This is a genomic window from Corynebacterium jeikeium (genome assembly GCF_028609885.1).
Lineage (GTDB): Bacteria > Actinomycetota > Actinomycetes > Mycobacteriales > Mycobacteriaceae > Corynebacterium > Corynebacterium jeikeium.
Genome location: NZ_CP063195.1, coordinates 805,666 through 921,008 on the forward strand (window position 1 = coordinate 805,666; position 115,343 = coordinate 921,008).

The following is a 115,343-nucleotide window of genomic DNA, read 5'->3' on the forward strand; positions in this document are numbered from 1 at the left end:
GGCCAGGAAAAGGTCGGCGCCCAAATGCTCAGGTCCGAGCTGTGCCGCGCGGTGCGCCGTGCCGTCGTAACCCATTGACGCCAACTCGTCCACCGCCCGACCATCAGCACCGTCGCCGATGTGCCAGCCGCCGAGTCCGCAGGAATTCAGGGTCACGGGCGCGTCGGCGGAAGCGGAGGATCCAGCGGCAGCGTCGGCGCCGTCAGCATCAGCGGCCGGGGAGTGGCTGGTGGCGATGCCGGCTTCCTCGAGGCCGGCGCGCAGAATCACCTCGCCCATCGGGGAGCGGCAGATGTTGCCCGTGCATACGACAGTGATGTGCATTGAGTTCCTTTCAGTTCGTTGAGCAGCCCGGCTAGCCTTCGTTGGCCCAGCGCTGCACCAGCGCGTCCAGCTCCTCCAGTGTGTCCACGCTGTAGGCGGCCTTGGCGTGCTCTTCTGCGGAACCGTAGCCCCAGCCGACCAGCACCGTGGGGATGCCGGACTGCGCGGCACCCTCCACGTCGTGGATGCGGTCGCCGATCAGCAGCATCTTCGTCGGGTCGAGGGCCTGCAGGCCTTCCTCGGCGCTCATATGAGCCAGGAATTCCCGCACCTCGGGAGCCTCTTTTAGCTGCTCGAGCGCGTACTCAATCACGGCAGCCTTTGACCGGCGGGTGCCATCCTCCTGTGCTGCGCCGAGTACCGCGAAGTACTTCAGCATGTCGTGTTCGCGCAGGATCCGCTCCGCCGACACCTCGGACTTCGACGTCGCCGTGGACAGGATAATGCCCTCGCTGGACCACTTCTCCAGCAGCTCGCGCATGCCGGGGAACGGGGTGGCTTCCTTCCAGCGTCCGTTTTCCTGGTCCGAGAGGTACGTGTCGAAGACCTTCTGCAGCAGCTCGCCTTCCAGGCCAATGTCCCGCAGGGTTTCCAACATCGGCGGGCCAGGGATTTCGCGCACACGCTCCTCGGGAGGCACCGGCACCCCGTGTGCCTCCAGGGCGTTTACAAAGCTGGCGCGGATGCCGGGGTAGCTATCCATCAGCGTTCCGTCTACGTCTACAAGCAGAATAGGTAAATCTCGCACTCCTCCAGTGTGTCAGATCTGGCTAGGCTGGGTGGAGCATGCAAGCAGCACATAGCAGTACCCCAGGAGAATCCGTGCCCGAGCCAACTACCAACCCCGCCGCGAACCCAGCGAGCCCCGCATCCGCCGCGAACCAGGACGCGAACCAAACCACCGTCGCCGACGTTGTCGCCGCCCTGGAGGCCGCCTACCCGCCCCACCTCGCGGAATCCTGGGATGCGGTCGGCCTGATTTGCGGCGACCCCGCCGAGCCCGCCGACAAGGTCGCCTTCGCCCTGGACTGCACCGATGCTGTCGTGGATGCCGCCATCGCCCAGGGCGCGCAGATGCTCGTGGTTCACCACCCGCTGCTGCTCCGTGGCGTCACCGGCGTGCCCGCCAACTCCCCGAAGGGCCGCATCGTCCACAAGCTGATCCGCAACGGCATCGCCCTATTCGCCGCGCACACAAACGCCGATTCCGCCCGCCCCGGCGTCAACGACCGCCTGGCCGAGCTCCTCGGCATCACCCCGGGCGCACCTCTGCGGCCGATTCCTTCCGGCACCGACAAGTGGGGCTTCACCGTTCCTGTTAATGACGCCCCCACGGTGAAATCTGCCATCTTCTCCGCAGGCGGTGGCGCGCAGGGCGACTATGAGCAGGCCTGCTTCGAGTTCTCCGTCACCGGCCAGTTCCTGCCCACGGAGGGTGCGAATCCGCATCTCGGCGCTGTCGGGGAGGTAGAGACGGTCGAGGAGGTTCGCATCGAGTTCGTAGCCCCCGCCGCGAAGCGGGAAGCGATCCGCGCGGCTCTCATCAAGGCCCATCCTTATGAGGAGCCGGCCTACGACTGTGTGGAAACCTCCCTGCCCACGCCCGCCGACCAGCAGCTGGGCATCGGCCGCGTCGGCGAGCTGGATACTCCAATGACCCTGCGGGAATTCACCACCCGCGTGGCCGAGCGCCTGCCCGCCACCGAATGGGGCGTGCGCGCAGCCGGAGACCCCGATGCCATGATCCGCACCGTCGCCGTCGCCAGCGGTGCCGGCGACAGCTTCCTCGGCCAGGTCGCAAAAATGGACGTGGACTGCTTCGTTACCTCCGACTTGCGCCACCACCCGGTGGATGAGCACCTGCGCATGGGCGGATGCCCGGTCATCGATACCGCCCACTGGGCCAGCGAGTTTCCGTGGTGTTTCCAGGCGGAAGGCGTCATTAAGAAGGCAACGAAGGCACAGACCACAGTGATCGACGTGCGCACCGACCCGTGGACCGTGCACGAAAAATAGGAGGGCAACTGCGATGCGCTGGACGACCGACGATCAAAAGAACCTGGCAGACTTAGCCCGCGACCAGGAGGAGCTGAGCATCGTGCAGGCGCGGCTGGATTCCCTGCCGGAGCAGGCGAAACTGGAGGAGCTGCAGGCTCAAAAGCGCGAAGATCGCCGCCAGCAGGTGCTGAACAATGTGCAGGTCAGAAGCGACAAAGCGACCCTGATGCGCCTGCGCCAGGATGTGGCGAAACTCAAGGAACGCGAACGGGCGAATATTGCGGGGCTGAACTCGCAGACCGACCCCGAGCGGCGGCGCGACCTGAAACACGACCTGCGCAGTACTCGCGAGCGACTGCAGGACCTGGAGGGTCGGCTGGATCGCTCCGTGAAGGTGCAGTCCATGTTCAGTGGCGCGGACTCCGCCGCCGACGAGGCCGACGACCAGACACATGCGCAGATCGACGAGGACATCGCCGCCGCGCAGACCGAGTTAGACCGCGCGACCAACGCCCTGGAGGCCGATATTTCCGCCATCAAGGCACGGCTGACCCAGCGGCGGACGGCGTTGGAAGACACGAACGCGGAGCTGCTGCAGGCCTACGATCAGCAGCTCTCCGAGCACGGGGTGGGAGCTGCGCCGCTGAAGGGGCGGACGTGTCAGGCGTGCTTCATGGAGCTGGATCCGCTGTCCCTGAAGGAGATCGACAAGTTGGCAGCAGACGGCAGCGGGGAAGTGCCGCGATGCCCTGAATGTAATGTCCTGCTGCTGCGATAGAGTGACCTCAAGACGACAAGACGAGGGCCAAGACGAGGGTGATGAGTGATGCGCTTAGACGTGGAATGCGACGGAGGATCCCGCGGTAACCCGGGCATCGCCGGTTGCGGAAGTTCGGTCCTGGAGGGTGACCAGGAAGTAGCCGCACGCTGGGAGTTCATCGCCAAGGCCACGAACAATGTGGCGGAGTACCAGGGGCTCATCAACGCTCTGGAGTTGGCCATCGAGGTCGCGAAAATGCGTGGGGTCGCGGCCGGGGATCTGGAGATCCAGGTGCGCATGGATTCCAAGCTCGTCGTCGAGCAGATGAGCGGCCGCTGGAAGATCAAGCACCCCGACATGAAGCCCCTGGCCGCGCGGGTGAAGGAACTTGAGGCGACCCTCGCCGCCGTCACCTACAACTGGGTGCCGCGCGCGCAGAACAAACGCGCTGACGAGCTGGCCAATCGCGCCATGGATGATGGGATTGGGGGGCGCTGGTTTGATGACGCCCTCTCGTTCCAACCCGCCGCCGACTCAGCCGAAGCCGACGGGGATGCCGCGCCGGCACCTGCAGGGACTTCGGGCGCGGAGGCCGTGACCGATGCCGCGAGCGCGCCGGAATGGCACCCCGGCGGGAAGCCGACCCGCCTGTGGGTGCTGCGGCACGGGCAGACGGAGATGAGCGTGAAGAAGCAGTTCTCCGGGCTCTCCGACCCGGAGCTGACCTCCCACGGGCATGAGCAGGCTCGACGGGCCGCGGCCTACGTGGCCGGACAGCTGGCAGGCGGCGCGGGTGGCAGCGCTGGCCCGGTGGCGATCTACAGCTCTCCGCTGAAACGCACCCGCCAGACCGCGGAGGCTGTCGCCGAGGCGCTGACTGCGGCGCCCGCGGGCGTCGGCGTTTCCGGCGCCGCCAAGCCCCGCGTCCACGTGACCGAGGCCCTGATCGAAATGAACTTCGGAGACTGGGAAGGCCGCACCTTCGCCGAGGTCATGGATGAATTCCCCCTCGAGCATGACGCCTGCTTCTGGGACAGTGCCGCCGCCCCCAGCGGAGGCGAGAGCCCCGACGACGTGCTCGCGCGCGTGCGCCCCTTCCTCCGCGACGTGGCCCGCAACCACCCCGGCGAGGACGTCGTGCTGGTCAGCCACGTCACGCCCATCAAATCCATCCTGCGCCACGCCCTTTGTGCAAGCGGCGCACTATACCGCACGCTGCACCTGGACCTGGCAGGCTTGAGCGTCATCGAGATCTTCCCGGATGGCTCGAATGGTTCCGGGGGAGAAGTGGGCGTCAAGAATAAGGGCAGCAACAAGGACAGCGCCGTGGTGCGAAGGGTCAACGATACGCACTTCCTCGATGGAGAAACCGTGCGCTAGAGTTAACCCTTGTCGAGACGGCCGGGCGATCGCGGCGCACGGAACCACCCTGTACACGGGGCAGGCCGGGCGCGGAGGAAAGTCCGGACTCCACAGGGCAACGGTGGTTGCTAACAGCAACCCGGGGCGACCCGCGGGAACAGTGCCACAGAAAACAAACCGCCCGCCACGCGCGGGTAAGGGTGAAAAGGTGCGGTAAGAGCGCACCAGCACCCCAGGTGACTGGGGTGGCTAGGTAAACCCCACCGGGAGCAAGGTCAAGGTGCCCGCACGCGCGCCATCCCAGATGGTGCACAAGCGTGCGGCGTAGCTCTAGGGCTGCCCGCCCAACAATGAGCAGGTAGGCCGCTTGAAGCCACCAGCAATGGTGGGCTCAGATGGATGATCGCCTCGTCCCACGCCTACTTCGCGTGCCCACGCGGTGCAGCGGAGTCGGCAGGGGATAGGACAGAATCCGGCTCATAGGCCGTCTCGGCGCAAAAATTTTTCGGGGTTGGGGGCGCTCGGTTGGTTACTCGGCTGGGCGTGGGTTTCCTGCGTGGCCGGGGCACTTGGCTGGGTGCGTGGCCGGGGCGGGGCGGTTGTGCCACTCTTGGAGTCATGAAACTTTTCGCCGCCGAGCTGAACTTCCGCGCCATCGCCGAAGAATTCCAACTGCCGGAACGCTTCCCGGAAGACGTCCACGCCGAGGCGCTGCAGGCCACCGATCAGCACGCCGACCACCGCCGCGACCTGCGGGACATTCCTTTTGTGACCATCGACCCGGCAGGTTCGATGGACCTGGACCAGGCGGTGAACATTCAGGGCGCGCCGGATGGCGACGCCCGGTGGCGCGTGCTGTACGCCATCGCGGACGTGGCGGCCTTCGTGGATCCGGCGGGGCCGCTGATGGCGGAATCCCTGCAGCGCGGCCAGACGATGTACCTGCCGGACGAGCCGACCCGCCTGCACCCAGCAGAACTATCCGAGGGCAGTGCCTCGCTACTGCCGGACCAGACTCGCCCCGCCGTGGTGTGGGATATTCTGCTGCGCGCCGACGGCGAGGTCGTGGATTTCACCGTGTACCGCGCGCTGATCCGCTCCGTGAAGCGCTTCGACTACACCGAGGTGGAGGCGGACATGCACGGCGGCACGCTGCACCCCGCCATCGCGCAGTTGCCGGAGGTTGGCCGTGCGCGCCAGCGCTCTGACCTGCGGCGCAAGGCCGTCAACCTGCGTTTGCCCTCGATCTCCGTGGAGCGCACCCAGGATGACGATGGCGCCGAGCGTTACGTGCTGGGCATCGACGAGCGCCAGGAGATGAACGACTTCAACTCCGAGCTGTCACTACTGGCGGGCATGTGCGCCGGCGAGATGATGGTGCGCGCGGGCGTGGGCATCCTGCGCACCCTGCCGCCCGCTGGGGACAAGGAAATCGCCGCCTTCGACCACTCCGCGCATGCCTTGGGGTTCGATCGCTCCGGCCGCCCGATCGGGGAATTGCTCGCTGATATTGACGCCTCCACGCCGCGTGGCATGGCACTCATGCGCGACGCGCAAAGCCTTCTGCGCGGGGCGGGGTATCAGCAGTTCGGACTGGCTGGCGGGAGTGCTGAGGCTGGCGACTCAGAGCCCAGCATCCACGCCGGCATCGGCGGCCACTACGCGCACGTTACTGCACCCCTGCGCCGACTGGTGGACCGCTTCGCCACGGAAATCTGCCTGGCGATCGCCAGTGAGCAGCCCATCCCGGAGTGGGTGACCGCCAACGTTGACCAGGTTCTCAGCACCATGAAATCCAGCGGCCAGACGGCCAGCGCCGTCGACCGCGCCTGCCTGAATCTCACCGAGGCGGTCGTCCTGCAACCGTGGGTTGGCCAGAACTTCAACGCGACGGTGCTCAATAGCGACGGCGGTGATAAGGCGAAAATCCTGGTCGAGGAGCCGCCCATCTTGACGACTTGTGTGGGCGGCCCAGACGAGGCGTCAACAGTTAAAGTAACCCTGATCGAAGCCGAGCCCGCAGCGCGGAAGGTACGCTTCGCCTGGCCTGCCGATTAGGACGGGGGTTGTCCGGTGCGTGTGGTACACATGACCTTATGAGCGAAAATGATGCGCAGAAGTGGTACTACGACACGAAGACCGGCCAGGTGAGCCAGGGCAAGGACAGCGCGTGGGATAGCCGTATGGGGCCCTACGACTCGCGCGCGGAGGCCGAGGCTGCCATCGCGACCGCGCAGCAGCGCACTAAGGAGGCCGAGGAGTACGACGCGGAAGATGACGACTAAGGGCTCCGGGAGCGCGGGCGGCGGGAGCGGCGCGGACGGTCGCCTAGGCGACGAGACAGAGCGTTCGTGGCTGGCGCGCACCCTGCTGCCGGAGGGGACGGAGCCGGACCCGCGCTTCACACTGGCGAACGAGCGTACCTTCCTGGCGTGGATCCGCACCAGCCTGGCGTTTCTGGCCGGTGGGGTGGCGCTGGAGGCGTTCCGCTCGCCGAATGTGCCCGAGCATCTGTGGAGTGCCGCAGCTGTGTTGGTGCTGGTCGTTGGCATGCTGATCGGCCTGGGGGCGGCGGTGCGGTGGCTGCGCGTGGAGCGTGCGATGCGGACCGGGAAGGCTCTGCCTGTGCCCGCGATCGTGCCCTTCTTGGCGGGCGTGGCCGTGGTGGCTTGCGCGGTGGTGCTGGGGTTTGTGATCTTCGGCGACTTTGGGATGGAGCTGTAAGTGACGCGCTCACAGGCTGCGCGGGAGGCACGTGGGGCAGCGCGGGAGGTGCCCGAGCGGCCGCATTCTGACCAGGGGCTTCAGCCGGAACGCACCAGCTTGTCGTGGCAGCGCACCTTGTTGGCGCTGCTGGTCGTCAGCGCGATGCTGTTCCGATGGATCGGCCGCTACGGTGTGATCGTCCTGCCCGCCGCAGGAGTGTTGGTGCTGCTCGCGGCGCTGATTTTGCTGCCCCAAAGGCGCCGCTACCTGCGCTTCAGTGCCGGCCTGCGCGCCGAACGTCTCACCGCCAACGTCGGATCGGTCGTGGCGGTGACTGCGGCGGTCCTGATCTGCGGCGTGGTCGCCGCCATCTTCGTTATTCTGGACGCCATCTAGCCCCAACCGCCCAGCATTGTTGTACTGTCCTAAGTGGTAATAAAGCACACCGTTTAAGGTGTGCCGCTGTGTGCAGTGAGAATAGAGGGGGAAAGCTGGTGGACGTAGATGTTTTCTATCGGACTTTTGACGTCTCTGATGTTGCCCCGGGGGCTAATGTCTTAGATCTCATCTTTCACGGGTTGATTCTCTTTACTGTTCTGTCCAGCATTATGGCCTGGGCGGCAATCATAATTTTGATTTCCAGATCGATTTGGAGAAAAAAGAACCCCGGCAGACAAACCCGTATGTGGGTAGTTTTCTTTGCTCTGTCCTTTGCGATATACGTGATTTCTGTTCCGTTGTCCTTCAAATTAGTGCTGTTCCCGGGTGGAATATCCTCCAGAATCTACACGCTGGATAAATATGGGAATGGGAGGGCGGTTCCCATGGTGACGGAAGATTCCCCAATGAACACTGTGAGAATGGATCACACCAAGAAGACATTTTTGGAGAAGTACCATCGAGAAGTTTTAGACGCTTTGTCCAGTGCCCCAGAGTTAATGCAGTATGACCTTGTGGGATGTAGGGATCAGGGGGATGACAAACATGAGAAGTCAATCCTCTGCGGCGGCTATCTGGATTCCGGTGTTCATGCTGTTAAGGGAGGGAAAGAGTTTAGTTTAAATCCCCATTTTCATTTTGGGGAGAGGCCAGAATACATTCGAGAAAGTATAGGGATGGATTTAGAAAACTCACCTGGCGGCGGCATGCCGGTTCGGCTTAAGGTATATATTTCTGGGCGAAGCTAGTGGTGGCTGGCGGTGGCTGGCGGTGGCTGGCGGTGGGGCATGGGCTGGCGTAGGCGTAGTGACCGGCGGTGGCGAGCAGCGGCTGGCGTGGGCGTGGTGACCGGCGGTGGCTGGCGCGCTAAATGTCGTTAAAGTGATAAAACGTTATTGGCAACGATTGCGATTACTGTAAAACTGCAGGTCACGGCAGTTTTAATTTCTGGAAAAATTTTTTCGGGAAGACGAATTCCCACTTTAACGACATTTAGCGTTTTGGGAAGGGGTGCCAGCCCAGTCCAGCCAGGTTAGAAGCAGTGCTCCTGCGTCGGGAATCCGCCTTCAGCAACCTCTCGCTTGTAGGCAGCAGCGGCGGCTGTCAGGTCCGAACCCACCGAAGCCCACTGCTTAGCGAAGCGCGGACGGTGCCCGCCGGCTGGGAACGCAGCCATGTCGTGCCACACCAGAACCTGCCCATCGCAGTCCGGACCTGCGCCAATGCCAATCGTCGGGATGTCCAGCTCCTTAGTCACCGAAGCCGCCACGTCTGCGGGCACCATTTCCAGAACCACCATGTCGGCACCGGCTTCCTGCACGGCGCGGGCATCGGCCAGCAGCTGCTCTGCGCCAGCGCCGCGGCCCTGCACCTTGAAACCGCCCAGCTGGTTGACGGACTGCGGAGTAAAGCCGATGTGTGCACAGACGGAGATACCGGCGTCAGTAATAGCGCGAATGCGATCCGCAATCCGCACCCCGCCTTCGATCTTCACCGCATGCGCGCCCGTGCGATGCAGCATCTCGGTGGCGGCCTTCACGGCCTGCTCATCCGAAGCCTCATAGGTGCCGAAGGGCAAGTCAGCGACCACGGCGGCATTGCCAGCACCGCGGACGACGGCGGCTGTCAGATAGACCATCTCGTCCATGCTGATGCGCTGGGTGGCGTCGTAACCAAACACCACATTCGCGGCAGAATCGCCGACCAACATGATCTCCACGCCCGCCTCGGCGAACGCGACGGCGGTGGAGTAGTCGTAGGCGGTCAGCATCGCGAACGGCTCGCCCGTGCCCTTGCGCGCCTTCAAGTCAGCGATACGCACCTTCTTGGTGGGGACCAGGTAGCCGGTGGGGGTGGAGCCGGATGTTCCAGATGTTGCAGTCATGCTGTTCATTCTAGCTGACGCCCTTAGCCCCAATCGCTGAACCGCCGACTAGTGCAAACGGGGGCGCAGCCGGGCAGGGAACTTCTACAATGGGGGACATGAATCGCCAACAGGAATATGTTCTGCGCACGCTGGAAGAACGCGACATCCGCTTCGTTCGCCTTTGGTTCACGGATATCCAGGGGTACCTCAAGTCCGTGGCGGTGGTGCCAGCGGAACTAGAGGGGGCTTTCCAGGAGGGCATTGGCTTCGACGGCTCGGCGATCGAGGGCTTCTCCCGCATCGCAGAGTCGGACACGATTGCGCAGCCGGACCCGTCGACGTTCCAGATCTTCCCGTTTAAGTCGGATGATGGAGCTTTGTCGGCGCGTATGTTCTGCGACATTGCGATGCCGGATGGCACCCCTTCGTGGGCGGATCCGCGCCAGGTGCTGCGCCGCCAGATGAAGGCCGCGGCGGACCAGGGGTTCAGCTGCTATGTGCACCCGGAGATCGAGTTCTTCCTGGTCAAGGAATTAGAGACGGAGGGCTATCCGCCGGTGCCGACGGATAACGGGGGATACTTCGACCAGGCGGTCACCGACGACGCGCCTGCCTTCCGCGCTCACGCGATTAGCGCGCTGGAGCACATGGGGATTTCGGTGGAGTTCTCTCACCACGAGAACGCGCCGGGGCAGCAGGAGATCGACCTGCGCTACGCCGACGCCCTGACGATGGCGGATAACGTGATGACCTTCCGCTACCTGATTAAGCAGGTCGCCCGCCGCAACGGGGTGGCCGCGACGTTTATGCCTAAGCCTTTCCATGAGCACGCGGGTTCGGCGATGCACACGCACATGTCCCTGTTTGAGGGGGAGAGTAACGCTTTCCACGACCCGGATGATGAGCTGCGCCTGTCGGGCACCGCGAAGTCCTTCATCGCGGGCATTCTGGAGCACGCCCCGGAGATCACGGCGGTGACGAACCAGTGGGTGAACTCCTATAAGCGCATTACCTCCGGCGATGAGGCTCCGCGTGCGGCGGCGTGGGGTGCGTCGAACCGCTCCGCGATGGTGCGCCTGCCGATGTACACGCAGAACAAGGCGGCTTCCCGCCGCGTGGAGGTCCGCTCGCCGGATAGCGCCTGCAACCCCTACCTGGCTTATTCGGTGCTGCTGGCCGCAGGTTTGAAGGGCATCGAGGAGGGCTACGAGCTGCCGAACCCGGCGGAGGAGGATGTCTCCCGCATGACCCGCCGCGAGCGCATCGCCGCAGGTTACAAGGATCTGCCCTCGGACCTGAACAGCGCCCTGCGGGAGATGGAGCGTTCCGAGCTGGTTGCCGATGCCCTCGGCGAGCACGTCTTTGAGTTCTTCCTGCGCAACAAGTGGCGCGAGTGGTACGAGTACCAGTCGCAGATCACGCCGTGGGAGCTGCGGAACAACCTGTCCTTCTAGCCGCCTAGTCTGCTGCTTCCCCGCATTTCCACCCCTTCCGCTACCTCCACCCCTCCCACTACTTCCTAGAGTTCCAGGAGCACTTTCACCCCATGACCCGCCCCCGCAGTTCGCGTTCCTCCGTGCCAACCGCCCGCACCCTGGGCCTGACTCACCCCAAGGCGCAGGAGGACCTTGAGCAGCTCGGCTGGGTGGATGCCGAGCACGCGGAGCAGATGTGGATACTTGCCTCGACGGGCGATCCGGACCTGGCGCTCAATAATCTGATCCGCCTGGTGGAGGCGCTCGACCGTGCGGATGCTGCGGACGCTGCAGGCACCAGTGCCGCGCTGCTGGCGCGCATCAACGAATCCCGCCAGTTCGCCGTCCGCCTGCTCAGCCTGTTTGGCGCGTCGTCGATGCTGGGCGACCACATCGTCGCTAACCCGGCGGAGTGGAAGCAGCTCGAAGAAGGCATGCCGTCGGCCGAGGAAATGATGGAGCTCATGCTCGGCAGCGTTTCGGCAACCCCCGTTGATGGCGCGGGTGAACGGGTTTTTCGGGCGGGCGTCACAGGGCCAGAGGCAGACGACGCAATGCGCCGCACCTACCGCACCATCCTCGCGCGCATCGCTGCCGTCGACGTGGCGGGCACCTTCGTGCAGCGCGGCGAAGAGCCGGCGGAGCCCGTCGAGTTCGAGCTGGTCTCCCGCCGACTTTCTGACGCTGCGGACGCCGCGCTGACCGCCGCCCTGGCCGTGGCGTGTGCGCAGGTGTACGAGCAGGAGGAGCAGCCCGCCCGCCTTGCAGTTCTGGCCATGGGCAAGTGCGGCGCGCAGGAGCTGAACTATATCTCCGACGTGGACGTCATCTTCGTCGCCGAACCCGCCGACCCGAAGGCCACACGCTGGGCGGGCGAGTTCATTAACATCGGCAGTCGCGTGTTCTTTGAGGTAGACGCGGCCCTGCGACCCGAAGGCAAGAGTGGTGCCCTGGTGCGCACCCTGGAATCGCACGTGAAGTACTACAACCGCTGGGCCGAAACCTGGGAGTTCCAAGCGCAGCTGAAGGCGCGCCCCATGACCGGCGACTTGGCGCTGGGGCAGGAGTACGTCGCCGCGTTGGCAGCGAAGGTATGGTCGGCCGCTGAGCGCGAGGACTTCGTGCAGGACGTGCAGGCCATGCGCCGCCGGGTGATCGAGAACATTCCAGACGATCTCCGCGCCCGCGAGCTGAAACTCGGCCCCGGGGGATTGCGCGACATCGAGTTCGCCGTCCAGCTGCTGCAGATGGTGCACGGGCGCACGGATGAATCGCTTCGTACTCGCTCCACTGTCGCCTCGCTGCGCGCCCTGGCCGAGGGCGGCTATATCGGCCGCGCGGACTGCCAAAACTTGCAGGACAACTACGCCTTCATGCGCCTGCTGGAGCACCGCCTGCAGCTGCAGCGGCTCAAGCGCACGCACACTCTGCCGCCGAAGGAAGAAAAGGCCGCCCGCGTGTGGCTGGGGCGTACCTCTGGTTGCCGCCCGCAGGGCACGAAGAGCATGGACGAGCAGCTGGCGGCGGACGTTAAGCGCGTGAGCCTGGAGATCAGCCAGCTGCACTCGAAGCTGTTCTACCGCCCGCTACTGACCTCTGTGGCGGCGATGCAGGCCGACACGATCCGCCTATCGCCGGAGGCCGCGAAGCGCCAGCTGGCCGCCCTGGGCTACGCCTACCCGGATCGCGCCTTCGAGCACCTAAGCGCCCTGGCCGCGGGCAGCAGCCGCAAGGCCAAGCTGCAGGCCATCATCCTGCCCACGCTGCTGGAATGGCTGGGGGATACGGTCGACCCGGACGCTGGCCTGTTGAACTACCGCAAGCTCTCGGAGGCCGCGCACGACTACAGCTGGTTTTTGCGCCTGCTGCGCGACGAGAACATCGTGGGCAAGCGCCTCATGCACATCCTGGGCACCTCGCCTTATGTTGCCGAGCTGTTCCTGAATTCCGTGGACTCGGTGAAGATCCTTTCCGACGGCGCTACCGGCCCGAAATTCCTGGAACGCGAGCCGCAGGTCGTCACCCACTCCCTGGTCGCAGCTGCCGGGCGCCACCGCCACCCGGACAAGGCCATCGCTGTCGCCCGTTCGCTGCGCCGCGCGGAGCTGGCCCGCATCGCCGCAGCCGACCTGCTGGGCTTCATGGACGTGGAGCAGGTCTGCGTTTCCCTGTCCTGGGTGTGGGACGCGGTGCTCGAGGCCGCCCTGCGCGCCGAGATTCGTTTCTGGGAGGACGAGAATGTGGCCAACGCGCCGGCGCGCATCACCGTTATCGGCATGGGACGGTTGGGCGGTGCGGAGCTCGGGTATGGTTCTGACGCCGACGTGATGTTTGTCGCCCAGCCTGTCGAAGGCGCGGACGAATCAGAGGCGCTGAAGTGGGCCACCAGCATTTGCGACTCGGTGCGAACGCGCCTGGGTAGGCCCAGCCAGGATCCGCCCCTGGACGTGGACATTGACCTGCGCCCGGAGGGGCGCAACGGCCCGGTCGTCCGCACGCTGGATTCCTATCGCCGCTACTACAAGGAGTGGGGCGAGACGTGGGAGATGCAGGCCCTGCTGCGCGCCACCTGGATCGCAGGTGACAAGGACCTCGGCATCGAGTTCCTACGCATGATCGACGACTTCCGCTACCCGCCGGGAGGGGTGGATGACAAGGTTGTCCAGGAAGTTCGCCGAATGAAAGCGCGCGTGGATTCCGAGCGCCTGCCGCGCGGCGCGGACCGCAAGACCCACACCAAGCTGGGGCGTGGCGCCCTGACGGATGTGGAGTGGACCGTGCAGCTGCTCACGATGCAGCACGGTGACGATGCAGATAATCTGCGTAATACCTCCACCCTGGAGACCCTGCGCGAGCTGGCCAGCGGCGAGTACATCGCCGAATCCGACGCTGAGATTCTGCGCGATGCCTGGATTACCGCCACCATCGCCCGCAACGCGATTGTGCTGGTCAAGGGCAAGCGGAAGGATCAGCTGCCCAGTCACGGCGACCAGCTGCGCCACGTCGCGGCTGCTGCCCACTGGCCGCCGGAGCAGGCCCAGGAGTTCCTGGACGACTACCTGAAGAAGACCCGCAAGGCCCACCGGGTGGTGGACCGGGTGTTCTGGGGCGAGGACGTCGGCATCGATTACGGCGGCTAGCCCCGCGGCCGGAGCCGCGTGTAGCCAGCCGGCGGAGCCGCTCGCCGTCAGCGGGCTAGACTAGCTCGCCCTCGACGATCACGTTGTAGCCGAGGTCGTTATTTCCGGAGACCGAGCAGGCGATCAACACGATCCGTCCCGGACGCTTGTCATTCATAATGTCCGGGTCCACGATGGCCTCGTTCTTATCCACCAGCCAGCTGCGGGTGACCTTCCAGGTCTTCTGGTGGTTCGCGCCGTCGCGCATCTTGATGCGCGCGCCGTTCAAGACGTCAGAGGTGTAGCGCTTCACCGGCTTGCCATCCGTGCCGTTCACGTTTTTTGGCGGGGCATTCAGGTTCACATCCGCAGTCACCGCTTCACTCAAGGGGTTGAACACCAGCGGAGCCGCACCCCACGCATGCCCCAGGACGTACATCGTGCCCTTCTCCGCATCCTTCGGCGAAACGCCCCAGCCGTCGACCCAGCGCACCATGGTGTTTTGCGGCCCCGCCGGGTTCAGCGGCAGGGCGTAGGGCATCGAGGCGTACGTCGCACCCTGCACCGGCGCGGGGCCATCCATGCTGAAAGACCCGGTTCCCTCGACCGGCCCCGGAACCACCGAGGGGTCATCCTCGTCCTCCCGCTTGCTGTCCTTCTTCAGCTTCTTCTCGCTGGGCTTCGCGGAGCCCGAGGTATCGGAGCTGGGCGAGCCCTCGCTGGAGTTGGTGGTATTGGAGGCCGAGGGGGCGTCCTCACCAGAAAAACCCAGAACGGCCCAGATCACCAGCGCGATAACTACCAGCAGGGCCACAACGGCGGCCAGAACGCGGCGGCGATTAGTGAAGGGGCGGGTAAAGCTCATGGTGAATAAGTCTATCCATAACCCACGGAGTAGCGTGAGGTGAGTGACTGCTAAGGATAAAGACAAACTCAGCGCTCGCGCGCTCATCGTGTGGGGAGCCGGGGTGCTGTGCTACACCCTGGCGGTTACGGGACGCACCTCCTTCGGAGTGGCCAGTGTGGATGCGATCGATCGCTTCCACATTAACGCCGCTCAGTTGGCGGTATTCACCTCGCTGCAGCTGGCGGTGTACGCCTTTGCGCAGATTCCAGTGGGCCTGCTGGTGGACCGCTTCGGGCCGCGCAAGCTGATGGTCGCCGGTGCTTTCGTCATGGCGTTGGGGCAGGTCACGTTGGCTTTCACCACGAGTTATCCGGTGGCCATTTTCGCCCGCATGCTGATCGGCGCGGGCGATGCGACGGCCTTCCTGTCCGTGATGCGCCTGATCCCCGCGTGGATTCCGCTGCGCCACGCGCCGCTGCTGGGGCAGCTTACGGGCGCGGTGGGGCAGTTTGGCCAGTTCCTATCCGCCGTGCCATTCCTGAGTTTGTTGCACGCGACCAGCTGGCAGACCGGCTTCGTGAGCCTCGGCGCGGTCGGCGCGCTATTGGCACTGGCTGCGGGCGTGCTGGTGAAGGACTCGCCGGAGCCTGAGGCAGAGCTGGAGTCGGCGGCGCACGGCAAGCCCGCCGGGTCTACTGGGCCTACTGAGCCTGCCGAGCGCCTGGGCGTCAAGAAGATCCTGACCAATGTGTTGACCAACCGCGTTTGCTGGCACGGCTTCTTCGTCCACTGGACGGGCCTGGGCGCGCTGGTGGTGTTCACCCTGCTGTGGGGTCTGCCGATCATGACCCTCGGACTCGGCCTGCCCGCCGACCAGGCCGGGCTGGCGCTCTCGCTGGGCACGCTGGCCTCCGTGGCGGTCGGCCCGATCGTGGGCCTGCTGTCCGCGCGCTTCTACAACCGCCGCATGCAGATTGTGATGGTCTTCTCCATCACCGGCTGGCTGGGCTGGCTGTGGTTCTTCACCTCCGCACCGACGGGAGTGCTGTGGGCCGCGTGCCTGATGAACATCGTCATGGGCTTCACCGGTCCGGTCGCGAACTTGGGCTTCGACTCCGTGCGCGAGAAGGTGGACCGCCGCTTCGTCGCCACCGGCACAGGCCTGGCGAATATGGGTGGCTGGATCGCGGGAATGATCGGAGCCCAGGCCGTCGGCGTGCTGCTGAACCTGCGCGCCCCGGACGGCAACTACGACTGGGCGGACTTCGGCATGGCCTGGATCGCGGTGGCTACCGTATGGGCCTGCGGTTTCTGCGGAATGTGGCTCACGCGCGATCGCAACGTGCGCCGTTACTCTTAAGCCCTTTTCCTCAGGCTTTTTCCTTAAGACGTTCTTTCTTTGTGACGCCCTCAGCCTCCCGCTTCTTCAAGGGGTGCGACTTGAGGCCGGCGTGGATAGTCAGCTTTAGCGCCAGGTAAGTGATGTAAACCATCAGGATGTTCCGGGCGGTAAGCACGAGGGCTGCGAACCAGTGGGGACCTTCGAACAGCAGGTTATAGGTAAAGGGGAACACCACCGTGGTCAGGCCTGCCGCGAGCACGCTGAGCCACGCGAGCTTGCGCAGTACGTCAGACTCGCCATGTGTTTCGGCACGCGCGGGGGTGCTGGGCATATCGCCTGGCTGCTTTGCCAACAGGACTGCCAACACCGGGCCGAACCATACGACGTACTGCGGGGAGAACACCTTGTTGGAGACGATCAGCAGCAGCACCATAGTCAGGAAGAACAGGGCGGTACTGCGGGGAGACCAGGCGTCACCAAGAAAGTGCCACAAGGCCCAGCCCAGGCCGAACAACATTGTGCACGCCATCAACACGCTGCTGGCCGTGACCAGTTGATCCACGCCCGGGCCGAAGATCTCGAAACTCTTCGACGGGGCCTTATCGATGTGCCAATGGCCGGGGAAGAACGCAGCCGCGACGATCAGGGGAGTGGCGAGGATCGACTCGATCTGCAGGCCACGGACGTCCTGGTAGGTCAGCGGGGAGACCAGGCGATCCCAGCCGGAGGTCAGCGCCGTAATCGCGCCGACAACCACGAGGGTTCCGCCGAACGTGGCCAGGCGAGCCCAGGTAGCGGAGCGATTCCACCGATCCACCAGCCCGGCGGCCAGCGCGGCAGGCCACAGCTTCGACATCGCTGCAAACCCCAGCAGCGCGGAGGCGACCTTCGGGTGGGTGAATAGAGCAGCCGCGGTCGCAGCAACCAGCAGGCCGGGGATGAGATCCAGACGGGAGTACACGATAGGCCCCGCGGCGGCGGTGAAGGCAGTCCAGAAGAGTGCGGCGCGGTGGCTGTGATTCAGCAGGTAGAAGAAGAATGCCGTGCTGAGGGCAATGAGGAACCCAGAGAACAGGGTGAGGAAAACATGGGCGTGATCCCCGCATACTTGGATGATCGCGCGGACGGGCCACAGGCCAGCATCCGGATACTCGGATAGCGGCAGCGCGCCATGGCTGGGATGCGTGGGCTTGCCCAAGGAATTACGGAAGTAATACATCGGGTCACCCTTGGCGAAGGGCCAGAAGATCAGGATTCCAACGATAACCGCATTCGCCGCTACCCAGGCTGCGATGATTCTAGAACGGGGCCAAGTGGCGGTAGTTACGTTGGTCTGATCACTCACGAGAGTGAACTGTACCTAAAAATTTTCAGCTTCCCTAGCAAGCGCACGGATGGTCTGCTGGATTCCTTCCTGCAGGCTAGCCTCGAACTTTTCCTCCCCGCCGAGGACGACCGCGACCAGCACACGGGAGATCAGGGAGGTCTTGCCACCGGGAGCCAGGCGCTTCTCCGTGAGAACCGTCTGAGCGCCGTCGGCGGCGGGGGTGAGCTCGAAGCGCCAGCGCGTGCCATTCAAAGGGATTTTGAACTCGAAGACCTTCTCCGGCACGACCTCTGTGACGACCGCCCAGGTGGGCCACCAGAGCAGGCCCTGGCGGTTGAAATTGATGGTAACGGTGCCTGGGGCTGGGACGGCCGCGCTACCCGTACCGACTGCGTTGGCTGTGCGGCTCTTGCGACGCGGCAGCAGGATCATCTTCTTGCACTGCGGGCTGCGGTCACCCATCGCTGACAGGTCGGTAACCCGCTGCCAGACCTTGCTGGTGGGTGCGTTGACGGTGATGCTGGCGGAAATCTCCGGAGCTGCCATGGTTGTAGTGCCTTTCGTCGGGGGAACGCCTTGTCGGTGGGACGTCCCGTCAGGGAATCGTCCTGTCAGTCTTGTCAGGGGAACGTCTTACTAGGGGAAGTTTTGTCGCCGCAACTAGCGGTGGTTCCACACTACGTGCTGCAAGCTACGCATCCACCACAATTGAAGAATCCACATCGCCATGCCGGGAGCACTCCGCCGTCCAACCCATCGGATTCACCTGCACCTTCATCCGGCGCCCGCACAGCGGGCAGAAACGCGGTGGCTCCAAACCCGCCAGCGCCCCGCGACTCGCCTGCGCAAGTGCCCCGCGGCCGACGCGCAAGGTTTCGTCTGAAGTGTCGAGTGGCTGGCCCGTATGGGCGTCATATAAAGGGGTACCGCCCAAGACAAACAGGGCGGTGAGTTCGCTTAGAGGCATCGAGGATGTCACGGTGTGCCTACAGGGTCGCGTTCAGAGCCTTGATCGGCAGCTGCAGCTTGCCGAGCATATCCACGTCGCGCTCGGCGGGGCGGCCCAGCGTGGTCAGGTAGTTGCCCACAATGACGGCGTTGATGCCTCCCAACAGACCCTTCTCCGCGCCCAGGTCGCCCAAGGTCAGCTCGCGGCCTCCCGCGAAGCGCAGCAGCTGGCGGGGGAGAGCCAGGCGGAACGCGCCGATGGTGCGCAGGGCATCGTTGACCGGCATGGGCTCGAGGTCCGCGAAAGGAGTGCCCGGGCGGGGGTCGAAGAAGTTCAGTGGAACCTCCGTGGGATCGAGGTTTTGCAGGTCGATGGCGAACTCCGCGCGCTGCTCGACGGTCTCGCCCATGCCGACAATGCCGCCACAGCAGACCTCCATGCCCGCGTCGCGGACCATCTCCAGGGTGGAGGTGCGCTCCTCCCAGGTGTGGGTGGTGACAACCTCCGGGAAGTAGCTCTTGCAGGTCTCCAGGTTGTGGTTGTAGCGGTGCACGCCGAGCTCCTTTAGGCGATCGACCTGCTCCTGGGTGAGGATGCCGATGGAAGCCGCAATGTTGATGTCGACCTCCGCCTGGATGGCGGCGATGGCCTTGGCCATCTGGTTCATCAGGTCCTCGTCGGGGCCCTTCACGGCGGCGACGATGCAGAACTCCGTGGCGCCGGTCTTCGCGGTCTGCTTTGCGGCCTCGATCAGCTGGGCGATGTCCAGCTGGATGGAGCGAACCGGGGACTCGAACAGGCCCGACTGAGCGCAGAAGTGGCAGTCCTCGGGGCAGCCGCCGGTCTGCAGGGAAATAATGCCTTCCATCTCCACGGCATCGCCGCACCACTTCAGGCGGACCTGGTGGGCCAGCTCCAGTAGCTCGTCCAGGTGCTCGTCGCCGAGCTGCAGAACCTGGAGGGTTTCCTCGTAGTTCAGGGGCTCGCCGTTTTCCAGCACCTTCGTGCGGGCGAGGTTCAGGATTTCTGGGGTTGCTGGGGTTCCGGTGGGCTGCTTCGTCTCAGCGGTAGTCATCGTCAGTCTCCTCAAAGCTCTTGTGAAACTTCTCGTGCAAGTTATGGGGGCGTATCAGTCTTGAGCGTTAGGCTTGACGCCAGTCTTGAACGCTGTTTAGTTTCACATGCTAACGTACCGAGATCGCGACGTGTGACATACCGGGGTTGGGCGTGTGGTTCGGGGGTATGGGCGCGTGGCGCCAGGGGGGGATGTCCCAAATCTTCCACTCTGTTTTTATAACTAATCTATTTGTGCAGGTCAGGCAATTATGACTATTGGGCTGCAAGTGTGCTTTTTGGCGAAAGTGGAAGATTTGGGACATTGGCACTGTAGCCCGCTCGCGACCGTGGAGCCTGTGGGGCATCAGGGGTGCATGTGGCGTGAGTGGCGTGGGCGGTTCCGGCGCTGTGGAGGCTATGCGGTGGATGTCATGCGGCGGAGGCTGCGTGGCGCATGCCGCCAGGTGTAGGTCGCACGGTGAAAGTGGCACGGTGGATGCCACACGGTGCAGGGCAAAAGAAAAGTGGCGCCCCGCGTAGGGGTGCCACTGTTGCCGGCTCAGCCCAGTTCTAGGCGTGCTCGTCGGCCTGCTGCTTCGGAGGCTGAACGGTCCACTCCGGCGGAACGTCCTTGCCGGACTCCTCGTCCTGCTCTGCCTGCTCGGCCGTCTCCTGGACGATGCCCTTGGCGTGGTGGCTCGGTGCGTAGACCGCGTACACCTGCATCGGCTCGTCACCGGTGTTGATGATGTCGTGCCACACACCAGCCGGAACCTGCACAGCCCAGCCGTCGGAAACTTCCTGCTGGATGGTCATGTTGTCCTTGTCAGGCCCCATGATGCACTTGCCAACACCTGCGTCTAGGCGCAGGAACTGGTCGGTATCGTGGTGAACCTCCAGGCCAATGGAATCGCCGGGGGCGATGGACATGAGGGTCACCTGCAGGTACTTGCCCGTCCATGCGGTCGTGCGGTAGTTCGTGTTCTCTCGGGTGGCAGTTTCAAGGTCAAAGACATTGGCCTCTGGTCCGTTGTCTACGATCTTCATGATGCTCCTTCCGGTTCGACATCCTTCACTTCCCAGTGTAGGCCGATTTTCCTGGGCCTTCAGGCGCTCGCCAGCCTGCCGCCACCGCAATGCTGTAACGCCGAAGCCGTAACGCTGTAACACTGGGGGCATGGCTACTTCTGACATTTATTGGAAAGCTAACCCCGGCCGCCCTGGGGCTTGGGAGGTCGCGGGCCTGCGCTGGCTCGCCGAAGCCCCGGGTGGCGCCCCGGTTGTTTCTGTTCACGAGCACGATGCTCGTGGGTTGGGGATCGATCGGGTAGAGCCGATGACGCCCACACGCGCCATGGCCGAGGATTTCGGCCGAAAGCTGGCGGCCACGCATGCCGCGAGGGCGCCCCATTTCGGGTTCTCGCCGACGGGGGAGTCCGGATTCCAAGGCCCCAACGACAACCTCTTGGAGCTGCCTCTGAAACCTTTCGAAAGCTGGGGAGAGTTCTACGCGGACGTGTGCTTGTCTCCGCTGGTTGCGCGGGTATTCGGTGGAGGCGCCTCGGCAGCCGGAACCGCGAGCGCCAAAAGTGCGAGCGCTGGAGGTGCGGCAGCCGGAACCGCGAGCGCTGGCGCGGATATTCCCGCCGAGGTCACCCGGCTGCTGGAGGCTCTGCGCGCCGGGCAGCTGGACGATAGCACACCCCCGGCCCGCATCCACGGTGACCTGTGGGCGGGAAATGTGCTGTGGGGGAAGGTGGCGTCAAGAAGTAAAGAAGGAGCAATCCTCATCGACCCGAGCGCGCATGGCGGCCATCCGCGCGCGGACCTGGCGGCGCTGCGGCTCTTCGGCGCGCCGCACCTGAGCAGTATCGAGGGCGCGTATTTCGAGGCCAGCCCGTACGTGGATGGATGGGGGACGGGTGCGCAGAGCGTGGATCTGCACCAACAGCACCTGCTGTGGCTGCACGCGGCGGTGTTCGGCGGCGGTTATGTCGGGGAGGCCGTCGCGGGCGCAGGGCGCGTGGTGCGCGAGTTGTGACGTGCGGGCGGGGCGCGTGGCGCGCGAGTTGTGACGCGCCGGAGCTGCTGGGTGCGAGCTAGGTGTCGCCACCGCCAGCGGAAGTGCTGTAGGGAAGCCGACAGAGTACAGTCATAGTTCGGACAAAATCGCATAATTTGCTTTTCTAATTTTTCGTGAAGGAGTTTCTTCAGCGTGAAGAGAACATTCTCTATCGCCATGGCCTTCGTCGGGTTGACCGTCGGCGCGGGCTTCGCCACCGGCCAAGAAGTGATCCAATACTTCATTTCCTTTGGCCTCAACGGCATTTGGGGTGCGGTGCTGGCCGGCATCGTCATGACCCTCGCCGGTAGCGTGATCCTGCAGGTCGGCAGCTACTTCCTGGCTGACGAGCACCGCATGGTGTTCCGCAACGTCGCGCACCCCATCGTCTCGCGGTTCTTGGATGTCTCCGTGACGATCACCCTGTTCGCCGTCGGTTTCGTGATGCTCGCCGGCGCGGGCTCCAACCTGGAGCAACAGTTCGGCCTCCCCGCCTGGGCGGGCGCGCTGCTAATGACGGGCGTGGTGCTGGCCGCCGGAATGCTGGACGTGGAGAAGGTCAGCCAGGTCATCGGCGCGCTGACCCCGCTGATCATCATCGCCGTGGTCTTCGCCTTCGTGTACACGATGATCAACATGCCCTCCGACACTTCGCACCTGAGCGAGATCGCGATGGCGGAAGAGTCGCCGGTTTCCCCGTGGTTCGTCTCCGCCCTGAACTACAACGGCCTGGCGCTGCTGCTGGGTGTTTCCATGTCCCTGGTGATTGGCGGTAACTACGCCTCCCCGAAGGAGGCCGGTCTCGGCGGCCTGATGGGTGGTGTGCTGTACACCGTCATGCTGATCATCGCCGCGATCACCCTGTATCTGAACATCGAGACCGTCCAGGGCAGCGATGTGCCGATGCTGGCGATGATGGACGACATCAGCCCGGTGCTGGGCGTGATCATGGCGATCATCATCTTCTTCATGATCTTCAACACTGCGATCGGCATGTTCTACGCGCTGGGTAAGCGTCTGACCGCCAGCACCGACAAGTCCTTCCGCCCGGTGTTTGTCGTGGTGACGCTCATTGGTTACGGCATCAGCTTCGTGGGCTTCGATACCCTCATGACCTATGTCTACCCGGTCATCGGCTACATCGGCCTGGTGATGATCATCGTGATGATCGCCTGGTGGCTCCGCTCTCGTGCCCGCATCTTCGCAGAGTCTAAGCGCCGCGACCGCATCCACGAGCTCGCCCACGCCCGCGAGCACGACGATGAGGAGTACACCGACGAGGATCGCCAGGAGATGCGCAAGCTGGTCGGCGAATCCAACATCGAGGACAAGGAGCTGCACAAGACCATCACCGATGAGGTGAAGAGCGAGATCCCGGACGAGGAGCTCGAAAAGTAGTGCACCCTGCGCGCCCGCACTACGCACCACGCGCCCGCACTGCACACCCGCGCACCACGCGCCCGGTGCGCCGTGCCATCTACCTGGGCGTACAATGAGTATCCATGTTTGGCGGGATGCATGAATCACTCACGACGGTTGCGATAAGCGCGGCGGATTTCACCCCGCCGCAGGGGTGGGGGCCGGTGCTGAAGGAACAGCTCGGCATTGATCTGTGGCGCATCCCGGTGGTCATGGTCGCCGCCGTCGGTATCTACCTGACGTTCCTGGTGGCAGTGCGGCTGTTCGGGCAACGCATCCTCAGCCCGCTGGGCGGCTTCGATGCTGTCGTTATTTTCATGTTTGGCGCAGTGGCGGGCCGTACTGTTCTGGGCCACCCGCCGTCACTGGCCGCGGGCGTGATCGGCCTGCTCACCCTCATGGGCATGGAGGCTCTCTTCGGCGCCGTACAGGACGTCGTGGCCTTGCGCCGCACCATCAACCCGCCGCCGACGGTGTTGATCGCCCATGGCGAGGTGTTGGAGGGGACTCTGCAGCGCAACCACATCACCGAGACCGCGATCGCTACGGCCGCGCGCAAGGCGGGGGTACGCGACTTTAGCGAGGTCGCGTGCATGATTCTGGAATCCAACGGGTCGATCTCTACCCTGCGTGCGGGGCAGAAGATCGACCCGGATTTGTTGCTGGGGGTCGAGGGCGCCGAGAAGGTTTTGTGACGCCCCCTCGTCCCACCGAACCTTAAGCGTTCAGCACCGGGTGCAGTCGCTTCATGGTCCAGGTTTGCTGGCTGCGGGCCGATAGCGTGGTGACCAGGAAGCAGCCGAGGCCGACGAGGAAGAGTACTCCCACTGCGATCGGTAGGCGTTCGTCGTAGAAGCCGTAGATCAACTGTCTGAAGCCGTTGACCGTGTACGTCATTGGGTCGAACGGATGCAGGAATTGGAAGAACTTGTTTTGTGTCTCGACTGGATAGAGGCCTCCCGAGGCGACGATCATCAACATGAGCACCGCTAGGGCTGTCACGCGGCCTGGTCCGGGGCCGAGGAACGCGATGAACATTTGGTTCATCAGCATCCACACCATCGCCACGAGGGCTGCGAAGAGGAATAGACCCGGCAGGTTATCGACGTCCATGCCCACGCCCCAGACGGTCACGCCGACCACGACGGCTGCCTGGCCGATGGCGAGTAGGCCGGTCGGCAGGAAGCCGGAGAGTGCCGCACGCCAGGAGTGCACACCAGAGTTGACGGTACGGGCCTGCAGCGGCTTGATCATCACGTAGACCATGATGCCGCCGATGAACAGCGCCATGCTGAAGAAGAACGGTGCCATGCCGGCGCCGAAGGTGTGGTTGCCGGAATCGTTGTCGCTCTTCAGGTCCACCGGCCCGCCGATGGTGGAGGCAGTGGCCAGGCGCTGGCCATCATTCCACTTCGGAACTTGCTTGGCGCCGTCGGAGAGCTTGGTGTGGAGTTCGGAGGCGCCATCGTCCAACTTGGCGGTGCCATCCTTGGCCTTGCCGGTGCCCTCGGTGAGCTTGTCCGCACCGTCTTTGAGCTTGGTGTTGCCGTCGTCCAGCTTGATCACGCCGTCCTTCAGCTTGCCTGCGCCGTCGGAGGCTTCGCCCATCTTTTCATCCAGCGTCTGCGCGCCGTCGTTGAGCTTGTTCACGCCGTCCTGCAGCTGTTTGAACTGGCCCGGCAGGCCCTTCAGCTCGGTCACGCCGTGTCGCAGCGGCGCATTCGGGTCGTTGAGCTGGTAGGACAGCTGTGCGCTGCCGTCAGCCAGGCGCTTCAGATCCGATGCGTTCTGCGACTTCGGGCCGAGGCCCTGCGTTTCCAGGGCGAAGGCGACCTTGTCCAGCTCGTCGGCTGCGGTGATGGCGGCGGGCACGCCGGTGCCGCGCAGGTCGCGGGAGAGCCCACGCAGGTTAGCCGCGTGGTCGCCCTGGGCCTTGGTCACGCCGCCGAGTTTGGTGTTGAGCTGCTGCACTCCGTCGTTGACCTGGCTTGCTCCGTCGCCGAGTTTATTGACGCCATCTTCCAGCTGATTGAGCTTTCCGGCCTTGCCGTTGAGCTTGTCAGCCGCAGCGTTCACCTTCGTGGCGAGCTCGTCAGTACCGTCGGCTAGTTTCCCTGAACCGTCGTGGAGTTGGACGAGTCCGTCATCCAGATCGGTTGCGCCCTTGCGCAGCTTGCCGGAACCGTCCTTGGCGGTGGCCAGGCCGTCGGCGAGCTTGTTGGCGCCGTCGTCCAATTGGATAGACCCGTCCTTCAGTTCGGCGGTGCCGTCGGCCAGCTTGCCGGCGCCGATCGCAGCCTTCTGCATGCCGGAGCCGGCATCAACGACGCCGACGAGGACCTTGTCCACCGCTTCGGCACTGATCTTGTCGCCCACCACGCTGATGACCTCACGCATGACGTTCTGGCCGATCATGGTCGATAGGAAACCGTTGGCGTCGTTGTAAGTGCTGATGAGGTTGGCCTTCTCCGGGTTATCGGAGGTGGGGGAGGCCACGGCTTCGGAGAAATTCTCCGGCAACTCGAGGGAGAAGTAATACCGACCGGATTCCACGCCCTTGCGGGCATCTTCGGCATCCGTTTCGATCCAGCTGATCTGGTCGTTGTCCCTTAGTCCCTGAATCACCTCGTCGCCGGCGCGCAGTTCCTCGCCCTCAACGTTGGTTCCCTTGTCACTGTTAACAAGTGCGACAGGCAGGCTGTTCAGGTTCCCGAAGGGGTTCCAGAATGCCCAGAGGTACAGGGCGGAGTACAGCAGCGGCATAAGCACAAGGATGACAAGTGCGGCTCGGGTGAGCCGGTTGCGCTTGAAACTACGGATTTCGCTGTTGAGTTTGAAACCGGCAAGCATTAACGGTTCTCCTTCTGCTCTGCGGTGGTGTTGTGGTTTTCGGGGAGATCCAGATCATCGAGTTCTGGGTCGTCTAGTTCTGGGTCGTACTGGTTTGGGTCGTATTGGTCTGCTTCGACTTCGGCCGGGTCAGGGTATTCGCGCAGTCCCGTATGAATCGGGTGCGCGTGGCCAGCGTTGGCGTCAATTTCAATAACCTTGTGTGGCGCCACAGGTCCGACAATGGGGTTCGACGAGTTCACGATCACAGGAATGTCCTGCGATAGGCGCTCTAGCACCTGCAACAGAATTGCACGGTCGTCGTTCTCGTGCACCTGCTCGATGTCGTCCATGATCAGCAGCTCGACGGGCTTGTTGTCGGCGGGCGACAGGGCAAGGCTGATGCGCAGCATAATCTTGTCCAGGTTGTCCAGCTGGGAGATGTAGGCATCCAGCGGAGGCAGGTCGCGGTCGCCGTAAACGTGACTGCAGAAGCGCTCCAAGTCCTCCTGGGAGGCCTTGCGCACCGGCATGAACCACGGCTTCGACCAGGACAAAGACTCGGTGAGCACGTCCTGGACCGTGACGGAACGCTCCAGCAGGTCGATCTGCTCCACGCCCGCGATGGCTACGCGGGAGCGGATCGCCTTTGGCTTGGATTCGCCGAGCACGCTCAGCGAGCCGCCGGTGGGTTTCATCCGGCCAGAAAGAACTAGAGCTAGGGCCGTGCGGCCGGAGCCACCCTTGCCAAGCAGGTTGGTTAGACCCTGGTTGGGGATAGCGAAAGAAAGAGGGCCGAACACTCGGCCCTCGTCACCTTTAAGCTCGAGATCCTGGGCTTCTACTGCTAGGGAAGACATGGCTTTACCTGATTTCTGTGGGTAGGGAAGCTCGGTCTATTTCAACAGACACCCTGGACATTTTTGTAGATTTTGACGATTTCGTCAATTTCCTTCGCGGTGTGCTGCGGTGGCGCGGCAAAATAGCGCTACAGCACCCGAATCTACAAGGAATTTAGCCGGGAAGCTGTAGCGCTATTGGGGAAGGAGGTGGGCTATATCGCCGCTCCGAATACGGAGCCGACAGCGAAGGTGACCGCCAGGGCCGCCATGCCACCGATAACGATGCGCAGCACCGCGCGGGTCTTCGGTACATTACTTAGGTGAGCCGACAGAGCGCCAGTGAGCGCCAAGGCTACGAAGGTCACGCCGAAGATTACGGCGACGGGGGCGAACAGGGCGGCGGCAAACGGCAGAGCGGCACCCAAGATAAAGGAAATAAAAGATGCGATGCCCGCCGACCACGGGTTCACCAGTTGGCTCATGCCCATGGCGCGCTCGGAATCGCGCTGCGAGGAGACGGAGACGTACTCGCCGAGCGCCATGGATACGGCACCGCCTATGACGGCGGCCAGGCCGGACATGGCGATGGTCTGCGGGTTGCTGGTCGCGCCAGCCACGCCGACGAGGACCGCGGCGGTGGAGACGATGCCGTCGTTCGCGCCGAGGACGGCCGCGCGGAGGCGGTTGAGGCTCTCGCCGTGGTTGTCATCGACGTCGGCGGGCTCAGCGAGCTCGGGGTATTCGGCTGGAGCGGTCGGCGTGTGTTCGGCCTGAGTGGCTGGCGGAACCTCTGCGTGCGCGGTCACTTCAGCCGTCGGGATGGTGATAATCCCGCGTTCACATGTAGCCACGGCAGTGCAGCTGCCGTCGTAGTAGCGATCGCAGGGGCAAGATACTGAAGTGCTCATGACTCGAGTATCGCCGGGTTTGAAACCTTCCGCAAGCATTGAAAGGCTACCTTTACGCAGGTCAGGGTGCCTTTTGTTAGGTGAGGCTGGGGTTGGGGAACTAAGGATCGCGGTAGATTTTTGGGTTAGATAGTTTTGTGTTTGAGAAATGTACGTGGGTGTCGAACTCGGAGAGCTGCTCCCAGATCTTTCGTACTTCGGACTTTGTCCGAAGCTTCTTCATCTGAAGCGCGCGGAGCAAAACATCCTCAGAGTTGAACGAACGAACTTGGCGCTTCCGTGCCATCTCCTGCCCTCGGCCGTTCTGATGCCACTGCTTCAGGGATGTAAAGGGGTGGAGTCCGTCGGTTGTGGTTCCGCGGGTGCTGTATCTAGTTCTTGTTTCACCTGCTCTGAGGAAATGCCACGGGCTAGTGCGACTGCGGAAGAAGATACGACGCCCTTGCGATAGCCCTTGGTTGCGTCGGCAACCAGGCGCGGAGATGGTCGTGGCTGGTCTGAAACTAGCGCATCCGCATTGTATTGCTCCCGCCAGCCGTAGTGGGAAGCCAATTTAGGAGCGGACCATTCTTCAGATAATTCGTTGCAGACTTCCTCGCTAATCAATCCAGCCTCTTTCAGCTGGATGGCAGCTACCGAAGGGGAGACGCGGAAGTGTTGAATGATCTTGGAGAGTGTTTCGGGGGCTGCGGGAGAGAGGTTTTGAGCGATCTTCTTCACCCCATCCAAGGGGCAGAGTACGTTGCGGGCAAACGAATTGGCTCGAGTCTCCGAAGGGCTGTTTGGCTCGCATTGAGGTACCTCGGAAGATCGGTCAATATCGTCAGCCAGGATGTGTCCGACCTCGTGGGCTACAGTGAAACGTTGCCGATAAGGAGAGGTGCTTGTTCCTACGCCGATGACGATGTTGCCCGTTTGTGGATCCTTGACGGAGATTGCTTCAACGTCCGTTGGGAGAGGGCGAATGAGCAGGTCAGCATTTACGTGCTCGGTAAACGATTCGATGCGATCGATGGGATCGTCTCCAAGCTCGTAAAAGTGCCGAAATTGTTCAGCGAGGCTTTTGCCTTGCCTGGTTGGGGAGGCATTTTGCTCATAGGAGAACGCACTAGGCATCTAACACCTCGTCCAGGGTGTTTCGGAGCTCGAGGTACGGCATCAGATCGCCTTTTACTTCAGAGATGTCGATCTTCTTTGAAGAACGCGCAGCCCACTGAGCGCGCTTAGAAAGTGGAATTTCGTCCGTTAGCTCATTCAGGCTGACTCCAAACACCCAGCTTAGGGCCACCAGATCGCTCACCGTTGGTTGTTTCGCCCCATTCTCCATGCGTGAGATCCCAGATTGGGAAATCACTCCCTCAAGCTCTCGTGAGAGTTCACGGGTCGACAAACCTCGCAGCTCTCTTAGAGTCCTCAGACGTGTTCCAAAATCTTCTGGCACCACCTGAATCACTTCCCCTCTTAACTGATTCACCTAAGTTTAGGGCGGAATCCCATGGTTGTAAAGGCCTGGTGGCGTCAATACCTAACGGGCGGCTCGGCGGGCGCGCAGGCGATTGTCGTAGAGAGCGCCATGACGAGGGCGACGGCCATGAGCGAACCGATGGTGCCGAAGCCGATGGCGGTGCCGAGAGTCCAGTTGATGGCGCGCGAGCTGGCGAAGACGATCGCGGTGATCAGTGCAAGCCCCATGGCAGTACCGATGCGTTGTGCAGTCTGCGAGACCGCGCCAGAGCTGCCCGCGTAGTTGAGGGGCACGTCCGCGAGCGTGAGAGTTTGGTTCGGGCCGATAACCGCGCCCTGGCCGGTGCCGACGAGGAAGAGGGTGAGGACCATCCACCACTCCGAAAGGCCCGTAACGTGGTGCAGCACAAGGGCGAGGATGGTCAGCACGATGCCGGTCAGCGCCACAGTGATGCCGTCGATCACAACTCTGCGGCCCCGGTCGGCGACCCGCTTGCCAGCCCAGTTAGCGGCGAAAGAGCTGCTGATTGCGGCAGGAATGCCAACGCTACCGGCGACGAGCGCGCTGTAACCCAGGCCGTTTTGGAAGTACAGGGCCACGAGCACCCAAATGCTGGTTATGCCCATGAAGTACACTCCCGCCAGCATGGTGCCCAGGCGGAAGCTGGGGAAGCGGAAGATCTGCATGTCCACCATCGGGTCGAAGGGCTTCGACTTCTTCACATGGCGCTCCCACGCCAACCATCCGGCCAGAAGGGCGACGGCGACGGGCAGGAGCAGGAAGGTGCGCGCGCTGCCGGAGGATTCCACGAACGGGAAGAGGAAGGCCAGGACGGCCAAGCCAAGTACGAGGGAGCCGAAGGGGTCGAGGCTGCGCACCGCGCGGATGACGCCCACATTACGGCCGGTGACGGGATCCTTAACCCGGCCCATCAGCGGGCGCGGGAACCACAGCAGTGCGAGGACGAAGGCCAGCAGGCCGAAGGGAACATTGACGAGGAACGTCCAGCGCCAGCCGTGCTCCGGGCCGCCGACGCGAATGAGGAAGCCACCCAGGACGGGTCCAATGGCCACGGCTACGCCCACTACGGTGCCGAACCAGCCGAAGGTCCGGCCGCGCTCCTTGCCGCGGAAGAACTGCTGGATCATGCCCACGGCCTGCGGGTTGAGCAGGCCCGCGCCCACGCCCTGGATGAAGCGGGTGACGTTTAGGGCTTCCGCTGTGGGGGCGAAGCCCGCGGTGATGGCCGACAGGGTGTAGATCGTCAAGCCGATGAGGTACATCCCGCCCCGGCCGAGCAGATCGCCGGCACGCCCCGCGGCAACGAGGACCACGCCGAAGGTCAGCGTGTAGCCGGAGAGTGCCCACTGGATGTCCGATTCGCTGGCGCCCAGCCCCTGCTGGATGGAGGGCAGGGCGACGTTGATGATGGACACGCTGATCAGCGACATGAAGATCGTCGTGAGGATGACGCCCAGAACTTTCCAGCGGCGCGGGTCCTCACCCGGGGGATAGGTGCCGGGGGAGTGGATCGTGGCCTCCGACGCGCCGGGTTGCGGAGTGTTCTGTTGCTGCGGGTGCTGGCGTGCGCCTTCTGCGTGCGTGTCCTTCTCAGCCACCGTGGTGTGTGCTCTCCTTAGAATCACCTAGTCGCTTGTGCGGTTTATCGTTCTCAAGGAGCATAGCGCTACTTAGGGTGACCTTATTCCATTGGGGTGGGGTGGTGAGTGCTCCTACCCCTCTAGTGCGGCCTTCAGTAGCGCATCGCGGCCAGGGTCTTCGGCACGCCGATATAGGGTTTGGGGTGCACGAAGCACTCGGCGACCTCTTCGGGGCTCACGCCTGCGACGTCCACGGCGGTCTTGATGTGGCCGGTGAGCTGCGGTTCCACGCCACCCATGGCGGCCAGGGGCTGGCGCTTACCCTAGGGCGCGGGTGCTCTTTTCGGCGGGGTGGCTTAGGCCTGGCCCCGTTTCAGCACAGTACGCAGGATCACGTAACCTCCCAATTTATGGTGAACAGAACATCCCGCGGCTGCTTCGCCTGGAGCGCTTCCTGTGCGCTGTCTAGAAGATGATCGGACTCATTGCGCAGCTGATTTCGTGTGCTGCGGTATTCATACTCAGCATCATCAGCTTTGCGGCGCCATTGCCGGGTTTCCTTCTTGAGTTTTAGCTCTTCAGCAGCGCCAGAGGCTTTGCGGGCTTATTTGTTCGCGGTAGCTTCCTTTGCTTGATACTCGCGAATCTTCGCGTCGTATTTCGCTTTTAGGCCGAGCCTCGCGGCATCGAGAAAGGCCCCTTGCTCAAGGAAAAATCGGGCGTTTCGGTTCTCAATCCCATCACCAAACGCCTTCAGCTGCCGCGCGACGTCCCTTCTCGATGCCGCTCAGGCAGGGAGCAGTCACTCCGACCATGTCAGCGAACTGCTTCATGGTGTGTTGGTGCTGCTTGCGGCGTTTGGCAGTGAATTCTCCGAATTCGAAGTTGTCTCTCTAGTCCCTCCTACCGTGTTGGCAAACGCGCCAACCTGTGAATGGCGTGGTTTTAAGCAGGTCCACCCGACGATGTGTTGCTGGGGTCTACAGGCGGGGCGGCTATCAGCCTCTTTGGTTGAGGCGTGAGTGAATCAGCGGGAGGAGAATCCGGTCTACATCGGCCTTAAACTGTGGATCCGACAGATAGTTGATGGCGAAGTCTTGGTTCTGGTTCATCCGATCCAGCACGATGTCTTGGATGCGTTCGTCGTAGACGATGGAGAACATGTCAAGTGAGTTGTGGGCACGCGACTTGACTTCGGCGTCTTCGACCATGTCTTCGGTAAGCTGCTCGATAACCTTGTCCATGTGGGTGAATTCGGTCCCCCAGCGGTCGTTGAGCTTGGAGATGATGTTAGACAGGTTGTCCTTCTCGTCCTTGCTAGCGCCGCCGGTGGCGGGGCTGTTCGCCAGTCGCCCTTGCTCATCGGCCAGGTCGATGGAGCCTTCGTAGACTTGCTGGAGACGGTAGTACTGTAGAGCGACCTCGTCTTCCAGATGTGGGGCGGGGTCTCCCTCAACGTAGAGCTTGCGCACCAGCAACTTAGCGTATGCGGCGAAGCGGTGGAGTCGCTCGTCGTCGAAGCGGACGATGTGCGTCAGGAAGTCGTAGTTGCGGTTGAACTTGTTCATCTTTGCCCGCACTTCGAGCTTGTCCTCGTTCTCGAGTTCGTCAAACCGTGCGACGGCGGGGTCGAGGTAGGCATTGAGTCGGCTGAAGTCGAGGTTCGTTTGCTTCTTCGATTCGGTGAAGAATACTTTGGTAAAGCCCTCTATCTCCTTGTCCGTCCACAAATGGTAAGAGGCGAGGAAGTGATAGAGGTCGTAGACGATATTCGGGTCAGTCTCCTCGGTGATGCTGGTGGAAATGTAGTAGTCCTGGAACGACTTTTGGATCTCCTCGGCGGTGTTAACGAAGTCGAGCACGAACGTGTCGGTCTTGCCCGGATGAATGCGGTTGATCCGTGACAAGGTCTGCACCGCTTTGACCCCGTGGAGCTTCTTGTCTACATACATGGTGTGTAACAGAGGCTGATCGAAACCCGTCTGATATTTCTCGGCCACGAGTAGCAGCTGGTACTCGCCGGTGGCGAACTCCTCCGGCAACTCCGCTTCGGGGATCTGGTTGAGGCGTTCTTCAGTGTATTCTGCGCCTTGGTCTTCGACCGTACCTGAGAATGCCACGAGCACGCCAAGGTCTGCGTAGCCCATCTGTGTGATGTAGTCGCGGAAGGCGAAGTAGTAGCGCACGGCATGCAGGCGTGAACCTGTCACCAGCATGGCCTTGGCCTCGCCGCCAATTTTGTGAGCGACGTTGGCGCGGAAGTGCTCAATGATGATCTCGGCCTTCTGCCGTAGATTGTATGGATGCAGACTAAGATATTTGCCGAGCGCCTTGTTGGCTTGTTTGGTGGAGTACTCAGGGTCGTCCGCCGTAGTTTTCCCAACCCGGTAATAGGTTTGGTACGTGGTGTAGTTTTTCAGCACATCAAGGATAAAGCCCTCTTCGATTGCTTGACGCATTGAATACACGTGGAACGGAACTGGGGTGGCATCGGGGGCCGGGGTACCGAAGATTTCGAGCGTTTTCTGCTTCGGAGTCGCGGTAAACGCAAAGAACGAAAGGTTTTTCTGACGGCCCTGCGTGCGTAGTTCCTCGGCGATCTGTTCATCGATCTCTAGCTGCTCGGCCTCCACCTGGGCTTCGGCAGCCGCGTAGCGCTCAAGTATGTCTTCCTCGGACTCCTTGCCAGCAGTGGCGGTGTCTGCGAGCACTTGCTTGAGCTTCTCCGACGCCTCGCCTGTCTGTGACGAGTGCGCCTCATCAACGATGACGGCGAAGCGCTTACCAGCCGTCGCCGCATTGCTCACGTCAACAAACGGGAACTTCTGCAAAGTGGAAATGATGATCTTCGCGCCATCGGCCAGAGCCTCTGTAAGTTGGCTGGCGTTCTTGTCGACCTTGACCACCACGCCAGCGGTGTGATCCATCGCGTAAATCGTGTCCTGCAACTGCTTATCCAACACACGCCGGTCAGTGATCACGATGATCGAATCAAACACCGCACGCTGCTGGTCATCATGCAGGTTCGACAAATGATGCGCTAGCCAAGCGATCGTGTTCGACTTACCCGAGCCAGCCGAATGCTGCACCAAATAGTTCTTCCCCGCACCATCAGCCTTCGCGTCGGCCACGAGCGTACGGACAGCGTCGAGCTGGTGAAAGCGCGGAAAGATCACCTTATCCTTGCGCCGGTCACTGGCATGCGGAATGAACTGGACGAAACGATGAAGAATGTCGAGCAAGGAATCCTTGGCCAGCACCTCTTCCCACAGATAAGACGTCTTGTACTTACCTGCCACCGGTGGATTACCCGCGCCATTCTCGAAACCACGGTTGAATGGCAAGAAGACCGTGTCCATACCAGCGAGCTTGGTGGTCATCCACGCCTCGTCTGTATCGACCGCGAAATGCACCACCGTACGCCGGTTCAACCCAAACAGTACCTCGCTGGCTGGGCGGGAACTCTTGTACTGGGCAATTGCGTTCCGGTAAGTCTGCCCAGTAAGTTGGTTTTTCAACTCCAGTGTGACGACAGGTATGCCGTTGACAAACAGCACCGTATCCACAGAGTTGTCGTTCGTCGTTGAGTAGCGCAGCTGGCGCACCACTGTCATCCGGTTTGCCCAATACTTCTCCGCTAACAGCTCGTTCAAATCCGAACCTGGAGCAAAGAACACCAGTTTGAAGCGCGCACCAAGATCTTCCACTCCGCGACGCAGCACCTCCACGACGCCGCGCTTGTCGAGCTCGCGGGCCACCCGCTTGCAGAACTTCTCGCCAGCCTTCGCCCCGTGGATGCGCTCCAAACGCTCCCACTGCTGCGGCTGCGTATCCCGTACGAAGTCAAGCAAATCTTGTGGATACAGGCCTAAGACCCGATCATAGCCAGCAGGGTTTCGCGACTCATACAGATCAAGATCCGAGGGCCCAATGTGCGTCAGCGCGTACTCAATCTCGTCTTCAAATCTGCGCTCAGACGTATCCATCACGCCACCTCTCCCACACGGATCTTGCCAGTCACGGCATCATTAATAACCTGCTTGCGATACTTACCCAACAACTCAATCTGCCTCTTGATGCCCTCAATAGTCGTATCAATCTCGGCTGACTTTTCTTCGAGGAAATCCGCGATTTCGGTTTGTTCCCGCAGCGGAGGAACAGGTATTTTCTCGCGTCTTATATCGGCCCAAGAAAGGATTTTCCTGACGCCTTCTGCCATTCCATGGAACAGGAGCCGTGAATCCATTGATTTCAACAGATAGGAGGCAAAACGTTCGTCAATGCCAAGATTGGCCGAAAGGGTGATATATGCGGAGGTGATCACACCATTTTGAGTGACGAGACCTATTCTTTTGGTTCTAAAATCATAGTTTAGATTCAGTCCGTTAATAACGATCATTCCAGGGGTAACCACTTTATATGTAGCGAGCGTCTCGTCTAGCTTCCGATCTTCTGGATACCAACCTGGTTTAACAACGATCTCCCCGTTCCTGAACTGAAGAGCATTACGAATTCGAAGATCTGAATTGATCTTCTTTTCTACACTGAATAAGGCTACGAACGGTTGCGTGCGCCAAGTCTTTGGCATATCGCCAGCCCAGTCGATCCCGCTGTCGCGCATCGGCGCATCCGGATCAAGACCGCGAGTCACCGTGCGGGCGATCAACTCACGCCGATACCGCTCCAATAACTCAGCCTGATGCCCAAGCTTCCCAATCAGTCCATCAATCTCGGCGGTCTTCTCGTCAAGGTAGTTCGAGATTTCCGCTTGTTCCAGCCTAGGCGGGACGGGCAGAGGAAAGTTTAAAAAGACGTCAGCAGGTAATCGCCATCTGCCCATGTTTGAGACGCCCTGCCCGAACTTGTAGTAGATGTGACGAGAATACAACAGCTGGAAGACGTACAGAAAGTAGCGTCCGTTAATAAATTCCAAGTTTCTTGCCCGAAATACACGGTAGTCCGGACTGGTCAATCCATCAAATGGTGACTGATCCACCCATCCTGTCAATAGATCCATCGAATTCATAGCAAAGTCGCCCTGATTGACAACTTGGTATCCATCGTAATTCCTGGCCATTTGGCCTTCGTTTTGGAGGATGTTTTTAGGCTTTATTCCAGATTGAGTAATCGAAAGAATCGGCGGAATCAAGCGGTGGATGCGCCACGCTTGAATAGTTCGTTAAGTATTTCACGTGGGGTTGCGCCGCCGAGGATTTGTCGGGGTGTTTCGTTGAGCTCATTTTGCACCCACGCGACATGTTCGGGTGTGACGGTGGCAAAGTCGGTGCCCTTTTTGTAGAACCTGCGCCTGATCTCGCCGTTGGTGTTCTCGTTGGTTGGTCTCTGCCACGGTGAGTGCGGTTCACAGAAAAACACCTGGCAGCCGTCTTTAATCTGGACTTGTGCTGTGACAGCCATTTCTGCGCCTTGGTCCCATGTGATGGTCTTTAGCTGCTCGGTGTTGAGGTCTTTGACCATGTCCTGCAGGGTTGCGACCACGGTGTGTGAACTGTGCTCATCGGGAAGGTGTCCAAGCAGGGTGTAACGGCTGGTGCGCTCTACTAGGGTAATCAGCGCGCTTTTGCCACCTTTACCAATAACAAGGTCGCCCTCCCAGTGCCCGGGAATAGCCCTGTCATCAGCTTCCGGGCTGCGGTGGGTGATCTCAGCACCTTTGATCCAAGGGCGACCGGTTAACACGCCAGCGTTTCGGGCACGACGCTTGCGTGTTGAGCCGCCGCGGATAAGTACGTCTTTAGTCTTCATGACTTCTTCAAGCTCGGCTCGCAGGCTGCCTTTGCCTTGAATGTATAAGGCACTGTAGATCGCTTCGTGGGAAATACGCATGCTTTCATCATCGCTGAAAGCATGCTCAAGCCATGCACTAATGCGCCCAGGTGACCACCTGCGGGCAAGGCAATCGACTACTACACCCCGAAGCGTTGGGCTTTCATCGAGCTTGCGTAGTTTTGGCCGCACCATCCGACCAGCAGTAGAAACAGCAGCGTTGTGGGCGTTATACCGCAGCTGCTCTGTGCCGTCCTCATCGACGATCTTCCAACCATTACGGGTGATTTCACGAGCGACGACACTGTGGTGCCTATTTATTTTCTGCGCGATGGCTCGTGCCGAATCACCGACACGACATCCCGCTTCAATAGCAACACGGTCTTCAACAGTAAGCCTGCGACCACGCCCTACTAAGGCGTGTTTGTCGAATACGCCGCTAGGAAATCCATCAACGGCTTGAGTTTTCATCGGTGCTGGCATAACAGAATCTTTACCCAGCTTCTTGCCTGTATCTGGCAAAGACACCACCGCCTCATCAGGCGTTCGACGATGTCGCTGCCGGCGTAACTTCGCATACCGCTGCTTCCTTATCCACCCATACACGGTAGAAGGATGCACACCGATAGCATCAGCCACTGTCTGACAGCTCTCACCAGCAAGCACTCGCTCCACGGCCTGGGCACGTTCATCAGGTGACAAGTGGGCGCGTCTAGGCCGCACTTCGATTACACCAGCTTTCTTTAACCTGCTGTGAAGCAAGCCAGTCGATATTCCAACAGTCTGTGCTGCTTGACTGATCGACATACCTGCACGCACCAACCCAACAGCCTCACGGACAAACGGATCACGCAAACGACTCGCACGCCTGCCTGGAGGTTCGACACCTCTTACCCTCAACCAACCGTAAACCGATTCGGGGCCTACACCCACATCACGCGCGACCAGGCTAACTGCCTCGCCTGCCACCACGCGCTCAACAGCAGCATCCTTAACATCCTTCGGAGTCCAACGCGTCACAACTACCTCCCGGTCGAAGTGGCGCATTCACCCCTTGACAGCACGATCTGCTGTCCACCATGAGGAACTTGTTGCTTGGCAATGCGAAAAAGATACTTCGTTTTCTGTACGCTCCAGCTGGGTGGCACCTCGTGTTCGATCCATCGGAGCGAAGACATATCCTCAACCATTTATTTCACCTGCTCGCTGAAGAGTTTGGTGATGTCGGCTTGGATGCTCGCCGATAGGGTTTGGATCTCCGCGAGGGTTTCGACAGGGTTGCCGAGTTCTTCGTATTTGTAAAAGTATCGGGTAAAGGGGATTTCGTAGCCGATTTTGGTTTTGTCGTGGTCGATCCAGGCGTCTGGGGCGTAGGGGATGACTTCGCGCTGGAAGTAGGCTTCGATGTCTTCGCGGAACGGAATCTGCTCGGTATCGCGCAGGTCCGCGTCTGGCTCCGGGTTACCTTTTGTATCCATGCAGATGTCCGCGTCGGGGTTCTTTGTGCCGAGCCCGGCGACGATCTTGCGCAGCGCTGCGATGCCGATCTTCTCGCCACGTTTCTTGATGCTTTCACGGATAAGGTCGGTGAACTCGTCCCGGTTGAGGTACACGCGCTCAGCGTCGAGTGCCTCAAGGGTAGCGATGATCGCGTTCTGCACCCGCTTGCCCGCATCGATTTCTTCGGTGCGTGCAGGTTCGGTTCGCTTCCTCGACATGGCAAGATCCGTGAACGGTTTGGTCTGCTTGAGTGATTCAATCGCGTCTGGGGTGGCTTGGAAGCTCAACCGTAGCGGGCGTTCTACGACAACTTCGTGGTAAGCAAAGTCTTCGGTCTCGAAGATCCTCGACTCTTCGGTTTCCTGGAACGCGCCGTAGATGCGAGTGATATCAGCGATGTTGGTTTCGGTGAGTTCTTTGCGCTTTTCACCCAAAGGTTTACGCATCCGCTGGAAATATTGGGTGGCATCGATCAGTTGTACCTTGTTCTTGCGGTGGCGCTCCTTTTTGTTCGACAGCACCCAGATGTAGGTGAGAATGCCGGTGTTGTAGAACATCTGATCTGGTAGGGCGATGATCGCTTCGAGCCAGTCGTTCTCAAGGATCCAGCGACGGATCTCTGATTCACCCTGACCGGCTCCACCTGTGAAGAGGGGTGAGCCGTTGAACACGATCCCGATCCTCGTGCCAGCAGCATTTACGAGATCCATGGGATCGTAGGGCTTCATCTTCGAAATCATGTGTTGCAAGAAGAGGAACGAACCATCCGACACACGCGGCGTTCCCGCTCCGAAGCGACCCTGGTAGCCCTTGTGTTCGGCCTCGTCAAGAATCGGGTCGGCGTATTTTTTCCAGTTCACACCGAAGGGAGGGTTGCATAACATGTAGTCAAACCGCATGCCTGCCGTCTTGTCGTTCGTCAGTGAATTGCCGAAGTAGATGCGTTCTTGGCGTTCACCCTTAATCATGATGTCGGACTTGGCAACCGCATAGGTTTGCGGATTGAGCTCTTGACCGTAAACCTCTAGGCGTGCGGACTCATTCAGATCATTGACGTGCTGGGCGGCGGTAGAGAGCATACCGCCGGTGCCGACTCCGGGGTCATATAGCGAGGCCATGGCTCCGTCTGCACAAAGCCGGTTGATATCTTCCTCGGGGTTGAACAAGAGGTTGACCATCAGGCTGATGACCTCACGCGGAGTGAAGTGTTCACCAGCAGTCTCATTCGACAATTCAGAGAATCGGCGGATGAGTTCTTCAAAGATATAACCCATCTGGTCGTTACTGACCACGTCAGGGTGGAGGTTTACCTTCGCGGAGGTGAACTCTTTGAGCACGTGATAGAGCAGGTCAGATTTGTCGAGGCGCTCAATCACGTTGTAGAAGTTGTAGGCCTCCATCACTTCACGTGCAGCAGGCGCAAAAGCCTGCACGTAGTAGGTCAGGTTCTGCTCGAGGTTATCCGCGTCGTCAAGTAACGTTTTGAGGGTGAAGTTCGAGGTGTTCCAGAACGGGTAGCCCGTTTCCTTGGCGTACCGGAGCTCCTTGATCTTGTTGGGAACGGAGGTCGCCTTGATGTCCAACACTGCCTGCTTGGTGTCGACAAGGACTGAATCGAGGCGGGTGAGCACGGTGAAGGGCAGGACCACGTCGCCATACTCATGCTCCTTGTAATCTCCGCGCAGGATCTCGGCGATGTTCCAGATCAGGGACACATGGCTCGTTGGTTTCTCAGTGCTCACTTGGGTCAGTTCCTTCATCCATCAGCCGTTCGTAACGCTCATTGGAAATTAGCACAGCGATCGATTTGCTGTAACGCAGGACGTAGTTGGGGTCACCCTTGTCTCGACAACCTTTTTTGATCAGGAGAGGTGCCTGACCTTGTGGGGGATTGCCGATGTTGATGTGACGCATCAGAACCTTGCGTCGTTTCATCACCATGGCCTCCATGCCATTCGAACGAGTCCTTCCAAGCGTTCCACGAACCAGTCCATAATGGGGGCCACAACACGGTGACTTTTCAAGCGCTTGTTGGGCAAAGGTGCCAGGAGAGTCAACGGTCGGGGCGATAATCCTTGCTTGGTTACGTTCCAGCGGATACCGATCTTGTCTTCCATCACGCTGAAGTGGTCTCCCATCAACGCGAGGGTAAAAGGGCGTAGCGGCGCTGCCGGGGGAAGACATAAATCTGTCTCCTGGTTAGTATGCGTACCAAACTCACCAGCGCATGAAAAACATCCGCGGGTGCGCGAGCACTATTCCCACGTCACCGCTTCTGCGATAAGAAGATCCGCCAATCTCTTGTTGTGGAAGCGCGAGTACATCGTGGAGCCACGGCGCATGAGGCGAGTGTTGAGCTTGAATGCTTCCTGGAGCATTACGTCTAGATGCGGAAACTCCAGGTCTCCATCAATAATCGCGAGGAGCCCGCCGAGACTGAAGTCGAAGCTCAGGATGCGCTCACCGCGATACGGGGTGTCGTCATAAACAGCCCAGAACCCGTGTGGGCTTTCAAACCGGCCTGAATCCTCAAGAAGCGCGGTATTGATCCTCACTGTGACAAAAGCATCTGGATCATTCTCAAAGTCTTCCGATCTACTAGCGACAACGAACAATGTCTCTAGATTCCCGCAGGACAGAGTGAGCAAGCGATGCTCAGTCCGCGTGCGGTTTGTCGACGGCATGCACGAAACAGTCCAAAGCTGCTCGACGGTTGAGGCGGGGTCTTGAATGGTGATCGCGATATACCAACTGACCAGCGACCTTATTTCTAGAAAAGCAGGATGCCGTAGCAGAGTTGCGAGCTTCGGGTCGATATTGTCCGCGTAAGACTGCCTCGCTCCCTTTGCACGCTCACGTTCCCACGTAAGGGCCACAGTTGATCCCTTTGAAGTGACGATTTCTACCGTGTCGTCTCCGCGGGGCTTGTTGGTCAGCATTATGTTGCGCACCGAGTGCGTCGCCTCGGTCTCGGTAATGAGAAGCTGCTCCGCTTTGTTGAGCAAGTCCGCTGGCATCGGAAAAAATCGATGGCGACAATGTCCGGCCAGGTCCGTCGGTGTTGTGCAAATCGACTCACCACGTTTTTAGATTGCCCCGGATACGCTTCCCCATTCTCGAAGTGCAGCCGGTAGACCCCACACTTGGACTCGCCTCTTTTGAACGCCGGACCCAGCGAGTCTAAGTCACGCACATCGATAGTTCTTCCCTCAGGCAGCTGCATATAGGAATCTTATCCGGAGAAATTGCTTCTGCCCGTGGTGTGCGTGGATAGGGCCTTGAGGTGAATGAAAGGGGGGAGACGCCGCATAAATAGGGTCGGTCTTTTAGTGGGGCGGGCGGCTAGTGCTGGCCCGCCCGCTGCGCTTGTAGCCTCAACGCGTGGTGGACAGCTTGCTGAGCGGAATTAAATTGTTACCGTCCTGCAAAGCCCAGAAATCCTCGCCGCTGAGGTTGGACACACCCAGTGCGCGCGCGGCGGCATCGAGGGACTCGTAGGTGTTGACACCGTTGATAAGGACCTGTCCATCAGCCGTGACCACGGCGTCTACGACCCAATCTGGGTCGACCGGATCAAGCAGGTCACCCTCCCGCAGAAGCCCTGCTTCGACAAACTCTTGTAGGCTGCGGCCTTTCGGAATTTCTACCTCAGGCATCGGGTCCGAGTGGACCCCTGAACCATCGGAGATCTGCCCGAAGGCGTCGCGGATAACCTCGGCGATGAGTGAACGACGCTGCTCCAAAAACTCCTCATACGTCATGTTCTCCCAGCCCTTTGGCAACGCATGCCAGTACATTTGCAGCGATAGCCAACTCTCACCCTGGGAACGCTGTGCAACCAACTCCGGCCAGTACTCAGCGGGAGCCCGGTCAGAAATCTTGATATTCGTCGCCCAGTCCGTCGGAGCGAAGTTCGCAGCCTGGTTGATGCGTTTGAAATCGCGGGTGCCGAGGACATCCTCCTGGTACTTTCGCGGGAAGAGGTGGTGGCCCTCCGTTCCCTTCTGCGCGGGCTGGGTCGGATCCATCCAATCCCGAATACGCTCGTTCAACATGAACATTTTCGCATCCAGGATGTTCAACGCAGCCAAGTAGCACTGGTAGTGAGGGGACAAAGCAGACCCAGAGGTGATCAGTCGTTGTGGCAGGTTGTATCGCCAGAAGTCTTCAGTGAGCTCGGTAGCAATAACGCGATCAAGAGCAGCTTCAAAACCGTCGGCGTCACCGGGATCAATTCCGCCGATCAGGTCAATATCCTTCTGGATCTGGGTTTCGGAGGAACCGGTGTAACGTCCCGTTAGCTGCGCCATGAAGAGCCAGCGAGCGACGATTGCGCGGAGGCGAGAAAGCACAACATTGAAATCCGTGCGGCCCAGCAGGAAGATCACGTACGAGTAGATGATGTTCATGCTCGAGGTGACGTTCTTACCTGACCGGAACCCGGCGGTTTGAATCGATCGGATGAATTCAGTCCAATTCACCTCATCGGTCACCAGCGGGAGCGCCTGCTTCAATAGTGCAAGCTGCTGCTCCTGTCGTTCGGAGTCCACACGCCCCGTGTGGCGATCCTTGGCCTGAAGCACCGAGTACGCATCGCTGAGGTGGCCACGGCGTTGACCGATTGCCACCATCGCGCGAGTGATCAGTCCGTTGTTGAGGGAAATGTAGTTGTTATATGCGGTCCAGCGAACCGGCTGCTTCAGTTCGCTAGAGGCGTGAGCAGGGGACATCCTCGAGTTTCGCGCGAATGCCTCAATTTGCTCACGACCCTCCGGCCAAAAGACACTAAGCCACGTGAGGATGTAGTCATAGGCCTTAAGGCGAACACCCTCGGAGTTGATCCGAACGAAAACATCGGCAACGAGGCGCTTATCGGCGCTGGCATCGAGGTGAACAACATTAAAGGTGTAGTTGTTTAATGCCACTAGCTTGCTAAAAACTATTTCGATCTTTTCGTGTTGCTCCTCCGTCAAATCAGCCCCAGTGGCCTCGAAGCGTTTGATGAACTCCCGGCGTGCCTGAAACGGGCTCTTGAATACGGTCGAGATGTCGTCGATCCATTCTGGAGACTTTGTGATGGGAGGTGTACGCACCTCAAACTTCTCGCTGAACGGGTTGAACGCAATGCGGATGAGCTTCTTCTTGTAGTCGTGATCCCGAACTTCGTGGCCCATGATCGCGGCGTACAAACTGGTGAGTCGCTGCTGCCCATCAATAATTTGGTGCGACCCGGTGAACTGCGTTCCTTCCCCGAGCGCGCGCGATTCGTCCTGAGCTGCCACGTCCCAAAACATCAGCTCTCCGACCGGGTAACCGCGGTACATCGAATCGAACAGGTCGCGCACCTTCGCGGATGGCCACACGAAAGGCCGCTGCAGATCTGGCAATTGGATCTTCCCGGAATGAATGTCAGCAACGAGCTGGGAGACCTGCCACGAGATCGTTTTAAAGATTGAAGCCACGAAGAAAAGTCCCTTTCAGGCATTTTGTTAGTTGCTAGGCCACCTAGCGATGCGGAGGTTAAGCGGGCCGCCGATGGCTCTTCTTCGTTCAGGCTACCCGCAGTCCGTGCGAGCTCACTGCAATTTTGCCTGCGAAATTGGCACGCTGCTTCGGGCCGGGGCGCACTTTTGCGCCGTGCTGTGTCGAAAAACGTCCGAAAAACGACACGCTACGGCGTAAAGCACGTCGCGCCTGCTTTAGCCCCGGCCACCGATCCTGGCTAAGCCCCGCTCCGTTGCTTGAAACAGCATGCTTTTGACGCGATCAGCCCCGTATCACCATTGCAACGCGCACCGAACTTACCAGCACATGAAAACACCCGCCAGCGCGCGGCGGGTGTGTATGCATCTCAACCAGGGGGACAGCTAGGAAGCTTCTTCTTTCGAGCGATCAAAGGCCAGCAAAATCAGGCCGGCAGCAACCCAGCAGCACAGGACAATCCACGGGCGCGTCGCACCGGCGCAGTCGAAGAAGCTCAGCGACCGCACGAGGTGGCCGGTTGCACCGATCGGCATGAGCTGGCCGAGCGTGGACCAGCCAGCAGGCAGTAGCCACGGGCCCGTTGCTAGGCCGGACAGCGGGTTGGCGACAAAGATGGTCAGCACTGCGCCCAAGCCGGCACCCGGTACGCCCAATAGTGCGCCAAGCCCCGCGGTCACCGAGGAAGTCGCAGCGATCCCGAGGGCAATCGCGAGCCATTCCATGCCCACGCTGCCAGCCAGCGTGCCGTAGATTCCGTGCAGCATCCACACCGCTACACCAGCGCCGAGAACCGCCACACCAGCGATGACCGCAGCCTTCAACCACTTGTGGCCGCGCAGTAGAACGGTCGCGAGCATGCCCGAGATCACGCCACCGAAGGCCAGCGGTAGGCCGAGCAGTGCGAGCCCCTGGGCCTGCGGGTCGTCCTTCGTGGTGGGGGCGAGATCCTCCGTGTTCACCTTCATCCCAGTGGCCTGCATCTTCTGGCTCACGCCGTTGAGCATCTGCACATACGGTGCGCCGTTGCCGGATGCAGTGTATACGGTCGCGCCCTTCGGTCCGACGGAGATCGCACCGACCGCGTCCCTGTCACGCACCATCTGCTCGACTTCTTCCTGCGAGTTCACGGTGATGAAGTCCGGATGCTCATCCTGTTGTTCTGCCTGAGAAATCAGTTTTTGAACAACCGGCTCTGGTCCCGTCACTGCAACTGGAACGCCGTCCGGTCCGGAGCCAAAGGTGGGAGCCAGGAAGGCCCAGAGCATCAGACCGATGATGATGGGAAGGCCGAGGATCAGCCCAATAGTTTTCTTCATGGTGCCGTTCACGCGCATATCGGATGCGCTGGTACGGCCTGTTTCTGTGGCGTCTGGGTGCGCCGTCGATGTTGTCATGATCCCCTCTAAGTGGAACATAGTGTTTCGGTTTGTCTATTCGGATCATACTGTTCCACTTTTTGTGTTGTCAACGGTAGAGTTTCAAATATGCGAAAAGATGCTGCTGAAAACGGCCAAGCGATCGTCGAGGTAGCCAGTGTGCTCATCGCCCAGATGGGCCCAGACGTATCGCTAAGAACCATCGCCAAGGAAGCGGGCGTCGGTGTAGCGACAGCGAGTCGCCACTTTCCCGATCGCGATGACCTCTACCGAGCGGTGCTGGAACGCGCCATCGATAAGATGCGCGACCTTGTCGATCGCCACGTCCCACAATTCGACGATGACCCTGAAGGGGCGTGGCGCTCCGCGATCAAAGAGATGGTGGACATGAATTTTGCCGCAGTAGGCCAAGAGATCGTGCCCGTGCTGGTTTCACATATCGACTCTGAGGAACGGGAACTCCGTTTCGAAGAGGTCCGCTCCTTGTACCGCCCGTTGCTTGCGCAAGCAGAAAAATACGGGCTGTTCCCGCAGGGGATCGACGTCATGAACTTCCACTTCGGCATCATCGCCATCTCACGGCCGCTCCCGGCGCCGGGTGAGGAGATGTTTGCAGCCGCGCGAGAATGGCTCGTGGACGTATTCATCAACGGACTACGCGACCCACATCGCGCAGCCGAATAACTGCAGCGACAGCACAGGCGCAGGGGGAGGGGAGTCCACCCCGCCCGGGGCAACCGCCCACCAACAGCAAAAGGCCCGGAAGCTACCAACAGCTTCCGGGCCACGCGCTAGATCAGCAACTAGCAGTCGTAGTACATCTCGAACTCCTGCGGCGTCGGGCGCAGGCGAACCGGTGCGATCTCGTTGTCGTACTTGTAGGCGATGTAGGTATCGATCAGGTCGTCGGTGAACACGCCGCCCTCGGTCAGGAACTCGTTGTCCTCCTCCAGAGCCTTCAGGGAAGCCTCCAGGCTGGTCGGAGCCTGCGGGATGTCCTTAGCCTCCTCCGGCGGCAGCTCGTACAGGTCCTTGTCGACCGGAGCGTGCGGCTCGATGCGGTTCTTCACACCATCCAGGCCCGCCAGCATCATGGCGGCGAAGCCGAAGTACGGGTTACCACTCGGGTCCGGAGCGCGGAACTCGATGCGCTTTGCCTTCGCGTTGGAGCCCGTGATCGGGATGCGCACCGCTGCAGAGCGGTTACGCTGCGAGTACACCAGGTTGATCGGAGCCTCGAAGCCCGGGACCAGACGGTGGTAGGAGTTCAGCGTCGGGTTCGTGAAGGCCAGCACAGCGCCAGCGTGCTTCAGGATGCCGCCGATGTAGTAGCGGGCGATGTCGGACAGGCCAGCGTAGCCGGACTCATCGTAGAACAGCGGTTCGCCGTCCTTCCACAGCGACTGGTGGGCGTGCATGCCCGAACCGTTGTCGCCAGCCAGCGGCTTCGGCATGAAGGTCGCGGACTTGCCGGCCTGCCAAGCGGTGTTCTTGATGATGTACTTGAAGGACTGCAGGTCATCCGCCGCGTGCAGCAGGGTATTGAACTGGTAGTTGATCTCCTGCTGGCCACCGGTGCCCACCTCGTGGTGCGCGCGCTCCAGCTTGAAGCCAGCGTTTGCCAGGTTGCGGGACATATCGTCGCGCAGGTCCTGGTAGTGATCGTACGGTGCGACGGGGAAGTAGCCGCCCTTCATGCGGGTCTTGTAGCCCAGGTTGGTGGAGCCGTCCGGGTTGACCTCTGCGCCACGGTTCCACCAGCCCTCGACGGAATCCAGCTCGTAGAAAGCGCGGTTGGTCTCCGCCTCGTAGCGGACGGAGTCGAAGAGGTAGAACTCTGCCTCCGCGCCGAAGAAGCAGGTATCCGCAATGCCCGTGGAGGCCAGATACTGCTCCGCCTTGCGGGCAACGTTACGCGGGTCGCGGGAGAACGGCTCGCGGGTGAACGGATCGTGAACGAAGAACTTCACGTTCAGCGTCTTGGCCTTGCGGAACGGATCGATCTTGGCGGTCGCCAGGTCCGGCAGCAGGTTCATATCCGACTCTTCGATGGTGGTAAAGCCACGGATAGAAGAGCCGTCGAAAGCCAGGCCCTCCTCCATGGCATCCTCATCGAATTCCGAAGCCGGGATGCTGAAGTGCTGCTCGATTCCGGGCACATCGGTGAAGCGTACGTCGACGAACTCGACGTCATTGTCCTTGATGTACTTGGCAACTTCTTCTGCGGTCTTGAATGACACTGTATTTCTTCCGTTCCTTGCAGTTGGAATCTCAAACTGTTGCGACAATATATAAAAGCAACACAATCGATCCTACGCATACTGGGCGCCGATTCAGGTAAAAATTTACAAAATTGTGCCACAAACTAACAGCCAGCTAGGCTCTAGACCATCATGAGTGAATCGCGTAGCTGGCTTGAAGGCCCCCTTGTACCAGGCGAAAACGAAGACCTCGCCGACCTCAGTCCATACCCCGGCGCCCGCTTGGGGTTGCCCAAAGACGGCCCGGGCTCACTGTCCCCCTTGTTCCCCCGGCTGGGTGCACTGCTGATCGACTGGCTGGCCTGCTACGCCCTGGCCTGGTTCGTCACTTCCACGACGGACGCGCTGGGCGATTCTGCCACCGCCGCGATGATCTTCTTCATCATCTGGCGCATCCTGACCGTCTGGCTGTTCGCCCAATCCCCAGGGCATGCCATCGTGGGCATCGGCGTGGCGCGCATCGACAAGCCCGACGAGCGCGTGGGTCTGTGGCGCTCGGTCGTCCGCACGCTGCTGACGGTCTTCCTCTTCCCCCCAATTATTCAAGACACTGACGGCCGCGGAATGCACGATCGCGCCACCGGCACGGCCGTTATCCGCAGCCGCTAAGCGTTACTTCTTTCCGCGCTGTGCCGCACGGCGGGCGCGGCGGTTCATGCCCGACATCTTCGCGCCCTTCGGCATCGGACCCTTCGGCATGTTGTTGTTCGGGTTGCTTAGCCGCGAGATCGACTCGACCTTGGAGTTAAGGGCGTCCACCTCATTCTTCTTGATGTTGCGCGGTAGGCGCATCAGGTGGTTCTGCAGCTTCTTCATCGGCACCTGGCCCTCGCCGTCGCCGACGATCACGTCGTAGATCGGGGTCTTGCCCACGATGCGCGCGAGCTTCTTGCGTTCCTGCGCCATCATCGGCTTCAAGCGGTGCGGTGCGCCCTCGCCGACCAGCACAATGCCGGGGGTGCCTACCACGCGGTGCACTGCGTCCATGTGGGTGTTGGACGCCACGCCGTTCTCCGTAATCCACTTCATGCCTACGCCATCACGCATGTTGGACAAAGCCCATGCGGCGGCTCCGGCCTCGCCCTCAATCTGGTCATACACGCCGGACTGCAAGCGGCGGGAGAATACCCACATCGCCGCCATTGCGCCGATGATGATGCCCACGATCAGGTTCAGCCACCACCAGCCGAAAACCAGGCTGAGCAGCAGCAACAGCACAACGGGAATCAGGAAAGCCAGAACCATGTACGGGATAAGCTTCTTATCCCGGCCCTTCTGCAGCTTGAAGGCCTGCCACAGCTGGGAGCGCGTCTGCTTGCGCTGCTCCTTCTTCGCTGCCTTTGCGGCCTTCTTTTCTTCCTTGACCCTTACGTCCTTTTTGTCCTTCGCCATGGATTCAACAATAAGGCATGAATAAAGGCGGGGCGAAAGTGCCCCGCCGAGCTAGCGGCGCGACGCAGTGACCGGCGTGTCCTCCGAAGCGCCGTAGCGCTCCAGCAGTGTAGAGGCCTCCTGCGACGTGGTGGAATCGAGAGTCTCCTCCAAGTGCTTCAGGTTCTCCGGAATAGCCTCGCCGCGCGCCTGCTTGGCCTGCGCGTACAGGCGGCCGGCGCGGTAAGAGGAACGCACCAACGGGCCGGACATAACAGCCTTGATGCCCAACTCGTAGGCTGCGTCGGAGTGCTCCATGAACTCCTCCGGCTTCACCCAACGCTCAATCGGGTGATGCATGGAGGACGGGCGCAGGTACTGGGTAATCGTCAGAATGTCGGTGCCGGCGTCTGCCAGGTCCTTGATAGCCGCGCGGACCTCTTCCTTCTTCTCACCCATGCCCAGGATCAGGTTGGACTTCGTCACCAGGCCGTAATCGTGTGCCGCCTGAATGACCTCCAGGGAACGGTCGTACTTGAAGGCCGGGCGGATGCGCTTAAAGATGCGCGGAACCGTCTCCAGGTTGTGGGCAAACACCTCCGGCTGGGAATCGAAGACGACCTTCAGCAGCTCCGGGCGGTTGGAAAAATCGGGCGTCAGATTTTCCACACCCGTGTTCGGGTTCAGCTCGTGAATCTTCTTCACAACCTCGGCGTACAGCCACGCGCCCTCATCATCCAGGTCGTCGCGCGTCACGCCGGTGATGGTGGCGTAGCGCAGACCCATCTCGCGGACATTCTCCGCCACGCGGCGCGGCTCGTCCATATCCAGCGGGGACGGGCGGCCGGACTTAATCTGGCAGAAGTCGCAACGGCGGGAACACGTATCACCGCCGATGAGGAACGTCGCCTCGCGGTCCTCCCAGCACTCGTTGATATTCGGGCAGCCAGCCTCTTGGCACACGGTGTGCAGGCCAGCGCCCTTCACGCGATTCTTAATATCCCGATACTCCGGGCCGACCTTCGCGGTCGTGCGGATCCACCGAGGCTTCGACTCGATGGGGGTTTCGGCATTCTTCGCCTCGATGCGTAGCATCCGGCGTCCATCTGCGGTCACACTCATGCCGACTAGCCTACGCTGGGTGCCGTATAGGAATCCACCTCGGGTTTTCCCCTAGGAATGCACCTAAGAATGCACCGGCAAGTCGCCGTTCAAAGCGTCAACGAGGTTGCGGGCGAGGGACGAGTGGGCGTCAGAAACACTAACATCGCGCCCCAGCTCCTCGGTGAGCGTCGTGACACCCGCGTCCGCCAGCCCACAAGGCACAATGTGGTCGTAATACTCCATGGTGTTGTCGCAGTTCAGGGACACTCCGTGCATGGTCACGCCGCGCGTCACGCGGATGCCGATCGCGGCTATCTTACGTGCGGGCTTGAGCTCGCCATTAATGACGCCCGCAGGCAGCCACACGCCCGAACGCCCCTCTACGCGGCCGGTGCCGTGCAGGCCAAGATCTTCACAAGTCTGGATAAGCGCCTGCTCCAGGCGGCGGACATAATCGACCACGTCCACCGGGTCGGCCAGCTTGATGATGGGGTATGCGACCAACTGGCCGGGTCCATGCCAGGTGATGCGGCCTCCACGGTCGACGTCGACGACTGGCAGGCCGTTGGTGGGGCGGTCGGAATCCTGGGTGCGCTTGCCGGCAGTGTACGTCGGCGGATGCTGGAGTAGGAGGATGGTGTCCGGGATTTTCTCTTCGGCGCGCTGGGCGGCGAGGTCCGCCTGGAGGTGCCAGGTGTCCTCGTAGTCCACGGTGCCCAGGTCGCGGATGTCGATGTCTACGGCTGGGGTGCTGGTGTTGGCTGGTGGGGTGGTTGCCCCGTCGTTAGTGCCGGTTGTGCCCATGTTTGCTTTGCGGATGCTGCCTTGCTGGAATCCCATGGTGGCGATGATACTCCAGTGGTGTTGCGGTGCTGCGGGGGCCTGCCGGGTGCTGCTGGCTGCTGTCCCGCTGGCGCCAGGTTCCGCTGGGTTTTGTCCCGCTGGGTGAGGTCCCGCTGGCGTCAGGTTCCGCCTGTAGTGAGGCTGAAGCTTCTGATGGTGCTAGATATGCCAGGTGGTGACGTTGATGCTGGTGCCTCCGGTGTTTGGCACTTCCTGAAGGCCGCTTAATGTCGGAAAAGTTGCAATTCTTCAAATCGGGATTGGTTTCCACTTTCCCAAAAGCCCCTTGACCTGCGCATTTGCATATTTGAAAACCAGTAGCATTAACAAATTGCAACTTTTCCGACATTTAAGGGCCCTGAAGGCCTCTCGCGAGAGATTTTGGTGCGGGGTGGGAGAGCCCAGAGGCGGATATGGAGCTAGGTTTGCTGAATGAGACGCCCCCGAGCTACTGCCCGGGGCAAGTCGGCACCCAACAACACAAAACGCCGACCCCGCGGGTAGCGGAGCCGGCGTTTTACCTGGTCAGTTGGCTTAAAGCTGTGGCTAGTTGGCTGCAGGACAGCGCCGCCTAGCCGCAACTAGAACCAAACCTAGAGCTCCAGGTCCTCGGTGAAGTCCGAGTTCTCCAGGCGGTCACGCAGCGTGGACATGAAGCGGCCAGCGTCGGCGCCGTCGATGACCTGGTGGTCGTAGGTCATCGGCAGGAAGACCATCTGGCGGATGGCGATGGCCTCGCCCTCGTCCTCACTCAGAACCACCGGGCGCTTCACGATGGCACCGGTGCCGATCATGGCAGCCTGCGGCGGAACCAGGATCGGGGTGTCAGTCAGGGCGCCCTCGGAACCGATGTTGGTGATGGTGAAGGTGCCGCCGGACAGGTCGTTCGGCTTCAGCTTCTTGTTGCGCGCGCGGTCAGCGATGTCAACGATGGCCTGGGCGAGCTCCGGCAGGGACATGTCCTGCGCGTTGTGGATAACCGGGCTCAGCAGGCCAGCTTCCGTGTCGACAGCGATGCCCAGGTTGACCTGCTCGTGGTAGGTCATCTCCTTGGTTTCCGCGTTGTAGGAGGCGTTGACGTTCGGGTGGGAAATCAGAGCCTCGACCGCTGCCTTCGCGAAGAACGGCAGGTAGGTCAGGTTCACACCGTGCTTGTCGGCGAAGGCCTGCTTGTTGGCCTTGCGAAGTTCTGCAACGCGAGTCATGTCGACCTCGTGGACCTGCGTCAGCTGAGCTGCAGCGTGCAGGGAATCCAGGGTGGTCTTCGCGGTGATCTCGCGGATGCGGCTGACCTTCTTGGTGGTGCCGCGCAGCTCCTGCTTAGCCGGGTCGACCTTGTAGGAGGAAGCGCGCGGGCCAGCCGGGGAAGCGGACTTCGCGGAGGAGCTGGAAGCGGAGGTGCCTTCTGCTGCGGCCAGGATGTCCTGCTTGCGGATACGGCCGCCGACGCCGGTTCCCTCGACGCTCGACAGATCGACGCCATGCTTATCAGCCAGCTTGCGTACCAGCGGAGTGACGTAGGGGAGGTTGCCCTCGGCGGGCTTCGACTGCTTTGCAGCAGGCTTGGAGGACTTGGCTTCAGTCTTGGCCTCGGCCTTCTCTTCGGCCTGCTTAGCCTCAGCCTTCTTTTCCTCCGCCTTCGGCTCGGCCTTGTCCTCGGACTTCTCAGCCTTGTCCTCGGAGGCGGACTCGTCGGCCTTGGAGGAACCGGAGTCGGAGTTAGAGGAGCCGGACTTGGCGGCGCCCTCGTCGCCGATGCGGGCGATGACTGCGCCGACGTCTACGGTGTCATCCTCGTTGGCCAGGATCTCCACCAGGGTGCCGGCGACCGGGGACGGGATCTCGGTGTCGACCTTTTCGGTGGAGACCTCGAGCAGCGGCTCGTCGACCTCAACTTTGTCGCCGACCTTCTTCAGCCACTGGGTGATGGTGCCCTCGGTGACGGACTCGCCGAGTTCCGGCATGGTGACGTCCTCGGCCTCGCCGGAACCAGAGCCAGAGTTATCAGAGGACTCGGCGGAGCTGGAATCGCTGGGCTCGGAGGACTCCTTGGACTCAGACTCATCGGCCTTGGAGGAGCTGGAGTCGGAAGAATCGGAGGAGTCAGAGGATCCGGACTTGGCGGCGCCCTCGTCGCCGATGCGGGCGATGACTGCGCCGACGTCTACGGTGTCATCCTCGTTGGCCAGGATCTCCACCAGGGTGCCGGCGACCGGGGACGGGATCTCGGTGTCGACCTTGTCGGTGGAGACCTCGAGCAGCGGCTCGTCGACCTCAACCTTGTCGCCGACCTTCTTCAGCCACTGGGTGATGGTGCCCTCGGTGACGGACTCGCCGAGCTCCGGCATGGTAACGTCCTCGGCCTCACCGGAGGCGGAGCCGGAACCAGACTCAGCGCCAGAGTTGTCGGAAGACTCAGAGCCGGACTCGCTGGACTCCTCGGTAGCGTCGCTGGAATCGTCGTCGCTGGAGCTGTCGGCGTCAGAACCAGAAGGCTCTTCGCCCTCCTCACCGATCTCGGCGATGACTGCGCCGACGTCCACAGTGTCGTCTTCCTCAGCGATGATCTTCAGCAGCACACCACTTGCGGGGGACGGGATCTCCGTATCAACCTTGTCGGTCGATACCTCCAGCAACGGTTCGTCGACGGAGACCTTGTCTCCGACCTTCTTCAGCCACTGAGTAACGGTGCCCTCGGTTACGGACTCGCCCAGTTCGGGCATTTCGACGGAGTACGCCATGGTGTTTGAAGCTCCTCAAGCTAAACGGAAATCAGCTGTGGTTATTTGGTTGAAATACTACATAAGTCTACGCGCCTTGCCTCCGCTCCGCCGAGTGCCCCCTCGCTCGTATCTTTTTGTGACGCCCCCTCACAGTCTCCGCGCACCTTTGGGGAACCGCCGGGTATGTGAACTAGAATCGGCTAACGTGTTTAATCTTTTCGGCCGGAACAAAAACAGCTCCACCCGACCGCCGCGTGCGCCGGGGGAGACTATCCGTTCCAAGGATCTGACCTATCTGCAGCAGTGGGCCAGTACCCGCAGGGGTGTGGAGGGGTTTGTGGAGCCGGAAACCATCGTCAATGAGATGTCCGTGGTGCTGGTCGACAGCGAGGGGGAGTGGACGCGCCGCCGTATCGGCGGGCCGAAGGGGATCGACAAGGTGGCCCACTCGGTTGGCATTCCTCTGTACTTCGCGGAGGAAACCGGCTATCCGCAGCGCATGCGTGATCGCATGGAGCGGGATCGGTTGATTCAGAAGCGCTTGGAACAGCGCGAACGGCGCGCGCAGTTTGAACAGCGTCGCGCCGAGCAGGGGGAGTAGCGGCTAGCCCCCGGCCTGCCGAGCCCCCCGCCTGGCTAACCTCGGCCTGACTAGCCCTTCAGTGCAATGTCCTCCAGTGCGGCGATGATCGTGCGCACCGGCGAGCCGGTTGCCCGCTTCGGGGTGTAGCCGTACGCCGCACCGTCGTTGTAGGCCGGGCCTGCAACGTCAATGTGCACCCACTGCACGCCCTCGGCCACGAAGTTCTTCAGGTAGTGGCCCGCCACGGACATGCCACCCCAGCGATTGCCGGAGATGTTCTTGATGTCGGCCACGTCCGACTTCAGCGCCTCGCCCAGCTCCGCGGGCAGCGGCATCGGCCAGCCGGCATCGCCCACGCGCTGGGAGATCATCGCCACGCGGTCGCGGAAATCCATCGAGCCCATGATGCCCGGCGTGCGGTCGCCAAGCGCCACCATCTGCGCGCCGGTCAGGGTAGCGGTTTCGATCAAGTAGTCCGGGTTGTCCTCGCAGGCGCGGACGATGGCATCGGCCAGCACCAGGCGCCCCTCCGCGTCGGTGTTCAACACCTCGGTGGTGGTGCCGCCGTAGTGGCGCAACACGTCGCCGGGGCGGGTGGCCTCTCCGCCGGGCATGTTTTCCGCAAGTGGGACGGTGGCCGTCACACGCACGGGAATGTTCAGCTCAGCTGCGGCGATTACCGCTGCAACGACGGCCGCGGAACCACCCATGTCGGAGATCATGTTCCACATCTTCGCCGGTGGCTTCAGGGAAATACCGCCGGTATCGAACGTGATGCCCTTGCCGACCAGCGCCACGCGCGGGGAATCCTCGGCGATCTTGTCCGGGTTGTAGTCCAGGCGTACCAGACGCGGCCCACGCGCCGAGCCTTGGCCAACGCCTAGAATGCCGCCGAAGCCCTGCTCCTCCAGCGCGGCCTCGTCCAGGACCTCCACCGATACGTTCGTGTGCTTCGCAGCCTCCGCGATGATGCCCGCGTAGCTCTCCGGGTATAGCACGTTCGACGGAGTGTTCACCAGGTCACGCGCCAGTGCGACCGCCCGGATGGTGGCCTGCGCATGCTCCAGGGTGTCTGCCGGATCCTCCCCGGTCAGCACCTCAATCGACTCGATCGCCGGCGTATGCTCGGCCGTCTTCAGCCCGCGGTACTCGTAGGCGCCTAGCGCGTGGCCGACCAGGGCGGCCTCTGCGCCCAGCAGGCCCAGGGCGCTCACCACTCGCGCGCCGCGCGGCTCGCCCTCTTTCTGTTCTGGCTTCTTGATGCTTCGTGACGCCACGCCTGCGGCCACGCGGACGTCCTCCGCAGACACCTCATCGGCCGGCCCCATACCGATTGCCAGAATCTTCTCCGGGCCTGTGGACCCAGCGCCGGCCTCGACAAGCTCCTCTGCAGTCTCCGGATCCACGGTGGATTCCTGTACCTGGGCGGAGAGGTTGCCGGTGGAGACGACTTCGCTGCGACGCTCGGCCGAGAGGTTGGGGACCACCGTCACCTCACCAGCGGTGCCCTTCGCGCCAACGGAAATAAGTAGCTTCCACATTTCCAATTGCTGTTCGGCCGTGAGGGCGTCGATAGGAGCGCCAGTGAGCTCCAGTCCGGCCTCACCTTCAAAGACCGGGATGACCAGCGTGTCGATGACCGACGGGGTAACAGTGCCGCTGTTCTCGAGCGTGGAATCGGTGTGTACCAGCGACATCTGCGGGACGAAACCGCGGGACGGCAGGCCGGCGATGGGGGAGGAAGAGTTGGTGGCGGTCATAGGGGGTTCGACTGCTCCTTGATGTCCTAATGAATCTTGCAAGTCTTTCTAAAGTGCTATTTCGCTGGTTTCACTCTACCCAGATTCGCCTGCCGGCAGATCGCCGGGAGTAACCACTGCCGAGAAATTGTTAGCCCCCTCACACTTTTTTGTAGCAGCAGAGTATTCTGGGTCACATGACTACTCCAGAGGCAAACACCCAGACCCAAAAGGCACAGCAGAACTCCCAGTTGGAGTTCACCGTAACCCGCAGCCAGAACCCAGTGGCTGATGAAAAGATTGCCGAGATTCTCTCTGCCCCGGGCTTCGGCAACCACTTCACCGATCACATGGTCGCCATCGACTGGAACGCGGACGAGGGCTGGCACAACGCTCGCGTGGAGCCCTACCAGCCGGTCCAGATGGACCCGGCATCCAGCGTGTTCCACTACGGCCAGGCCATCTTCGAAGGTCTGAAGGCATACCGGGGTGAAGGCGGCAAGATCGTCACCTTCCGCCCGGAGCAGAACGCTCGCCGCTTCCAGAAATCCGCCGCTCGTATGGCCATGCCGGAGCTGCCGGAAGAGCTGTTCCTGGAATCCCTGCGCCAGATCGTGGACATCGACCAGCGCTGGGTTCCGCAGGGCGGTGGCGAAGAATCCCTGTACCTGCGTCCCTTCATGATCTCCCGTGAGGTTGGCCTGGGTGTGCACCCGGCTAGCAGCTACACCTACTTTGTGATCGCCTCCCCGGCGGGCGCTTACTTCTCCGGCGGCATCAACCCAGTGAGCGTCTGGCTATCCACCGACTACACCCGTGCCGCACCCGGCGGTACCGGTGCTGCGAAGTTCGCCGGTAACTACGCGGCCTCTCTGGCGGCACAGGCTTCCGCAGAGAAGGAAGGCTGCGACCAGGTGGTATGGCTGGACGCGACCGAGCACAAGTACATCGAAGAGATGGGCGGCATGAACCTGGCGTTCGTATTCGGCAGCGAAGACGGTGGCGCCGAGAACGTCAAGCTGGTCACCCCGGAGCTTTCCGGTTCGCTACTGCCGGGCGTTACCCGCCTCTCCCTGCTGGAGCTGGCGCGCGACCTGGGCTACAAGGTGGAGGAGCGCCGCATCTCCACCGACGAGTGGAAGGAAGCCGCAAAGTCCGGCGCTATGACCGAGACCTTCGCCTGTGGCACCGCAGCCGTGGTCACCCCGGTCGGCACGGTCAAGGACGAGTCCGGCGAATTCCAGGTCAACGGTGGCCAGACTGGCCCGGTGACCATGCGCCTGCGCGAGCAGCTGACGGGCATTCAGAATGGCCGCGTCGCCGACAAGCACGGCTGGCTCTACACGCTGGTGGAGCAGGCAGCCACCGCGTAGCGCACCATCGGCAGGGCCAGGACAGCACCTAGCCCCTGGCCGGTGCCGAGCTGTAAATCTAGAAGCGGCTCCAGGCCTAGCGCATTGAGCGCCGGCAGGGCTGCAGGCTCCGTGCCCGCCGAAGCTGCCAGCCACCAAGCGGCAGCCCCTGGCGCCAGCATCTGCGCGCACAGCGCTGCCGCGGCGGCGCCTACGCCGTCGAAAATCACGGGCGTGCGGCGGACCGCCGCCTGCGCCAGAATCCCCGCCATCACCACCAGGTCCGCTGAGCCGATCTGTTGCAGCACCCGCGAAGCCACCGCTTTATCGTCGCGCACGCGGAACATTGCATCGCGGATCACCGCAACTTTTGTCTTCCATGCCTCGTCGCCGATGCCGGAACCTCGGCCGATGATCTTCACCGGCTCCACGCTGCACACGCTGCCAATAACCGCAGCGGCCACTGTGGTCAGCCCCCGCCCCAGGTCACCCAGCAGTAGCACCTGTGTGCCTTTGTCCGCCTCTTGGTCGGCGAAACGCATGCCGCGCCGCAGGTGCCTCTCGTAGTCCTCAGGGCTTAAAGCGTCTGCGGTGTCGATGGCACCGGAGGGGGTACCCAACGTGGCGTCAATAATAGAAAGAGAAACCCGTGCTGACCTGCAGGCATCCACAATCGGGGCGGCGGCATCGGCCAGGTTCTGGCGCACCTGCGCATTAAAGTCGGTAGGCAGGGCGGAGATCTCCGGGTGCGCCTCAGCCACCCCATGATCGCCGGTAACCACAACCAGGCGCGCTGCGTTCAAAGCCTCGGCGGGTGCGGAGCCCTGGCAGGCAGCAATCCAGGTGGCGACCTCTTCCAACCTTCCCAGCGACCCAGCTGGAATTCCGGCCTTCGTCGGCGCAGTGGTGCGGAGTTGCTCGGCTTGGCTGCGCGTGGCCTCGTCCGGCGGGACGATGGGCGGGAACTTCGGGGCGGAGGTCGTAGAAGCCATGGGGTTTAGTCTAAACGCTGTCGGATTTTAAACGCTGTCGCCGATCTGCTTTTGCGGGGCAGGGGTGCGCAGGCGGCGAATCATCGTGGCTCGGAAGAACGCATACAGGCCCAAGCTGAACTTGCTGTGCGGGTTGTTCGGGAATCGTTCGTTGACTTCGCGGTTAATGCGGCGGCCGAGCCATAGCCCCTCGGCGATCATGATGAGGAACACGATCATCATCACCAGCGAAGCCAAGTTGGCGATGCTCGGGTTGGACATGCCGAAGATCATAATGACGATGACCAGGAGCGCCAGCGGCAGGAAGAAGTTCATCATGTAGCGGCGGGAATCGATCCAGTCGCGGACAAAACGCTTCTCCGGCCCCTTGTCGCGATCCATGAGGTATTCCTCGTCGCCGGCCATCATGCGCTCGTTGGCGCGGCGCCGGGCGCGGTTCGCCTCATCCTTCTGGCGCTGCTTCATGGCCTTATATTCTTCCTTGGACATGGAGGCCTTGAGCTCCTTGCGCTGCTTGCGGGCCTCGCCTGGAGTGGCGGGGGCGGTGTAGGCGCTGCGGCGCACACCGTGCTTGCGCTCCTGCTCGTTGCGCTTCGGGGTGGCCTTGCCCTTCTTCGGAGTAAAGGCCTTGGAGGTCTTTTCCTTAGTGACGCCACCGTCTGCGTCGCTTTCTACCTCAGTCGACGCATCGGCATCCTGTGGCGAGACCTGATCCTCGGCTGGGTCGGCGACCGTTTCCTGCTTCTTCCATGGCATTTTCACATGTAACAGGCTAGAGCAGGAGGGCAGGGGAACAAAACTAAAAACGCTGGCGCGGGAATAACCCAAGAGGGCAGTGGCGTTGTGGAAGAATGAGGCGTAGCTTGTGAGCTAAGCCATTTCTAGAATTCGGTCATTTATCGAGTCATTTATTGAGTCATTTATTGAGGAGGACCAACATGACTGCTCCAGAGAAGGTCACCGGTGTCGAGCTGACCGAGGCCGCCCAGCAGAAGGCCAGCGCTTTGCTGGCACAGGAGGGTCGCGACGATCTTGCCCTGCGTATCGCAGTGCAGCCGGGCGGTTGTGCTGGCCTGCGCTACCAGCTGTTTTTCGATGATCGTTCCCTGGACGGTGATCTGGTGGACGAGTACGAGGGCGTGAACCTGGTCGTGGACCGCATGTCCTCCCCGTACCTGATGGGTGCCAAGATCGACTTCGCGGACACCATCGAGTCCCAGGGCTTCACCATCGACAACCCGAACGCTACCGGTTCCTGCGCCTGCGGCGATTCCTTCAGCTAAGCAGCCCTCAGTGGCTCTTAGTGGCTCGGGCTCTTACTGGCTCGAGCCCTTTTAATTAGTGACGCCCCCTAGGGATGGATTCCCTCGGGGGCGTTCTCGGGTCTATAGGGGGCCTATAGGTTGACCGGGTACTGGCGCTGATCGATCTGCGGGTCGATGCGATCCTCGACGAAGATGCCGTGCCAGACCATGAAGGCGATGACGGTCCACAGTCGGCGGGAGTGGTCCGGGCCGGAGCCCGTGTTCATCGCCACGCGGTGCTCGTCCAGCATCTTCAGCACCTCTGCCTTGTTGAAGATGTGGTCGGTCTGCGAGGCCTCAATGTTCTCCTTGGCCCAGCCGTAGAGTTCGTCGCCGGCCAGCCAGTGGCGCATCGGAACCGGGAAGCCCAGCTTCTTGCGGTGCAGAACGTGCGGGGGAACGATGCGCTCCAGCGCCTTGCGCAGCGCGTACTTGGTGGTGCCATGGGAGATCTTGAGCTCGTGAGGGAGGGTTTCCGCCACGTCGAAAACGACCTTATCCAGGAACGGCACGCGCAGCTCCAGGGAGTTTGCCATGTTGATCTTGTCGGCCTTCACCAGAATGTCGCCGCGCATCCAGGTGAACAGGTCCAGGTGCTGCATGCGGGCGACCGGGTCCATGTCCTTAGACTTCGCGTAGATCGGCGCCGTGACCTCGCGGTGATCCCACTCGGGGCGGATCTCGCGCAGTACGCGCTCCAGCTGCTGGTAATTAAAGGAACGCGCGTTTCCGTAGTAGCGATCCTCCATCGGCATAGTGCCGCGCTGCAGTAGGGACTTGCCGCGCATGCCCTCGGGCAGGGCATTGCCCACGCCAGCTAGTACGCGCTTCAGCGGGGAAGGGACCTTGTCGAAAGGCGCCAGGCTCAGCGGCTCCTTGTAGATGGTGTAGCCACCGAAGAGCTCGTCGGCGCCCTCGCCGGAGAGCACCACCTTGACGTGCTTGCGGGCTTCCTGTGCCACGAAGTACAGCGGAACTAGCGACGGGTCGGCCACCGGATCGTCCAAGTACCAGATGATCTTAGGGATAGCCTCGGCGTATTCCTCCGGGCTGACCACCTTGACGATGTGTTCAGCGCCGATTGCGGCGGCGGATTCCGCGGCAACGTCGACCTCGGAGTAGCCCTCACGCTCGAAGCCGGTGGTGAAGGTCAGCAGATCCGGGTTGTGGCGCTTGGCCAGCGTGGCGATGGCCGTGGAGTCGATACCGCCGGAGAGGAAGGAGCCGACCGTGACGTCCGCGCGCATGTGCTTGGCCACGGAATCCTCCAGGGCCTCGGCGATACGCTGGAATACGGCCTCCTCGTCGCCAGCTGCGACCTTCTTCACGGGGAAGCGAGGTTCGAACCAGCGGGTTTCCTCGATCTTTCCGCCAGGGGTGACGAATCCATAGCTGCCAGATTCCAGGCGGCGGATGTTCTTGTGCAGGCTCTCTGGTTCCGGGACGTACTGCAGATCGGTGTAGTGCGCAATAGCGCGGATATCCAGATCCAGGTTCAGGTTAAGCGCCTCCGCCATCGACAGGATGCACTTCTTCTCCGAGGCGAAGACGGTGCCCGCCTCGGTGGTAGCGACATACATCGGCTTGATGCCGAACTGGTCGCGGGCCAGGAACAGCTTCTTTTCCTTGGAATCCCACACTGCAAAACCGAACATTCCGCGCAGGTGGTTCACCACGTCGGCGCCCCAGTGGTGGAAGCCCACCACGATGGTCTCGCCATCGCCCTGAGTATTAAAGGTATAGCCGGCTTCCTTGAGCTCCTCGCGAAGCTCGACGTAGTTGTAGATCTCGCCGTTGAACGTTAGCGCGTAGCGGTCTTCCTCACCCTCCGGGCCCCACTGCAGGGGCTGGTGGGAGTGCTCCAAGTCGATGATGGATAGTCGGTTGAAGCCGAAGACAACATCTTGGTCATGCCACGTGCCGCTATCGTCCGGGCCACGGTGGTGCATGCAGGGGAGTGCGCCCTCTACAGCCTCAACGAAATTTTCGGCGGCGCCGTTCGCCGCAATGATTCCAAGCAATCCACACATGCGTCCCGACTTTACGCGGGTGGGGTAGAGGTGGGCTAGTTGCCACGGCGGGGAGGAGAGCATCTAGCGAATGAGTTTTCTAGCACATGCGTGATGTGTATTACATAAACACACGTCTGTGAGACTATTCAGCGATCAATGCGCTGGCCCGGAGCCCCGCGTAGCCTTGGTGGCATGGCAAAAAACTTCGCATCACAGCTGGTAAAGACTCTAGAGAAACAAGGCGTCAAGCGAATCTTCGGGCTGGTGGGTGATAGCCTAAACCCCATCGTCGACGAGGTTCGCCAGTCCTCCATCGAATGGATCCACGTGCGCAACGAGGAAGCTGCGGCGTTCGCCGCCGGTGCAGAATCCCTTGTCACCGGCGATCTGGCCGTATGTGCCGCCTCCTGCGGTCCGGGCAATACCCACCTGATCCAGGGCCTTTATGATTCCCACCGCAACGGGGCGAAGGTGCTGGCCATTGCCTCCCACATTCCGAGTGTGCAGATCGGTAGCCAGTTCTTCCAGGAGACCCACCCGGAGCAGATCTTCCAGGAGTGCTCCGGCTACTGCGAGATGGTGAACTCCGCAGCGCAGGGACCAAAGGTTCTGCACCACGCCATCCAGTCCACGTTGGCCGGCAACGGTGTCAGCGTGCTGGTCATCCCCGGCGACGTCTCTTCCCAGCCGATTGAGGAAGAAGGCTTCATCGACTCGGTGTACTCCAAGGGGCGCCCGGTGCTTTACCCGGATGCCGAGGAAGCAGCCCGCCTAGCCAAGGCGATTAACGATGCTAAGACCGTCACCTTGTTCTGCGGTGAGGGCGTCAAGAATTCTCGAGAGCAAGTGCTCGAGCTTGCAGAGAAGATTAAGTCTCCGATCGGTCACGCCTTCGGCGGAAAGATGCACATCCAATACGACAACCCGTTCGACGTGGGCATGTCCGGCCTGCTGGGCTATGGTGCGGCGCGCGAGGCGATGTACGACGCTGACCTTCTGATCCTGTTGGGTACCGACTTCCCGTACAACGACTTCCTGCCCACCGGCAACGTAGCGCAGTTGGACATCGACGGTTCCCACATCGGTCGCCGCACCACTATCAACTACCCGGTAGTCGGCGACGTCGGGGCTGTGATCGACACGATCCTGCCGCACGTCGAAGAGAAGACCGACCGCAGCTTCCTGGACAAGCAGCTGCGCAACCACGCTAGGGCGCTCAACCATGTTGTGGACGCCTACACCAAGAAGGCGGGCAAGTCGCGCCCCATCCACCCGGAATACGTGGCCGATACGATCGACCGTCTGGCGGCCGAGGATGCCGTCTTCACCATCGATACCGGTATGTGCAACGTCTGGGGTGCCCGTTACATCACGCCGAACGGCAAGCGCCAGGAAATCGGCTCCTTCCGACACGGCACCATGGCTAACGCACTGCCGCAGGCACTGGGTGCGCAGGCTGCGGACCGTGACCGTCAGGTGATCTCCTTCTCCGGCGACGGCGGCCTGGGAATGCTCATGGGTGAGCTGCTCACCGCCAAGTTGCACGACCTGCCGGTGAACATCGTGGTCTTCAACAACTCCTCGCTGGGCATGGTGAAGCTGGAAATGATGGTTGCCGGCCTGCCGGAGCACGAAACCGACCACGAGCACGTGAACTTTGCAAAGATTGCCGACGCGATTGGCATCAAGGCGATCCGCATCGAGGATCCGGCGGACGTAGAAAGCGGTATTAAGGAGGCCCTGGCTTACGACGGTCCGGTGCTGGTGGATGTGGTTACCGACCCGAACGCCCTGAGCCTGCCGCCGAACATCACCTGGGAAATGATGATGGGCTTCTCCCGTTCCGCAACCCGCACCGTATTCGAAGGCGGCGTGGGGCGCATGGTGGACTTGGCCCGCGCAAACCTGCGCAACATTGGCGGAGCCGGCGTAATCGAAATGAACAAGTTCTAGCTCCCGCCTAACCCGTGTGGGGGCAATGTGGGGAGCGAGCAACCCCGAAAAGGGAAAATCCCGTTCCGCGATGGTGGCAATGTCCTGTCAATGGTCTAAGGTTCTTTAAGTGAAGTGGTTGTAGGTCTATCTATCGCGCGCGAACTGCAGGCGCGTGACAGACCCTCAGACCTACAACGCCAAGTGACGTGTGAATGAGGAAGGCAAACTCGCGTGGAACAGCGAAATAAGCACGGTTTGACTCGCCGTATTGGCCTCGCCGGTGTACTGGGTCTAGCTGGCCTAGTTCTTTCCGGCTGTACTGTCGCCCCGCCGGAGAACGGTTTCTTTAACTTCTTGCGCATGGGCTGGCCGAAGGGCATCACCCCGGAGTCCAAGGAAATGGGCAACCTGTGGGTTTGGGTCTGGGTCGTCGCCTGGATCATCGGCCTCATCATGTGGGTGCTGCTGTTCGTGAACATGGGTAGGTCTAGCGCCAAGAAGGCCGAGAAGCGCGGCGAGGACGAGTTCCCGCGCCAGACCGGCTACAACGTTCCGTTGGAGCTGGTTCTGACCACCCTGCCGGTTCTGATCGTCTGTGGCCTGTTCTTCTTCAACGTTCAGGCGCAGGACCGCGCAACGGCTCTGGACAAGGATCCGAAGGTCGTTGTCGACGTGACCGGCTACCAGTGGAACTGGAAGTTCGGCTACCACGAGGTGGCTGCGGAGCTGAACGGTGGCCAGGAGTACAAGGGCGTTGACAAGGAAGCTCAGGCTCGTGCAGAAGAATCCAAGAAGCCGGAGGAGAAGCTGGACAAGCACGGCCACCAGGTTCCGGGCCCGATCCACGGCAAGTCCAAGGATGACCTCAGCTACCTGAACTACAACAAGATCGAGACTGTGGGCACCACCCAGGAGATCCCGGTTCTGGTTGTTCCGTCCGGCACCCCGATCGAGTTCAATCTGGCCTCCGCCGACGTTGTTCACTCCTTCTGGATTCCGGAGTTCCTGTTCAAGCGCGACGTGTTCCCGCACCCGAGCGAGAACCGTTCTGAGCGTCGCTTCCAGGTTGAGTCCATCGACGAGGAAGGCGCATTCGTTGGCCGCTGTGCTGAGATGTGCGGTACCTACCACGCAATGATGAACTTCGAGCTGCGCGTTGTCTCCCCGGAGAAGTTCGAGCAGTACATCAAGTTCCGTCAGGACAACCCGGAGGCTCCGAACTCTGAGGCTCTGAAGGCCATCGGCGAGGAAGGCTACGCAACCTCCACCCACCCGTTCGAGTCTGACCGCACCGGTACCCGTTCTCCGGGTGAGAACTACAAGGACCGCAACGCCGCTTAATGAGCGGAGCGCTAAGGCTAATTAAGGAAGAGAGATAGGCAAATGAACTCTGGTGCAAAGCTTTTCTACGGCATCGGTACCTTCTTCGTTGTGGTCACGGTGTTCTACTTCATCGTCACCTCCTCCGTGAAGGACTCCGGCAACGTCATGGGTGTTGAGTGGGCTGGTGGCACCGGCCTGGTCATGGCCACCCTCCTGGCCTTCATGCTCGCGGGCTACCTTCACCTGACCGCCTCCAAGACCGACATCGGCCCGGACGACTGGGAAGAGGCAGAGATCGAGGACGGCGCTGGTGTGCTGGGCTTCTTCTCCGCAAGCTCCATCTGGCCGTTCTGGATGACCGTCTCCATCGTTGTAATGGGTGCCGGCCTGGCCTGGTGGCACCTGTGGCTGGTCGCCTTCGGCGCCGTCATGCTGATCTGGGCCACCACGATGCTGAACCTGCAGTACGGTCTGCCGCCGGAGAAGCACTAAACTTCACACTTCACTAAAAACTCCCCCTCCGCCCAACTTGAAGATTGGGCTCGGAGGGGGAGTTCTTCTTCTATTTGGTGACGCCTTCAGGCGCCACCTGGCTAGAACTCTTTGCCTACGATCTTTTCCATCTGCTTAAGAGCGGCACCGGATTCCAGTGCCTCGCGGGCGATCTGCACCTGCTCGCGCAGCGTCTCCTGGAAGCCGTTCTCCTCCCAGCCCCGCACAGCCGTCAGGGCGCCGGCGGCATTGATCAAGACAGCATCCTTGATTGCGCCGGAAATTTCGCCCTTCATCAGACGCACAGCCACGTCCGCGTTGTACTCTGCGTCGCCACCGACCAGGCTGCCGTCTTCGTAGAAGTCGAGGCCGACATTGCGAGGGTTAATGACTTCCTCGCCGGTGCGGCCTGCGGCGTCCACAGTCACGACCTCGGTAGGAGTACACACAGAGATTTCGTCCATACCGTCCATCCCTCGCACCACGAGAACCCGGCTGCCTTGGTGTGCAAACGCGCCGCCCATGATTGGCATGAACTCCTTAAACGCGCAACCGATCAGGCCGAACTTCGGGTAAGCGGGGTTTGTCATGGGACCCAGCAGGTTAAAGATGGTGGGGGCGCCCAACTGGCTGCGTACCGGGCCGGCAAAGCGCATCGCCGGGTGGTATGTCTTAGCGAACATGAAAGCGAAGCCAGTGTCGTGAGCATCCTGTCGGATGTCCTCGGGTGAGCGCTCAATGTCCAGGCCTAGAGCCTCCAGCATGTCGGCACCGCCACACTTGGAGCTGGCAGCGCGGTTGCCGTGCTTAACCACCGGCACGCCCGCGGCGCTGACCACGAAGGAAGCCATGGTGGAGATATTTACCGTGTGGTGGCCATCGCCGCCCGTGCCCACGATGTCCACGCAGTTCGGCACGTCTGAGAAGTCCACGGGGGTGGCGAAACTAGTCATGGTCTCGGCTGCGGCTGCAAGCTCTGCGGCAGTGATGCCGCGGACCCGGATGCCGAAAGCGAAAGCGGCGATCTGTGCGTCGGTAGCATTGCCCTCCATGATCTCGTTCATCGCCCAGCGGACCTGAGCCTCACTGAGCTCCTGGCCGTTGCCGAGGCGCCCAAGCAGACCCGGCCACGTGAAATAGCTTGGTGGTAGCTGCTCGGGCTTGAGGCCACTGGTTTCTACGGATCGTGGGGTAGTGGGGGACATGATTGCTTTGACGCACCTCTCTGTCAGGTCTGTCGGGGGAATAGTGCCTAAAAGGCACGGCACAGTGGCTGCTGGAAGTTCAGGCAACTGTACTTACCAGTCTATTAGGTGAGCTGGAATGCATGTCTCTTTAGGGATTTGCACCAAAAGGTTTCCGTTCCTGGAGGTTCCTACGGGGGTGGGAGGGGTGGCATCTGGTTAGCCCCGTAGTGGGGTGGCTCGCGTGTCAGCCCTTGACGGAAGTGTGTTTTGACCTGTCGTTATGTGTCCCGTCGGATGCTGTTAGAGAAAAGTTCCCGCTAACCCCTTACGGGGTGGGTTTCCAGGATAATCCAAGGATTTACCTGCGATTTTACAGATTGCTTCCAGAAAACCCCCGAAGTGAATCGACTATCGGGCTCTAAACGGCCATACTGTTATGCGTGACGAGCGCAGTTGAAAACCCAGGTATGGCAGCACCACAACGTGTTGCGACACTGAACCGACCGAACATGGTCAGTGTCGGCACGATTGTGTTCCTGTCTCAGGAATTGATGTTTTTCGCTGGCCTGTTCGCGATGTACTTCGTGTCCAAGGCCAACTCTGGCGGCAATTGGCCGTCTGAGCCTACCGAGCTGAACGTGCCCTTTGCGGCGACGATCACGGTCATCCTGATCAGTTCTTCGTTCACTGCTCAGTGGGGCGTCTTCGCGGCGGAAAGGGGTGACGTCTTCGCGCTTCGCAAGTGGTACGCATTGTCCGCGCTGCTGGGAACCATCTTCCTCATCGGCCAGGGCTACGAGTACGTCCACTTGGTGCAGCACGGGACCACCATCCCTGGCTCCGTCTACGGATCGGTCTTCTTCATCACGACAGGCTTCCACGGCGCGCACGTGCTCGCCGGTGTTATCGCCTTCCTCGTGGTGCTGCTGAGGACCGCGAAGTCGAAGTTCACCCCGGCACAGGCTACCGCCGCCGTCGTTGTGTCTTACTACTGGCACTTCGTCGACGTCGTGTGGATCGGCCTGTGGATCACCATTTACTTCATTCAGTAGGCCGGCCAGGCCGGTTCTTCTCCTGTAGAAGAGAGTCGGCCTACAGCCCATCGCAATTCCATTGACTAGCAAATAAGGGAACAAGATGGATATCAACTCCACCAACGCAACCACGGAGCAAGTCTCCAGTGGTTCGAAGGGCAGTGCCGCCAAGGCACGCCGCCGCCGGAAGGTCCGCAAGGCCTTCGCCGGCGCGTTGGCATTGCTGTTCGCGCTTACGGGCGCGGGCTTGCTCGCCAACGCATTGACCCCTGATGCGCAGAACGCAGTTGCCGAGCAGAACTCGGAAGAGCTGGCGCAGCAGGGTAAGGAAATTTACGAGGTTGCTTGTATCACCTGTCACGGTGGCAACCTGCAGGGCGTTAAGGATCGCGGTCCTTCCCTGATTGGTGTCGGTGAAGGCGCCGTGTACTTCCAGGTACACTCCGGCCGCATGCCGATGCTGCGCAACGAGGCACAGGCCAAGCGTAAGCCTCCGCGCTACTCCGAGCAGCAGGCTCTGGCGCTGGCAGCATATGTCAACGCTAATGGCGGCGGCCCGAGCATCGTCCGCGATGCTAACGGCGAGATTGCAATGGAGTCCCTGCGTGGTGCCAACAACAAGGATGGCGAGATTGACCCGGCAGACGTTGCCCGTGGTTCCGATCTGTTCCGCCTGAACTGTGCATCTTGCCACAACTTCACCGGTAAGGGTGGCGCACTCTCCAGTGGTAAGTACGCACCGCCGCTGGGCCCTGCTAACGAGCAGGAGATCTACCAGGCTATGCTGACCGGCCCGCAAAACATGCCAAAGTTCTCCGATCGCCAGCTGACGGCTGACGAGAAGAAGGACATCATTGCCTACATCAAGTCGGCCAAGGAATCCCCGAACCCGGGTGGCTTCGGTCTGGGCGGTATCGGCCCGGTGACTGAGGGCATGGTCATGTGGTTTATCGGCATCGTGGTTCTCGTTGCCTTCGCTATGTGGATTGGATCGCGGTCATGAGTGAGAACAACAAGAAGTACAGCAACGAAGAGCTGTCGAAGATGAGCAACGACGAGCTGGCCCGCCTGGGTACCGAGCTCGACGGCGTTACGGTTGCGTACCGCAAGGAGCGCTTCCCGATCGCTAACGATCCCGCTGAGAAGCGCGCGAGCCGCAAGGTGACCATCCTGTTGGCTCTGTCGATCCTGTTCGGCATCGCTTTCATTGGCGTCTACCTGTTCTGGCCCTGGGAGTACAAGCACCTAGCTGAAGATGGTGTATGGCTGTACACCATCTACACCCCGCTGCTGGGCATTACCGCCGGCCTGAGCATCACTTTGCTTGGTGCAGCAGTAGTTGCTTACACCAAGAGCTTCGTTCCGGAAGAGATTTCGGTTCAGACCCGTCACGACGGCCCTTCTGAGGAAGTTGACCGTCGTACCCTGGTTGCTCTGCTGAACGACTCTTGGAAGACTTCCACCCTGGGGCGCCGCCCGGTCATCGCCGGTCTGGCTGGTACTGGTGCGGTCCTGGCAGGTCTGACCATCGCTTTGCCGCTGGGCGGCATCGTTAAGAACCCCTGGAAGGCCAAGGCCATGGGTATCCAGGGCGACGGCACCCTCTGGACCACCGGCTGGACGCTGGTGGAGCAGGGCGAGAAGGTCTACCTCGGTCGCGACACTGGCGCTATCGCTGAAGAGCACGACGGCCACTACAGCACCAAGGGTGTTTCTCGCCTGATCCGTATGCGCCCGGAGGATCTGGACGCAGCCTCCATGGAGACCGTGTTCCCGCTGACTGAGGATATGGTCAACGATGGTGACAAGTTCGACAAGGACCGCGACGTCTACGAAGAGCATATGCACTCCATCCACGGCCCGCGTAACTCTGTGATGCTTATCCGTCTGCGCCCGGAGGATGCCGACAAGGCGATCCTGCGTGAGGGCCAGGAGGACTTCCACTACGGCGATTACTTCGCTTACTCGAAGATCTGTACTCACATCGGTTGCCCTACGTCCCTGTATGAGCAGCAAACTAACCGCATCCTCTGCCCGTGCCACCAGTCTCAGTTCGATGCACTGCAGCACGGTAAGCCGATCTTCGGACCGGCAGCTCGCGCCCTGCCTGAGCTGTCGATCTCGGTCGACGAAGAGGGATACATGTACGCCGACCGTAACTTCATCGAGCCTGTCGGCCCGGCATTCTGGGAGCGTCGTTCATGACCACTAAACAACAGAGCCGCGCTGCTAAAGCGGCCAATAACATCGACGAGCGGTACACTGCCTCCGGCCTAATCCGCCCGCAAATTAACAAGGTATTCCCGACTCACTGGTCGTTCATGCTCGGTGAGATCGCGCTGTACTCCTTCATCATTCTGATCCTGTCCGGTGTTTACCTGACGCTGTTCTTCGATCCTTCTATGTCGAAGGTGATCTACGACGGCGCCTACGCACCGCTCAATGGCGTGGAAATGTCCGCTGCCTACCACACCGCCCTGGACCTTTCGTTCGAGGTTCGCGGTGGCCTGTTTATCCGTCAGGTTCACCACTGGGCTGCACTGCTGTTCGCGGTGTCCATCATGGTTCACATGATGCGCATCTTCTTCACCGGTGCATTCCGTAAGCCGCGTGAGGCTAACTGGGTTATCGGCTGCGTCCTGCTGCTGCTGTCTGTAGCAGAGGGCTTCATGGGTTACTCTCTGCCGGACGACCTGCTTTCCGGTGTTGGTCTGCGCATTATGTCCGCCATCATGGTTGGCCTGCCGGTCATCGGCACCTGGCTGCACTGGATCATGTTCGCTGGCGACTTCCCAGGCGAGATCATCATTCCGCGCCTGTACATCGCCCACGTTCTGCTGATCCCGGGCATTCTGTTGGCCCTGATCGCTGCCCACCTAGCACTGGTCTGGTACCAGAAGCACACCCAGTTCCCTGGACCGGGTCGTACCGAGAACAACGTTGTCGGCGTTCGTATTCTCCCGGTATTCGGCCTGAAGGCTGCTTCCTTCGGTCTGATCACGTTTGGTGTCGTCGCGCTGATGGCTGGTCTTTTCCAGATCAACGCCATCTGGAACCTGGGCCCGTACAACCCGTCGCAGGTCTCCGCCGGTTCCCAGCCAGATATCTACATGCTGTGGACTGACGGCGCTGCACGTGTCATGCCTGCATGGGAGCTCTACCTCGGCAACTACACCATCCCAGCCGTGTTCTGGGTTGCCCTGCTGCTGGGTGTGCTGGTTGTACTGCTGTTCGCTTACCCGTGGATCGAACAGAAGATGACTGGCGATGACGCCCACCACAACCTGCTGCAGCGTCCGCGCGACGTGCCGGTTCGCACCGCACTGGGTGTCATGGCACTGGTCTTCTACGTGCTGCTGACCATCTCCGGCGGTAACGACCTGGTTGCACTGCACTTCACTATCTCGCTGAACCTGATGACCTGGGTGGGCCGTATCGGCCTGGTGCTGCTGCCGCCGATCGCGTACTTCATCACCTACCACCTGTGCATCTCCCTGCAGCGCAACGACCGCGAGGTTCTGGAGCACGGTATCGAGACCGGTACCATTCGCCAGCTGCCTTCCGGTGGCTTCATTGAGGTCCACCAGCCGCTGGGCCCGGTTGACGAGCACGGCCACCCGATTCCGCTGGAGTACCAGGGTGCTTACGTTCCGAAGACCATGAACGAGCTCGGGGCTGCTGGCCTGCCTGGTCGCGGTGGCTTCTTCTCCCCGGATTCCCCGGAGATTGCAGAGAAGGCCGAGCGTATCGAGAAGGCCAACCACGCGGAGCAGAAGGAAATGTTCGAGCGACTGAACGAGGAGAACCGTCGTCGCTACGAGGAGCTCGACAAGTAGTCTCCATTCGAGCTAACTCAACTGCTCTCACATAAGGCTCGAGAAGATCCCGTCCACCAACAGGTGGGCGGGATTTTTGCTGTATTAGGCCAGGCGGTCGTTGAAAGGCAATCGAAGGGTGTGGGCTATAGCGTTGACAGCGCTCGGAGAACGTCGTACGTCGCCAAAGCGTCGCTCATTGCCCGGTGTAGCGGACGGTGCGGGATCTTAAGGTATGACGCCACGTTCCCCAGCCTGTAGCGCCCAACAGACTCTCGCGGGATAAGTGTGCGAGAAGCCTCCGCAGTACACACCAGGCGCGGGGTATAGGGCCGGTTCGCATCAGCAGAATTCTTCAGTTGGGTTCGGAGGATTTCGTGCTGGAGGAAGGAAAAGTCAAAAGAGACGTTATGGCCTACCAACCGTGGAGTGCTCTCAAAGCCTAGAGACGTTGACGGCTCCGTTAGAGTGGCGTCCCGTAGGAAGTTCAGCAACTCGGGCATAACCTCGCTGAACGTAGGTTTGTCCGCCAGTAGTCCGTCGGAGATGCCCGTTAGGTCGGTAATTTCCTGGGGCACGCTGAGATTCGGGTTGAGCAGCGTTGTGTACTTATCCTGCAGCTCGCCGTTGCGGATGTGTAGGGCAGCGATTTCAATAATGCGCTCTTCCTGCGGGCGGAGACCCGTGGTTTCAAGGTCGATAACAATGCAGTTCTGCAGAGTCTGTTGGAGGTCTAGACGCACCCTGTTTGCACCGCGGTCTGCAAGTTCTTCTGGCGAGTGGGAGTGGGTAGGGGACACAGGGAGCTAGTTTAGCGAGCGGGGTAGACACCGGGTGGTTGTAGTGAGTTGTTGTTGATGCAGGGGCTTCTAAAGGAAGAGGAGAACACGCCAAATACACCAAACGTGATGAGGATCACATTCCGCCTTTTCTTAAAAATCTTTAAGTGGATGTTTTTGGTTTCCGAAAAAAGAGTAGTTTCTAAATCTGCTGGTCAGGCGATTATAAAGCTTTGATAACTTTCATCTCTGGCTTGAGGGTTTAGAAAATCTCAGTTTCATAACAACGGCACGTCGAGGGCTATAACGGTGGATTTTTTGCCAAAAGCTGGACACGGCTTGTGTTCATTTCGTAATCTTTTCGAGACCTTAAAGGTGAGCGATAAAGAGTTCACCGCACCGCGGTAGCGCACAGAAGCTGCCGGGCGAGGGGAGAAGGAAAAGTTCCGAACCCCAAACAACGGATTGAAAGGTAATTGAGGACTTATATGGGCAAGCACAGCCTGAAGAAGAACAACGCACCCCGCAACGCAGCAATGATCGCCGCTGTCGGTGTGGGCGCCGCTGTACTGAACCCCGCTGCAGCCCAGGCTGCTCCGGTTACCCACACCCCGTCTGGCGTCACCGTTGACGTTCCGGACCACCTGCTGCCGACCATCAAGCCCTACTTCAAGCAGGCAAACCTGACCACTGGTGGCAAGGCTGCTGCTGCGGCTCCTGCTGCTAAGGCGGCTCCGAAGCCGGTTGCTTCCTCTGTCGGCCAGCGCATTGCAGACATTGCCAAGTCCAAGGTTGGCGCTCCGTACTCCTGGGGTGCATCTGGCCCGAACGCTTTCGACTGCTCCGGCCTGACCTCCTGGGCTCACCGCCAGGTTGGCAAGAACATCCCGCGCACCTCTTCTGCGCAGGCTTCCGCAGGCAAGAAGGTTTCCCTGAATGCTCTGCAGCCGGGCGATGTCATCTCCTACTACGGTGGTGCTTCCCACGTTGCTATCTACATCGGTAACGGCAAGATCGTTCACGCACTGAACTCCTCCAACCCGGTGCGTATCGACAACCTGCACATGATGCCGGTGTACAACGCGGTGCGTTTCTAAAGTTTTTCTAGCGACGCCCGCCTGGCGTTTCCCCAGTCCGAGGGTTGTAATCGGGGCTGGTGTTAAAGCTGGTTAGCATGTGATTAAGTGGGGCTGGATCCCGGTCGGGGCCAGTCCCACTTTTGCCCTTTCTTGTGGCAGAATATCTATCGTTATCAAACGTTGATAAACGTTTCCTGGCCGTTCGACGGCCCCTATTGAGTGAGAATTAAAGAAAGTCCAGTCGTGAACGTGTTGTCTTCCTCTTCCCGTGATCGCCTCGTCGGCAGCCGTACTGTCGCCAAGGCAGCAACCGCAGCACTGCTAGCCCTCGCAGTGGGGAGCTCGCTCCCACAGGCAGGGGCGGATCCTCAGCAGGATCAGCAGCAGGGCGCCCCCCAGCAAGGTAACGAGCAAAAGGACGACAAGAAGGCCGAGCAGAAGCGCGCTGAGGAGATCCGCCGACTGCTGGATGCGCCGATCCCGAAGGACGTGGACGGCCTCCTGGCCCACGTGGACAAGATCTCCGGCTTCGCTTCCGAGACTTCTGACGAGGTTGAACAACTAAAAATCGACATTCAGCAGGCACAGGGAAACCTGGACAAGGCTAATAAATCTGCCGAAGACGCCCAGAAGAAGGCTGACAAGCTGAATACTGACGTGAGGGCGTCCCGCGAAAACGTCTCCGGCGTATCCCAGGCTATGTACCGTGGCGCGACGGTGGATCCGGTTTCCGCATTTGTAGGCTCTCAAGGCCCGCAGGCTGCTGTTGAGAGGTCCTCTTACCTAGCGTCCATTGGTGACAAGCGTGCCGATACCGTTAACGCCCTGAGCCGTCAGCTCAAGGATGCAGCCAGCGAGAAAAGCAAGGCCAGCCGGTCCAAGGCTACTGCTAACTTCCAACTGCGAACCCTGAACGACCGCAAGAAGGATCTGGACGACCGCAACAAGCAGCTAGATGCGCTGAAGGATAAGGTCATGAAGGCCGTTGATGGCCTGAGTCCGGAGGATCGTCGCCGTTGGGTTGACCGCAATGGTCCGATCGATGTGGACGTGGAACAGTTCCTCGGCGACCTGAAGAAGAAGGTCGGCTCCGACGGTCCAGTGAACGCTACCGGCGTGGTCGCCGCCGCCCTGTCTAAGCTGGGCGCGCCGTACTCCTGGGGTGCCACCGGCCCCGACGCGTTCGACTGCTCCGGCCTGATGTTCTGGGCATACCAGCAGGAAGGCAAGTCCATTCCGCGTACTTCCTCCGCCCAGATCGCCGGCGGCCAGTCGGTTTCCATCAACGACCTGCAGCCGGGTGACATCGTCGGTTACTACCCGGGCGTGACGCACGTCGGCATGTACATCGGCGATGGCAAGATCGTCCACGCCTCCGACTACGGCATTCCGGTCCAGGTGGTCCCGGTGGACTCTATGCCGATCCAGGGTGCGGCACGCTACTAAGGCGCGTGCGGTAGCATCCTTGCCTATGGCCAAGGAAGATCAGTCCAAAGAGGACCAGCCCCAAGGAGGCTGGGGGAGTCACCCGCGCGTCCTCGTCGTCACCAACGATTTCCCGCCAACCTTCGGCGGAATTCAGACCTATGTGCGCGACTACCTTTCTACGCTTAATCCGGAGAACGTCATTGTCTTCGCTTCCACCCAAAATAGAGAGGAAGCGCAAGCATTCGATGCAAAACAGCCTTATCGCGTGATCCGGTGGCCACGCAGCGTGATGCTGCCAACCCCGGCCACGGCACGGAAAATGCAGAGGCTGATCCGCGAGAACAACATTCATACCGTTTGGTTCGGTGCTGCCGCACCACTGGCGCTGATGGCAAATGCGGCCCGTGCCGCGGGGGCTCGCCGCGTGGTTGCGTCCACACACGGCCATGAGGTTGGCTGGTCGATGTTCCCCGGTTCCCGCCAGGTACTGCGGCGCATTGGTAACGCCGTGGATTGTCTGACTTATGTGTCGCACTACGCCCGCAACCGCATGGCTGCTGCGTTCGGACCTGATGTCGCCTGGGAGCCGATGCCCGGTGGGGTGAATACCGAATTGTTCCGCCCGGATTCTGTCATGCGGGACACCCTGCGTACCCGCTATGGCCTGGAGGATAAGAAGGTCATCGTCGCAGTATCCCGACTGGTTCCGCGCAAAGGCCAGGACACTCTGGTTAGAGCTCTGCCCGCCATCCTGCGTGAGCACCCGGATGCGCACCTGCTAATCGTCGGACCCGGCAAGTACCGCGGGAAGTTGGAGAAACTGGCGCGTCGGTTGGGCGTCATAAAGAACACAACATTTACCGGCGCCGTCGATGCGGAGGAACTACCGGGGCATTTCGCGGCCGGCGATGTTTTTGCGCTGCCCGTGCGTACACAGTTGGGCGGACTGTCGGTGGAAGGCCTTGGCATCGTGTTTTTGGAGGCGCAGGCGGCCGGCGCGGCCACGGTCGCCGGCAATGGCGGCGGCGCGCCTGAGACGGTGATCGACGGGGAAACCGGATTCGTCGTGGACTCGCGGAACCTGGACGACGTTGCAGGGCGTATCTCTTCTTTGCTGGGTGACGCCCCCACGCGCCAGCGCATATCGACCGCGGCGAGGGAACACGTAACGGGGAAGTGGACCTGGGAAGTCCTCGGCCACCAGTGCCGCGCAGTGATGGCCGGAACTGGCGGCATCCCCCCGCGCCACAGCTTCGCCTGATATCTCGCTGGCCGGGGACGGCAGGTGCAGAATTTCTATGTGCTGCCAGGCTGGCTAGAATGGTGGGGTTAATCGGTACAGACGAGTATCGGTACAGGCAAGTACAGAAGAAGTAGAGAGGGCGGGACGCCTAGTGACTGGGACCCTAACCGTGGGCGTGGACATCGGTGGCACGAACCTGCGCGCCGCCGTAGTAGACGCGGACGGGCAGATCCTGGACATCGAGAAACTACCCACGCCCTCTAACGTGTACGCGCTGGAGACCGCTTTGGTGCACGCCATCAACTGCCTACAGCGCCGCAACGAAGGTATTGTGGCGGTTGGTCTGGCCGTGGCGGGGTTCATTAACTCCCAGCGCGATACCGTGCGCTTCGCCCCGCACCTGCCGTGGCGCAACGCACAGGTGACCGAGCGCCTGAGTGCCAAGTTGGGGCTGCCGGTGGAGCTGGAGCACGACGCAAACTCGGCAGCGTTGGGGGAGTACTACCTGGGAGCCGCACAGAACGCGGGGACTTGGGTTCTGTTCGCGCTGGGTACTGGCATCGGTGGCGCCGTGATGGTGAATGGGGAGATCTACCGCGGAGCCTTCGGCACCGCCCCGGAGTTTGGGCACCTGACTGTAATGCCGGGCGGACGGGCGTGCCCCTGTGGCAAGCAGGGCTGTCTGGAGCGCTACTGCTCCGGCTCGGCGCTGGCGCTGACGGCGCAGGACCTGATTGCAACCGGTCGCTACCCGGATTCGGCCATCACCCGCGAGTTTGCGCAGCACCCGGAGGAGATCTCCGGCCGGACGATCGTGCGCCTAGCTAGGGAGGGCGATCCACTGGCCCGCGCGGCCATTGAGGACATGGGCCTGTGGCTGGGGCGTGGGCTGTCGCTGGTGCAGGACGTGTTTGATCCGGAGTTGATTGTGATAGGCGGGGGAGTTAGCTCCGACGCGGATCTGTTCTTGGACCAAGCGGAATCCATGATGAACTACAGCATCGTCGGCGCTGGCCACCGCCCGGTGGCAGAAGTGAAGACCGCGCAGTTGGGCGGCGATGCCGGTATGATCGGCGTGGCGCTGCTGGCACGCAAGCATCTTGAGCGTGGCGCTGAATAAGGAAGCCATCGAGGGACGGTAGGTTTTAGAACATGCAGAACAAGGCGTATTGGTTTTTCAAGTACATCCTCATCGGCCCGTGGCTGCGCGTATATAACCGCCCCTTCACCAAAGGGCTGGAGAAGCTGCCGAAGGAGGGGGCTGGCATCCTGGCCTCCAACCACTTGGCAGTGATGGACTCGTTCTACCTGCCATTGGTATCCAAGCGCCAGCTGACCTTCCTGGCTAAGAAGGAGTACTTCACCACCCCGGGGCTGGTCGGTGGTATCCAGAAGTTCTTCTTCAGCTCCGTCGGCCAGGTGCCGATCGACCGCGAAGATAAGGATTCTCAGAATGCCGCCCTGGGCACCGCTTTGAAGGTCCTTGAACGCGGGGATCTGCTGGGCATGTACCCGGAAGGTACTCGCTCCCCGGATGGGCGCCTGTACCGTGGCAAGACTGGCCTGGCGCGCATCGCTCTGAAATCCGGCCAGAAGGTATACCCGGTGGCCATGATCAATACGCACAAGGCCAACCCGATCGGCACCTGGATCCCGCGTCCTGCCCGCTGCGGTGTGTACGTTGGTGACCCGATCGACCCGAATGACTTCCGCGATGCGGGCGATGACTATGCGCAGGCCAGAGCTCTAACCGACGCGATCATGGAAGCTCTCCACGAGCTGTCCGGCCAGGAGTATGTAAAGGACTTCTACGCCGCTGACGTGAAGAAATCGCTCGAGGCCGGCGAAGGCTATCCGCCGGGCTCTGAGCCGCGCAGCTAGTTATTCGCCAGCTATTCAGCAGCGCTTTCACCGGGCGCTTGCGCTCAACGATAGTTTGACTTCACCAGTGTGAACCTGATTCTGTTATAAGAATTATGGCGAAGAAACAGAGAGTCGAATGGGCTGACGTGGCCAAAGGCCTGTCCATCATCGGCGTGTGCATCATGCACGTCGTCACGGGGGTTCCCGGTGGTCAGGACACGGGGCTTGGCCTCTTCTCCAGTTTCCTCGACCCGCTGCGGATGCCGCTGTTCTTCCTAGTTTCTGGGCTCTTCGCACACCGAATTGTGGAACGTTCCTTCGCGGACCTGTGGTACCGCCGCCTGTGGTTCCTCTTGGTGCCCTACTTGGTCTTCAACCCGTTCCACGCGCTGACGCGCATGCAGATCGACGGCAACATCTCTTGGCTTGGTCTGGTCAAGGCCATGGTGCTGGGCAATGTGGGGCTCTGGTTCCTGTACGCCTTGATGCTCTACAACATCTTCGCTTGGACGCTCCGCAAGCAGCCGCCGTGGCTGGCAATTCTGGTTTCCTGTATCCCGCTAGTCGTCGGAGCCTTCCTCGGGGGTGGTGAGGATATCTTCTTCCGCCACGTGCTGACCTACGCGCCGATGTTCTTTATCGGACTGCACTGCCGTGACTTGTTCTTCCGCCTAGCCCGCGAAGCCTTCCGCCCAGGGGTGGTCATTGGCAGCGCGGTGCTGTTCTTTGGTTCCGAATACGTGATACGCACCCTGTCTAAGACTCTCTTTAGCGATTGGACGCCTACTGTTGCGGCTATCACCCTGGGCACGGACCTGGTGCGCTCTCTGGCTGCTGTGCCGTTTGCCATCGTCGTTTCCGTCTGGATCTGCGCGATCCCGTACGTAAACCGTGTGTTCTTGTTCGTGGGGCGTAACACCTTGCAGGTTTACGTCTTCCACCCTTTGGGCCTGTACCTTCTGGGCGGGATTGCCGGGTCCTTGGCCACGGCACACCCGGAAACGCTCTCCTTCCTGGGCACCATGGCAGGTCAGCTGTGGTGGGGCATCGGCGCCTGCGTGGTGGCCTCCGCAGTCGGGTATGCGATCGGCAAGACGCCTTACCTTGGCTGGGTACTGTTCCCACCGGCGCTGCGGCGTCCACAAGAAAAGCAACAACAATCCCGTAACAGTGCCCCCGCTCGCGGCGAGCGAGCCCCTTCGGCCTAGAGCGGAACAAAGGGATCTAGACTGGACAATCGTGCGCTACTTCTACGACACGGAATTCATCGAAGACGGCTCCACGATCGACCTAATCTCCATCGGCGTGGTTGCCGAGGACGGCCGCGAGTTCTACGCGGTCTCTACCGAATTCAACGAGCACCGGGCAGGGCAGTGGGTGAAGAAGAACGTGCTGCCGTTGCTGCCTCCGCGCTCAGACAAGGCGTGGATGGATCGCGCGACGCTGCGCACCAAGCTGCACGAGTTCTTGGTTCCTGAGCGTGCCACCCGAGGACGCACTAAGCCCAACGACCGGCCCGAGCTGTGGGCTTGGGTGGGAGCCTACGACCACGTGGCCTTAGCGCAACTGTGGGGCGACATGACGGGCCTGCCCTCCGACTTGCCGCGCTTTACCCACGAACTCAAGCAGTTGTGGGAGATGGCCGGGCGACCGCGCTTGCCCGAAAGCCCGAGCAACGCGCACGACGCTTTGGCCGATGCTCGCTTCAACGTGGTGAAGTACCGCCTGTCCATGGAAGCCTTGCAGCGCTAATCGATACCCCTGGGTTCAGCGAAGCTGAAAGAGGCCTAAATGGCAATAAAAGGGGCTGGATAAAGTATGATCTGCCTATGGCTTGGACTATTGATGCACCACTAGACGAACTCCCCGATCTGCCGCCGCTGCCCGCGGACATGGCCGAAAAGCTAGAAGACGCGCTGTCCCGCGACGCGAAGCAGCAGCCCAGCTGGGATCCGGACCACGCGAGCCGCGTGCGCAAGATTCTGGAGTCTGTGCCGCCGATTGTCGTGGCACCGGAAGTTAAGAAGCTGAAGAAGCAGCTGGCCGACGTGGCCCTGGGCAAGGCATTCCTACTGCAGGGCGGCGACTGTGCCGAAACCTTCGAGACGAACACCGAGCCGCACCTACGTGGCAACGTAAAAACCCTGCTGCAGATGGCTGTCGTGCTGACCTACGGCGCCTCCACCCCTGTGGTGAAGATGGGGCGCATCGCCGGCCAGTATGCGAAGCCGCGCTCCGCGGACCGCGACTCCAATGGCCTGCTGAACTACCGTGGCGACCTGGTGAACGGCGTGGAGGCCACCGAAGAGGCCCGCGCCCACGATCCGTCCCGCATGGTGCGCGCCTACGCTAACTCCTCCGCTGCGATGAACCTGGTCCGCGCGCTGACCAACTCCGGCACCGCTGATCTGTACAAGCTGCACGAGTGGAACCGCGAGTTCGTGACGAACTCCCCGGCGGGCGCCCGCTACGAGGCCCTGGCCACCGAGATCGACCGTGGCCTGGAGTTCATGTCCGCCTGCGGTGTGACTTCCGAGACCCTGCGTTCCGCAGACATTTTCGCCTCCCACGAGGCGCTGGTGCTGGATTACGAGCGCGCAATGCTGCGTCTGGCCCACGACGAAGAGGGCAATGACGCGCTGTACAACCTCTCCGCACACCAGGTGTGGATCGGCGAGCGCACCCGTGGCCTGGACGACGCGCACATTCGCTTCGCCTCGCTAATCGCCAACCCGGTAGGCGTGAAGATCGGCCCGACGACCACCCCGGAAGAGGCCGTCGGCTACGTCCGTCAGCTGGACCCGAACAACACCCCGGGTCGCCTGACGCTGATCACCCGCATGGGCTACGACAAGATCCGCACGGCTCTACCACCCATCGTCGAAGCAGTGGAGGCCACCGGCCATAAGGTCATCTGGCAGTGCGACCCGATGCACGGCAACACCTACACCTCCAACAACGGATACAAGACCCGCGACTTCGACCGCATCATCGACGAAGTTCAGGGTTTCTTCGAGGTGCACCGCAAGATCGGCTCGCACCCGGGCGGCATCCACGTGGAGCTGACTGGCGAGGACGTCACCGAGGTAGTCGGCGGCGGCCAGTCCATCACGGACCTGGACCTGCCGGAGCGCTACGCAACCACCGTCGACCCGCGCCTCAACACCCAGCAGTCGCTGGAGCTGGCGTTCTTGGTTGCGGAGATGCTTCGCAACTAAAGCACCTATCGCTCGGGCGCTAGCGCCTAGATCGTGGTCAGCGTGACCACGGCGCCTCGGTGGCTACGAACGCTGGGGCCGGGGGATTGACCCAGAACCAAGCCGTTGGGATCCCCCTTAATCTCCACTTCGAAGCCTGCGTCCTCCAGCTTCTGCCGCGCTCTCTGCGCCGTGAGCCCCAGGACCCAGGGCACGCGCTGGGATGTGGATTCGCGGATCTCCACGTCCGTATTCTTCGACGGGTCCACTCGTTCACCCGCGCCAGGTGATTGCTCCGCCACGTCGCCGGAATCTTCGGAAGAGTCCTCCACAGGGGCTCCATCGACCGGGTTGAGGCCAGCCTCCCGCAGGGTCTTACGGGCGTCATCAATAGAAAGCCCCTTAACATCCGGCACCTCAATCGCGTTTGAGAGCACCAGGGTCACCTCCGTATCGGACTCGACCTCCTCACCCTCCTTCGGGTCGGTGCGGATTGCCTGACCGGCGGGGATGTCCTTGTTAAACTCCTCAGTTTCTTCGGCGACCTGCAACCCGGCCTTTTCCAAGGTCTTCTTCGCCCGTTCGCGCTCCTGACCCTTTACACCAGGCACTGTGACGGGGCGCTTGCCCTTGCTCATGCGCACTTCGACGGTGGAGCCGGTGTTCACTTCAGTTCCGGCGGCGGGCTGAACTTCGGCTACGTGGCCTTTGGCGACCTCGTCGGAGTAGACGTCATCGCCCTTCTTGACCTTCAGCGTGCGGTCAGTGAGCTTGCTTGTGTAGTACTGCAGGCTCGAGTTAGCCCCTGGGTCCGGCACTGTCGGTTTGCCCAGGGAGAGCAGCACAGCGACCTCGGAACCCCGCACTGCCTTCTGACCCTTGGCAGGGTCGGTACCCATGACGGTGTTCTTCTCCGCCTGGTTGTCGTAGCGCTCGTCCAGCGTGGAACTGAACCCGGCCTCCTCGACTGTGGCCTGTGCCGTGGCCTTATCCATGCCGATGACAGTCGGGATCTCGCCGTAGCGGCCCGTGGTGAACCACCATCCGCCCAGAGCCATGCCAATAACCAGCGCGATGAGGATGACGATCCAGAAGACCGTCGCAATCGGGGACTTATTGCTAAGCTTCGGCGCCTGTCGTGCCGGCGCCTGCTGGTGCGGCCTCGGGCTGTGCGGTGGGTAGGGCGCGTGTGGCGCCTGGTGCTGCGTGCGCGTCTGGTTGGCGTAAGGAGCGTGAGGCGTGTGTGGCTGCGGCTTCTCGTGTGGGGGCCCAGCCAGCCCTGCCTGCCCTTCTGGCTGATAGCGGGTGACGGCGGTGTGGTGCGTTTCCGGCCGGGGCTGACCCTCCCTGGGGAGGACAACTGCGCGGGTGGACATGGATTCGTCATCCCACGGCGTGCGTTCGCCGAAGTCGGTTCCGGCCAGCGCGGTGCGCACCGCGGAGTTAGTGGGGGCGGGCACCTGGAACTCGGGGACGTCCAGGATTTCGGCGGTCTGCTCCACGGCTTCCAGGAACTCGGCGCCGTCTTCGAAGCGCTGAGTTGGGTTTCGGTGGCAGGCGCGCAGAACCAGCTCGTCGATCTCCGGCGGAATGTCGGGCATTAGCGTGCTGGGGGCGGGGACGGGGCGGTTGATGCGTGCCATTGCCGTTTCGATCGGCGTGCCGCCCTTGAAAGGTGTGCGTCCGGTGAGCAGTTCGAATAGCAGGATGCCGGCGGAGTACACGTCGCTGGCTTGAGTCAGATTCTCGCCCCGGACCTGTTCCGGGGAAAGGTAGCCGACAGTACCGATGACCTGCCCGTTAACGGAGGTAGTGGCGTTTGTGGCGTCGCTCATCACGTTGTTGATGGCGCGCACCAGTCCGAAGTCGGCGAGCTTGACCTGGTGGTGGTCGCTGATCAGCACGTTGTCCGGTTTGATGTCTCGGTGGATCATGCCCTTGGCATGAGCGATGGACAGTGCGGTGAGCACCGGCTTCATCACTGCGATGGCGGCGTGGGGCGGCATGGGGCCGCGTTCTTTCAACAGCTCGCGGAGTGATCCGCCTTCTACCAGCTCCATCACCAGGAAGACGTAGTCGTCGTCCACACCCTGGTCGAAGACGTTTACCAGTGATGGGTCGCTTAGCTTCGCCACCGCACGGGCCTCGCGTTCGAAGCGGGTGCGGAAAGCAGGTTCGCGGGCGAGCGCCGGATCCATTACCTTGACCGCTACCTCGCGGTCCAGGCGCGTATCGATGGCTGCATAGACTGTGGACATGCCACCGCGGGCGATCTGGGCGCCAATGCGGTAGCGCAACTCCAGCAGGTCTCCGGGGTATAGCTCGCTCACGTCTAGTTTCAGCCTCGTTTTCTGAAGGTCTTCCGATGGTTCTTTCGAGCGATGGGCTGGGGCTACGAAAGGTGCCCTTGTGCTCGACCGTGTTCAGTGTTACGCAATTATTCTAGTGGTACTCGAGTCATTATACGTTTAGCCTGGTGCGCGCCCTACTCGTTTCTTATTGACTCTTATTGACGCCCACGCGCTACAGTGGCGACCGTGAGTAAAGAAAACAAGCACGCAGAAGATCACGGCACCTCCACGCGTTCTGGCGCACGTTCTGGCGAGAAAGGGCAGGGGCGCGTTCTCGCGGAGCCGGTTAACGGCGTTCCCACTGGTGAAGAGGTCTTGACCCTCCCAGAAGTCGCAGAGCGAATGAACTTGGTGGTAACCAGGGTCATGGACATGTTGGGCAAGAAGCAGCTGCTGGCAGTTGAGCTTGACCGAGCGCGGCACGTGCCTGCCCGGTTCCTGGACGAGGACGGGCAGCTAAACCGTTTTGTTCCCGGAGCGATTGCGCTGCTGAGCGACGGCGGCTACTCGGACGCAGAGATCCTGGATTACCTCTTTACCGAGGATGACTCTCTGCCGGGGCGCCCGGTTGATGCCCTGCACGGGCACCTTGCCCGCGAAGTGATGCGCCGCGCGCAGGCGATGGCAATTCTATAGTCCACTGAGACTGCTGCGAGCTCTGCTGAGTCTGTTGGGCCTGCTGCTGTCGGCGGGGCGGGAAGTCTAGGCAGGCCTGGACCAGCCAGGCGAAGATCGCTGCGAAGGCGAGCACCCACCACAGGGCGTAAAGACGGTTGTTGCCACCGCCGTCGAACATGAAGGTGACCCACATGCAGAACACGCTGGTGAGGTAGATAACCATGCGTGATTGGCTGGCCAGCACCACCAGCGCCAGGGGCGCGGTGTAGTACCACGGCAGCGTCACCGTGTTGAGAACACAGGTGATTGCGTAAGCGACGGCCATGCCGGTAAACGCCGTGCGCTCGTCGTGGCGGAACAGCCACCAGGTGGCAACCAGGCCGAGGAGCATCAGGGCGCTACTGACAGGGCGGATCGCATCCACCAGCACGTTGAAAGTCAGGTCGTCGTTGATGCGCGACAGCACTGGTTCCAATGAGGAGGCGATAAAGGACGGCAGAGCCAGGGGGTTGATGACCTTGGAGTTTCCGGTGACCTCTGTGACCCAGCCCCAAGTCTGGTTTGTCAGGACGGTCACTAGCGCCAGCACTCCGACACATGCGAGCACGCTGACTAGCCCCGCCCACACCAGCGTGCCGAAGCGGCGCCACGTATCGGCAAGATGGAGCCACCGAGACTTGCCCGCGGCGTAGGGGAGCGGGCCGGCCACACGGGCAACCAGAATCCACACAACGAAGGGCAAGGCGATAAACGCTGTCGCCTTTAGTGCAGTTGCGACCCCAATCAGCGCCGATGCGGCCAGACCGCCACGGACCGGCTGCAGTTTCACCGCGCACAGGCAGCCGAGAAGCACCAGCGCCATCATCATGTTCTCGGTGTGCATGCCGCCCACCAGGTGCAGCACGCTCAGCGGGTTGAACACGCCCAGCCACACGGCCACTTCAGGGCGGACACCCAGATGCGTAGCGAGTTTTGCCACCGCCCAGGCCATCACCAGCACAGATGCGATGGAGAGCAGCTTAAAAGCGAGGGTGCCGGCGGTGATGTTATCGCCGGTGACGGAGGTGATGGCCTGCCCCACACCCATGTGCAGTGGGCCATAGGGCGTGGTTGTATTGCGCCAGTCGGCGCTGACCTCAAACAGCAAAGGGCCGGGGTTGGCCGCCGCGCCTACCTCATAGGCGTTGAAACCATCTCGGGCCAGGGTGCCTTGCATGAGGTATGAGTAAATGTCCCGCGACATCAGCGGGCCGGCCAAAACCAATGGGCCGATCCAGGAAGCTATGGCGGAGCGGTGCAGCGGCTTACCGTGCACCAGGATGTGTCGCCCGACGATGATCCAGCTGAGCACCATAGCCCCCAGGGCAAACCACATCACAACCGTCATCATTCCCGCCGCGTGGCCGAAGGTGAAGGAGCTCAGACCGATGACCTGCATGATGCCGCCGCGCGAACGCACCGCACCGACGCTGTGGGAAGTGATCGTCAAAACGATGCTGCCGATCAGCCCCAGCCAGACTGCACGGCGGTAGCTCACTGATCGCAGCCAGGAACGAGCCTTGTCTGCAAAGCGCTCCGCAGCCGCCGTCACAACACACCACCGCCGGTGATGCGGCGGGCAGCCAACGCTCCGGAGAGGATGACGGTAGGGACACCCACGCCTGGCGTGGTCGAGGAACCGGCGAGCACCAGGTTGTCCACACCGAACGCGCGGGCATTTCGAGGCCGGAACGGGCCAGTCTGGGTGAAAGAGTGTGCCAACGCGAACGGGGTGCCCGCGCCGAAACCGTGGTCGGCCTGCCAAGAAGCAGGGGTATCCACCCGGGCGGTGCGGAAGTGCTCAGCAATACCTGTGTAGCCGCGGGCCTCCAGCACCTCCACAAGTTCCTGGACGTACGGGTCCGTGACGTTCTCCCAGTCGATATCTGCCGAACGGAGGTTCGGGGCAGGGGCGAGGATGCTCAACGGTTCAAAGGCGCTGGCCGGAGGAGACACAGCGTCACCCTCAAGTACACCGCCGAAGGTGCGGTCAGCAACAGTGCGCGCCGGGCGAGTAAGCAGCAACGATGGGTCACTCATCAGCCTGCCGCGACCGTGCGGGGCGGTGATCTCGCGGAAGGTTTCGTCCCATGCCTCCCCGAAGCTGATGGTGTGGTGGCGCTGCGACTCCCAGCGGCGGGAAACGTCCGTCGGAATGCTGCCGTGGATCACCACCGCCGAGGGGGACCAACGCAGTGGAGCGACCTTGCGCCACACGCGGCGGGCGAAGGAGCGGGAAACCAGCCCGCTTTCCCGGCCGGAACGGGTGAGCAGCTCGCCTACCACCGGCAGATCCGGGGTGGCCACGACCGCATCGCACTCAATGTACTCGCCGGAACGGGTGCGCACGCCCGTGATGAGGTCCTCCGAGAAGTCCACGTGCTCGACCGCATCCGAAGTGATGATGCGCCCGCCGGCGGCCCGTAGTGCTGCGGCCATGACCTCCGGCACCTCGCTCATGGAAAAGCCCGGGTAGAACACTCCCATAGAGGTATCCATGTGTGAAATAACGGTGTAGACTGCGCGCGCGTTCTTTGGTGCTACACCTGCGTAGAGCGCCTGGAAGGTAAACAACCGCTGGAGTTCTGCGTCGGGGATGTGCCGTGCTGTGGTCTTGCCGAGGCTGCCGAACGCACCGAGGGAGCCGAGGTGGCCAAGGTCGGACGCCGCAGCGGGAGTAGACAGTAGATCCAGCGCACCGTCAAAGTCGGCCGCCAGGAAGTTTTCGAAGCTGGCGCTGAAAACCCTTTGCGACCACTCGCGATGGGTCAGATAGCCGGCGGCCAGCTCGTCCGTGGCTGCGCGATCCAAGTCCTTGGAATCTGCGAAGCGGCGGATCTCCGCCACCATTGCATCGCGGTCGGCGAAAACCTCTGCATGGCGGCCGCTGGCGAATTGCGCGTGATAAGCCGGGCTTAAGCGCCGGGGAGCCCAGGGGCGTTCTAGCCCCAGCTGTTTGGTGGCGGCCTCGGATCGTAGGTCGATGCCCACGGAAGCCACGGCTGATTCGACGAGGCCAGGCATCGTCAGTACAGTGGCGCCGGTATCGGCTACAAAGTCTCCGTGTGCGCTGGTCAGGTGCTCGCTTCGGCAGCGACCGCCCACGGCGTTGTCTGCTTCAATGACGGTGACCTCGCGCCCTGCGGAACGCAGCCGCAGGGCAGCGGAGAGCCCGGCGAGCCCGGCGCCGATCACGACAACGCGTTCGCCGTTGCCGGGCAGGCGCTTACGCAACGTGGGACGCGTCATAGGCACCAAGGGGCTAGGCAGGCTCAGGTGACGGCGACCGTCGGCAGAGCGGGTGGATAGCTTCATTTAAAACCTCCGGTGCGTTAGTTTTTCCGCCAGCTGGGTGAGCTCCGCAGTGATGTCGGCGCCCAGGCCACCCGCTTGTAGGGACTCGATAGCCCGCTGCGTGCGCGCCTCGATCAGCTTCTCCACTTTGGCTTGCGCTCCCGTGTCGTAGATGATGTCGCGGAGGCGCTCGATATCCGCCTCCGTAGAATCTTCGCCCTTGCCCAGGCCTGCGCGTAGAGCGGCGACTTGGGGCTCGCCGCCGCTTCGCAGAGCTTCGTTGATCAGCGTGGTGCGTTTGCCGGTGCGCAGATCATCGCCGGAGGGCTTGCCGGTAACTTCCGGATCGCCGAAAACCCCCAATTGATCGTCGCGCAGTTGGAAGGCCTCGCCGATGTCCTGACCCACATTACGGAGCATGCTTTGGGTTTGCTCGTTTGCGCCAGCCAGTGCGGCGCCTATGTGCAGCGGGCGGGCGACTGTGTAGGAGGCGGTCTTGTACTTGATTACGGCGAAGGAGTCAGCGACGTCCTCGCTACCGTTGGCCTCCAGGGCAATATCCAGAATCTGGCCCGCGATGACCTCGGTACGCATTGCCCGCCATGCCGGACGTGCACGCTGCAGCGCGGTGGCGCTGAGGCCGGAGCCGTTGTATAGGTCATCTGCCCAGGCAAACGCGAGGTCGCCGATGAGGATGGCCTGGCTGACCCCGTAGTGCTCGGAGGAGCCCAGCCAGCCGCGTTCGCGGTGCTTAGATTCGAAAGTTCGGTGAGCGGTGGAGAATCCGCGCCGGGTATCGGAACGGTCGATGATGTCGTCGTGGATGAGGGCACATGCCTGAATAAACTCGAAGGCGCTCAGCGCATTCAGTATGGCGCCTTGATTGAAATCTGCGGAGGAGGACGACGTGGCGTCACCTCCCTTTCCACAAAGAGCATCCGGCGACCCGCCGCCGCCCTCGATCGCTGCGCGGATGCCGGCCCAGGCGAAGGTAGGGCGCACACGCTTGCCGCCGTTGACTATGAAGTCACTCAGCACCGTGATGGCGCCGCCGACGAGGGAACCGATGGGGGAGAACTCCTCCTGGGAACGGCTCAGGTATTCCTTTAGTTGGGCATCGACGGCGGACGGAACGGCGGACAGCGGGGAATCGAGGCGCCAGGGGAGCGCGGCCAGCTCATCGGTACTCATGGCTCTCTATTCTAAGGGCTCGCGCGACAAGTGCGAACAACGGTAGCGCTGGGGTGACGCCACCGTGGCGGGCGGGTGATAGAAGGGGACTCACGGACGGGCTACGGGGGTGATTGCGCGCACGGAAATTACCGAAAATTATCCAATATCTTGAAATGGACAGCTCTGTCTATATGATCCTTGGGTATGGCTAGTATCCGCAGGCAGGTTGCCGTATCCCAGTCCCTTTCGCTCAACACTCCGGGGCGCGTTCCGTTCTCTGTAGAGTTCATGCCGCCGCGCGACGACGCGGCCGAAGAGCGCCTGTGGAACGCTGCCGAGGCTTTCCACGACCTCGGCGTAAGCTTCGCCTCCGTGACCTATGGTGCCGGCGGTAGCACCCGCGAACGTACCCTGCGCGTTGCAGAGCGCCTGGGCACCAAGCCGCTAACAACCCTGGTGCACATGACGTTGGTGCAGCACACCCAGGAAGAGCTGCAGGATATGCTGCGCACCTATGCCTCGCTGGGGCTCACCAACCTACTGGCACTACGCGGCGACCCGCCGGGGGATCCGAACGCCGAATGGGTACCCACCCCGGGTGGTTTGAGCTACGCCAGCGAGCTGATCGAATTGATCCGCGAAATGCCCGAGTGTGCCGACTTTGATATCGGCATCGCCAGCTTCCCCGAAGGCCACTACCGCACGGGTTCTTTGGAGCAAGACACGGAATACACCCTGGCCAAGCTCCGCGCCGGGGCGCAGTACTCGATCACGCAAATGTTCTTTGACGTGGACCACTACCTGCGGCTGCGCGATCGCCTGGCGAAGGCGGATCCGGAGCATGGCCAGAAGCCGATCATCCCGGGGCTGATGCCGATTACCTCGCTGCGGAGCGTGCGCCGCCAGATGGAGCTGGCGGGCGCCGCGCTGCCCCCGAAGTTGGAAAAACGTCTGCTGGATGCCGCAGCTGGAGACGAGGTAGCCAACCGCGATGCAATCCGCGAGGTTGGCATTGAGGTGACGACCGAGATGGCCGAGCGTCTCATCGCTGAAGGTGTTCCGGACCTGCACTTTATGACTATGAACAATGTGCGCGCCACCCAGGAGGTCCTGCATAACCTGGGCATGGCTCCGGCCTGGGGGCCGGGGCTGGGCCACGACATGGTGCGCTAGGGCCACGACATGGTGCGCTAGGGTGCGAAATGGGAGTGTTAGGAGCGCGTGCGCTGGAGGATTCCGAAAGGCCTGGGATCTGCCGGGAACTTAAAATTCCGCAGAACATCGGTGAACCCAGCCTTGCGATAAAGCTGCCAGGCAGCGTTGGCTTCGCCTTCCACCTCGGGTGTTGAAAGCATCACTGTGTTCTGTGGGGTGCGCTCTAGCAGGTCGTTGAGGATGGAGGTGCCGACGCCCTCACCCTGCGCCGCTGGGAGTACATGTATTTCGGATAATTCGGCGTAGGCATGCAAAATCCGAGTGGCTTCCGTCCGGGAGTTTCCGTTGAGTACTAGGCCACGGGCGACTTGGCGATACCACCAGGTGTTGGGGGAGCCGCGGAAAGTAAAGCCGATGCCTACGCAACGCTGCCGAGGGCTACTTGGGTCCGGTTGTTCCTCCGCGCGATGGAGAAGTGCCATGCTGCAGGTGAAGTCCGGCTGGGACCCGTTGTAGATCCACAGCGACTTGCGCTGGGCGTGCGTCTCCTTTGGGTAGTCCATGGCTGCCAGGTGAATATCGATGAGCTCGTCGAGTCGGGATATGAAGTGGCGGTTGGTGGCGGAGACCACGGACACGCGTAAGGGGGAACCTGTGGCGGGAATTGTGTGGGGGGCGTCTTGAGGCATGTCCTGAGGCATGGGTTCAATAGTGCCCTGCCGTTGTTTTGGATGAAAGAAAATGGCGCGAAAAGTATGGAATGGAACATGTGTTCTATTTTATGTTTGACGTGACGGGGTTGTCTGAGCAGTTTCCTACTGTATGGGGCATCGATTAAGGCGGTAAGCCTGGAAGAAAAGAAGGGGACGAGATGATGTCGGCGCAACCGAAGCAGCTGGGGCCACGAGCTCGCTACAGTCGCAGCCGCGGGGCGAGGGGTTTTCTGGATGAGGCAGAGCGCCAGCTGGAACTGTCACGCGCGGAATTGCGCGAGCCGGAAGCGATCGTCTACGCCTACCGGGCCGCCCTAAGGGCAGCGGGTGCGTTGATCGAATGGGAAATGGCTACGCGTAAACGTCGACCTTCCGGCAGTGCGTGGGCGAAGCTACGGGTATTACGACCGGACTTGGAAAACTGGGTAGAAACCTTTGAGGTTCACGCGCGAGTTGCCAGTCGGGCGGGGTTGGGGCTCAACCGGGGTCTGCCTGAAAATGCGCGGGGCGCGGTCTACCGTGATGCTTGCGACTTGGTGGACCTGGCCCGTGACGTGGTGGAGTACCTGCCGGAGGTGGCGTAGGCGGAGAAGAATCGTTGTCCTAAAAGTGCTGGTTGATGTAGGGTGGACGGGTGAGAAGTGGGCTGGACGCGCACGGGCTGGAAACTTTTTTCGCGCCCTAGGCGTTGTTGAAAGTAGCCGCAAAGATTTGGGAGGTCGCGATGGCTCTATCGGAGCAAGAGCAGAGGATGCTCGCGGAGATCGAACGGGCGTTAATCGCCGAGGATCCGCGCTTGGCAAAGCAGGCTTCCAACAATGGTGCGCAGACGATCAGCTTCAATATTCGATCGATTGCGCTCATCGTCCTTGGTTTGACCGTGATGGTTGGTGGTATTGCTGCCGCGCAGCTGTCGCTATGGTTTGTGGGGCTGAGCGTACTCGGATTCCTAATTATGTTTGGCGGAGGTCTATTGGCATTCAGGTCCAACGATGACCCGGAGACAGCAGCCATTAAGCGCTCCAAGTCCCCCAAGCGCAGCAAGGCGAGTGCGACAAAAGGGGCAAATTCCGGCCGCTCGGGTGGAATCGGCGACAAGATGGAAGATAACTTCCGCCGCCGCTTCGAGCGTTAGGGCAAGCGCTTAGGCTGTAAAGAACAGCTAGAAACCACCGTCCTCCAATTGTGGAGGGCGGTGGTTTTGTTGTTGCCGGCCAAAAATGCCGCAGAAGGCGGAGGGGAATCTTTTTGCCCCACTTCACCCCACCTTGGTCCCCATTGGTCTTTGTGGGCGAGAGCGAAAAGGTGGTTTCAGGTATCCGTTGCGGAGTATTTGGATGTCTTACCTGGGGAAATGTCTCGGCTAGCTCAGGTAGGTGGGGTGGGAGAAGGTGGCGTCACGAAGGGAAAGAGTGATTGGTGGCGTGCGAAACGGTGAGAGCAAAAGGGGTAAAGTGCAGCTTTAGCGTTGTTGATGTGAAGAATATTGAGAAAAGGTGCGCGAAAGTACCTCGTGTTGTGGAGTTTGTGGGGGAGAGTGGGGTAAAGTGGGGCTCGTTGGAACAAAGCTGTGCCAACGACTCCAAACTTCATAGCGAAACCACTGGTCAGGGCTAGTAACAGTCCGCTACCTACGGCAAAAACGGCGATAGAAAGCAAGAGATCTTCCAACGGAAAGGGGCCGATGCATGTTTTTCGGCACCTTCACGCCGAAGCTTGACGACAAGGGTCGGTTGACCCTGCCTGCAAAGTTTCGGGAAGAGCTCGGTGAAGGCCTGATGGTCGTGAAGGGGCAGGACCGCAGCCTGGCTGTGTATCCCAAGGCAGAGTTTCTGGTGCGGGCGAAGAAGGCGGCTGAAGCCTCGCGCACAAACCCGAAAGCTCGCGCCTTTGTGCGCAACCTGGCGGCTAGTGCCGACGAGCAGAATCTCGATTCGCAGGGGCGTATCTCCGTCTCGGCGATGCACCGGGATTACGCAGGGCTGACGAAGGAGTGCGTGGTTATCGGCAACGTCGATTTCATCGAAATCTGGGATGCCGAGAGCTGGGCTGACTACAGCGCTGAGCATGAAGAGGATTTCTCGGACGGCGACGATGAAGTGCTGGCGACATTCCTGTAGGACCTTTAGACCCTGGAGGCCTTAGCGCCTGGCCGATTAGGACAAATTAATAGTGAAAACGGAGTGTGCGCAGGCCCTTACCTGCGTGGACGACGCGGAATCTTGACGTACTTCCCCAATGTCAAGCCCGCACCCACGCAGGTGAGGCCCTGTACGCACTCCTTTAGCTTTTGAGTCACATAAGTATTTATGTGGCACATGAATTGTTTGGAGCCCCAGAAAAGGCTTGTGAACAGGGTCGAAGATAAAACGCAGTGAAGGAAGGAGGGAACATCGATGAGCGAAGAACACGGCCACATCCCAGTCATGCGCGACCGCATGGTCGAACTCGTAGGTCTGGGTGTGAACAGCGAGAACGCGCCCGCCCGCCCTGTCATCGTCGACGGCACCCTCGGCGCCGGCGGACACAGCGAGGCTTTTCTTGACGCCTTTCCTCACGCAATTGTCGTCGGCCTGGACCGCGACCCCAATGCGCTGGCAGAAGCTAATGCGCGTCTGGCACGCTTCGGGGACCGCTTTGTGTCTTATCAAACCCGTTTCGACGGAGTAACCGAGGCGCTGGAGGACCTGATGGAACAGGGCAAGCTTCCAGCCAGCGTGCGGGAACACGGTATCTCCGGGTTCCTGTTCGACCTCGGCGTGTCCTCCATGCAGCTGGATCAGCCGGAACGTGGCTTCGCCTATGCGGTAGACGCTCCGTTGGACATGCGCATGGATCCCAGCAGTCCGCTGACCGCCGCCGAGATCCTGAACACCTACAGTCACGGCGAGATCGCGCGCATTTTGAAGACCTACGGCGATGAACGCTTCGCCGGAAAGATTGCCTCCGCAGTTGTCCGCGAGCGTGAAAAGCAGCCCTTCGAGAACTCAGCGCGTTTGGTGGAGCTGTTGTACGCAACCATTCCGGCGGCATCGCGCCGCACCGGCGGACACCCAGCGAAGCGAACCTTTCAGGCGCTGCGCGTCGAGGTGAACGCTGAACTCGAATCGCTGGAGAACCTCATTCCGGAGATTTCCCGCTGGCTACATGTTGGTGCCGTGGGAGTGTTTATGAGCTACCAGTCGCTGGAAGACAAGATCGTCAAGAAGGCGTTGGTGCAGCTCAGTACCTCGAAAACTCCGCCGGGGCTACCGATGGAGCTGCCCGGAATGGAGGCCGAGTTCGAGCTCAGAACCAGTGGGGCAGAAAAGGCCAGCGAGGCGGAGATTGAACAAAACTCCCGGGCAGCCCCTGTGCGGGTGAGGGCCTACAGCAGGGTTAGTGACAGAGGAAAAACGATATTTCCGCTGGACACGCCCAGTTAGCTAAGCAAAACCCCTAAATGCCACTGATAGAAACAGACCCGAACCTACCGAAACTTCGGAAGGAATCACATGACAGCACCAGGCACCATCCGCACCCGAGGCCAGCGCACCGACCGCGATCGCACCACCGTAGCCGGTCGCAGCGTTGCCGACCGCTCACGCGCCAAGGCTCGCCCGGCACGCTCTAGTCAGCGCACCGCAGAGCCTGTCCGCCGCGGAAGTGCCTGGGATACCGACAGCACCACGCGTGTCGGCCGAAGCCGCACCAACGCGGGTGCGCGCACCAGTGCTCGCACAAGCACTGTGGGGCGCAGCGCTCGCCGCCTTGGAGGTAGCCGAGTAGGGTCGCGCCAGCAGGTATCGGTTCGCGGACGGCGAATCATTGCCCTGGAGCGCGGAAATCCGCAGCTAACCCGCCGCATCGCGCTGGCACTTACCGTGTTCATCCTCGGAGTGGTTTCCGTCATGGCGCTTTCTGCCGCAACCACCAAGCAGTCCTTCCAGATCGCCGACGCTCAGTCTCGCAGCACCACCCTGGATAACGAGATTGAAAGTTTGAACCGGGACGTTGCAAACGCAAAGTCCTCTGCCAACATCGCCAAGGAAGCCAGCGAGATGGGAATGGTTACCCCGAAGCAGTCCGGCATTCTGGAGGATCGCGACGGAAAGGTTAAGGAAACCCGCCCGGCCGACGCTGAGGGTGGCAAGGAGGTCGTGGACGTCAACGGTAATGCCAAGCGCCGCGGAGCTACCAGTGATCCGAACGAGACCAGCCGTGTAGAGGGGTTGCACCCGAACAACCCGATTGTCGCTGGCGATAGTGCCCCGGATGTTAGCGCCAGTGCCCCGGGTAACACCTCGCAGAGCAACGGCGGCCTGCCGTACTCCGGCAATTCGGCAGGCCAGGCACCGGCTGCTGCTCCAGCTCCGGCTCCGGCGGCACCGGCACCTGCTCCCGCTCCAGCGCCCGCAGCGGAAGCCCCGGCCCCGGCGGCACGCTAGATCTCTGGACAGCCAATCGAAAACTTCAGACACGCCGGGGCCAACCCCGGCTTGTTTTCGTAATTGCGAGGACAATAACCAAGAGTGAATAGAAAGGAGGGCAACCACGTGTCTACCCCTAACGACCGCCGCTCCCCGCGGACGGTTGAATCCAACTCGTGGTTGATCCTGGATACCTCCTTCGCGCGTTTCAGTAAGCGCGTCCGCCTTGTATTCCTGGTCGTCTTCTTGACGGTCCTCGCTTTGCTGTTGCGCCTGGTCTGGGTTCAGCTGGTGGCTAGCCCGTCGTTGTCTACTCAAGCTCAGATGCAGCGCACTTCCGTGATTACCGAACCAGCCCTGCGCGGCGGCATCACCGACCGTAACGGTCAGGTGTTGGCCTACACAATGGATGCACGGAGCCTGTCGGTGCATCCAAAGAAGCTTGAGGAGTTCATGCAAGAGCGTCATGAACTAGATCCCGAAGGTGTGCCCGAGCCCAAGCGGCGCATCGAAGACATCGCCAAGCGTCTGCCCGAGATGATCAATAAAGAAGGCGACGATATCGAGGAAGACGATATCCGCAAGAAGCTGACCAGCGACAAAGACTATGAGGTGCTGGTGCGCAACGTCGACCCGGACGTAGCGGAGAAGGTCGCTGAGGAATTCCCCGAGATTACCGCTGAGCGCCAGGATCTGCGTCAATACCCCAACGGCGCGGTGGCGCAGAACATGATCGGCAAGATCAGTACCGATAACCAGGGACAATTCGGCCTGGAGCTTTCCCAGGATGCGCGCCTGCAGGGCATCAACGGTTCCCGCACCGTGGATGTTGCCGGCGATGGCTACCTGATCCCGGGCTCCACCCGCGACGTGCACCCAGCCGTCAATGGTGATTCCTACGAGCTGACCATCGACCTGGACGCGCAGACGTATGTGCAGCAGGCGCTGCAGCAGGCGCGGGAGAAGTCGGGCGCAAAGTCCGCCTCGGCCGTCGTGCTGGATTCGAAGACTGGCGAGATCATCGCCATGGGCTCCAGTGATTCGATCGACCCTAACGGGGACATTGAAAAGCAGCTGAAGCGCAAGAAGGTCTTTGGCGACCGCGCAACGGCCGATTCCTTTGAACCCGGCTCCGTGGCCAAGATCATGACCGCCGCCGCGGCTATCCAGGAAGGCAAAACCACCCCGGATGAGGTTTTGAAGGTTCCCGGCAGCATCGATATGTCCGGCGTGACCGTTAAGGATGCGTGGGAGCATGGTGAGGTTCCGTACACCACCACGGGCGTTTTTGGTAAGTCCTCGAACGTTGGCACCCTGATGCTCGCGCAGCGCGTGGGCGAGGACAAGATGTACGACTACTTCCGCAAGTTCGGCGTGGGTCAAGCCGCGGGCGTGGGCCTGCCCTATGAGGTATCCGGCTACATGCCAGAGCTAAGCCAGTGGTCTGGCGGCACCTTCGCGAACCTGCCGATCGGTCAGGGTATGTCCATGAGTTTGCTGCAGATGACCAGCATTTACCAGGCGCTGGCCAATGATGGCGTGCGCGTGGAGCCCAGGTTGATCAACAAGATCACCAGCTCCGACGGAGCGGAGCTGGCCGCCGACCCAGCGAAAGAGACTCGTGTGGTTTCCCCGGAGACAGCCCGCACAACCGTGGACATGTTCCGCGCAGTCACGCAGAAGGATGAGACAGGTGTGCAGCAGGGCAGTGGTGCACCGGCTGCGATCGACGGCTACCAGGTTTCCGGCAAGACGGGTACAGCCCAGCAGGTCGATCCGGATACCGGAGCTTATTCTAACTCCGCCTACTGGATTAACTTCGCTGGCATTGCGCCCGCCGACAAGCCCCGCTTCGTCGTGGGCATCATGCTGGACAATCCCCAGCGTGGAACTGACGGGGGCGCGGGTGGCAGTGCTGCACCTTTGTTCCACGACATCATGGCGTGGATGCTCGACCACTACAATGTGCCGCTGTCTGAGAAGGCAGGGCCAAAGCTGATGCTGGAGGCAAATCAATGACATCGTTGAAGCAGCTCGCTGAAATCTGCGGAGGCACCCTCACTGGGCCTTGGGAAGGCGTTGAGGTGACCTCCGCCGCGATTGGTTCTCAAGATGTGGAGCAGGGTGGTTTGTTCTGCGCCGTTCCCGGACAGAAGGTCCACGGCGCGACCTTCGCCGCGGATAGCAAAGCCGCCGCTGTTCTGACCGATGCCGCAGGCCAGCGCATTATTGATGACGCCCCCACGCCGCTACCGTGCATCGTTGTCGACAACGTTCGCAAGTGGATGGGGCCGGTAGCTGCAGAGGTTTATGGCCACCCGGCGCGTCAGTTGAAGACCATCGGGATTACCGGTACGTCGGGCAAGACCACCACCAGCTACTTGGTGGAAAAGGCTCTTCTGGAATCCGGACTGCGGGTGGGCCTGATCGGCACCACGGGTACACGCATCAACGGCCAGCCCATCCCTACCTCACTGACTACTCCCGAGGCACCCACGCTGCAGGCCTTGCTGGCACGAATGGTGGCCGAGGGAGTCACGCACCTCGTGATGGAGGTTTCCAGCCACGCATTGCAGCTAGGCCGCGTGCACGGCGTGCACTTTGACGTGGTGGCGTTTACGAACCTGAGCCAGGATCACCTGGATTTCCATCCGACGATGGAGGACTACTTCCAGGCGAAAGCGCTGCTGTTCGAACGCGCGGAGGATGGTGGTGTTCCGGGCACCGCTGTGGTCTGTTGTGAGGACGAGTGGGGCGAGCGCATGCGCGCCATCGCCGCGAAGTACTCGTCGACCGTGGCGCTGTACCCCCAGGGCGGCAACCACGAGGCCGAAACCGGCAGCCCCGTGTGGTCTATTGCTTCCGCCGAGGTGGCTCCCAACGGCCGCCAGCACATTCGCCTGTCTATCGCGGGCGGCTCCGAACCGCGAGAGTTGGATTACAGCATCGGCATGGCGGGTTCCTTTAACCAGGCCAACAGCCTGGTGGCTCTGGCCTGCATCGAGGCAGTCACTGGAGAACCGCTGTCTAGCGATAGCACAGCCGTACAGGCTCTGGCGGACGTGCAGGTTCCCGGCCGGATGCAGCTGGTCGAGGAAGGCCAAGACTTCCTGGCCATGGTTGACTATGCGCACAAGCCGGGCGCGGTGCAGGCCGTGCTGGGCAGCTTGCACGACTATCTGCCGGATCCGGCAGCCCGCATTGGCATCGTCCTCGGAGCCGGTGGAAACCGCGATCACGACAAGCGCGCGATCATGGGCCGTATCGCCGCGGAGTTGGCGGATGCGGTGTTCGTCACGGATGACAATCCCCGGGATGAGGAACCTTCCGTGATTAGGGAGGCTATTTACGCCGGGGCGCGAGAGGGCGTCCAAAAGAAGGAACAAGAACAATCAACCAACGCCGAGACCGTGTGCGAGATCGTGCCCGACCGTGCGGAGGCCATCGCCGCAGCCGTAACCTGGGCACGGCCCGGCGATGCGGTGGTCGTCGCCGGTAAGGGGCATGAAAAGGGGCAACTTGTGGCAGGAAAGATGCATCCCTTCGACGATGTGGAGGAGTTGGCGACGGCTTTGAAGAACCGGGTACGGCAAGAGCGTGAGGCAGATAATGGTGAAGGTAGGTAGCAGCGATGATTGAGTTAACGACACAGAAGATCGCCGAGGTAACCGGCAGCACGCTGATTAACGACGTGGATCCGCAGGCCGTAGTGACCGGCCCGGTGGAGTTCGACTCGCGCAAGATCACACCGGGCGCGATCTTCATGGCTCTGCCAGGTGCACGTGCCGACGGCCACGACTTCGCCGATGCAGCTCTGAACAGCGGCGCCGCGCTGCTGATCGTTGGCCGCCCGGTGGAGCAGCCCGCCCTATTGGCCGCTCCGGTGGAGATCAACGAACAAACCTCCAATGCCACCGCATTCGAGTTCGACGCGGAAGGTCACGGCGCAGCAGTGCTGGCGGCGATCGATAAGCTCGCGCGCTATAACACCGACGTGCTGGCAGCCGAGGAGGGCATGGTCGTCGTCGGCGTGACCGGCTCTGCGGGCAAGACCTCCACGAAGGATCTGATTGGCGCGGTGCTGCGCGAGGCAGGGGAGACCGTCGCTCCGCCCGGCAGTTTCAACAACGAGATCGGCCTGCCTTACACAGCCCTGCGTGCGGGCCGCGACACGCGCTTCCTCGTTAGCGAGATGTCCGCCCGTGGCGTAGGCCACATCCAGCACTTGACGACCGTTACCCCGCCGCGAGTGGGTGTGGTGCTGAACGTCGGCAGTGCCCACCTGGGCGAGTTCGGCTCCCGCCAGGCCATCGCGCAGGCGAAGGGTGAGCTGGTGGAGGCTCTGCCGGCTGCCGCCGATGGGGGCCTGGCCGTGCTGAACGCAGACGACGACAAGGTTGCGGCGATGGATAAGCGCACCGCCGCGCGCGTTGTGCGTTTTTCCACGGAAGGCGCGACGGGGGCAGCGGGCGTGCCGGCGGATTACTATGCGACCGACATCGAGCTCGACGCTGTAGCCCGCGCCAGCTTTATGCTGCACCACCCAGTAGGGGAGCCGGTGCGTGTGGAACTTTCAGTATTCGGCGCCCACCAGGTCTCGAACGCGCTCGCCGCCGCGGCGGTTGGTATCGAGATGGGTATTGACGCCGCCACGGTCGCATCCCTGCTGAGCTCTCACGTCGCCGCTAGCGTGAATCGCATGGATGTGCGCACCCGCGAATCTGACGGAGTGACCATCATCAACGATTCTTATAACGCCAACCCCGAATCCATGCGCGCGGGAATCGACGCGCTGGCTTACACCGCCAAAGGCCGTCGCGATGCGGCGAGCTGGGCCGTGCTGGGGCAGATGGGTGAGTTGGGCGAGGACGCTAGCGACGAGCACGCCGAGCTCGGCCACGTGCTGGCGCAACGACGCATCGACCACGCGGTGATCGTGGGCAACGGGGTGAATCAGCGTGCGCTGGCCAACGCTGCTCGAGAGAGCGGTGTGGAAACCCAAGTCGTCGAAAACATCGACGGCGCGGTGAACTACCTAGATATGAGTTTGAATCCGCAGGATGTAGTGCTGATCAAGGCATCGTATTCGGACGGACTATGGGCAGTGGCTGAAGGACTGCTCATCGGTGAGGATCAAGGAGCTTAAAAATCCCATGTTGCAAATCTTTATCGCAGGTGCGGTTGCTTTCCTTGTGTCCGTATTCCTGACCCCGGTGCTGATTCGGTGGTTCTCCGCCGAGGGATTGGGCCAGGAGATCCGCGAGGAAGGCCCGAAGTCGCACTTTAAAAAGCGCGGCACCCCGACCATGGGCGGGATCGCCGTTTTGGCGGGCATCGTTTTCGGCTACCTGATTGCCGTGCTGGTGGGACTAGTAACCACCGGCGCCGGGCCGGGCGTAAGCGGCTGGTTGGTGCTGGGGCTGACCTTGGCCCTTGGCGGTCTGGGCTTTGCCGATGACTACATCAAATTGGTCAAGGGCCGGAACCTGGGCTTGAACGCAAAGGCGAAGCTTGTAGGCCAGCTGGTTACCGCGATCGTCTTTGGCCTGCTCATCCTGCAGTTCCCGAACGCGCATGGTCTCACCCCGGGGTCCACACATCTGTCGTTTGTCCGCGATATTGCGACGTTCGACATCGCCATCGGGCCGGCAATCGTGGGCATGATTCTGTTCCTGATCTTCATCTACCTGGTGATCTCCGCCTGGTCGAACGCAGTGAACCTGACCGACGGGTTGGATGGCCTGGCAAGTGGCGTGACCGCGATCGTGATGGGCACCTACGTGCTGATTACCTTCTGGCAGTTCCGTAACTCCTGCGCCGTCAGCGCACAGGCCGCATGCTATGCGGTACGTGACCCGTTGGACCTGTCGATGCTCGCCTCCGCTGGCCTGGGTGCCTGCCTGGGCTTCCTATGGTGGAATGCAGCTCCCGCGAAGATCTTCATGGGTGATACTGGATCTCTGGCCCTTGGTGGCCTGGTGGCAGGCTTGTCCGTCACGACCCAGACTGAGCTGCTGATGATTCTGGTCGGCATCATCTTTGTCATCGAGGCTGCATCCGTGGTGATTCAGGTGGTCTCCTTCAAGGCCACCGGCAAGCGTGTCTTCCGCATGGCGCCGATCCACCACCACTTTGAAAACAAGGGATGGGCGGAGACGACCGTCGTCATCCGCTTTTGGCTGCTCGCCGCGCTGGCGGCGATGTCCGGCTTCGCGATCTTCTACGCGGAGTGGCTCAACGGCGCCAGCTTCTAGGCGGCTGCCGGTGGCAGACCCACAAACCCACTATTCGCTAGCAATGTAAGGACAACCCAGCCGTGGAATCGACACACGCACTCCAACCCGCAGAAGCCCTAGAAACCATGCGCTCTCGGACCGTTCTGGTCGCGGGCGCGGGCGTGGCCGGGCGGGGCGTGATCTCCATGCTCTGTGCCCTCGGTGCCCGGTTGGTCCTGGTTGCAGACGACAACGCGCAGGCGCTTGGCCACATCGCGGATGATGGCGATACAGAGCTGCGGCTGCTGAGTGTTTCCGACGCCATCGATACCCTCGACGAGTTGGCCCCACAGTTGGTCGTGACCTCCCCGGGTTGGAAGCCCGAATCCCCGCTGCTGGCCCGTGCCGCCGAGCTGAACATCCCGGTGATCGGCGACATTGCGGCGGCCTGGCTGGCCGACCAAGCCGGCGCCTTCGGTCAGCCGCGCACGTGGCTGGCTGTCACCGGGACAAACGGTAAGACAACCACCACAGCGATGCTGACTTCGATGCTGATCGCTGACGGGCGTGCAGCCCTGGCTGTGGGAAACATTGGCATTGCCCCTTCCGCTGCCTTGGCTGCTCAGCACCGCGGAGAACCCCGCTCCGATGTCTTCGTCGCCGAGGTGTCGAGCTTCCAGCTGCATTGGGCGCCCATGTTCAAGCCCACCGTCGGTTGCATTCTGAACCTTGCCGAAGACCACCTGGATTGGCATGGCAGCTACGAAAACTATTGTGCAGATAAGGCACAAGTCTTGACTGCTGAGGAATCCGTGCTGGCTCTGGATGACGACGACGTGCTGACCACCGCACGCGCACGCGAGGTAGTGGCGCGGCGTGGGTACACGATTCACGATCCTGAAGAGGTGGCGTCACAAAACACGGAACGAGTAGTCGGCGTCCGCGACGGGCGCCTGGTCGAGGTCGTCATCGGCGACCCGAGTCAGACGACGGACCTCGCTCCGGCACAGGGCATCAGCCCTCCCGGGCCGGCGGGGCTGGCAGACGCCGCGGCGAGTGCGGCGATGGCGCGCGCCCTGGGCGTGGCTCCGGGGGCCATCGAGGCCGCGCTGGCTGGATTCAAGGTGCAAGCACACCGCGGGCAGGTCGTGCTGGAGCACGGAGGAGTTACCTGGATCGATAACTCGAAGGCCACCAACCCGCACGCTGCCGAAGCCGCGCTGCGTGGCCAGCGCAACGTGATCTGGGTCGCTGGCGGACAGCTGAAGGGGGCTGCGGTCGACGGGTTGATCCGGGCGATCGGTGGCGCCCTGAAGGCAGTGGTGGCTCTGGGGGTGGATCGCGCGGAGCTCGTCGCGGAAGTGTCGCGGCAGCTGCCCGACCTGCCGGTCACTGTTATTGACGCCACCGATCCGGAAGAGGCGATGCGTGCTGTCGCCCGCGCCGCCCATGGGCTGGCGCAACCCGGTGACAGCGTTGTGCTGGCCCCGGCAGCAGCGTCGCTGGATATGTACACAGGCATGAGCCAGCGTGGCGACCTGTTCGCCCAGTATGCGGTGGCATATGCTGGGGCCGATAAAGCCGATGAGCGCACTCAGGAAAGGGGATAGGCGCGCGATGTCCACTCCGACGCCCAATTCGAAGCGCCAGCGCATCCCCGGCACAGGGGAGGCTGGCATTCGTGGCAGCCGCAGCGGCCGCTCTGACCGTGCCAATGGTGCCGACGGTTTTGGCGCTGCAGATCGTTCTTCGCGAGAGCAAGACCCCTCTAGCCAGGAATCCGGCGCAGAGCGCGGCCTGGCCTCCCTACAGCGGAAATTGTCCGCGCAGCTGGCTACCCCGCAGCTGAACTACAAGGTGCTGATGGTCGTCACGGCGTGCCTGACCATTCTGGGGCTCGTCATGGTGCTGTCGTCGTCGATGGTGACTTCCTACGCCAGCGGCGCGAGTGTCTTTGGTGAATTTATTAAGCAGGCCGTGGTCGTGTTCCTCGGACTGGTGGCTATGTGGGTGGCGCTACGGATGCGCCCGGAGACGATCCGCAAATATTCCCCGTGGCTGTTGGTAGTTGCGGTCGCGATGTTGATCGCGGTGCTTATTCCCGGAGTTGGCATCGGCGGTGAAGAGGTCGGTTCTAACTCGTGGATCCGTATTGGCCCCATTGGCGTGCAGCCTTCCGAGGTGGCGAAGCTAGCGCTGGCGGTGTGGGGCGCAGCGACCGTCTCTTACCGAGCACGCGCCACGCAGCGCCTCAACACCGCCCTGGGGGCCTTCTTGGCCGTGAGTTTTGCGATTCTGATGCTGGTGTTGCTGCAGAAGGACCTCGGCATGATGTTCTCCGTAGGCATCGTGGTAGCCGCGCTTATCTTCTTCGCCGGCGTGAGCCGTCAGGTGATCACCTGGGTACTGGGAATCGTCGCGGTGCTGGGCGTGTTTGCGATTACCCGTCAGAGTTTCCGCGGCGCGCGTATTACGACGTGGAAGGACGCTCTGACCCTGAACTTCGGTGATTCGACGACCCAAGGCTCGTCCTATCAGTCCCACCAGGGCATCTTGTCTCTGTCCGACGGAGGGTTTTTCGGCGCCGGGTTGGGGCAGTCTCGTGCTAAGTGGTTCTATCTGCCAGAAGCGAAGAACGATTTCATTTTCGCCATTGTGGGTGAGGAGCTGGGGCTTCTCGGTGCATTCTTCGTTGTGTTCCTGTTTGGAATGCTGGCCTGGTTTGGCATTCGCACCGCCCTGGCGCAAAAGGATCCTTTCCTGCGGCTGCTGGCGGCAACGCTGACCATCGGTATTTCCGTGCAAGCGTTTTTCAACATGGCCTACGTTGTGGGCCTGCTGCCGGTGACAGGCATCCAGCTGCCGTTGATCTCCGCCGGTGGTTCATCGGCGATCATCACCCTTCTTTCCATGGGGCTGCTGTGTAACTGTGCCCGCAACGAGCCGGAGACGATTTCTTCCATGCAGCACGAAGGCCGCCCGCTCATCGATCGCATTCTCATGCTGCCGGAGCCTCAGGGGTACAAGGCCGGCGAGCAGCGCCGTAACGAGCGCCGCGAGACCTCCTACAGCTACGGCGAGCCGGTCACTCGGCAGCGAGCGAGTGCTGGCCGGGGAAGCCAGGATGTTCGCCGCGAACGCGACCGGGTGGAGCAGTCCATCCGTCGCGTCGGCGGCGAGTCGCGCCTGCGTGGCTACGATGGAGTCCGAAGGCAGGATCTGCCACCCACTGCGACCCCGAAACCGATGCCACGTAGCCGCCGCCGGGCGGACGAATCAAGGCAGTCAGGGGCCCGCAAGGTCCGCAGAACTATCGACAATCGACACAGGAGGCGCTAGCCAAAGTGAACCCGAAGCCAGAAGCCGACCGGAAGCTATCAGTCGTCGTTGCCGGCGGCGGAACGGCTGGGCACATTGAACCCGCCATGGCCGTGGCAGAGGCAGTTCGCGCGCAGCGCCCCGATGCGCGCATCACCGCGCTGGGAACTACCCGTGGCCTGGAGACCACCCTGGTACCAGCCCGTGGTTTCGACCTGGAGCTGATCCCGCCGGTGCCGGTGCCGCGCAAGGTGAACAAGGACTTGGCTACGTTGCCGCTGCGCCTGCGCAAGGCACTCAAGGAGACGAAGCGGGTGCTGCGGGAGGTGGAGGCCGACGTGGTTATCGGCTTCGGCGGCTATGTTTCCGCCCCGGCTTATCTGGCTGCGCGGTCCCTTAAGATTCCTTTCTTCGTTCACGAGGCTAACGCCCGCGCAGGAGTGGCAAACAAGCTAGGCGTGAAGCTGGGCGGAACCGGCCTAGCTGCAGTCGAGGATTCCGGCTTGGAGGCCGAGATTGTGGGCATCCCCGTACGCGAATCTGTGCTGCAACTGGACCGCAAAGCCCTGCGTGCAGAGGCCCGCGAGTTCTTCGGCGTGGATCCGGAGGCTCCACTGCTGCTGGTGACCGGTGGATCCCAAGGCGCACGCAGCATCAATAACGCTGTCGTGGATGCCGCCAAGACCCTGCAGGATGCGGGTATTGGGGTGCTACACGCCTATGGCAAGAAGAACGATATTGAGCTACCCGCGGAGGTACAGGAGGGCAAACCTCGGTACGTGGCCGTGCCGTATATCGAGCGCATGGACCTGGCGCTTGCCGCTGCGGATGCGATCCTGTGCCGCTCGGGCGCGATGACGGTTGCCGAGGTCTCCGCCGTGGGATTGCCCGGTATCTACGTGCCACTGCCACACGGTAACGGCGAGCAGGAGCTCAACGTCCGCCCGATCACCCACGCCGGTGGCGGAGTGATCGTTAAGGATGCAGAGCTCACCGGCCACCGCGTGTCCCAGGAGGTCATCCCGTTGCTGCGCGATGAAACCCGCTGGCAAGCAGCTAGCCTGGCAACCCTCGCCGCTGGCCACAGGGACGCTGCCGAGAAGATCGCCGAAAAGATCATCGCAGCAGCCGAAGCTTAAGCCCCGTTCCTAATTTTTCCCTTCTTTTAGAAAGGCATCTTCTTCCACGATGAGCGAGCAGCCTCAGACCACGGACCTCTCCCGCGTGCACATGGTGGGCATCGGCGGTGCCGGCATGTCCGGTATCGCCCGCATCCTGCTGGATCGCGGCTACCAGGTCAGTGGGTCGGATATGAAGGAGTCGCGCAGCATCATGGCGCTGCGCGCGGCCGGCGCCAAGATTCAGGTAGGGCACGCCGAGGAAAACCTTCGCCTGTCGGGGGAGACGCCGACGGTGGTCGTTACCTCTTTCGCCGCGATTCCGCAGGATAACCCGGAGCTCGTTGGTGCCCGCGAGGCAGGTATTCCGGTGCTTCGTCGTTCGGACATTCTGGCGCTATTGCTGCAGGATCGCCGTGCTTTCTTGCTGGCGGGTACGCACGGTAAGACTTCCACGACGTCGATGGCTGTCGCAGCGCTACAGGCTGCAGGCCAGGACCCTTCCTTCGCCATCGGTGGCCAGCTGAACCGTGCAGGCACGAATGCGCACAACGGTACCGGCGAGATTTTCGTAGCGGAGGCAGACGAGTCCGACGGCTCCTTCCTTTCTTACTCGCCCGAAATCGCTGTGGTCACGAACATCGAGCCCGATCACCTGGATTATTTCAAGACTGAAGCTGCCTACCGCGAGGTCTTCGAGAATTTTGCTCACCGCATTGTGCCAGGGGGCTTTCTAGTTGTGTGCCTCGACGATCCAGGTTCGGCAGCGCTCGCCGAGAATCTTATTGCCGGTGCCGAGGAAGGCACCCCCTTGCCGTTTACCGTTGTTGGTTATGGCACTGCCGAGGGTTGTGACGCCCACCCCTCCGTGCCCCCAGCAGCGATCATCGAAAGCACGGAGGTTACTGCCGAGGGCACCGTTTCTGCCTTGCGGCTGACCGAAGAAGTTAAGAAGGCGGCAGAGGAGGCCGCGGGAACTTACTCGCTGCGTGTGGCCATCCCAGGTATCCACATGGTGTTGAATGCTGCGGCCGCCGCACTGGGCAGCGTGCTGCTGGGCGCTGATGTGGATAAGGTCATCGGAGGTATCGGCGGTTTCGACGGTGTACGCCGCCGTTTCGAATACCACGGGACCCGTCAGGACGTGGAAGTCTACGATGATTACGCTCACCACCCGACCGAGGTCGCGGCTGTTCTGGCTGCGGCGCGTCAACGGGTGGAGGCCCGCGGCGGGCGTATCGTGGCCGTCTTCCAGCCACACCTCTACTCGCGCACGATCAACTTCGCTGATGAGTTCGCCGAGGCGCTGTCCCTGGCCGATCAGGTGGTTTTGCTGGACATCTTCGGCGCCCGCGAAGAGCCCGTAGAGGGAGTGGATTCGCGCATCATCGGAAACAAGATCAGCGCTTCCACCGAATGGGTTTTCGAACCTGACTTCTCGAACGTGTCCAACGTAGTCGCCGGTCTGGTGCAGCCTGGCGACATGGTGTTGACGATCGGTGCGGGCACCGTGACGATGCTGGCGGACGAGATTCTGCTGGAATTGGACCGTGGTGATCGCGGGTGAGCAGGGCGTCAAAAATAGGCAACAAGCAGAAGCAGCAGAAGCAACAGAGACAAAACCTGCCGCGTAAGCGCTTGCAGCGGTTGATCGCAGGGCTGGTGGCTCTGGTCGTGCTGTTGGGTGTGCTCGTGTATGTAGCCCCCATCGTGAAGGTGTCGCAGATTGAAGTTCAGGGCACGACGCACGCGGATCCGCAGGCGATACGGGAAGCCAGCGCGATCAGTGCAGGCGACAACATGCTGCGCCTGGATATGGCAGAAGCCGCCAAGGGAGTATCTGCCGTGCCGTGGGTGGAGAAGGTGACGGTCAAGCGCTCCTGGCCCACAACGGTGACGGTCGACGTGAAGGAGCACCAGGCCATCGGTTACGTCATGGATGGCGACACGCCACACGTGGTGGATGAAAAGGGGAAGGTGTTCCTGACGGGTGTGAAGCCTGAAGGGGCTTTGGAGTTTAAGAAGACCAAGCGAGATGATGCGCGGGCTATCGATGCGGCGGCGAAGGCATTGACTTCGCTCTCGGACGACCTACGCGGCAAGCTAGAGGGTATAGAGGCGGAGTCGGCGGATAGCATTCGCCTCTTTTTCCCTAATCAAGCCGTGTATTGGGGTTCCTCCGATAGGGCGGACGAGAAGGCCGAAGCGACACGCATTGTGTTGGGGCGCGAGGGCAATTGGAACGTCTCAAACCCCGCCATGCCCACAGTGAAGAAGGGCTGAGTTAGGGCTGCTGGAGGGCTGCGGTAAGGGGTGAAACCCCAGCTTAAGCTTTAAGTTGAACTTTAAGGATACGACACGCCACCAAAAATGTGCACCGCTAAATGCTTGACGGCTAGGAAAATGGACGCAACAGCAAACCGGTAAACCGCAAAGCACGAAAATTCTTTAGGAAGGCGGAAAGACGCACATGACGAATCCTGGAAACCACCTCGCAGAGATCAAGGTGGTCGGTGTCGGCGGCGGCGGAGTAAACGCCGTCAATCGCATGATCGACGAGCAGCTGCAGGGTGTGGAGTTCATCGCCATTAACACCGATGCACAGGCTCTGATGCTGACCGATGCGGACATCAAGCTGGACATTGGCCGCGAGGAGACCCGCGGTCTGGGTGCTGGCGCTAACCCGGAGGTCGGGCGCAAGTCTGCCGAGGATCACAAGGACCAGATTGAAGAGATCCTGGCCGGCGCCGACATGGTGTTCGTTACTGCAGGTGAGGGAGGCGGCACCGGTACGGGTGCTGCCCCGGTCGTGGCAAACATCGCGAAGAAGCAGAATGCTCTGACCGTTGGTGTGGTTACCCGCCCCTTCGGCTTCGAGGGCCGTCGCCGCAGCAAGCAGGCTATGGAGGGCATCGAAGCTCTGCGCGAGGTTTGCGACACGCTGATCGTTATCCCGAACGATTCGCTGCTGAAGATGTCCGAGGAGCAGCTGTCCATGATGGAGGCCTTCCGCAAGGCCGACGAGGTTCTGCTCAGCGGTGTTGAGGGCATCACCAAGCTGATCACCACCCCGGGTGTGATCAACGTGGACTTCGCCGACGTGCGCTCTGTTATGACCGACGCGGGCTCCGCCCTCATGGGTATCGGCACCGCCCGCGGCGACCAGCGCGCAATCAAGGCCACCCAAGCAGCCATTAACTCTCCGCTGCTGGAGAGCACCATGGAAGGTGCCAAGGGCGTGCTGCTTTCCTTTGCCGGTGGCTCCGACCTGGGCCTGTTGGAGGTTTCCCAGGCTGCCGACCTGGTGGAGGAGAAGGCCGACGAAGACGTCAACCTGATCTTCGGCACCATCATCGACGACCAGCTGGGCGACGAGGTCCGCGTGACCGTCATCGCCACTGGCTTCGACGACTCGCCATCCGCGCCGTCCAACAACCAGCGTTCCGGCGCGCACCGTGCGCCGGAAGGTGCGGACGCAGGTGCTGCCCAGCCGACCAACCTGTTCGGTGGCCAGGAAGCCCCGCAGGCTGGCCAGAGTTCTCAGTACGCAGTGCAGGGCCAGGAAGCCCCGCAGGTGGGCTCCGCGCAGGCCAACCCGGCCGCACAGCAAGCCGGCACCCAGTCCAGCTTTGCGCAGCGCCGTGGAACCGTGCCGCAGCACGCACAGCAGGAACAGCCGCAGGCTAACCAGGGCGGCGGCCTGTTTACCTCCGCTCCGCAGCAGCCGCAGAACCCCACCAACTCCGGTGTGGATCTGACGGAGGAAGAAGACGATCTGGATCTGCCGGACTTCGACTAGTCGGTCGGGCACACAGCCCGCCCGCCACTAGCTTTCCAGTGACCAGCCTAAGGAGTTAGCTTTGAGCCAAGACCAGAGCCCGAAGGTGCGAAAGGTCTTCACCGACCGTAACGGTGGGGTCTCCACGGGTGCCTATGCTTCGTTTAACTTGGGCGACCACGTGGGCGATGATCCGGAGGCAGTGGCTCGCAACCGACAGCGCCTAGCCGATGTGCTGGGTCTGGACGTGGGGCGCTTGGTGTTCATGGAACAGATCCATTCACCGAATGTCACGGAAGTCACCACCGACCACCTAGCGTCCGCTATGCACTCTGCGTCGCCCATAGTCGAGGCTACCGATGCCCTCATTACCACCCTGCGGGGTACCGCGCTGGTCGTCCTCACCGCTGACTGCGTTCCGGTTTTGCTGTCCGACGAGGATGCGGGCGTGATCGCTGCGGTTCACGCTGGCCGCATGGGAGCCCGTAACGGAATCTTGCGCCGCACAATCGCCCGCATGGAAGACCTAGGTGCCGTGCTCAGCAACATTCACGCGCTGCTCGGCGCCGCCGCTAGCGGGAAGAACTACGAGGTGCCGCAGGCGATGGCCGCGGATGTGGAGGCCAAGCTTCCTGGCTCGGCAACTACCACCGCCAAGGGCACACATGGGTTGGATATTCGTGCTGGTCTGACCCGCCAACTACTCTCCCTCGGAGTGCGCAGCATCGACGCTGACCCGCGCTGCACCATCGACCCGGAGCATGCCGACCGGTTCTTCTCCTACCGTCGAGAAGGCACAACCGGTCGCCAGGCGGGCGTAGTGTGGATGCCATGACAGAGCAGAAGAGCGCTAGCGGCGATCACCAGGTGACGAAGGATCTCCCCGGTGGTACGGCGAACCTCAGCCCTCGCGCGCAGGAGATTGCCGACAACCTGGCGCGCGTAAGGCGCCGCATTGCGGTGGCAGGAGGGGCGGATCTGCTGCCAATCACCAAGTTTCACCCAGCTGAGGACGTGAAGTTGCTGGCACAGCTGGGCGTCACTGCCGTTGGCGAGAACCGCGAACAGGAAGCGCGCGACAAGCACGCGCAGTTGGCGGATGCAGGTCTGCGGTTCCACATGGTGGGGCAAGTGCAGACAAAGAAAGCGAACTCCGTTGCGCGGTGGGCAGCCGCCGTGCACACGGTGGACTCGTTGAAGTTGTTGAACGCCCTGGACCGAGGCGCGGCTCTGGCCCTAGAACGCGGAGATCGACACGAGCGCCTACCGGTATTGCTGCAATTCAGCGCTGACGGGGACCCGCAGCGCGGCGGGGCAGTGGAGGCTGACATCGACGAGCTAGCCGATGCAGTGGCTGCAGCCGAAAATCTGGAGCTGCGGGGACTGATGACGGTACCGCCGCTCGATGCCGACCCCGCGGTCGTTTTCGCACGGGGGCGAAAGCTGGTTGAGCGTATCGCTGACCGTGCGATAGGTGCTCCCGTGTACTCCGCAGGAATGAGCGGTGACCTGGAGATTGCCATCGCGGAAGGCTCCACCCTGGTGCGTGTCGGTACGGATATAATGGGCGCGCGACCAGTACTTTAAACGACATAGCTATTTACGGCCCTTAACTAGCCAATAGAATCAAGTAACGGAAGGTTCCTACAGAGCAATGGCAGAAAACTTCATGGACAAGACCAAGCGCTTCTTCGGTTTTGATCACGTGGACACCTACAATACGGACTACTACAGCGACGGTTACGAGTCCCGCGAGCGTGACCGTGCTGATCGCGCAGACCGTATTGAGCGCGATATGCACGAGCCTTCCTACCGTTCCCGTTCTGAACGCGACCGTGCTGATAGGGTTGACCGCTACGGTCGTTCCGACTACGCCGACCGTGCTGATAGGGCCGATCGAGCTGATCGTGAGGATCGCTACGCTTCTCGGAGTGATAGCCATTATTCTCCCTCTTTTGCAGACGCCCCTGCGGAGGAGAAGGATCCTTCGGCCTTCGTGTCCTTTACCCTAAGCTCCTATACTCAGGCCGGTGAGCTGGTGGATAACCTCAAGGCTCGTGAAGTCGTCGTATTCTCCCTCAGTGGTATGGAAAAAGGCGAGGCAAAGCGCGTTCTCGATTTCGCGGCTGGTCTGAGCCGAGGGCTGGACGCCAAGCTGAAGAAGCTGAAGGGTGTGCGTAACTTTATTCTGCTTCCGAAGGGTGTAACGCTGGCGCAGGATCAGCTGGACGCTATCGCGGAGACCATTTAGTCTGCTTCAGTCTTTCTAGCCAGTTCTAGGAAGGTTTAGGCAATCTTAGGCACCGTCATTAACCGTAAATAACTAACAAAGAGCCCGAGTCGGAATCAATCGACCGGGCTCGATGTAGTGGAGAGAGCTCTTAAGTGAACGAAATCCTGCTTCTACTGATGTGGCTGATTCGCTTCTACATTCTGATTCTGATCTTGCGCATCATTATCGAAATGATTCAGTCCTTTTCCCGCAATTGGCGCCCGCAACGCTGGTTTAGCATCGTTGCCGAGCCGCTGTTTGTCGTGACGGATCCGCCGGTCAAGGCCTTGCGAAAGCTGATCCCGCCGGTGCAGCTCGGGGGAGTGGGGCTGGATGTCTCAGTGCTGGTTTTGTTCTTCGGGCTACAGCTTCTGAGTATGCTTCTGGGGGCAATGATTCGCTAGAACAGCGAACGGATCTTTTGGGGGTCTTTAAAGCCAAAACCTCCCTAGTGGTTCACTAGAGAGGTTAGCGCTTGCGCATCCTTAAAGTTGTAAAACTAAGGGGGTGGGGAATGGGGGGGGAGACGCAAGAAACGGATATTCAGCAAGCTGTTGTGAATATCCGTTCATAGGGCTAGAATTAGAGCCATCTTCGCGGTAAGTGAGTGAGGCTGCGGAGATGTCGTGTGTAGTGACGGAAGCCGCTGCCGGTCGAGAATGTGGGTCTTGACCGGTGGCGGTTTTCTCATTTCCTTCACCTGTTACATCGTCGATACGTTTCCAGTGTTACGTGTTTGGGTTGGGAGAATGGAAATTGCTTTTGTGGGGGTGGAACCTGGGGGTAAGGCGCCAGCTGTGGTGTTGATGTGGTTACATTAAATTAGTGTTGAGTTTGAGTTGTATGGTGCTCTGCGCTGCTACACGGTCAATCTCTATCTAAAGTTGAGACTGAACTAGCTTATGCTGGTATGCTTTGTAGCTGTTTCATAAACCATCAATAGTTCATTACTGTTGCGAACGCCTTCTAGCACTTTGAGGCAATCCGAAAGGGAAAGGGACAACCTATGCCACTCACTCCGGCTGATGTGCACAATGTAGCTTTTAGCAAGCCGCCGATCGGCAAGCGTGGTTACAACGAGGACGAGGTCGACCAGTTCCTGGATCTCGTGGAGGACACTCTTGCGGAACTGCAGGATGAAAACTCCGACCTCAAGCTGAAGGTCGAGCAGCTAGAGTCGGGCTCCGCCAAGGGCGCCGCTGCAGGTGCTGGCGTGGCAGGCGCTGCTGGCGCGTCCCAGGTTGACGAGGCTGCACTACGCCGTCAGATTGAGTCTGATCTACGTGGCAAGTTTGAGTCCGAGTACTCCGCGAAGCTAGAGCAGGCCCGCAAGGACGCCCGCGCTGAGGCTCAGGCGCAGCAGAGCAAGGCGCAGCCGCAGGGTGTTTCCCAGGTGAGCGCGGTGAATGCCGCTGAGATCGAGAAGAAGATCAAGGCCGACTACGAGGCGAAGCTTAAGGCCGCCGAGGACCGCGCTGCTAAGGCAGAGAAGGCTGCTGAGGATGCAAAGAAGCAGGCCCCGGCCCAGGCTTCTGTGGCTTCCGCTGCCGCTCCGACTGCTTCCGGCGATGGCAAGTCCGGCGTCGCAACCGCCGAGACCCACATGCAGGCAGCCCGCGTGCTGTCCCTGGCACAGGAGATGGCAGATCGCCTGACCGGCGACGCGAAGGCAGAGTCTAACAGCATGCTGGAAGAGGCTCGCGCCACCGCAAAGAAGACCATCGACGACGCCGACAGCAGCTCCAAGAACACTCTGGCAGATGCACAGAAGCGCTCCGAGGCCCAGCTGGCAGATGCGAAGACCCGCTCCGAGAAGATGCTGGCAGACGCGGAGGAGAAGTCCAACGCACAGCTGGCAGACGCAAAGCAGAAGTCCGAGGTTATGATCTCCGACGCTACTGCTCAGTCCCAGGCGCAGATCCGCTCCGCACAGGAGAAGGCAAACGCTCTGCAGGAGGACGCAGAGCGCAAGCACACCGAGATCATGAACACGGTGAAGAAGCAGCAGACCACCCTCGAGGCACGCATCGAGGAGCTGCGCACCTACGAGCGCGAGTACCGTACCCGCCTGAAGACCTTCCTGGAGTCTCAGCTGGAGGAGCTGAACAGCCGCGGCACCGCCGCGCCGGCTGGCTCCATCGAGGTTGAGGGCGAGAACAACTAATAGCGCCAGCGCTTTATAGCACCGGGCAATAGCGGCTCTCGGCTGCTGTCGGCCCACAACTGATCGTCAGGAGGAAATAGAAACGATGCTTGTCGCAGCGATCCTCCTGGCGGTTCTTGGTTTTGCGGCTCTCGTTGTAAGTCTCACTGTCGGATCCACCACTTGGGCCTGGATCTGTGTGACCGTAGCTCTGATCGGCGTGGCATTGTTCGCCTACGACCTGATCCGCCAGCGCAAGTAGCGCAAGCAGCGCAAGCGCTAGGGGCTACACCAGATTCAACTTTAGAAGCGCTCAACGAGGCTAAGGCTCTTATCCTGCACACGGCAGTGTAGGGTAGGAGCCGTAACTGAATATCCTTCAAGAACACGCATCGATCCGGCCATCACCGGGGAGCGTTCCTGGAAGAACGGTATGCCCGCCCGACCGTGGAACGGGGATACTCACTAGACCCAGGCGGAGTCGCGGCACGTCATCGCCGTAAGAGATGAAGAGGGCGTAACACGCCAATCAGGGTGGTACCGCGCAGGGCTTTCTAGCCAATGCGTCCCTGTTTTTAGCGATAATGTCGCCGACAGCACGGCTGTGGGCGTCAATAAAAAGAGCGAAGAAGCAGGTACCACACCATGAGCGAAGCAACCCCAGCAGGCGGCGCTTACCCGCGCGTTGATATGTCCAATGGCGGATCGACCGCCTTCCCGGCACTCGAAGAAAATGTACTGAAGTACTGGGAGAAAGACGGCACCTTCAACGAATCCGTCGCCTCCCGCGAAGGTAATGAGGAATACGTCTTCTACGACGGCCCTCCCTTCGCCAACGGCCTACCGCACTACGGTCACCTGCTGACGGGCTACGTCAAGGACATCGTTCCGCGCTACCAGACGATGCAGGGCAAGAAGGTCGCCCGTGTCTTCGGCTGGGACTGCCACGGTTTGCCCGCAGAGCTGGAGGCCGAGAAGCAGCTGGGAATCAAGGATCGCGCCGGCATCGAAGAGATGGGCATGCGCTCCTTCAACGACTACTGTGCCACGTCCGTGCTTCGCTACACGGATGAGTGGAAGGAATACGTCACCCGCCAGGCGCGCTGGGTGGACTTTGATAACGGCTACAAGACGATGGATCCGGGCTTTATGGAGTCCGTCATGTGGGCCTTCAAGACCCTCTACGACAAGGGCTTGATCTACCAGGGCTTCCGCGTTCTGCCGTACTCCTGGGCAGAGCACACTCCGCTGTCCAACCAGGAAACCCGCCTGGATGATTCCTACAAGATGCGCCAGGACCCGACCATCACGGTGACATTCCCGATCACCGGCGCGACCGAGGGCACGTTCTCCGTGAAGACCTTGGCCGAGCACCCCGAGCTCGCCGATGCCGCGTTTATCGGCTGGACGACCACCCCGTGGACCACGCCGGCGAACCTCGCCCTGGCCGTCAACCCTGAGGTGACCTACGCCGCGGTGCGGATTGGGGATGACGCCGCCGGTGCCGACGGTGCAGAGGGCATGCACGGAAAGATCGTGGTACTGGCTGACGACCTGCGCGGTGCATACGCCAAGGAGCTGGGCGAGAAGGCCGAGGTTCTGGCCACGTTCACCGGCGCGGAGTTCGAGGGTATGACCTACGAGCCGCTGTTCGGGTACTTCACCGAGCGCGCGGGCGAGAAGTCCGCGGGCAGCGAGGGCAACCAGCGTAAGCCGGGAGCTTTCCGGGTGCTGTGCGCCGACTACGTCACCACCGCCGACGGTACCGGTGTGGTCCACCAGGCTCCGGCCTTCGGTGAGGACGATATGTTCACCTGCGAGGCTGCGGGCATCGACCTGGAGATCCCGGTGGACATGGACGGCAAGTTCACCTCCTTGGCTCCTGAATACCAGGGTCAGCTGGTCTTCGATGCAAACAAGGCAATCATCAAGGACCTGAAGGCCGCTGGCCGCGTGCTGCGCCACCAGACGATTGAGCACTCCTACCCGCACTCCTGGCGCTCCGGCGAGCCGCTGATTTACATGGCTCTGCCGTCCTGGTTCGTGGCCGTGACGAAGTTCCGCGACCGCATGGTGGAGCTGAACCACGAGCAGATCGAGTGGATGCCCTCCCACATCCGCGACGGGCAGTTCGGCAAGTGGCTGGAAGGCGCCCGCGACTGGAACATCTCGCGCAACCGCTACTGGGGCGCGCCGATCCCGGTGTGGGTTTCCGATTCCGAGGAGTACCCGCGCATGGATGTGT

General features: G+C 61.3%; 96 protein-coding genes, 1 other RNA gene and 4 pseudogenes (2 of these 101 only partly in view). 59 read left to right on the top strand and 42 right to left on the bottom strand.

Annotation, left to right across the window (positions count from 1 at the left end):
- Together CJEIK_RS03530 and CJEIK_RS03535 are read right to left on the bottom strand one after the other, a co-directional pair.
- Nucleotides 1-324, bottom strand: partial view of a low molecular weight protein-tyrosine-phosphatase gene (locus CJEIK_RS03530; RefSeq protein ID WP_034965217.1) — the 5' portion only. It extends 213 nt beyond the left edge of the window; the window shows 324 of its 537 coding nt (coding positions 1-324); the start codon lies at nt 322-324; its stop codon lies off the left edge, out of view.
- Between the two features lie 31 nt (nt 325-355).
- Nucleotides 356-1,072: an HAD hydrolase-like protein gene (locus CJEIK_RS03535; RefSeq protein ID WP_034965215.1), complete on the bottom strand. Its 717-nt coding sequence runs from the start codon at nt 1,070-1,072 to the stop codon at nt 356-358.
- 74 nt (nt 1,073-1,146) lie between these two features.
- On the opposite strand from CJEIK_RS03535, the gene CJEIK_RS03540 reads away from it, so the two are divergent.
- The 9 genes from CJEIK_RS03540 to CJEIK_RS03580 all read left to right on the top strand — a co-directional run bounded on the left by CJEIK_RS03540 (nt 1,147) and on the right by CJEIK_RS03580 (nt 8,337).
- Nucleotides 1,147-2,340: a Nif3-like dinuclear metal center hexameric protein gene (locus CJEIK_RS03540; protein ID WP_005296170.1), complete on the top strand. Its 1,194-nt coding sequence runs from the start codon at nt 1,147-1,149 to the stop codon at nt 2,338-2,340.
- A 13-nt stretch (nt 2,341-2,353) separates the two neighbouring features.
- A complete protein-coding gene (locus tag CJEIK_RS03545) occupies nt 2,354-3,100 on the top strand; it encodes a zinc ribbon domain-containing protein (protein WP_005296168.1) in 747 nt (248 codons plus the stop codon).
- A 48-nt stretch (nt 3,101-3,148) separates the two neighbouring features.
- A complete protein-coding gene (locus tag CJEIK_RS03550) occupies nt 3,149-4,462 on the top strand; it encodes a bifunctional RNase H/acid phosphatase (protein WP_005296165.1) in 1,314 nt (437 codons plus the stop codon).
- Nucleotides 4,463-4,475: 13 nt separating this feature from the next.
- Nucleotides 4,476-4,940, top strand: an RNA gene (gene rnpB / locus CJEIK_RS03555) — RNase P RNA component class A.
- 122 nt (nt 4,941-5,062) lie between these two features.
- Complete coding sequence (locus CJEIK_RS03560; protein ID WP_005296163.1) at nt 5,063-6,502, top strand: RNB domain-containing ribonuclease; 1,440 nt, start codon at nt 5,063-5,065, stop codon at nt 6,500-6,502.
- 38 nt (nt 6,503-6,540) lie between these two features.
- Nucleotides 6,541-6,729: an SPOR domain-containing protein gene (locus tag CJEIK_RS03565; RefSeq protein ID WP_005296160.1), complete on the top strand. Its 189-nt coding sequence runs from the start codon at nt 6,541-6,543 to the stop codon at nt 6,727-6,729.
- Complete coding sequence (locus CJEIK_RS03570; RefSeq protein WP_005296157.1) at nt 6,719-7,168, top strand: YidH family protein; 450 nt, start codon at nt 6,719-6,721, stop codon at nt 7,166-7,168. Before CJEIK_RS03565 ends, CJEIK_RS03570 begins: the two co-directional genes overlap by 11 nt.
- On the top strand, nt 7,169-7,546 hold the full coding sequence (locus tag CJEIK_RS03575; RefSeq protein WP_005296154.1) for a DUF202 domain-containing protein: 378 nt from the start codon (nt 7,169-7,171) through the stop codon (nt 7,544-7,546). It begins immediately after the preceding gene.
- A gap of 98 nt (nt 7,547-7,644) precedes the next feature.
- Nucleotides 7,645-8,337 (top strand): hypothetical protein, encoded by a 693-nt coding sequence (locus CJEIK_RS03580; protein WP_005296153.1) that lies wholly within the window; start codon nt 7,645-7,647, stop codon nt 8,335-8,337.
- Between the two features lie 284 nt (nt 8,338-8,621).
- Here CJEIK_RS03580 and panB read toward each other — a convergent pair whose 3' ends face one another.
- Entirely contained in the window at nt 8,622-9,482 is an 861-nt protein-coding gene (gene panB, locus CJEIK_RS03585) for a 3-methyl-2-oxobutanoate hydroxymethyltransferase (protein ID WP_005296150.1), read from the bottom strand.
- An 89-nt stretch (nt 9,483-9,571) separates the two neighbouring features.
- On the opposite strand from panB, the gene CJEIK_RS03590 reads away from it, so the two are divergent.
- Together CJEIK_RS03590 and CJEIK_RS03595 are read left to right on the top strand one after the other, a co-directional pair.
- The gene (locus CJEIK_RS03590; RefSeq protein ID WP_034965301.1) at nt 9,572-10,909 is read left to right on the top strand and encodes a glutamine synthetase family protein; all 1,338 of its coding nucleotides are present in this window, start codon (nt 9,572-9,574) and stop codon (nt 10,907-10,909) included.
- Between the two features lie 92 nt (nt 10,910-11,001).
- A complete protein-coding gene (locus CJEIK_RS03595; protein WP_034965212.1) occupies nt 11,002-14,070 on the top strand; it encodes a bifunctional [glutamine synthetase] adenylyltransferase/[glutamine synthetase]-adenylyl-L-tyrosine phosphorylase in 3,069 nt (1,022 codons plus the stop codon).
- Between the two features lie 55 nt (nt 14,071-14,125).
- On the opposite strand, the gene CJEIK_RS03600 is transcribed toward CJEIK_RS03595, so the two are convergent.
- On the bottom strand, nt 14,126-14,914 hold the full coding sequence (locus tag CJEIK_RS03600) for a sortase family protein (RefSeq protein ID WP_005296143.1): 789 nt from the start codon (nt 14,912-14,914) through the stop codon (nt 14,126-14,128).
- Between the two features lie 43 nt (nt 14,915-14,957).
- Here CJEIK_RS03600 and CJEIK_RS03605 point away from each other — a divergent pair, with 43 nt between their 5' ends.
- Nucleotides 14,958-16,256 (top strand): MFS transporter, encoded by a 1,299-nt coding sequence (locus CJEIK_RS03605; RefSeq protein WP_005296141.1) that lies wholly within the window; start codon nt 14,958-14,960, stop codon nt 16,254-16,256.
- A 10-nt stretch (nt 16,257-16,266) separates the two neighbouring features.
- Here CJEIK_RS03605 and CJEIK_RS03610 read toward each other — a convergent pair whose 3' ends face one another.
- From CJEIK_RS03610 to CJEIK_RS03630, 5 genes are all read right to left on the bottom strand, one after another.
- A complete protein-coding gene (locus CJEIK_RS03610) occupies nt 16,267-17,583 on the bottom strand; it encodes a glycosyltransferase 87 family protein (RefSeq protein ID WP_005296139.1) in 1,317 nt (438 codons plus the stop codon).
- A 15-nt stretch (nt 17,584-17,598) separates the two neighbouring features.
- The gene (locus tag CJEIK_RS03615; RefSeq protein ID WP_005296138.1) at nt 17,599-18,111 is read right to left on the bottom strand and encodes an SRPBCC family protein; all 513 of its coding nucleotides are present in this window, start codon (nt 18,109-18,111) and stop codon (nt 17,599-17,601) included.
- Between the two features lie 145 nt (nt 18,112-18,256).
- Nucleotides 18,257-18,532 carry a biotin synthase auxiliary protein BsaP gene (bsaP, locus tag CJEIK_RS03620; protein WP_005296135.1) on the bottom strand — a complete coding sequence of 92 codons (276 nt, stop codon included), beginning with the start codon at nt 18,530-18,532 and terminating at the stop codon, nt 18,257-18,259.
- A 19-nt stretch (nt 18,533-18,551) separates the two neighbouring features.
- Nucleotides 18,552-19,589: a biotin synthase BioB gene (gene bioB / locus CJEIK_RS03625; RefSeq protein WP_005296132.1), complete on the bottom strand. Its 1,038-nt coding sequence runs from the start codon at nt 19,587-19,589 to the stop codon at nt 18,552-18,554.
- A 551-nt stretch (nt 19,590-20,140) separates the two neighbouring features.
- A complete protein-coding gene (locus CJEIK_RS03630) occupies nt 20,141-20,617 on the bottom strand; it encodes a cupin domain-containing protein (protein ID WP_005296130.1) in 477 nt (158 codons plus the stop codon).
- A gap of 130 nt (nt 20,618-20,747) precedes the next feature.
- On the opposite strand from CJEIK_RS03630, the gene CJEIK_RS03635 reads away from it, so the two are divergent.
- The 3 genes from CJEIK_RS03635 to CJEIK_RS03645 all read left to right on the top strand — a co-directional run bounded on the left by CJEIK_RS03635 (nt 20,748) and on the right by CJEIK_RS03645 (nt 23,746).
- Nucleotides 20,748-21,611, top strand: coding sequence for a fructosamine kinase family protein (locus tag CJEIK_RS03635; protein ID WP_005296127.1), 864 nt, complete (start codon nt 20,748-20,750; stop codon nt 21,609-21,611).
- A gap of 174 nt (nt 21,612-21,785) precedes the next feature.
- Nucleotides 21,786-23,030, top strand: a complete 1,245-nt coding sequence (locus CJEIK_RS03640; protein WP_034965210.1) for a YkvI family membrane protein — start codon at nt 21,786-21,788, stop codon at nt 23,028-23,030.
- A 104-nt stretch (nt 23,031-23,134) separates the two neighbouring features.
- Nucleotides 23,135-23,746, top strand: coding sequence for a DUF421 domain-containing protein (locus CJEIK_RS03645; protein WP_005296122.1), 612 nt, complete (start codon nt 23,135-23,137; stop codon nt 23,744-23,746).
- A gap of 22 nt (nt 23,747-23,768) precedes the next feature.
- On the opposite strand, the gene CJEIK_RS03650 is transcribed toward CJEIK_RS03645, so the two are convergent.
- From CJEIK_RS03650 to CJEIK_RS03730, 17 genes and pseudogenes are all read right to left on the bottom strand, one after another.
- Nucleotides 23,769-25,901: a YhgE/Pip domain-containing protein gene (locus tag CJEIK_RS03650; RefSeq protein WP_005296120.1), complete on the bottom strand. Its 2,133-nt coding sequence runs from the start codon at nt 25,899-25,901 to the stop codon at nt 23,769-23,771.
- Nucleotides 25,901-26,740, bottom strand: a complete 840-nt coding sequence (locus CJEIK_RS03655; protein WP_005296118.1) for an ATP-binding cassette domain-containing protein — start codon at nt 26,738-26,740, stop codon at nt 25,901-25,903. Before CJEIK_RS03655 ends, CJEIK_RS03650 begins: the two co-directional genes overlap by 1 nt.
- Before the next feature lie 194 nt (nt 26,741-26,934).
- Nucleotides 26,935-27,573 (bottom strand): VIT1/CCC1 transporter family protein, encoded by a 639-nt coding sequence (locus CJEIK_RS03660; RefSeq protein ID WP_005296116.1) that lies wholly within the window; start codon nt 27,571-27,573, stop codon nt 26,935-26,937.
- 375 nt (nt 27,574-27,948) lie between these two features.
- Nucleotides 27,949-28,746 (bottom strand): ImmA/IrrE family metallo-endopeptidase, encoded by a 798-nt coding sequence (locus CJEIK_RS03665; protein ID WP_005296112.1) that lies wholly within the window; start codon nt 28,744-28,746, stop codon nt 27,949-27,951.
- Nucleotides 28,739-29,104 carry a helix-turn-helix domain-containing protein gene (locus CJEIK_RS03670; RefSeq protein WP_077536292.1) on the bottom strand — a complete coding sequence of 122 codons (366 nt, stop codon included), beginning with the start codon at nt 29,102-29,104 and terminating at the stop codon, nt 28,739-28,741. Before CJEIK_RS03670 ends, CJEIK_RS03665 begins: the two co-directional genes overlap by 8 nt.
- 44 nt (nt 29,105-29,148) lie before the next feature.
- A complete protein-coding gene (locus tag CJEIK_RS03675) occupies nt 29,149-30,714 on the bottom strand; it encodes an MFS transporter (protein ID WP_005296108.1) in 1,566 nt (521 codons plus the stop codon).
- Nucleotides 30,715-30,828: 114 nt separating this feature from the next.
- Nucleotides 30,829-31,004 (bottom strand): annotated as a pseudogene (locus tag CJEIK_RS03680) (carboxymuconolactone decarboxylase family protein); the annotation flags it as partial.
- A gap of 432 nt (nt 31,005-31,436) precedes the next feature.
- Nucleotides 31,437-31,544: pseudogene (locus CJEIK_RS03685) on the bottom strand (hypothetical protein); the annotation flags it as partial.
- A gap of 150 nt (nt 31,545-31,694) precedes the next feature.
- Nucleotides 31,695-34,547 (bottom strand): type I restriction endonuclease subunit R, encoded by a 2,853-nt coding sequence (locus tag CJEIK_RS03690; RefSeq protein ID WP_249024842.1) that lies wholly within the window; start codon nt 34,545-34,547, stop codon nt 31,695-31,697.
- A gap of 134 nt (nt 34,548-34,681) precedes the next feature.
- Entirely contained in the window at nt 34,682-35,845 is a 1,164-nt protein-coding gene (locus CJEIK_RS03695; protein ID WP_147292814.1) for a restriction endonuclease subunit S, read from the bottom strand.
- Nucleotides 35,842-37,061, bottom strand: a pseudogene (locus CJEIK_RS03700) (IS30-like element IS1513 family transposase). The gene CJEIK_RS03695 and the pseudogene CJEIK_RS03700 overlap by 4 nt, the downstream one beginning before the upstream one ends.
- Nucleotides 37,062-37,080: 19 nt before the next feature.
- Nucleotides 37,081-37,530 (bottom strand): annotated as a pseudogene (locus CJEIK_RS11315) (helix-turn-helix domain-containing protein); the annotation flags it as partial.
- Between the two features lie 143 nt (nt 37,531-37,673).
- A complete protein-coding gene (locus CJEIK_RS03710; protein ID WP_005296098.1) occupies nt 37,674-39,743 on the bottom strand; it encodes a type I restriction-modification system subunit M in 2,070 nt (689 codons plus the stop codon).
- Nucleotides 39,715-40,167 carry a hypothetical protein gene (locus CJEIK_RS03715; RefSeq protein ID WP_248623871.1) on the bottom strand — a complete coding sequence of 151 codons (453 nt, stop codon included), beginning with the start codon at nt 40,165-40,167 and terminating at the stop codon, nt 39,715-39,717. Before CJEIK_RS03715 ends, CJEIK_RS03710 begins: the two co-directional genes overlap by 29 nt.
- A 71-nt stretch (nt 40,168-40,238) precedes the next feature.
- Nucleotides 40,239-41,000: a hypothetical protein gene (locus CJEIK_RS03720; protein ID WP_005296095.1), complete on the bottom strand. Its 762-nt coding sequence runs from the start codon at nt 40,998-41,000 to the stop codon at nt 40,239-40,241.
- Nucleotides 41,001-41,357: 357 nt separating this feature from the next.
- Nucleotides 41,358-43,445: a GmrSD restriction endonuclease domain-containing protein gene (locus tag CJEIK_RS03725; RefSeq protein WP_005296093.1), complete on the bottom strand. Its 2,088-nt coding sequence runs from the start codon at nt 43,443-43,445 to the stop codon at nt 41,358-41,360.
- A 405-nt stretch (nt 43,446-43,850) separates the two neighbouring features.
- The gene (locus tag CJEIK_RS03730; protein WP_050760840.1) at nt 43,851-44,861 is read right to left on the bottom strand and encodes an ABC transporter permease; all 1,011 of its coding nucleotides are present in this window, start codon (nt 44,859-44,861) and stop codon (nt 43,851-43,853) included.
- Between the two features lie 90 nt (nt 44,862-44,951).
- On the opposite strand from CJEIK_RS03730, the gene CJEIK_RS03735 reads away from it, so the two are divergent.
- Nucleotides 44,952-45,527, top strand: coding sequence for a TetR/AcrR family transcriptional regulator (locus CJEIK_RS03735; RefSeq protein WP_005296089.1), 576 nt, complete (start codon nt 44,952-44,954; stop codon nt 45,525-45,527).
- A 119-nt stretch (nt 45,528-45,646) separates the two neighbouring features.
- On the opposite strand, the gene glnA is transcribed toward CJEIK_RS03735, so the two are convergent.
- Nucleotides 45,647-47,083 (bottom strand): type I glutamate--ammonia ligase, encoded by a 1,437-nt coding sequence (gene glnA, locus CJEIK_RS03740; protein WP_005296086.1) that lies wholly within the window; start codon nt 47,081-47,083, stop codon nt 45,647-45,649.
- Nucleotides 47,084-47,236: 153 nt separating this feature from the next.
- Between glnA and CJEIK_RS03745 the strand changes: the two genes are divergently transcribed.
- Nucleotides 47,237-47,713, top strand: coding sequence for an RDD family protein (locus CJEIK_RS03745; protein ID WP_005296083.1), 477 nt, complete (start codon nt 47,237-47,239; stop codon nt 47,711-47,713).
- 3 nt (nt 47,714-47,716) lie between these two features.
- Here CJEIK_RS03745 and CJEIK_RS03750 read toward each other — a convergent pair whose 3' ends face one another.
- The 4 genes from CJEIK_RS03750 to sucB form a co-directional block, all read right to left on the bottom strand.
- Nucleotides 47,717-48,496, bottom strand: a complete 780-nt coding sequence (locus tag CJEIK_RS03750; RefSeq protein ID WP_005296081.1) for a DUF4191 domain-containing protein — start codon at nt 48,494-48,496, stop codon at nt 47,717-47,719.
- A 51-nt stretch (nt 48,497-48,547) separates the two neighbouring features.
- Nucleotides 48,548-49,597: a lipoyl synthase gene (lipA, locus tag CJEIK_RS03755; RefSeq protein WP_011273327.1), complete on the bottom strand. Its 1,050-nt coding sequence runs from the start codon at nt 49,595-49,597 to the stop codon at nt 48,548-48,550.
- A gap of 63 nt (nt 49,598-49,660) precedes the next feature.
- Nucleotides 49,661-50,419: a lipoyl(octanoyl) transferase LipB gene (lipB, locus tag CJEIK_RS03760; protein WP_005296073.1), complete on the bottom strand. Its 759-nt coding sequence runs from the start codon at nt 50,417-50,419 to the stop codon at nt 49,661-49,663.
- A 596-nt stretch (nt 50,420-51,015) separates the two neighbouring features.
- Nucleotides 51,016-53,163, bottom strand: coding sequence for a 2-oxoglutarate dehydrogenase, E2 component, dihydrolipoamide succinyltransferase (gene sucB, locus CJEIK_RS03765; RefSeq protein ID WP_005296071.1), 2,148 nt, complete (start codon nt 53,161-53,163; stop codon nt 51,016-51,018).
- A 187-nt stretch (nt 53,164-53,350) separates the two neighbouring features.
- Between sucB and CJEIK_RS03770 the strand changes: the two genes are divergently transcribed.
- Entirely contained in the window at nt 53,351-53,746 is a 396-nt protein-coding gene (locus CJEIK_RS03770) for a hypothetical protein (protein ID WP_005296069.1), read from the top strand.
- Nucleotides 53,747-53,796: 50 nt separating this feature from the next.
- Here the strand turns inward: CJEIK_RS03770 and CJEIK_RS03775 are convergent, their stop codons facing one another.
- Complete coding sequence (locus CJEIK_RS03775; protein WP_005296066.1) at nt 53,797-55,488, bottom strand: leucyl aminopeptidase; 1,692 nt, start codon at nt 55,486-55,488, stop codon at nt 53,797-53,799.
- Between the two features lie 176 nt (nt 55,489-55,664).
- On the opposite strand from CJEIK_RS03775, the gene CJEIK_RS03780 reads away from it, so the two are divergent.
- Nucleotides 55,665-56,840, top strand: coding sequence for a branched-chain amino acid aminotransferase (locus tag CJEIK_RS03780; protein ID WP_005296063.1), 1,176 nt, complete (start codon nt 55,665-55,667; stop codon nt 56,838-56,840).
- Here the strand turns inward: CJEIK_RS03780 and CJEIK_RS03785 are convergent.
- On the bottom strand, nt 56,807-57,811 hold the full coding sequence (locus CJEIK_RS03785; RefSeq protein WP_005296060.1) for a nicotinate-nucleotide--dimethylbenzimidazole phosphoribosyltransferase: 1,005 nt from the start codon (nt 57,809-57,811) through the stop codon (nt 56,807-56,809). The two genes, CJEIK_RS03780 and CJEIK_RS03785, sit on opposite strands and share 34 nt — an antisense overlap.
- A gap of 27 nt (nt 57,812-57,838) precedes the next feature.
- Nucleotides 57,839-58,567 carry a DUF3043 domain-containing protein gene (locus tag CJEIK_RS03790; RefSeq protein ID WP_005296057.1) on the bottom strand — a complete coding sequence of 243 codons (729 nt, stop codon included), beginning with the start codon at nt 58,565-58,567 and terminating at the stop codon, nt 57,839-57,841.
- A 182-nt stretch (nt 58,568-58,749) separates the two neighbouring features.
- Here CJEIK_RS03790 and CJEIK_RS03795 point away from each other — a divergent pair, with 182 nt between their 5' ends.
- Nucleotides 58,750-59,094: a HesB/IscA family protein gene (locus CJEIK_RS03795; protein WP_005296054.1), complete on the top strand. Its 345-nt coding sequence runs from the start codon at nt 58,750-58,752 to the stop codon at nt 59,092-59,094.
- Nucleotides 59,095-59,207: 113 nt separating this feature from the next.
- Here CJEIK_RS03795 and asnB read toward each other — a convergent pair whose 3' ends face one another.
- Nucleotides 59,208-61,145, bottom strand: a complete 1,938-nt coding sequence (gene asnB, locus CJEIK_RS03800; RefSeq protein ID WP_005296050.1) for an asparagine synthase (glutamine-hydrolyzing) — start codon at nt 61,143-61,145, stop codon at nt 59,208-59,210.
- 174 nt (nt 61,146-61,319) lie between these two features.
- Here asnB and CJEIK_RS03805 point away from each other — a divergent pair, with 174 nt between their 5' ends.
- From CJEIK_RS03805 to ctaF, 3 genes are all read left to right on the top strand, one after another.
- Nucleotides 61,320-63,080 carry a pyruvate dehydrogenase gene (locus CJEIK_RS03805; protein ID WP_005296047.1) on the top strand — a complete coding sequence of 587 codons (1,761 nt, stop codon included), beginning with the start codon at nt 61,320-61,322 and terminating at the stop codon, nt 63,078-63,080.
- Between the two features lie 213 nt (nt 63,081-63,293).
- Nucleotides 63,294-64,403, top strand: coding sequence for an aa3-type cytochrome oxidase subunit II (gene ctaC / locus CJEIK_RS03810; protein ID WP_034965192.1), 1,110 nt, complete (start codon nt 63,294-63,296; stop codon nt 64,401-64,403).
- Nucleotides 64,404-64,445: 42 nt separating this feature from the next.
- Nucleotides 64,446-64,877: an aa3-type cytochrome oxidase subunit IV gene (gene ctaF, locus CJEIK_RS03815; RefSeq protein ID WP_005296041.1), complete on the top strand. Its 432-nt coding sequence runs from the start codon at nt 64,446-64,448 to the stop codon at nt 64,875-64,877.
- Nucleotides 64,878-64,978: 101 nt separating this feature from the next.
- On the opposite strand, the gene trpD is transcribed toward ctaF, so the two are convergent.
- Nucleotides 64,979-66,082 carry an anthranilate phosphoribosyltransferase gene (trpD, locus tag CJEIK_RS03820; RefSeq protein ID WP_005296038.1) on the bottom strand — a complete coding sequence of 368 codons (1,104 nt, stop codon included), beginning with the start codon at nt 66,080-66,082 and terminating at the stop codon, nt 64,979-64,981.
- Between the two features lie 422 nt (nt 66,083-66,504).
- Here trpD and ctaE point away from each other — a divergent pair, with 422 nt between their 5' ends.
- From ctaE to qcrB, 4 genes are all read left to right on the top strand, one after another.
- Nucleotides 66,505-67,116: an aa3-type cytochrome oxidase subunit III gene (ctaE, locus tag CJEIK_RS03825; protein ID WP_034965190.1), complete on the top strand. Its 612-nt coding sequence runs from the start codon at nt 66,505-66,507 to the stop codon at nt 67,114-67,116.
- An 85-nt stretch (nt 67,117-67,201) separates the two neighbouring features.
- Entirely contained in the window at nt 67,202-68,101 is a 900-nt protein-coding gene (qcrC, locus tag CJEIK_RS03830) for a cytochrome bc1 complex diheme cytochrome c subunit (protein ID WP_005296031.1), read from the top strand.
- Nucleotides 68,098-69,303, top strand: a complete 1,206-nt coding sequence (qcrA, locus tag CJEIK_RS03835) for a cytochrome bc1 complex Rieske iron-sulfur subunit (protein WP_005296028.1) — start codon at nt 68,098-68,100, stop codon at nt 69,301-69,303. The genes qcrC and qcrA overlap by 4 nt, the downstream gene beginning before the upstream one ends.
- Nucleotides 69,300-70,934 (top strand): cytochrome bc1 complex cytochrome b subunit, encoded by a 1,635-nt coding sequence (gene qcrB, locus CJEIK_RS03840; RefSeq protein ID WP_005296025.1) that lies wholly within the window; start codon nt 69,300-69,302, stop codon nt 70,932-70,934. The genes qcrA and qcrB overlap by 4 nt, the downstream gene beginning before the upstream one ends.
- A gap of 125 nt (nt 70,935-71,059) precedes the next feature.
- Here qcrB and CJEIK_RS03845 read toward each other — a convergent pair whose 3' ends face one another.
- Nucleotides 71,060-71,713: a 3'-5' exonuclease gene (locus tag CJEIK_RS03845; RefSeq protein ID WP_248623870.1), complete on the bottom strand. Its 654-nt coding sequence runs from the start codon at nt 71,711-71,713 to the stop codon at nt 71,060-71,062.
- A gap of 467 nt (nt 71,714-72,180) precedes the next feature.
- On the opposite strand from CJEIK_RS03845, the gene CJEIK_RS03850 reads away from it, so the two are divergent.
- The 8 genes from CJEIK_RS03850 to CJEIK_RS03885 all read left to right on the top strand — a co-directional run bounded on the left by CJEIK_RS03850 (nt 72,181) and on the right by CJEIK_RS03885 (nt 80,523).
- Nucleotides 72,181-72,789 carry a C40 family peptidase gene (locus tag CJEIK_RS03850; protein WP_005296020.1) on the top strand — a complete coding sequence of 203 codons (609 nt, stop codon included), beginning with the start codon at nt 72,181-72,183 and terminating at the stop codon, nt 72,787-72,789.
- 225 nt (nt 72,790-73,014) lie between these two features.
- Nucleotides 73,015-74,217 carry an NlpC/P60 family protein gene (locus CJEIK_RS03855; protein WP_050760839.1) on the top strand — a complete coding sequence of 401 codons (1,203 nt, stop codon included), beginning with the start codon at nt 73,015-73,017 and terminating at the stop codon, nt 74,215-74,217.
- A 25-nt stretch (nt 74,218-74,242) separates the two neighbouring features.
- Nucleotides 74,243-75,460, top strand: a complete 1,218-nt coding sequence (locus CJEIK_RS03860) for a glycosyltransferase family 4 protein (RefSeq protein WP_005296013.1) — start codon at nt 74,243-74,245, stop codon at nt 75,458-75,460.
- A gap of 133 nt (nt 75,461-75,593) precedes the next feature.
- A complete protein-coding gene (locus CJEIK_RS03865) occupies nt 75,594-76,562 on the top strand; it encodes an ROK family protein (RefSeq protein ID WP_005296007.1) in 969 nt (322 codons plus the stop codon).
- 32 nt (nt 76,563-76,594) lie between these two features.
- On the top strand, nt 76,595-77,323 hold the full coding sequence (locus CJEIK_RS03870) for a lysophospholipid acyltransferase family protein (protein ID WP_005296004.1): 729 nt from the start codon (nt 76,595-76,597) through the stop codon (nt 77,321-77,323).
- Nucleotides 77,324-77,418: 95 nt separating this feature from the next.
- Complete coding sequence (locus CJEIK_RS03875; protein ID WP_005295999.1) at nt 77,419-78,513, top strand: acyltransferase family protein; 1,095 nt, start codon at nt 77,419-77,421, stop codon at nt 78,511-78,513.
- Nucleotides 78,514-78,544: 31 nt separating this feature from the next.
- Nucleotides 78,545-79,057: a polyadenylate-specific 3'-exoribonuclease AS gene (locus tag CJEIK_RS03880; RefSeq protein ID WP_011273347.1), complete on the top strand. Its 513-nt coding sequence runs from the start codon at nt 78,545-78,547 to the stop codon at nt 79,055-79,057.
- Nucleotides 79,058-79,134: 77 nt separating this feature from the next.
- On the top strand, nt 79,135-80,523 hold the full coding sequence (locus CJEIK_RS03885; protein WP_005295992.1) for a class II 3-deoxy-7-phosphoheptulonate synthase: 1,389 nt from the start codon (nt 79,135-79,137) through the stop codon (nt 80,521-80,523).
- Nucleotides 80,524-80,549: 26 nt separating this feature from the next.
- On the opposite strand, the gene pknB is transcribed toward CJEIK_RS03885, so the two are convergent.
- Nucleotides 80,550-82,832: a Stk1 family PASTA domain-containing Ser/Thr kinase gene (gene pknB, locus CJEIK_RS03890; protein ID WP_005295990.1), complete on the bottom strand. Its 2,283-nt coding sequence runs from the start codon at nt 82,830-82,832 to the stop codon at nt 80,550-80,552.
- A 207-nt stretch (nt 82,833-83,039) separates the two neighbouring features.
- On the opposite strand from pknB, the gene CJEIK_RS03895 reads away from it, so the two are divergent.
- On the top strand, nt 83,040-83,489 hold the full coding sequence (locus tag CJEIK_RS03895) for an Rv2175c family DNA-binding protein (protein ID WP_337955985.1): 450 nt from the start codon (nt 83,040-83,042) through the stop codon (nt 83,487-83,489).
- On the opposite strand, the gene CJEIK_RS03900 is transcribed toward CJEIK_RS03895, so the two are convergent.
- From CJEIK_RS03900 to CJEIK_RS03910, 3 genes are read right to left on the bottom strand one after another with little or no spacing between them, the layout of a single operon-like run.
- Nucleotides 83,389-85,062: an alpha-(1->6)-mannopyranosyltransferase A gene (locus tag CJEIK_RS03900; RefSeq protein WP_005295989.1), complete on the bottom strand. Its 1,674-nt coding sequence runs from the start codon at nt 85,060-85,062 to the stop codon at nt 83,389-83,391. The genes CJEIK_RS03895 and CJEIK_RS03900 overlap by 101 nt on opposite strands.
- The gene (gene crtI / locus CJEIK_RS03905; RefSeq protein ID WP_005295987.1) at nt 85,059-86,825 is read right to left on the bottom strand and encodes a phytoene desaturase family protein; all 1,767 of its coding nucleotides are present in this window, start codon (nt 86,823-86,825) and stop codon (nt 85,059-85,061) included. Before crtI ends, CJEIK_RS03900 begins: the two co-directional genes overlap by 4 nt.
- Nucleotides 86,826-87,995, bottom strand: coding sequence for a polyprenyl synthetase family protein (locus CJEIK_RS03910; protein ID WP_005295985.1), 1,170 nt, complete (start codon nt 87,993-87,995; stop codon nt 86,826-86,828). It lies immediately after the preceding gene.
- Nucleotides 87,996-88,181: 186 nt separating this feature from the next.
- Here CJEIK_RS03910 and metF point away from each other — a divergent pair, with 186 nt between their 5' ends.
- Nucleotides 88,182-89,150, top strand: a complete 969-nt coding sequence (metF, locus tag CJEIK_RS03915) for a methylenetetrahydrofolate reductase [NAD(P)H] (RefSeq protein WP_005295981.1) — start codon at nt 88,182-88,184, stop codon at nt 89,148-89,150.
- A 38-nt stretch (nt 89,151-89,188) separates the two neighbouring features.
- Here metF and CJEIK_RS03920 read toward each other — a convergent pair whose 3' ends face one another.
- Nucleotides 89,189-89,833 (bottom strand): GNAT family N-acetyltransferase, encoded by a 645-nt coding sequence (locus tag CJEIK_RS03920; RefSeq protein ID WP_005295978.1) that lies wholly within the window; start codon nt 89,831-89,833, stop codon nt 89,189-89,191.
- Nucleotides 89,834-90,003: 170 nt separating this feature from the next.
- Between CJEIK_RS03920 and CJEIK_RS03925 the strand changes: the two genes are divergently transcribed.
- From CJEIK_RS03925 to ileS, 22 genes are all read left to right on the top strand, one after another.
- A complete protein-coding gene (locus CJEIK_RS03925; protein ID WP_005295975.1) occupies nt 90,004-90,429 on the top strand; it encodes an SAV_6107 family HEPN domain-containing protein in 426 nt (141 codons plus the stop codon).
- Between the two features lie 140 nt (nt 90,430-90,569).
- The gene (locus tag CJEIK_RS03930; RefSeq protein ID WP_034965184.1) at nt 90,570-90,980 is read left to right on the top strand and encodes a DUF3040 domain-containing protein; all 411 of its coding nucleotides are present in this window, start codon (nt 90,570-90,572) and stop codon (nt 90,978-90,980) included.
- 553 nt (nt 90,981-91,533) lie between these two features.
- Complete coding sequence (gene mraZ / locus CJEIK_RS03935) at nt 91,534-91,965, top strand: division/cell wall cluster transcriptional repressor MraZ (RefSeq protein ID WP_005295971.1); 432 nt, start codon at nt 91,534-91,536, stop codon at nt 91,963-91,965.
- A 276-nt stretch (nt 91,966-92,241) separates the two neighbouring features.
- Nucleotides 92,242-93,270, top strand: coding sequence for a 16S rRNA (cytosine(1402)-N(4))-methyltransferase RsmH (gene rsmH, locus CJEIK_RS03940; RefSeq protein WP_005295969.1), 1,029 nt, complete (start codon nt 92,242-92,244; stop codon nt 93,268-93,270).
- Between the two features lie 69 nt (nt 93,271-93,339).
- Nucleotides 93,340-94,272, top strand: a complete 933-nt coding sequence (gene ftsL, locus CJEIK_RS03945) for a cell division protein FtsL (protein WP_050760838.1) — start codon at nt 93,340-93,342, stop codon at nt 94,270-94,272.
- Between the two features lie 108 nt (nt 94,273-94,380).
- A complete protein-coding gene (locus CJEIK_RS03950; RefSeq protein WP_034965182.1) occupies nt 94,381-96,273 on the top strand; it encodes a peptidoglycan D,D-transpeptidase FtsI family protein in 1,893 nt (630 codons plus the stop codon).
- The gene (locus CJEIK_RS03955) at nt 96,270-97,880 is read left to right on the top strand and encodes a UDP-N-acetylmuramoyl-L-alanyl-D-glutamate--2,6-diaminopimelate ligase (protein ID WP_005295963.1); all 1,611 of its coding nucleotides are present in this window, start codon (nt 96,270-96,272) and stop codon (nt 97,878-97,880) included. Before CJEIK_RS03950 ends, CJEIK_RS03955 begins: the two co-directional genes overlap by 4 nt.
- Before the next feature lie 5 nt (nt 97,881-97,885).
- On the top strand, nt 97,886-99,400 hold the full coding sequence (locus CJEIK_RS03960; protein ID WP_005295961.1) for a UDP-N-acetylmuramoyl-tripeptide--D-alanyl-D-alanine ligase: 1,515 nt from the start codon (nt 97,886-97,888) through the stop codon (nt 99,398-99,400).
- A gap of 7 nt (nt 99,401-99,407) precedes the next feature.
- Nucleotides 99,408-100,508 (top strand): phospho-N-acetylmuramoyl-pentapeptide-transferase, encoded by a 1,101-nt coding sequence (mraY, locus tag CJEIK_RS03965; RefSeq protein ID WP_005295958.1) that lies wholly within the window; start codon nt 99,408-99,410, stop codon nt 100,506-100,508.
- A gap of 62 nt (nt 100,509-100,570) precedes the next feature.
- Nucleotides 100,571-102,079, top strand: a complete 1,509-nt coding sequence (gene murD, locus CJEIK_RS03970; protein ID WP_077536264.1) for a UDP-N-acetylmuramoyl-L-alanine--D-glutamate ligase — start codon at nt 100,571-100,573, stop codon at nt 102,077-102,079.
- Nucleotides 102,080-102,086: 7 nt separating this feature from the next.
- Complete coding sequence (gene ftsW, locus CJEIK_RS03975; RefSeq protein ID WP_005295950.1) at nt 102,087-103,808, top strand: putative lipid II flippase FtsW; 1,722 nt, start codon at nt 102,087-102,089, stop codon at nt 103,806-103,808.
- Nucleotides 103,809-103,813: 5 nt separating this feature from the next.
- The gene (murG, locus tag CJEIK_RS03980) at nt 103,814-104,926 is read left to right on the top strand and encodes an undecaprenyldiphospho-muramoylpentapeptide beta-N-acetylglucosaminyltransferase (RefSeq protein ID WP_034965175.1); all 1,113 of its coding nucleotides are present in this window, start codon (nt 103,814-103,816) and stop codon (nt 104,924-104,926) included.
- A gap of 49 nt (nt 104,927-104,975) precedes the next feature.
- A complete protein-coding gene (gene murC, locus CJEIK_RS03985) occupies nt 104,976-106,472 on the top strand; it encodes a UDP-N-acetylmuramate--L-alanine ligase (protein ID WP_005295946.1) in 1,497 nt (498 codons plus the stop codon).
- Nucleotides 106,469-107,188 carry a cell division protein FtsQ/DivIB gene (locus CJEIK_RS03990; RefSeq protein ID WP_005295943.1) on the top strand — a complete coding sequence of 240 codons (720 nt, stop codon included), beginning with the start codon at nt 106,469-106,471 and terminating at the stop codon, nt 107,186-107,188. The genes murC and CJEIK_RS03990 overlap by 4 nt, the downstream gene beginning before the upstream one ends.
- Before the next feature lie 187 nt (nt 107,189-107,375).
- Complete coding sequence (ftsZ, locus tag CJEIK_RS03995; protein ID WP_005295940.1) at nt 107,376-108,704, top strand: cell division protein FtsZ; 1,329 nt, start codon at nt 107,376-107,378, stop codon at nt 108,702-108,704.
- A gap of 61 nt (nt 108,705-108,765) precedes the next feature.
- Complete coding sequence (gene pgeF / locus CJEIK_RS04000; RefSeq protein WP_005295938.1) at nt 108,766-109,518, top strand: peptidoglycan editing factor PgeF; 753 nt, start codon at nt 108,766-108,768, stop codon at nt 109,516-109,518.
- Nucleotides 109,515-110,270 carry a YggS family pyridoxal phosphate-dependent enzyme gene (locus tag CJEIK_RS04005; RefSeq protein ID WP_005295935.1) on the top strand — a complete coding sequence of 252 codons (756 nt, stop codon included), beginning with the start codon at nt 109,515-109,517 and terminating at the stop codon, nt 110,268-110,270. Before pgeF ends, CJEIK_RS04005 begins: the two co-directional genes overlap by 4 nt.
- Before the next feature lie 67 nt (nt 110,271-110,337).
- Nucleotides 110,338-110,934 carry a cell division protein SepF gene (locus CJEIK_RS04010; RefSeq protein WP_005295933.1) on the top strand — a complete coding sequence of 199 codons (597 nt, stop codon included), beginning with the start codon at nt 110,338-110,340 and terminating at the stop codon, nt 110,932-110,934.
- Between the two features lie 134 nt (nt 110,935-111,068).
- Nucleotides 111,069-111,359 (top strand): YggT family protein, encoded by a 291-nt coding sequence (locus tag CJEIK_RS04015; RefSeq protein WP_005295929.1) that lies wholly within the window; start codon nt 111,069-111,071, stop codon nt 111,357-111,359.
- Nucleotides 111,360-111,961: 602 nt separating this feature from the next.
- Entirely contained in the window at nt 111,962-113,119 is a 1,158-nt protein-coding gene (locus CJEIK_RS04020) for a DivIVA domain-containing protein (RefSeq protein WP_005295926.1), read from the top strand.
- A gap of 85 nt (nt 113,120-113,204) precedes the next feature.
- Nucleotides 113,205-113,360, top strand: a complete 156-nt coding sequence (locus CJEIK_RS04025) for a hypothetical protein (protein WP_005295924.1) — start codon at nt 113,205-113,207, stop codon at nt 113,358-113,360.
- Nucleotides 113,361-113,743: 383 nt separating this feature from the next.
- Nucleotides 113,744-115,343: the beginning of an isoleucine--tRNA ligase gene (gene ileS, locus CJEIK_RS04030; protein WP_034965173.1), read on the top strand. The gene runs 1,661 nt beyond the window's last position; only the first 1,600 of its 3,261 coding nucleotides appear in the window; it begins with the start codon at nt 113,744-113,746; its stop codon lies off the right edge, out of view.

Excerpts from the sequence above, each read along its gene's own strand:
- CJEIK_RS03570 (WP_005296157.1), top strand. The coding sequence starts at position 6,719 with ATGACGACTAAGGGCTCCGGGAGCGCGGGCGGCGGGAGCGGCGCGGAC.
- asnB (WP_005296050.1), bottom strand. The coding sequence starts at position 61,145 with ATGTGTGGATTGCTTGGAATCATTGCGGCGAACGGCGCCGCCGAAAAT.
- CJEIK_RS03710 (WP_005296098.1), bottom strand. The coding sequence starts at position 39,743 with ATGAAGGAACTGACCCAAGTGAGCACTGAGAAACCAACGAGCCATGTG.
- CJEIK_RS03735 (WP_005296089.1), top strand. The coding sequence starts at position 44,952 with ATGCGAAAAGATGCTGCTGAAAACGGCCAAGCGATCGTCGAGGTAGCC.
- CJEIK_RS03805 (WP_005296047.1), top strand. The coding sequence starts at position 61,320 with ATGGCAAAAAACTTCGCATCACAGCTGGTAAAGACTCTAGAGAAACAA.
- CJEIK_RS03545 (WP_005296168.1), top strand. The coding sequence starts at position 2,354 with ATGCGCTGGACGACCGACGATCAAAAGAACCTGGCAGACTTAGCCCGC.
- metF (WP_005295981.1), top strand. The coding sequence starts at position 88,182 with ATGGCTAGTATCCGCAGGCAGGTTGCCGTATCCCAGTCCCTTTCGCTC.
- bsaP (WP_005296135.1), bottom strand. The coding sequence starts at position 18,532 with ATGCCTCTAAGCGAACTCACCGCCCTGTTTGTCTTGGGCGGTACCCCT.
- ctaF (WP_005296041.1), top strand. The coding sequence starts at position 64,446 with ATGAACTCTGGTGCAAAGCTTTTCTACGGCATCGGTACCTTCTTCGTT.
- CJEIK_RS03785 (WP_005296060.1), bottom strand. The coding sequence starts at position 57,811 with ATGGCTTCTACGACCTCCGCCCCGAAGTTCCCGCCCATCGTCCCGCCG.
- CJEIK_RS03875 (WP_005295999.1), top strand. The coding sequence starts at position 77,419 with ATGGCGAAGAAACAGAGAGTCGAATGGGCTGACGTGGCCAAAGGCCTG.
- CJEIK_RS03550 (WP_005296165.1), top strand. The coding sequence starts at position 3,149 with ATGCGCTTAGACGTGGAATGCGACGGAGGATCCCGCGGTAACCCGGGC.
- qcrA (WP_005296028.1), top strand. The coding sequence starts at position 68,098 with ATGAGTGAGAACAACAAGAAGTACAGCAACGAAGAGCTGTCGAAGATG.
- bioB (WP_005296132.1), bottom strand. The coding sequence starts at position 19,589 with ATGACTACCGCTGAGACGAAGCAGCCCACCGGAACCCCAGCAACCCCA.
- CJEIK_RS03790 (WP_005296057.1), bottom strand. The coding sequence starts at position 58,567 with ATGCCATGGAAGAAGCAGGAAACGGTCGCCGACCCAGCCGAGGATCAG.
- CJEIK_RS03850 (WP_005296020.1), top strand. The coding sequence starts at position 72,181 with ATGGGCAAGCACAGCCTGAAGAAGAACAACGCACCCCGCAACGCAGCA.
- CJEIK_RS03665 (WP_005296112.1), bottom strand. The coding sequence starts at position 28,746 with ATGCCTAGTGCGTTCTCCTATGAGCAAAATGCCTCCCCAACCAGGCAA.
- CJEIK_RS03560 (WP_005296163.1), top strand. The coding sequence starts at position 5,063 with ATGAAACTTTTCGCCGCCGAGCTGAACTTCCGCGCCATCGCCGAAGAA.
- CJEIK_RS04025 (WP_005295924.1), top strand. The coding sequence starts at position 113,205 with ATGCTTGTCGCAGCGATCCTCCTGGCGGTTCTTGGTTTTGCGGCTCTC.
- CJEIK_RS03655 (WP_005296118.1), bottom strand. The coding sequence starts at position 26,740 with ATGTCTTCCCTAGCAGTAGAAGCCCAGGATCTCGAGCTTAAAGGTGAC.
- CJEIK_RS03595 (WP_034965212.1), top strand. The coding sequence starts at position 11,002 with ATGACCCGCCCCCGCAGTTCGCGTTCCTCCGTGCCAACCGCCCGCACC.
- CJEIK_RS03600 (WP_005296143.1), bottom strand. The coding sequence starts at position 14,914 with ATGAGCTTTACCCGCCCCTTCACTAATCGCCGCCGCGTTCTGGCCGCC.
- CJEIK_RS03650 (WP_005296120.1), bottom strand. The coding sequence starts at position 25,901 with ATGCTTGCCGGTTTCAAACTCAACAGCGAAATCCGTAGTTTCAAGCGC.
- CJEIK_RS03780 (WP_005296063.1), top strand. The coding sequence starts at position 55,665 with ATGACTACTCCAGAGGCAAACACCCAGACCCAAAAGGCACAGCAGAAC.
- CJEIK_RS03630 (WP_005296130.1), bottom strand. The coding sequence starts at position 20,617 with ATGAAGATCGTAGACAACGGACCAGAGGCCAATGTCTTTGACCTTGAA.
- CJEIK_RS03960 (WP_005295961.1), top strand. The coding sequence starts at position 97,886 with ATGATTGAGTTAACGACACAGAAGATCGCCGAGGTAACCGGCAGCACG.
- CJEIK_RS04020 (WP_005295926.1), top strand. The coding sequence starts at position 111,962 with ATGCCACTCACTCCGGCTGATGTGCACAATGTAGCTTTTAGCAAGCCG.
- sucB (WP_005296071.1), bottom strand. The coding sequence starts at position 53,163 with ATGGCGTACTCCGTCGAAATGCCCGAACTGGGCGAGTCCGTAACCGAG.
- rsmH (WP_005295969.1), top strand. The coding sequence starts at position 92,242 with ATGAGCGAAGAACACGGCCACATCCCAGTCATGCGCGACCGCATGGTC.
- CJEIK_RS03910 (WP_005295985.1), bottom strand. The coding sequence starts at position 87,995 with ATGAGTACCGATGAGCTGGCCGCGCTCCCCTGGCGCCTCGATTCCCCG.
- ftsZ (WP_005295940.1), top strand. The coding sequence starts at position 107,376 with ATGACGAATCCTGGAAACCACCTCGCAGAGATCAAGGTGGTCGGTGTC.
- CJEIK_RS04010 (WP_005295933.1), top strand. The coding sequence starts at position 110,338 with ATGGCAGAAAACTTCATGGACAAGACCAAGCGCTTCTTCGGTTTTGAT.
- CJEIK_RS03745 (WP_005296083.1), top strand. The coding sequence starts at position 47,237 with ATGAGTGAATCGCGTAGCTGGCTTGAAGGCCCCCTTGTACCAGGCGAA.
- qcrC (WP_005296031.1), top strand. The coding sequence starts at position 67,202 with ATGGATATCAACTCCACCAACGCAACCACGGAGCAAGTCTCCAGTGGT.
- lipA (WP_011273327.1), bottom strand. The coding sequence starts at position 49,597 with ATGAGTGTGACCGCAGATGGACGCCGGATGCTACGCATCGAGGCGAAG.
- murC (WP_005295946.1), top strand. The coding sequence starts at position 104,976 with ATGAGCGAGCAGCCTCAGACCACGGACCTCTCCCGCGTGCACATGGTG.
- CJEIK_RS03870 (WP_005296004.1), top strand. The coding sequence starts at position 76,595 with ATGCAGAACAAGGCGTATTGGTTTTTCAAGTACATCCTCATCGGCCCG.
- CJEIK_RS03925 (WP_005295975.1), top strand. The coding sequence starts at position 90,004 with ATGATGTCGGCGCAACCGAAGCAGCTGGGGCCACGAGCTCGCTACAGT.
- CJEIK_RS03590 (WP_034965301.1), top strand. The coding sequence starts at position 9,572 with ATGAATCGCCAACAGGAATATGTTCTGCGCACGCTGGAAGAACGCGAC.
- CJEIK_RS03775 (WP_005296066.1), bottom strand. The coding sequence starts at position 55,488 with ATGACCGCCACCAACTCTTCCTCCCCCATCGCCGGCCTGCCGTCCCGC.
- CJEIK_RS03720 (WP_005296095.1), bottom strand. The coding sequence starts at position 41,000 with ATGCCAGCGGACTTGCTCAACAAAGCGGAGCAGCTTCTCATTACCGAG.
- CJEIK_RS03715 (WP_248623871.1), bottom strand. The coding sequence starts at position 40,167 with ATGTCTTCCCCCGGCAGCGCCGCTACGCCCTTTTACCCTCGCGTTGAT.
- panB (WP_005296150.1), bottom strand. The coding sequence starts at position 9,482 with ATGAACAGCATGACTGCAACATCTGGAACATCCGGCTCCACCCCCACC.
- CJEIK_RS03795 (WP_005296054.1), top strand. The coding sequence starts at position 58,750 with ATGACTGCTCCAGAGAAGGTCACCGGTGTCGAGCTGACCGAGGCCGCC.
- trpD (WP_005296038.1), bottom strand. The coding sequence starts at position 66,082 with ATGTCCCCCACTACCCCACGATCCGTAGAAACCAGTGGCCTCAAGCCC.
- CJEIK_RS03955 (WP_005295963.1), top strand. The coding sequence starts at position 96,270 with ATGACATCGTTGAAGCAGCTCGCTGAAATCTGCGGAGGCACCCTCACT.
- qcrB (WP_005296025.1), top strand. The coding sequence starts at position 69,300 with ATGACCACTAAACAACAGAGCCGCGCTGCTAAAGCGGCCAATAACATC.
- crtI (WP_005295987.1), bottom strand. The coding sequence starts at position 86,825 with ATGAAGCTATCCACCCGCTCTGCCGACGGTCGCCGTCACCTGAGCCTG.
- mraZ (WP_005295971.1), top strand. The coding sequence starts at position 91,534 with ATGTTTTTCGGCACCTTCACGCCGAAGCTTGACGACAAGGGTCGGTTG.
- mraY (WP_005295958.1), top strand. The coding sequence starts at position 99,408 with ATGTTGCAAATCTTTATCGCAGGTGCGGTTGCTTTCCTTGTGTCCGTA.
- CJEIK_RS03615 (WP_005296138.1), bottom strand. The coding sequence starts at position 18,111 with ATGGCAGCTCCGGAGATTTCCGCCAGCATCACCGTCAACGCACCCACC.
- CJEIK_RS03645 (WP_005296122.1), top strand. The coding sequence starts at position 23,135 with ATGTTTGGCGGGATGCATGAATCACTCACGACGGTTGCGATAAGCGCG.
- CJEIK_RS03885 (WP_005295992.1), top strand. The coding sequence starts at position 79,135 with ATGGCTTGGACTATTGATGCACCACTAGACGAACTCCCCGATCTGCCG.
- CJEIK_RS03860 (WP_005296013.1), top strand. The coding sequence starts at position 74,243 with ATGGCCAAGGAAGATCAGTCCAAAGAGGACCAGCCCCAAGGAGGCTGG.
- CJEIK_RS03920 (WP_005295978.1), bottom strand. The coding sequence starts at position 89,833 with ATGCCTCAGGACATGCCTCAAGACGCCCCCCACACAATTCCCGCCACA.
- CJEIK_RS03750 (WP_005296081.1), bottom strand. The coding sequence starts at position 48,496 with ATGGCGAAGGACAAAAAGGACGTAAGGGTCAAGGAAGAAAAGAAGGCC.
- lipB (WP_005296073.1), bottom strand. The coding sequence starts at position 50,419 with ATGGGATTCCAGCAAGGCAGCATCCGCAAAGCAAACATGGGCACAACC.
- CJEIK_RS03730 (WP_050760840.1), bottom strand. The coding sequence starts at position 44,861 with ATGACAACATCGACGGCGCACCCAGACGCCACAGAAACAGGCCGTACC.
- ftsL (WP_050760838.1), top strand. The coding sequence starts at position 93,340 with ATGACAGCACCAGGCACCATCCGCACCCGAGGCCAGCGCACCGACCGC.
- CJEIK_RS03635 (WP_005296127.1), top strand. The coding sequence starts at position 20,748 with ATGGCTACTTCTGACATTTATTGGAAAGCTAACCCCGGCCGCCCTGGG.
- CJEIK_RS03930 (WP_034965184.1), top strand. The coding sequence starts at position 90,570 with ATGGCTCTATCGGAGCAAGAGCAGAGGATGCTCGCGGAGATCGAACGG.
- CJEIK_RS03565 (WP_005296160.1), top strand. The coding sequence starts at position 6,541 with ATGAGCGAAAATGATGCGCAGAAGTGGTACTACGACACGAAGACCGGC.
- CJEIK_RS04005 (WP_005295935.1), top strand. The coding sequence starts at position 109,515 with ATGACAGAGCAGAAGAGCGCTAGCGGCGATCACCAGGTGACGAAGGAT.
- ftsW (WP_005295950.1), top strand. The coding sequence starts at position 102,087 with ATGTCCACTCCGACGCCCAATTCGAAGCGCCAGCGCATCCCCGGCACA.